We start from the raw sequence: 115,343 nt of genomic DNA, 5'->3' as shown, positions 1-115,343 counted from the left end.
CCATTTATTGACGACAATCACCAGCGAGCGACCGCTATTGAGGATAAAGCCCAGCAGGGACAAATCCTGGTCGGAGATACCTTCTCGCGCATCAATCACCAGCAGCACGACGTTAGCGTCTTCAATTGCCTGCAGGGTTTTGATAACCGAAAATTTCTCTACAACGTCAGATATTTTACCGCGCTTACGCACGCCCGCGGTATCGATAAGCACATATTCACGCTCATCACGTTCCATTGGGATATAGATACTGTCACGAGTCGTGCCCGGCATATCGTAAACCACCACACGCTCTTCGCCCAGGATGCGGTTGGTGAGCGTTGACTTACCTACGTTCGGGCGACCGACAATGGCCAGCTTAATTGGCAGATCCTGCGGGTTAAAGTCATCTTCCGGCTCGGCAACGTCTTCACCGTTCTGTTCCGCTTCAAACTGCGCCCAGTATGCCGCGTCGTCATCAACTTCTTCTGGCGGATTCACTTCGTCAACCCACGGCAGAAGCACATGCTCCAGCAGGCTGGTCACGCCGCGACCATGTGAAGCAGCGATCGGATAAATATCGCCTAACCCCAGCGACCAGAAATCAGCAATCGCCTGATCGGCATCAATACCGTCAGTTTTGTTTGCCACCAGGAAGGTTGGCTTTTCACGAGAGCGCAGATGTTTAGCAATCGCCGAATCCGCAGGCATCAGACCCGCACGCGCATCGACCATAAACAGCACTACGTCCGCTTCTTCAATCGCCAGCAACGACTGCTCCGCCATCCGCGTCTCAACGCCATCTTCGGTACCGTCGATCCCGCCAGTATCGATACAGATAAATTCACGGCCTTCCACTTCAGCACGACCGTACTTACGGTCACGAGTCAGCCCCGGAAAATCCGCGACCAACGCATCACGAGTGCGCGTTAAGCGGTTAAAAAGCGTGGATTTTCCAACGTTAGGGCGCCCGACAAGCGCGACCACAGGTATCATGTTAAATGCCTCATACAAAAATCGATACAACGCCGTATATCGCGACGTTTTTTAAAAAGTCAAAACGGCCCCTGTCTGCCAGGGGCCGTTTCTCAAAACCAGACAACTGCCGTATTTAAAGCGTAATCGCGTACAGCGTGCCGTCTTTGGCCTGGATCAGCAACTTACCGTCAGCAACGATCGGATCGGTCAGGAAGCCTGAGCTGTCCACCTTCTGCTGAGCGACAAAGTGACCATCTTCGGGATTGATCCAGTGCATATAACCTTCGCTATCGCCAACAACCAGGTTGCCATTATACAACGCAGGCGCCGTCAACAGACGATGCAGTAGATCGCTTTGCGTCCACAGCGTCACGCCGCCATCGGTGGTCAGCGCCAGCAGGCGATCGTTCTGGTCTACCAGGTAAATACGGTTTCCGTCAACGATAAAGTCGTTTACCGAGCCCAGTTCACGTTTCCACATAATCTGACCACTGCGCAGATCAAGCGCTGTCAGATTGCCGTTATAAGCCAGCACATAAACCACACCGTTCACGATAACCGGCGTCGTATCAACGTCATTAAGACGATCGATTTCAGTCGGCCCGGTCGCTGTAGAAATGCGCTGTTGCCAAATCATTTGCCCTTGCTGCATCAGCACCGCGCTGACGCGGCCGTTATCACCGCCAACAATAGCGGCGCCATAGGCGGTAGCCGGCGCAGATTCACCGCGCAGGGAGAGTGCGGGCATATCAAGGTTAACGGTCCATTTTATCGCCCCATCGGCTTCGTTCAGCGCCTGCAACTGACCGTTGGAGGTATGGATCAGGACCATGCCGTCGCTCACGACCGGACGAGACATCGCTTCGCCCGCAACGCTCGTCTCCCATGCGACGCTACCGTCGCTGGTATTCAGCGCATAAACTTTGGCTTTTTCGCTACCGATATAAACATGACCGCCGGAAACAGTGACGCCACCGGAAAGCAACGCAGGCGCACGTGAGAACCAGCCGTCTTTCTCAGCCAGGTTAACCGACCATACCTCTTTACCGTCGCCTGAGCTCAGGGCCTTAACGGTACCTTTACGATCGGCGGCATACACCACACCATCAGCAAAAGCTGGGTGCAGATTAGAGTAGAATTCGCCAATACCGTCGCCGACAGAGGTGCTCCAGGACGTGGACGGCGTAAACTGGTTTTCCACCGTCGGCAGTGGCGACATCTTCACCACATCTTCTTCGCCGTTGAACAACGAACAACCGCTCAGTAAGGTAACGGAAAGCAGCCCTGGCAAAAGTAATTTACGCAATTGCATCGAGTCCCTCTCAGATGGACAAATTATTTATTTTCATACGCATCATTTCGCTGAGCGCCGGTGAAGCATCGCTTGTCGAGCCAGCTTCCCAGGCCGCTTTCGCCCCTTGCTTATCGCCTTTACTCAGCAGGATCTCGCCGCGCAAATCGGCAACAATCGCCGTCCAGCCTTCGCCTTTCACGGCATCCAGGGTTTTCAGCGCCGCATCGGGTTGCTTAAGCTGCAGTTGTACACGCGCAAGACGCAAATTGATAACCGATTTCAGGTTATCATCAGAAGCGGCCGCCAGCCCCTGCTGAAGCTGCTTTTCAGCACTCTGCAGGTCGTTTTTATCAACAAACTGCTGCGCCAGCTCAAGCGAAGCAAAGGCACCATAGGTGTTTTTGCTGTCGGCGGCAAACTTCTGCGCGGCGTTCAGCGCATCTGGCTTATCCGATTTGAGCGCGGAAATCGCATTCTCATAAGCCAGCGATGAGCCTCTGGCGGTATCTAACTGATGGGAGGTCCAGTAGCGCCAGCCAACCAGTGCGCCAACGCCTAAAATCACCCCGACGGCCAGCGCTTTGCCATTTTCGGCAAAGAAACGCTTAAGCGCATCGACCTGATCATTTTCGTTATTGTAAATTTCCACGCAGTCCTTCTCCTGACTAATGATTCCCGGGAGATTACCCCAGAAGTGTGCGCAAATGCGCGGCAACGCTATCCTGCGTTACGGTAGTTTGCTCACCTGAGCGTAAATCTTTCACTACCACGTTTCCGTCAGCGATTTCTGATTCACCCAGCACCAGCGCAACGCGCGCGCCCCATTTATCAGCGCGCGCAAACTGCTTCTTAAAGTTGCCGCCGCCGTGGTTGGTCATCAGCTTAACGCCGGGTAACGCATCGCGTACCTGCTCAGCCAGACGCATTGCTGCGGACTGGGTGCCGGTTCCGGAGGCTACCAGGTATATATCGACAACAGGATCGGCTTTAAATTCCGGATTCACTGCCTGGACCAGTAAAACAAGACGTTCCAGCCCCATCGCAAAACCTACGCCAGGCGCGGCGCGGCCACCAAGCTGCTCAACCAGACCGTCATAACGGCCGCCAGCGCAGACGGTCCCCTGGGAACCAAGGCTGGTGGTTACCCACTCAAATACCGTGCGGTTGTAATAATCAAGACCGCGCACCAGACGCTGATTCACGGTATAGCGGATACCGGCATCATCCAGCAGCGCGCACAGCCCGGCAAAGTGCGCTTTAGACTCTTCATCCAGATAGTCGCCCAGCGCCGGCGCGTCGTTCAGCAGCGCCTGTACCTCAGGATTTTTCGAATCCAGCACGCGTAGCGGGTTGCTGTACATGCGGCGTTTGCAGTCTTCATCAAGCTTATCTTTAAATTGTTCAAGATAGGCCACCAGTGCGTCGCGATAGTTGGCGCGGGCTTCCAGCGAACCGATAGAGTTCAGCTCCAGGGCAACATGGCCGGAGATACCCAGTTCACGCCACCAGCGGGCGGTGAGCATAATCAGTTCCGCGTCGATGTCCGGGCCCTGCAGGCCAAAAACTTCTGCGCCTATCTGGTGGAACTGGCGATAGCGCCCCTTTTGCGGACGCTCATGACGGAACATCGGCCCGATGTACCACAGGCGTTGCTCTTGATTGTACAGGAGACCATGTTCAATACCGGCGCGCACGCAACCAGCGGTACCTTCCGGACGCAGGGTCAGGCTATCGCCGTTGCGGTCCTCAAAGGTGTACATCTCTTTTTCAACCACGTCGGTCACTTCACCGATAGCGCGTTTGAATAACGGGGTCTGCTCTACAATCGGCAAACGGATCTCGCTGTAACCGTAGCTACCAAGCACCTGCTTCAGTGAGCCTTCAATGCGCTGCCAGAGAGCGGTTTCGCCCGGCAGATAATCGTTCATGCCACGGATGGCTTGAATGTTCTTTGCCACGTTTAGTCTCTTTATATATACAAAAATGAACCCCGACGCTTCGCGCCCGCAGGTTCAATCATACACGGGAAGCGTATTGCTTCCCAATACGTTATTTCGCTTCAACCTGCTGAATATCGATACGACGCGCTTCATCAAGCATCGAAGCTTTCGCACGAATACGCGCTTCCAGTTGCGCGATCATATCGTCGTTATCCAGCCTGTCTTTACGCACGCCATCTTCGTACAGGCCGCTTTTTTTATTGCCGCCGGTCACGCCAAGCGTCGAAACCAGCGCCTCGCCGGGACCGTTTACAACACAGCCAATGATCGAAATATCCATTGGCGTAATGATATCTTCCAGGCGCTGCTCCAGCGCATTGACGGTACCGATAACGTCAAATTCCTGGCGAGAACAGGTCGGGCAGGCAATAAAGTTGATGCCGCGAGAGCGGATTCGCAGCGACTTCAGAATATCGAAGCCGACTTTAATCTCTTCAACCGGATCCGCCGCGAGGGAAACACGCAGGGTATCGCCGATCCCTTCGGAAAGCAGTAAACCGAGCCCGATAGCGGACTTCACCGCGCCGCTGCGCGCGCCGCCCGCTTCGGTGATCCCAAGATGCAGAGGCTGCTCGATCTGTTTAGCCAACAGACGATAGGATTCGACCGCGAGGAAGACATCGGACGCTTTTACGCTGACCTTGAACCGATCAAAATTCAGACGATCGAGATGATCAACATGACGCATCGCTGACTCCAGAAGCGCCTGTGGGGTCGGCTCGCCGTATTTTTCCTGGAGATCTCTTTCCAGTGAACCGGCATTCACGCCAATGCGAATGGGGATATTTTTATCACGAGCGCAATCCACCACCATGCGGATACGCTCTTCATTGCCGATATTACCCGGGTTAATACGCAGGCAATCGACGCCATATTCCGCCACTTTCAGCGCAATTCGGTAATCGAAGTGGATATCGGCGACCAGCGGGACATTAACCTGCTGTTTGATAAGCCTGAAGGCTTCCGCCGCATCCATCGTTGGCACCGAAACGCGAACGATATCTGCGCCAACGCGCTCCAGAGCTTTAATTTGCTTGACCGTCGCCGCCACATCAGTGGTGCGCGTGTTTGTCATCGACTGTACGGCAATGGGGGCGCCATCGCCAATCGGCACATTCCCAACGTAAATTCGTTTCGATTTTCTACGTTGAATCGGAGCCTGGTTATGCATGAAAAATCTCCCGCGTTACCCGTCTGTTACTGCGCCGGTGATGGTTCGGCATTGAGGGTCAGACGCGCAACCTGGTTAGTTCTGATAAAACGACTTAAATCGACGGGTTTACCCAGATACTGAATCTGCACCGCCGCCGGCGCACCGATTTTCAGTTTATAAGGCGGATGACCGCTCAGATTGAGATTACCGCCTTTGCGCTGCAAACCGCTGAACAGCTTTTTACCGGTGGAATCGCTGACTTCCAGCCAGCAGTCAGCGGTAAAGTTCAACACCAGATCCTGAACAGAGGTCGCCGCAGCGGCCACACTTGCCTGATCGGCCGGCAGTGGTGAAGCCGGATTTGCGGGCGCTGGCGCTGCCGTCGTGTCAACGTTCGCCTGAGAAGGCGCAACGACGGCGTTATTATCAACCGGAGCCGGAGTCGACGCCGCAGGCGCCGGAGGAGCCTCTACCGGCGCACTGTTCGCAACAGCGTCCGGTGTGGAATTCGCCGTACTGTTATCCAGAGGGATACGTTGACTGCTGTTATCGACAGCATTGAGTTCAGCGGAAGATTGATCGGCCATGGTGGAGATCTCGTCCTGCTGTGCTTTGTGATCCTGCCACCACCAGGCGCCGCTGAGGCCAATCACCACGAACAGCACCAGCCAGGTGAAACTCATCAGCCAGCCGTCACGCTTTTTACGGCGTTTGCCGAGCGAGAAGCTCTGCATCGGCGCAACTTTCGCCGCACGAATCGGCGCCTGCTTTGCCATCATCGGCAGCAGTTCTTCTTCCGGGATATGCACAAGACGGGCATAAGAGCGGATATAGCCGCGCAGGAAGGTTGAAGCAAGATCGGCAGGCGCCTTATCGTCTTCAATATCACGAACCGTGGAAACCTTCAGGCATAAGCGTTCAGCCACGGCTTGTTGGCTGAGCCCGAGTTGTTCGCGGGCATTACGCAGACGCGCGCCCGTGGTGTTTGCTTCTTGATGATCTTGAGTGGCTTCAGTATTCATTCGTTACAACTACTGGTACGTGAAATTTAAAGTTCAGCGCCGGTAACCCCGCGCCGCGAGACATCTGCTCAACGTCAGACAAACAGTATAAGTCCGTATGACGCGCTATCACAGAGACTTATCAATATTGAATGCTAAGCGGTTGTTGTACCGCTACATACTGCCTCAAAGTCGACAAAAACGCACCGTAATTATTAATCAGAACAGCGTATTTCGCCCGGCGATGCAACAGAGTGACGCAACACACATCCTAGGTTGTGCGTTGCATCATTTATCAGACTGCTTTCACCGCGATCGCTTCACCCTGCATCCGTTTACGCAGCGTACGCTTGGTACGATCGATAACATCCCCGGCCAGTTGACCGCAGGCGGCGTCAATATCGTCACCACGGGTTTTACGCACAATGGTGGTGAAGCCATACTCCATCAGCACCTTAGAGAAACGGTCGATACGGCTGTTGGAGCTACGACCATACGGCGCGCCCGGGAAAGGGTTCCACGGAATCAGGTTGATCTTGCACGGCGTATCTTTCAACAGCGCAGCCAGTTCATGCGCATGTTCGGTACCGTCATTGACGTGATCCAACATAACGTACTCGATGGTGACGCGACCCTGGTTGGCGTTGGACTTCGAAATGTAGCCACGCACCGAATTCAGGAAAGTTTCAATATTGTATTTCTTGTTGATCGGCACGATCTCATCGCGAATGGTGTCGTTCGGCGCGTGCAGGGAGATCGCCAGCGCCACGTCAATCATATCGCCCAGTTTGTCCAGCGCCGGAACCACGCCGGAAGTGGAGAGCGTGACGCGGCGTTTGGAAAGACCAAAGCCGAAGTCGTCCAACATGATTTCCATTGCCGGAACCACGTTGGTCAGGTTCAGCAGCGGCTCGCCCATTCCCATCATCACCACATTGGTGATCGGACGCACGCCGGTGGTTTTCACCGCGCCGACAATTTTCGCCGCGCGCCAGACCTGGCCAATAATTTCCGACACCCGCAGGTTACGGTTAAAGCCCTGCTGCGCAGTAGAGCAGAATTTACACTCCAGCGCACAGCCAACCTGTGAAGAGACGCACAGAGTGGCGCGATCGTCTTCCGGGATATACACCGTTTCAACGCGCTGATCGCCGACGGCAATCGCCCATTTGATGGTGCCGTCGCTGGAGCGCTGCTCTTCAACGACTTCCGGCGCGCGGATCTCCGCGACTTCTTTCAGTTTGCTGCGCAGAACTTTGTTGATGTCGGTCATCTCATCAAAGTTATCGCAGCAGTAGTGATACATCCATTTCATCACCTGATCGGCGCGGAAAGGCTTTTCGCCCATGTTTTTGAAAAACTCGCGCATCTGCTGACGGTTGAGATCCAGCAGGTTGATTTTGGCATCGTTGTTCGGCACCGTCAGCGCGGCGCTATCAGGTGTGACTATTTGTTCAGACATAATTGATTCCGGCCTCGTTATTACACGTTATGGCCCCTGGAGGGTTGAAAAAGAAACGCCCCGGAGAGCAACGGCTCATCCGGGGCGCTGTATTCTACAAATTCTGGCCCATCAATACCACGTTTGCACGCGGCAATGATGAAAAAATCTGTAACTGCCGGCCTGATCCTCTAAGGATTTTCAACTGTCGCAAAGCGGCCAGTTCGCAAATCCCCGTGAGCATAGATAACGCTGTGACCGGGGTATGCGAATAACGCCAACAAAGCGGTGGCGTGAAAGACGCAGAAGATTAGCGGGTGCGCGGGCAAACCTCGCCTTCAGCAAAGAAGAACGCGATTTCGCGCGCCGCGGATTCAACGGAGTCGGAACCGTGGGTGCCGTTCTCGGTGAAGCTGTCCGCATAGTCAGCGCGCAGGGTGCCCGCCAGCGCGTTCGCCGGGTTGGTTGCGCCCAGCAGATCGCGGTGGCGCTGTACTGCATTTTCGCCTTCCAGCACGGAAACCACGATCGGACCGGAAGTCATAAATTCAACCAGACCGTCGAAGAACGGGCGACCTTCGTGCTCAGCGTAGAAACCACGAGCCTGCTCAACGCTCAGATGCAACATTTTGGTGCCAACAATTTTGAACCCTGCTGCTTCAAAGCGAGAAAAGATACTGCCGATAACGTTTTTTGCCACCGCGTTTGGTTTGATGATGGAAAAAGTACGTTCGATAGCCATGATAACCTCTTTATATATGTTGTTCTGGTTCGCAGATGAGACCGATATACCCATCATACTTCAAATTGCAGATGCGTTGACTTCTGAACGACGCGTCTCATCCATGCGACTTGCCCTTACAGGCCGTCGCAAGCGATGTTCAAATCTGCTCCCGGCAGATTTGTCACTCAGCCCAGTCACATAACTATCGATGTGCCCGGGGATTCACGCTCTCGCCGCGTAATTCGGCCTGTGGCCTCGCCTTGACGAGGCCAGCAGAAACGCGGTTTAAAGCGGTTAACCGTTTTGTCCCGCAACTCGAATTATTTAGGGTATAAATAAGGCGCGAATTATAATCATCATCTATGGCGATTGCCTATGTGTTTAGGTAACATTTTTTTAAAAAAAAGCGACCGTAAACAACAAATCCGGCCAATTAAGCCTCACGCCGCTTATTGCACGGTGAAATTCTCGGCAACAATCTGCCCGCTCTCATCCATCACCACCAACTGGTAACTATCGGCACGCTCAAGATTAAGGGTGATGCCGGCCCCTTCCGCCGTCAGCGGCGCGCCATTCAGAAACCACCAGCGCCGCCCTTCCCCGCCGGTCGTCTGCAACGGCAGCATAACCTTGCGCTCGCCGGGCAGACGTTTAATTACCGTCCCCTCGCGAATACCTGATAGCCCCAGCGGAGCGGCATTGACGATTTGCAGCGGCGAACACTCCGCCGCTGCCGCGGGCAACCTGGCGAGACGTCGTTCGCCTGCGGGTAGCCAGGGCTCCAGCGGCAGCGGCCAGACGTCGATCGTTTTCTCCATCGCGCCAGGGCAATCCGCCGCCGTTCGTAACCCTTTTTCATTTAACCATATCGGGAAACGGATCCCGCGGATACCTTCCTGCCCCGGCAGCAGCAGCGTCGGCGGCTGGCTCTTATCCAACAGCCAGGTTGCCAGCCGTCGGCGGCAGTTCGCATCGCCCGTCGGCAAATTCTGCCCGCCGGGCCAGCAAATGGTTCCGGCGCTCACCGATGGCGGGCGCGGATCGGTCGGTAACCCGCCACGGCTCATCGTCGGTCGTGCCAACAGCATGTTATTGACCTGATTAAGCAACGGCACCGCGCTGGCGAAGCCAAACTGCCCGACGACCGGCGTTCCATCGGGTCGCCCGGTCCAGATACCGATCAGGTAACGGGCATTTATGCCGATTGCCCAGGCATCGCGATAGCCGTAGCTGGTGCCCGTTTTCCACGCCAGCGGCACCACCTGCGTCAGCGACGCATCGGGAACAGGCTGCGCTTCACCGGCCAGAATGCGCCGCACAATCCATGCCGCCCCCGGCGACAGCAGCGGCCGTTCCAGTAACGGAGAGCCCGGCGTGATACGCAGTCGCGCCGCCTTACCATGACGGGCGAACGCGCTGTAGGCCGCCACCATATCCTCAAGGCGCGCTCCGGCGCCGCCGAGGATCAACGACAGATTTGGCTCCGCGCCTCCGGGAAGCACCAGCGACAACCCGGCGTTACGTAGCCGGGCGGCAAAACGTTTCGGTCCGTAGGCCTCCAGCACCTGCACCGCCGGAAGATTCAGCGACCGGACCAGCGCGTCGCTGGCGCTAACCGGGCCGTGAAAACCGCTATCAAAGTTGCCCGGACGATAGTCGCTAAAGCGGCGCGGAACATCCTGTAACAAAGAAGCCGGGTGAATCAGCCCTTCATCCAGCGCCATACCATAGACAAACGGCTTGAGTAACGAGCCGGGAGAGCGGATAGCCGACACCATATCAATATGACCAAAGCGGCTGTCATCGCGAATATCCGCCGACCCCACCCAGCCGCGTACTTTCATATTGGTATGATCGACAACAATCATCGCCAGCGAACTGCGCGGCGGCAGGCGCGACTTCCAGTTCAGCGCCAGATCCTCCAGTTGTCGCTGCAGCCCGGCATCGAGGGTTGTCACCACCTTCTCGTCACGGCTGCCCGCCAGCGCGCGGCGGGAAAAAAGCGGCGCCAGCTGCGGCATCCGGCGCGGAAACAGCCATACGGGTTCTTCGATAGCTTCGCGCACCGCTTTTGACGGCCACACGCCCTGGCTTTGCATCCGCAGCAATACTTTATCGCGCGCCGCCTGGGCGCGCTGCGGCCAACGGTCCGGACGCAGGCGACTCGGCGCCTGGGGCAGCACCACCAGCAGCGCCGCTTCGCCATAGCTTAACTGCGCGGGCGGTTTACCGAGATAGGCCCAACTGGCCGCGCCGATACCCTGTAGCGTCCCGCCGAACGGCGCCCGGTTGAGATATAGCGTGAGAATTTCGCTTTTTGACAGATGCCACTCCAGCTGTAGCGCCCGCCAAAGCTGACGCAGCTTGCCGCCGAAGGTACGAGGATGCGGATCAATCAGGCGCGCTACCTGCATTGTCAGCGTACTGCCTCCGGAGATCACCCGCCCGGCGGTCAGATCCTGCCAGGCGGCCCTGGCGACCGCCAGGGGATTTACGCCGGGATGATCCCAGAACCAGCGATCTTCATACTGGATCAGCGCCTGCAAATAGCGCGGTGACACATCGGTAAGCGTCAGCGGATAGCGCCAGACACCCTGGGCATCGGCAAAGCGCCACAGCGGCGTCCCGTCTTCCGCCACCACCACTCTGGCAGGCGTGACGTCATGCAGCGGCAGCGGCCACACTCTGTCGGCCGCCAGCACCGCCAGCCACAACAGGGCAATACTCGCCGCCAGCCAGCGCCAGCGACGCTTTATGCGACTCAGCGCGCGCATTTAAGGAGCAACGGTCAGCGGGCCGCTGGCCGCGCCGGTTGCCCGCCACTGCGGGACATACATGGACTCCACCTGCGGTTGCGGAACCTGATACGTTCCCGGCGTCACCGCGCGCGCCAGATAAACCAGCGTCACCGGCTGACCTTCATTGATCGCCACGGCGGCCACAAAACGATCGTCGCGAAACTCAATGTGCTGGATATCCGCCTGCTGCATCTGGTTCAGCAGACTCTGCACCACCTCGCCATTTTCCTGCAGGCTGGCGCTGCTGTTGGCCAGATTCTGGTTTTCCAGCTCCAGCCCCGCCGGCAGTAAATCCACCACCAGCGCGTCAGGCACGTTACGCCTGGCGGTGACTTCCAGCTTCACCAGTACCAGCTCGCCGCTGCGCAGCGAAGTGAGCGATTTTTGCTGCCCCTGGGTATCAAAAATCTGCCGTTCAATCCCCAGCACGTTGCCGCCCGGCTGCGGGGCGCTCTGCGGATAGCCGCTGCTGTCGAGGCGTAGCCACAGCGGCTGCTGACCGGTGTTGCTCACCTGCAGCGCCGCCAGCTGGTCGCCGGTCAGATTACGGGTTTGCGCCTTATCGCCGGAGAGTGGCCCGGCCTGCAGGGAAGTTTGTGCCTGCCAGTCGCCAGGACTCTCCTGCAACCTGCGCCCGGCAAGAAACAGAGCGTTACTCTCCTGCGTTGAGAGCCAGCGCTGGCCATAGGCGTCTTCCGCCAGCTGGCTTAACAGGGTATTTTGCGCCTCCGGCAGCAGCGTGTTCTCCTCCAGCAGCGCCAGCTTCAGCGCATCATCGCGCAACTCGCTACCGTAGTCGCCAAACCAACGATTAGCATCCTGACGCGGCGTGATCATCGCCAGCTTCAGGGCTTCATCGCCGCGCGGCACATCGCCCATCGCTTTCAGCGCAATCCCCAGTTGCAGCAGCGGCAGCCCGGAACGCGCCTGGTCGTGACGGCTCCAGATTTCGCGCAACGCGCCGAGCGGCGCTTTTTGCTGTCGCGCCAGCACCAGCGCGGCGTAAGCCTGAGCGGCAAAGCGGCTGGCCCGGGCATCATCGCTATAGCGAACGGTGATCAGCCCCGGCTGCTGTAAATAACGCAGCAGGCGCTGGTTGCCGTTGTTGACGGCGTTAACCGGCACGCTGTAGCCCTGTTCACCCGCACGCACAAGAAAGTCCATCGCATAGGCGGTCAGCCAGTACTCCTCCGGCCCCTCTTTATCCCACAGGGCAAAACCGCCATCATCACGCTGCATTTGCAACAGACGCGAAATGCCGATATCCACCGCCGCGCGCCGTTTTTCATCGCTGTCGCCACGAATGCCCAGCGCCTTAAGCTGTGCGGCGTTAGTGTAGAGCGACGGGAACAGTCCGCTGGTGGTCTGCTCCAGACAGCCATAAGGATAAGCTTTCAGATCGCGAATATAGCGCGCCAGATTCAGCGGCGGTTTGCCGCTCAACACCAGTTGCCCTTGCAGCGTGGCGGGCGAGAAGCCCTGACGTTGCGCGGCCGGAGCCTGCCAGCTTTCACCCGCTTGCAGGAGCACGCCGGAACTCACGGTTTGCGCCGGAAAGGCCGGGCGCACGCCCAGCGTCCACTGTTTCTGCATCGGCGTAAAAGTTTCGCCCGGCAGATTCAGGCCGCTGATTGTGGCGTTAACCTGTCCGTCGCCAAAACCGTCATTCGCGCGAACGGAGACAAACAGCGTGCTGCGCGCGCCGGGGGCAAGCTGTACTGGCGCCAGTTCTCCGCCTTCCAGCTGAAGCAGGCCGCTGGCGGTCAGAGCAACATTAAGCGTTTGCGGCTTATCGGTCAGGTTGCTGAGATCCAGCGCCAGACGAGCGGTATCTCCGCTGGCGAGAAAACGCGGCATATTCAGCTCAGCTATTACCGGCGCGGCAACGATAACTTTCTCTTCGCTGCTGCCAAAATCATCGGCCGTCCACGCCTGGGCCATTACCCGCAGTTCGCCGTTAAAGTCACCGACTGGCAGGGTGACCGTGCCTTCGCCTTTATCATCCAGTACCACTGGCTGCGCCTGCTGCGCGACAATCATGACGTGGTTGACCGGCGGCTTGCCGCCACGCTTGAGCTCATCGCCGTCACCGCCGAAGCGCAGGCTGGCAAGTCGCCCCTGTCCTTCAATCACCTGGCCGTAGATATCGTAAATATCCGCGCCGTAGCGCTTCTGGCCAAAGAACGCGTTCCACGGATCCGGCGTCGCATAATCGGTAATATTCAATACGCCGCTATCCACCGCCGAGAGCAGAACGTTCACCTGCTTCGGCGTCTCGCCATCTTTGACGCTGGCTTTAACGTTAACCGTCAACGGCCGGTTCGGCCGCATTTTATCCGGCACGTCCAGCGCCAGGTTCAGGCGGCGATTTTCATCGCCAAGCGGCAGATGCAGCAGACCCACCGCCCGTTTTGGCGTCGCGGAGCGTGATTTATCTCCCGGACGAATCACCAGCGTGCTGAGATACAGGTCGTGACGATTCCAGGCTTTATCTACCGGAATAGACAGATCCATGCCTTGTTCCGGAACCTCTATTTCCTGCCACCACAGCGGCCCGTCGCTCGATTCCACCAGCGCATAACCTTTACCCGCCGCCGGAGCGGCAATATGCAGCTTGATGGTATCGCCCGGTTTATAGGCCGGTTTGTCCAGCTTCATGGTAACGCGATCCGGGCGCGTCGCCCCCTGGCCGTCGCTGTTATCCTGCCAGCTGTAACCGGCCCAGAAGCGCACGCTGCTGACGACATCTTCCGGCCCTTTGACTTCCAGGCGATACGCGCCCCACTCAACCGGAAAGCTCACTTTCGCCGTCTGCCCGGCAGACAGATCCAGCGACGCCTCGCCTTCCAGGAGATCTTTTTGATCGAACTGCGACTGCCAGCCCTCGTTATCGGACCAGTTCCAGTAGTAGTCCCGGCGCTCGCGAATCAAGCGCACCTGCAAACCGGAGACCGCTTTTTTCTCGCCTTTGGCATCGGCGTAGACAATCTCAAACGCGGCGTCGCCGTTTTCATCGACGACCGGCTGCCTGACGGTTCTGTCGGTGCGATAGTCGTAAACCTCTTTCAGGGGAAATTGCGGACGAATGCCCGGTAGCGTATCGGCTGGCCAGATTGGCTGCCGGACGGTACGCGTAACCGGGCGTCCGCCAGATTCCAGCAGGCTGGCCTGCAGGATCACCTGCAACGGCGAGTGGCTCTCTTTCCATTGGCTGGCGGCGGTGATTTCGGCATGCCCCTGCTCATCAAGAGTGGCCCGCACTTCATCAAGGCTACGGGAAAGGTTCTCTTCGGCGATATCGCCAAACTGGAAGCCCGGCAGCGCAGGCACCGCGTCGCGCAGCGGGCGCAGGAACAGTTTGCCCTGTAGTAGGTTACCGCTGGCCGGCGCGCCGTACAGATACGCGCCGGTAACGGCAAAACGCACATCCGCCACAGGCGCAATCGGCATATTTTGCGGCGTCAGGTTTAGCGCCATGCGCTCGGGCATAAAATCTTCCACATGGAAGTCCCACTCGCGCGGCTGGTTATCGCCCGTGCTGGCGCGTATATGCCACATTCCGGTCGCTGCCCCACTATCGAGCGGATACGTAAACTGATACAGGCCATTAACCGGTTTGCTGAGCGTTGAACGGATAACCTGGCCGTCCGGTTGTACCACTTCGAGCTTTACCGGTTGCTCTGTCAGCGGTTTACCGTCGCTATCGCGAAGTAACGCGTTAAGCATCACCGTTTCGCCGGGACGATAAAGGTCGCGTGGACCAAACATAAAGAGCTGCTTACTGAAACCCGGCGCGCCGGAAATAGAAAATTCAGCCAGATCCAGCGCCGGAAGTTTAAGATCCAGCAGCGTGGTTTGCCCGTCCTTGCGCGCCAGCAGCAGCGCAGCGTCTTTATCGGTTTGCAGCGTGACGTGGCCCTGAGCGTCGCTTTCCGCCTGCGCCAGAATCTGCCCTTTGGCATTCAACAACTGCACATTAATACCGGACTGCGCCGCGCCGTTTTCCAGACTCTGGGTAAAGACATCCAGTCGGTTATGGTAACGGTGCGCGGATACGCCAATATCGCTGAGCGTGAACAGCGTCGCGGCGTTGCTATAGCTGTAGCGGCCCGCCTGATTCATCACTGCGATATAGACGCCCGGCTGTTGCAGAGGTTTGATATCCGCCAGCGGCAGCAGCCGTTTTTCTCGCGTATTGCGGGCGGGGTTGAGATCGAAACGGCCGGTATAGACCAGATCGGCCATTTTCAGCAGCTCATCCGACTCCCAGTTGCTCAGCGAATGACGGTATTCCCACTGGCTGACAAAAGCGGAGAGCGATTCTGGTTTGACACGGAAAAAGTTCACATCGACATTATCAACATTCAGCGTCATCACCGGCAGACCGGCGACCACTTTCCCCGGCAACAGCGAGCCGCGGCTGGCAAACCCGATACTCGGGGCAATATCGCGGGTCGTGATGGTTTTTTCAAAACTGCGCTCAAACGTCGCGTGATTTAGCGCCGTCAGCGTCGGGTCTACCGAGACAATCAGCTCACGTTTTGGCTCCAGATGGCGAAACCGCAGCTCTTTCAGGTTCGGCGCCAGCTCCCAGGCACCGTCCACTTTGCCGTTTTTTTTGTCCACCAGATGCACGCTACGGGAGAAATCCTGATCCGGCTGCAGAGGGATAGAAAAGGTCAGCACCAGCGTCGCCGCGCCGTCAAGCTGTGCTTCTGAGGCATCAAGCAGCGTCAGCGCTTTGCCCTGGCTTTTTTCCGCCAGCGCCGCCAGCCTGTCGCTGTCCGGTTTCGCGCTGTCTTTATCCGCTACCGCGGAGGCCGCAGGGGCGACCGCCTGTGGTTTGCCGCTGTCATCGCAGCCAGTCAACGATAATGCGGTGAGTAGCGCCAGCGAGAGCGCCGCCAAACGAAATGGTTTCATCCTTCTAACCCCTCGGCCCGAGAGCCAGATACATTCAGTGAACACATTATTATGCCTTAACGACAAAATTACCAATGGCTCGCCAGCCGGTGATATTGAACGATGTGAAACAAAAATGGGTGTGGATAACGAATATCTGCAATGAATTAATTATCAAAATATCAAAGAGCAACATTCTTCTCACATAGAAAAAATCATCCGCGTTGCATCTGAATGGCGGCGAAAAGGAACCTGTAAGCTTACGCAAGCGAAGTGACCGGATAGATTCTGGCGACTGACCAATATGCATCCTGAAAGGGAACGGGTATCCGTATTGAATATCATCGGCGATATGACTTTTTTTTCTGAATTATTACTCTCATCAGACATATAAATTGACAACCTACATAATTTCCATTACTTGATATCTATCAATGCCTTTAATTATAAATTATCCCTCTGAGGCGACGATATTAGCTGCCAGTTCCGCAGTTTCTTCGATAACACAACATCAACCCATCCCATAAAACATTTACGGGATGAATAATATGGAAATTATTTATGTCACAAATGGTCGCACTGTCGGTTATTATTTTCATTCTTTATATCGGCGACGTTGTTTCTACTCGCACAAAAGCCTGGATTCCTTCGGTATTTGTCTGCGCGGTGTTGTTTTTAATTGGTTACTGGACATTTTTCCCGGCGGATATTGTCAGCCAGGCCGGAATAGGTACCCCTGTCGCCATAATGATGATGTATCTATTAATCACCAATATGGGTACACTGCTGTCGCTTAAAGAATTAGTGCAGCAGTGGAAGACCGTGGTCATTTCCTTCGCCGGTATTGCCGGAATAACGGCGGGGGTTTTCGCCGTATCTATGGTGTTGTTTGACCGCAACACCGCACTGGTGACCATTCCTCCGCTGGTCGGCGGGATTGTGTCATCGCTGATTATGTCGCAAGGCGCGAGTAACGCCGGGCTGGTGGACCTGTCGGTCTTCGCTATTTTGATCTACGTAATGCAAGGCTTCGCCGGATACCCGTTGACCGCCATTATGCTGCAGCGCGAAGGCAAAGCGGTTCTTGCCCGTTATCGCCGCGGCGAGTACCAACCTGATAGTATCCCTAATGAGCAGCCCCTCACCGCCGTTGGCGAGGAACACATGCCGCGCCTGTTCAGCAAAATCCCCGTCGGCTATAACAGCAACTACTTTAAATTCCTGCGCCTGGCGCTGGTCGCTTGTCTGGCCTGGGTTGTCTCCGATCTCGCAAAACCGCTGGTCAACATTAGCCCCTTCGTGCTGTGTCTGTTTTTTGGCGTGGTCTTTGCTTCGTTAGGTTTCCTGGAAAAACACACCCTGCATAAAGCCAACGGCTTTGGTTTCGCCATTATGGCATTGATGCTATTTATCTTTGATACGCTGAATAAAGCGACCCCGGAGATGCTGCTGCGCCTGATTTTCCCGATGGTGGTATTAATCGCCACGGCGGTCATCGGCATGTTTATCGTCTCCTGGCTGGTCGGGAAACTGCTTGGCGTTAGCGGTCCAATGTCGTACGCCATCTCTCTGACCGCACTGTACGGTTTTCCCGCCGACTACATTATTACCAACGAAGCTATCAACGCCCTCACTCATGATGAAAAAGAGCGGCAGATACTGACTCACCACATGCTGGCGCCGATGCTGGTTGGCGGGTTTATCTCCGTCACCATGGTTTCAGTGGTGTTAGCCGGGATCCTGGTCAGCTACCTGACGCCCGCTGTCAGTTGAGCACATTGAACGTTCAGCTATATATGGAGATACAAAATGATTAATCCAGCTATTACAGCCATTATCGCAAGGGAAGAACAGGCGATGATCGCTTTTCGCCGCGACCTTCACGCCCACCCGGAACTCCCCTGGGAGGAGGAGCGCACTACCGATCGCGTCGCCGCCGGGCTGGAGGCCATCGGCATTCCTTTCCGTCGTACCCATCCCACCGGGATTATCGCCGACATCACCGGCGGCCAGCCGGGGAAAACGGTAGCCCTGCGCGCCGATATGGATGCGTTACCGGTGCTGGAACTAAACGATCGGCTCAGCTACAAGTCGCAAACCGCAGGGAAAATGCACGCCTGCGGTCATGACTCACATACCGCCATGCTGCTGACCGCCGCCCGCGCGTTATATGAAATCCGCGAACAGCTTGCGGGTAACGTGCGGCTGATCTTTCAGCCTGCGGAAGAGATTGCCGAAGGCGCGAAGGCGATGATCGAACAGGGGGCAATCGACAACGTGGATAACGTTTTTGGTATGCATATCTGGTCAGTCACGCTGTCCGGAAAAATCTCCTGCAACGTCGGATCATCATTTGCATCGGCGGATTTACTGAAAGTCACTTTCCGCGGCCGCGGCGGACACGGTTCAATGCCGGAAGCGTGCGTCGATGCGGCGGTGGTCGCTTCGGCTTTCGTTATGAACCTGCAGGCTGTCGTGGCGCGCGAAACGTCACCGCTGGAGTCTGCCGTGGTCACCATCGGCAAAATGGATGTCGGCACGCGCTTTAACGTCATTGCCGAAAATGCCGTACTTGATGGCACCGTGCGCTGCTTCAGCATTGAAGCCCGCCAACGTCTGGAGGCGGCGATCGCCCGCTACGCGGAGCACACCGCCGCTGTTTATGGCGCGACTGCCGAGGTGGAGTACCGCTACGGCACGCTGCCAGTGATCAACGAGGAACGCAGCGCACTGCTGGCGCAGTCGGTTATTCGCGACGCCTTTGGCGAGGATGTTCTTTTCAACGAAAGGCCGACCACCGGCGGCGAAGATTTCAGCTTTTATATGGAAAATATTCCCGGCGCGTTCGCACTGCTAGGCTCAGGTAATAAAGAGAAAGGCAGCGATTATGCGCATCATCATGGCTGCTTTAATATTGATGAGCAGGTGATGAAAAACGGTGCGGAGTTGTATGCGCAGTACGCCTGGCGCTACCTGCGGCAAAGCCAGTTTTAAGCGTCTGTTCCCCCGACCCGTTCGGGGGCGTCTCACATTACCGCCGCCTCCTCTTGAAAATGCCTTGTCCATAAGGCAAAAAACAACAACAATCACTTAATTGTTGATGACACGGAGGCACTTATGTCTACCTCATTTTTTGTCGCCGCCGACTGGCTGGCGGAACACATTAATGACCCGGAAATCCAGATAATCGATGCGCGGATGGCGGCGCCGGGGCAAGAAGATCGCGATCTCAACGCCGAATACCTGGCAGGCCACATTCCCGGCGCGCTCTTTTTCGATATTGAAGCGCTCTCCGACCATACCAGCCCGCTGCCGCATATGATGCCGCGCGCGGAGACATTCGCCGTCGCGATGCGCGAACTTGGCGTTAACAGCGATAAGCATCTGGTGGTGTACGACGAAGGCAATCTCTTCTCCGCCCCGCGCGCCTGGTGGATGCTGCGGACTTTCGGTGTCGAAAAGGTCTCGATTCTTGCTGGCGGGCTTGAAGGCTGGCGTCGCGATGAGCTACCGCTGGAACAAGGGCCTGTGGATCTGGCGGAAGGGGATTTTGACGGCCGTTTCGATCCGCAGGTGATCAAACGCCTGACCGATGTGCTGTTAGTCAGTCATGAGGGATCGGCGCAGATCGTCGATGCCCGCCCGGCAGCGCGCTTTAATGGCATCGTCGCGGAACCGCGTCCAGGCTTGCGCAAAGGGCATATTCCCGGTGCGCTGAACGTACCCTGGACTGAACTGGTCATGAACGGCGAACTAAAAACCGTCGATGAGCTGAACGAGATTTTCGCCCGTCAGGGAGTGGATTTTACGCGGCCAATCATTGCCAGCTGCGGCTCCGGCGTAACGGCGGCAGTCGTGGTGCTGGCGCTCACCACCCTGGGCGTCAACGGTGTGTCCCTGTATGATGGCTCATGGAGCGAATGGGGGGCGCGAACGGATTTGCCCATTGAACCGACACAGTAGATAACACACCGGGGGCGCAAGCCCCCGGTGATATTCAGATAATGCGGTTCTGCTTAAAGTCGCGCAGGAAACTGCCCCAGCGCTTTTCATAGAACGGCGTGATGTGGGCAATCATAAAGTGGCTGATCCCCTTTTCCCCCTCCATCACCTGACAGATATCAATCGGCTCGTCGCCGGGAAAGGTATCGGTGGCGACGCTGCCCGTAGCCTGAATAATCTCCTCAATATCGCCTTCCGCTTCGATACCAATCAACAGGTTGGCTGGCGCATCGGCGCTATCTTTAATGGAGCACAAAAAAGCGCGCTTCACCGTCTTCAGGGTTTTAAACAAGGTGGTCAGCGAATCCACCATCTGCGCGGGCGGCTCGGCAACTTCGGAAAGCAGCAGCGACTCCCCGCCTTCAAGCACGGTCTGGGAACTGAGCGGACTCCCCTCTTCCCCCAGCAGATGGCTAATCTCGCGCGGCGCAAACTCTTTGCCGGTTGGCAGCTTAGCGTTGAGATAGAGCGTTTCGCCGAGGGTCATGGCGAACAGCGTACGCACCGGCATCGCGACAAAAGACTGCTCGTCTTTAACAACCTCTTGCAACGCTTGCAGAGAAGTAAAAAAAGGGATCACTGATGTGCCGTCGTCTTTTTCCCAGTGCTGCAGATCCAGCACGCTATCTTCAGCGACCGGCTCACCCTCTGCCGCAGCTCCCGGAACCCAGACGGTGGCTTCCAGCAAGGTACGGAAAAATGCCGGGCGATGACCGGGCTCGGTGGCCGCCTTCTCCAGCAAGATTTCTAGCTCATTTTTAGTTTCGGACATAGTGGTTCCAGAACGGTGATGCCCCAATCCCGCCATCTCCCGCAGGCAACGCGGGAGAAAGCCGCACAGCGCCCTCTCCCTGTGGGGAGAGGGTCAAAGATTATTCCGCGGTCAGCAGATTTGCGATGGTACGCACGCCGAGACCGGTCGCCCCCGCCGCCCACTGTTCAACCGCAGATTTGCGGTAAGTCGCCGAACAGTCGATATGCAACCAGCCTTGCTGATAGTTTTCCACAAAGTGGGACAGGAAGCCTGCCGCCGTACTGGCGCCAGCCGGATAGGCCGCGCTGCCAGTGTTATTCAGTTCAGCAAAGTTCGACGGTAACTGACCACGGTGGAACTCAGCCAACGGCAGGCGCCAGAAGGCTTCATTCTCCGCCTGCGCGCTCGCCAGCAGACGATTCGCCAGATTATCATCAAAGCTGAACAATGCATGATAATCATTGCCCAGCGCGGTTTTCGCCGCGCCGGTCAGGGTGGCGGCATCAATAATCAGCTCCGGCTGCTGCGCGGACGCGTCAATCAGGCCATCCGCCAGCACCAGACGACCTTCAGCATCGGTATTCATAACTTCGACGGTTTTACCGTTGCGATAACGAATAATATCACCAAGCTTGAAGGCGTTGCCGCTAATCAGGTTATCAGCGCAGCACAGATACAGCTTCACGCGTTTATTAAGGCCGCGGGTTATGGCAAACGCCAGCGCACCGGTTACCGTCGCCGCGCCGCCCATATCGGACTTCATCGAATCCATAAATGCGCTTTGCTTGATGCTGTAACCACCTGAATCAAAGGTGATACCTTTACCCACCAGGCAAGCATACACCGGGGCGTCTTTATCGCCGGTTGGGTTATAATCCAGCGCCAGCAGAACCGGTTGACGCTCGGACCCGCGGCCAACGGTGTGCAGGCCGAGGTAATTCTGCTCGCGCAGGTCTTCGCCTTTAGTAATGCGGTAAGTGACATTGTCGCAGGCGACGCTGCACAGCAGGTCTACCGCACGCTGCGCCAGCTGTTCCGGCCCCAGCTCTTCCGCAGGCGTATTAATGGTATCGCGGACCCAATCGATAATGGTCAGGCGGTTGTCCAGTTCGCTTTTCTGCGCGTCATCCAGGGCTGGCCACTCAACTTTACGACTCCCCTTCGGCCCTTTATAACCCGCCCAGAACGCCCAGGCGCGATCGCTATCCCAGCCTTCACCGTCAAGCGCAACGTGTTTGATGCCCAGACCGTCAATTTTACGCGCCGCGCGCTGGATCAATCCCAGGTCGTCTTTGCCGTTCAGATGCAGGGCAATACCGTCGTTATTAATGCTGTAAGACGCTTTTTCTCCCCAGCGCGCATCGGCTGGTTGAGCAGTAAGCGTAATTTTCATAGCTTCGGTCATTTTATTTATCCTTATTAGCAAACGGGCCACCCTCTGGCAGCCCGTTAGATTTTTCTCGCTAAGAGCCTATCCCACCAGGCGTTATTGGCGCAGACAGTTTGAACACGGCCAGCGCGGAAGAACCGGAGCGTACACGTAGTACGTGAGGATTCTGAGCACTGCCCAGGTTCAAAATGACAAGCAAAATAGCCCTAATGGGATAGACTCTAAATGATTCGCGTTGCAGCAACGTGGACAACACCTCTGCAACGGGGATCATGACGCGAAAATTATTCGGCTTCGTCTAACCAGACTAACAGAATCGCCTCAAGAATTTTTTCATTGGATGCGTTCGGATCGTCATCAAACTCTTCGAGATCGCAAATCCACTGGTGCAGATCGGTGAAGCGAACGGTTTTCGGGTCGAGATCCGGGAAAGCGTCATACAGCGCTTCGCCGATTTCACGACTGTCGGTCCATTTCAGTCCCATATTAATGCTCGCGTGCGTGGTTGATGGTATAGCGCGGAATTTCGACGACCAAATCTTCGTCGGTCACGCGCGCCTGGCAGCTCAGACGGCTATCGGGCTCCAGCCCCCACGCCTTATCCAGCATGTCGTCTTCATCTTCGGTACTTTCAGCCAGCGAGTCAAAGCCTTCGCGTACGATGCAGTGGCAGGTGGTGCAGGCACAAGATTTTTCGCAGGCGTGCTCAATCTCGATTCCGCTACGCAGCGCGGCATCAAGAATGGTCTCACCCGTTTCAGCTTCCACAACTACGCCATCCGGACACAGGTCCTGATGGGGCAGAAAAACAATTTTTGGCATTTTAAACCTCGTCCACGGATTGGCCTTTCAGCGCAATACGGACCGATTGATCCATACGACGTGCGGCAAATTCCTGGGTTTGTGTGTCGATATTTTTAATCGCTTCTTTAATCGCATCGGCGTCATCGCCTGCCGCTGCGGCGCGAACCTGCGCCGCAGCGTCATCGATAGCCTGACGCTCTGCGGCGCTTAACAGCGCGGCGTCGGCGGCCAGCGCGCTCGCCAGACTTTCCAGAACACGTGCGGCTTCGACTTTTTGCTCGGCCAGCATACGTGCCTGAATATCCTGTTCAGCGTAGCTCATTGAATCTTTGATCATATTGGCGATCTCGCCATCGGTGAGGCCATAGGACGGTTTCACCTGGATAGAAGCCTCGACGCCGGTCGATTTCTCCATCGCCGTCACGCTCAGCAGACCGTCAGCATCCACCTGGAAAGTCACGCGAATATGCGCCCCGCCCGCCGGTAGTGGCGGAATGCCGCGCAGCGCAAAGCGCGCCAGGGAGCGGCAATCCTGCACCAGCTCGCGCTCGCCCTGCATCACATGGATAGACATCGCCGTCTGACCATCTTTGAACGTGGTGAACTCCTGGGCGCGCGCGACCGGAATGGTGGTGTTGCGCGGAATCACCTTCTCCACCAGACCGCCCATGGTTTCCAGACCCAGCGAGAGCGGAATAACGTCGAGCAGCAGCAGTTCGCTGTCCGGCTTATTGCCCACCAGAATATCCGCCTGAATCGCCGCGCCGATGGCGACGACTTTATCCGGATCGATGGAGGTCAGCGGGGAACGGCCAAAGAACTCTCCGACGCGCTCGCGTACCAGCGGCACGCGGGTAGAGCCGCCGACCATCACCACTTCCAGCACCTCATGCCCCTCCACGCCAGCATCTTTCAGGGCGCGACGGCAGGCCAGCAGCGTACGCTTCACCAGCGGCGCGATCAGGTCATTAAACTGGCTGCGGGTGATTTCCCCCTGCCAGCCGCCAACATTTACGCGCGTAACATCGGCGTCGCTGAGGGCGATTTTCGCCGCAATGGCCGCGTCCAGCAGTTCACGCTGCAGGCGGTTATCGCTACGATCGCTGAAACCCGCCTGCTCGCGCAGGTAATCGGCCAGCAGATGATCGAAGTCATCGCCGCCAAGCGCGGAATCCCCGCCGGTGGCCAGCACTTCAAATACCCCGCGGCTTAAACGCAGCACGGAAATATCAAAAGTACCGCCGCCGAGATCGTAAACCGCAATGACCCCTTCCTGACCGGAGTCCAGGCCGTAGGCAATCGCCGCCGCTGTCGGTTCGTTCAGCAAACGCAGCACATGAAGACCCGCCAGACGCGCCGCGTCTTTGGTCCCCTGACGCTGGGCATCGTCGAAGTAGGCCGGAACGGTAATCACTACGCCATCAAGCTCTCCTGCCAGCGCCTCGGTGGCGCGCTCAGCCAGTGCCTTCAGAATATCGGCAGAGACGCGAATCGGGTTCAGCAGACCAGCGGCGGTCTGGATCATCGGCAGACCGTTTTCGCTTGCCTGTAGCTGATAAGGCAGATGCGGGTAGCGGGATTCGATATCAGTAAGAGAGCGCCCCATCATGCGCTTGACGGAGCTGATGGTGTTGACCGGATCCTGGGCCGCGTTCTGTCGCGCCGCATAGCCAACCGTCAAACCCGAGGCCTGATAGTTAACTACCGACGGCAGCAGATAGCGCCCTTGATGGTCGGCTAACGTTTCGGCCTGACCGCTACGCACGGTAGCAACCAGCGAATTGGTGGTGCCCAGGTCGATACCCGCCGCCAGACGTCGCTGGTGCGGCGCGGCGCTCTGGCCAGGCTCACTAATTTGTAATAAGGCCATAATTGCTTCCGAAAATTAAAAATCGAGCAGTTTTTCTTCGAGTTGTTCCGCACTGCTTCGCAGTTTATCGAGAAAACGCAGCTTGCGCACGGTATCCGCCGCCGCCTCCCACGTCTCGTTATTCAGTTGTTCAACCATCAGTTGATGCCGGGTATCAAATTGCGCTTTGACACGCTTGATAAAGCCTTCCAGCCGCGCCTCGTCTTTCGCTTTGCCTATTTCATCCAGCTCTTCCCGCAGCTCAAGCTGTTCCATCAGAAACGCGGTATCGCGTACGGTATGCTGCTCGCTGGCGAGATCAAAACCGTGAAGCGAAAGGAGATATTCGGCGCGGGTCAACGGATGACGAAGAGTTTGCCACGCCTGATTGATGGTCGCGGACTGCTGTACGGCGGCAAGCTGTTCAGCCGCGGTACCGCTGGCGAATTTATCAGGGTGATACTGGCGCTGTAGCTCCTGGTACCGGGCAGCCAGGGGTTCTAACGAAAGGGTATAGCTGGCCGGTAACCCGAAGAGGGTAAAATAGTCCATAGCGACCTCAGGGTTAACGAGATAAAGCAAACCCCACGCGCAGCGAGACTACGGTGGGGCTATACCTTCTTACTTCGCGCTGCAGATGCGTTGTCTACACTTGTTCACCCCAGTCACTTACTTAAGTAAGCGCCTGGGATTCACTCGCTTGCCGCCTTTCTGCAACACGAATTAATCGGTATAACAGAGAAACGTGATTACACGTTAAAGCTTTCGCCGCAGCCGCACTCGTCTTTCACGTTCGGGTTGGTGAACTTAAACCCTTCGTTAAGACCTTCTTTGACGAAATCCAGCTGCGTACCGTCGAGGAACTGCAAACTTTTGCCGTCGATCACGACCTTCACGCCTTTGTCTTCAAACACGGTGTCTTCTGCCGCCGGTTCGTCAACAAACTCCAGTACATAAGCCATACCTGAACAGCCGGAAGTTCTCACTCCCAGACGCAGACCAAACCCTTTTCCGCGGTTGGCCAGAAAGGTATTGACTCGCGCTGCCGCACTGTCGCTTAAAGTAATCGACATAACAAACCTCAACTCTTAATTATTTTGCTTCACGTTTGCTTTTGTAATCCGCAATCGCGGCTTTAATCGCGTCTTCCGCCAGAATAGAGCAGTGAATTTTCACCGGCGGCAACTCAAGCTCGTCGGCAATATCGGTATTTTTAATCGCCTGCGCTTCATCCAGCGATTTCCCTTTCACCCATTCGGTCACCAGGGAGCTGGAAGCGATGGCGGAACCACAGCCGTAGGTCTTGAAACGCGCGTCTTCAATGATACCTTCATTGTTGACTTTAATCTGCAGCTTCATCACGTCGCCACATGCCGGCGCGCCAACCATGCCGCTACCGACATTTTCGTCGCTATTGTCGAAAGAGCCGACGTTGCGCGGATTCTCGTAGTGATCGATAACTTTTTCGCTGTAAGCCATGATGAATTCTCCTTATTGAAACCGAATTAGTGATGTGACCATTCAATGCTGTTCAGATCCACGCCCTGTTTGAACATTTCCCACAGCGGAGAAAGCTCGCGCAGACGGCCAATGGCGTTGCGAACCAGATTGATGGTGTAGTCAATCTCTTCTTCGGTTGTAAAACGACCTAAAGAGAAACGGATGGAGCTGTGCGCCAGCTCATCGGTCATCCCCAGCGCGCGCAGCACGTAGGATGGCTCAAGGCTTGCGGAAGTACAGGCTGAACCGGAGGAAACCGCCAGGTCTTTCAGCGCCATAATCAGCGATTCGCCTTCAACATAGTTAAAGCTGACGTTAAGAATATTCGGCGCGCCCTGTTCAAGATCGCCATTCAGGTAGACCTCTTCCATGTCTTTTACGCCTTCCCACAGACGGTTACGCAGGCCGCGCAGGCGGGCCACTTCGCTTTCCATCTCTTCTTTCGCGATACGGTAGGCTTCGCCCATACCGACGATCTGGTGGACAGGCAGCGTACCGGAACGCATGCCGCGCTCGTGACCGCCGCCGTGCATCTGCGCTTCGATACGCACACGCGGTTTGCGACGCACGTACAGTGCACCGATACCTTTCGGACCATAGATTTTATGGCCGGAGAAAGACATCAGATCCACTTTCAACTGGCTCAGGTCGATAGGCAGCTTGCCCACGCTCTGGGTCGCGTCAACATGATAGATAATACCGCGGGCGCGGCACATTTCGCCGATGGTCGCGATATCCTGCACGACGCCGATTTCGTTGTTGACGTGCATAATGGAAACCAGGATGGTGTCATCACGCATCGCTGCTTCCAGTTCTTTCAGATCGATAATGCCGTTACGCTGCGGGGCGAGATAGGTCACTTCAAACCCTTCGCGCTCCAGCTGACGACAGGTGTCCAGCACGGCTTTGTGTTCAATTTTGCTGGTGATGATGTGCTTGCCTTTTTTCTGATAAAAGTTGGCTGCACCTTTAATCGCCAGGTTGTCGGATTCCGTCGCGCCGGAAGTAAAGACGATTTCGCGCGGATCGGCGCCGACCAGATCGGCAATCTGATTACGGGCGATATCTACCGCCTCTTCAGCCTGCCAGCCGAAACGGTGTGAACGAGAGGCCGGGTTACCAAAGGTCCCGTCCAGCGTCAGGAACTGCATCATTTTCTCGGCAACACGCGGGTCCACCGGCGTGGTTGCGGAGTAATCGAGATAGATCGGTAATTTCATTGCTCTATAAACTCCGTACATCGCTTCAATGCAAGGAATCAGGCAACCGGCTTGATGTACGACCGAGTAGACAGGATGATGGAATATCCCGGCCTGATTCTGAAATCTTTTTATCGTTTTTACTCAGCGCGTTTCATCTTGCAGCCGGACAGCTGCAAGATGAAACAAAATAAGAACTACGCGCGCAGTTTAACGTCGATAGCATCCTGAGCACGGGCATTACGCTGAGATTCATGATTGTGCTGACGACCGGAGACATCAAGGATTTCCTGGTTATTCACCAGTTCACCCAGCGTGATGTTATTCAGGAAACTGGTCAGCCGCTCGCTCAGATCGCGCCACAGCGCATGAGTGAGGCATTTATCGCCGCCCTGGCAGCCGCCTTTACCCTGGCAACGGGTGGCGTCAACGGATTCATCCACTGCGCTGATAACTTCGCCAACGGCGATGCTACCCGCTTCTTTACCCAACAGATAACCGCCGCCCGGCCCACGAACGCTGGAAACCAGGCCATTTTTACGCAGGCGAGAGAACAGCTGCTCCAGATAGGAAAGCGATATTCCCTGACGCTCTGAAATATCCGCCAACGGAACCGGACCTGATTCAGAGTTGAGCGCAACGTCAAGCATCGCGGTCACAGCATAACGCCCTTTAGATGTCAGTCTCATGTCTTACTTAACCTCAAACTCGCCCCTGCCCGGGCTTTTTATTAAAATGGGTATTGCATAGCAAGGCCAAGTCTGACATTCCCGAGTAATTTGGTCAACTATTTACTTGACTGTTTTAGTCAGGTATTAAGCTTTCCGTGCTCCCACCGCGATTGTCGGGTGGCGCTACGCTTATCCAACTGACACAACCGCAGGCTTGCGCAAGCATCGCGCCGCCGGGTAATAACGTGCAATACTACTCTTTATTTTTCTGCTGCTCGATCGACGCCAGCATACCGCGCAGGATATTCAGCTCCTGACTCTCCGGGCGGGCGCGGGTAAACAGACGGCGCAGCTTGTTCATGACTTGTCCCGGATGACCGGCGCGAATAAAACCGGTTGCCAGCAACGTCTGTTCAAGGTGACCGTAGAAACGCTCCAGGTCATCGACCAGCGGATAAGGAGTGTCTTCGTGTTCAACGGCGGGCGCGTTTTGCGCCTGCGCCGCCAGCCAGGCCATGCGTACTTCGTAGGCGATCACCTGCACCGCCATTGCGAGGTTCAATGAGCTGTATTCCGGGTTCGCCGCGATGGCTACATGATAGTGGCACTTTTGCAGTTCATCATTAGTGAGCCCGACGCGTTCACGGCCAAATACCAGCGCAACCGGCGCATGCCCGGCTTCAGCGACGCTTTTCAGGCCACATTCGCGAGGGTCGAGCATTGGCCACGGCAGCGTACGCGAACGAGCGCTGGTACCGACCACCAGGCTACACCCCGATAGCGCCTCATCGAGGGTATCGACAATATTTGCATTGCCAATCACGTCGCTGGCGCCGGCCGCCAGAGCGATAGCCTGAGAATCGGGTTTTACCAGCGGATTAACCAGCCAGAGATTAGTTAACCCCATGGTTTTCATTGCGCGGGCGACAGAGCCCATATTGCCGGTGTGTGAGGTTTCTACCAGTACAATTCGGATATTTTGCAGCATTACGGTTCTTCGACTAAAGATTATTCGTGCATGCTACCATAAAACGGAGACATAAGCAGATTTCACTGCTATTATATGTGCCGTTTTTTCCCGTTCTTTAACATCCAGTGAGAGAGACCGATGCATCCGATGCTGAACATCGCCGTGCGCGCAGCGCGCAAGGCGGGTAATTTAATTGCCAAGCACTACGAAACGCCAGACAGCGTAGAAACTAGTCAGAAAGGCAGCAATGATTTTGTGACTAACGTCGATAAAGCCGCCGAAGCGATTATTATCGAAACCATTCGCAAATCTTACCCTCAGCACACCATCATCACCGAAGAAAGCGGTGAACACGAAGGTATTGATCAGGATGTTCAATGGGTTATCGATCCACTGGATGGCACCACCAACTTCGTAAAACGTCTTCCTCATTTCGCCGTCTCCATCGCCGTCCGTATTAAAGGGCGTACTGAAGTGGCGGTGGTTTACGATCCCATGCGTAACGAACTGTTTACCGCGACCCGCGGTCAGGGCGCGCAGCTAAACGGCTACCGTCTGCGCGGCAGCAGCGCTCGCGACCTGGACGGCACCATCATCGCCACCGGCTTTCCGTTCAAAGCGAAACAGCACGCCACCGCTTACATGAACATCCTCGGCAACATGTATACCGAATGCGCAGATTTCCGCCGCACCGGTTCCGCGGCCCTGGATTTGGCCTACGTTGCCGCTGGCCGCGTTGACGGATATTTTGAAATTGGTCTCAAGCCGTGGGATTTCGCGGCGGGCGAACTGATCGCCCGTGAAGCAGGCGCGATTGTCTGCGACTTTACCGGCGGCCATAACTATCTGCTGACCGGCAACATCGTTGCAGGTAACCCGCGCGTCGTGAAAGCCATGCTGGCGAATATGCGCGAGCAGTTGAGCGAAGCGCTGAAGCGCTAATTCCTCACTGACTGAAAAGCAAAAAGGAAGCCACGGCTTCCTTCAGATTGCTGACAAAGTGCGTTTTTCCGGAATTGCCCGGCGGCGCTTCGCTTGCGCGGGCCTACGAAAAACCCATAACATGATGATATTATTGGTTTTACATGCCAGGTAAGGCGATAGCCGCCACCCGGCAGAAATGCGAGCACAATATCTAAATCAGGTTTGTCATCAGCCTCAAGGAAGCCACGGCTTCCTTTTTTCTCTCTTTTTTCTCTCTTTAAAACGGACGCAGGCCGCCGCCCTGTGGCATCGCACTACTCCACATCACCACCGCTGCTGCCAGTAAAATCATGCCGCCGGCCAGCGCCAGCGTTGCCCAGCCGACCTGCTTCCAGAGTACCGGCGCCCGATTCGCGCTCAGCCTGACCGCCAGTTGACGAAAACCGTGCACCAGCAGCGCCAGGCTGCTAATCGTCAACGATGTTCCTGCCGCCATCGCCATTGCCGCCGCCATCCCCCAGCCAAATACGCCAATAACTTTGCTGAACAGCAACACCATAATGGCCCCGGAGCAGGGCCGCATCCCCATCGATAGTACAATCACCAGCCGCGCCCGCCAGTCGTCGCCGCTTTGCCGCTGTTCCGGAGTCGGTAAATGCTGGTGCCCGCAGCCGCAGTTAGCATGATGAACATGGTGCGGAGTGAAAGCGGTAAATTTTGGTCGTCGCAGCAGCATCCGCAGCTTTTTCAGCGCCCGCCAGCATAGCAGCACCCCCAGCGCACCGACCAGCAGGTAGCTCCCCTTCTCCAGCCAGAAACTACTCAGATGCAACTGTCTTGCCGGAAGCTGTAGCAAGGAGAGCACCGCCACCACTAATGCGATTGCCACCATTCCCTGCAACAACGACGCGGCCAGCGTCAGACCGATACTTGATTTCAGTTTCGAGGGATGGGTAGCCAGCCAGGTCGTAATCACCATTTTTCCATGCCCGGGCCCCAGAGCATGCAGAACACCATATACGAAGCTAAATCCCAGCAACGATAGCCCCGCAGCGGAAGGATTGTTCGCCACCGACTGTAACAACGCGCTCAGTTCGACATTCAGCGCACGCTGCCAGATGGCGCTTTGCAGCAGCACCTGCGGCCACGCTCGCCATAGCCAGAAGCCCGCGCCTGCCACCAGCAGCAAAAATAGCGCCAGCGGCCACAGCTGACGCCAGCGCGGCGAACGTCCGGTTTGCGTGAAAATTACTGACATTGCAGCGTCACCTTTTGTGCGAAGTAGCTTCCCAGTTCCATATCTTCCGGCGGGGCATCCGCTTTATCCAGCGACTGGGCATAAGACAACATTTTTTCATTTGGTTTCGGCGTCATGACTTTCGCTGTACACATCGGCTTCATTGCAGCCGGCAGGGTGAAGTCTGACGCTTTGTCGTAATACATATCGACAAAATAAGTGGGATCATATGTCGAAAAGGTAAATATTTGCCCGGCCAGAGGCTGCGGCTTCGCCAGCGGCAGAGTAAAAGTGAGCACCGCCTGGTGGCCGTTGCGCTCAAGGCCATAGCCATCGGGGCGATTCTCAAATTTCACCCGCTGGCCGTTATGCCACAGTTCGCTGAAATAGTGCTGGCCCAGCACGTTAGCCATCACTTCCGCCGCCAGTTTCTTCCAGATTTCGCTGCCTGGCTTAGCATTACCCGCATCATAAAGCAGATCGGCAGAGGTCATTTCATCCATCGTCCAGCGCATTTTGAAACCGGTGAGCAGACCCTTTTCCGCCACGGCCTGCGTTTGCAAACTGATGAAACTGTGTGGATGGGCGCTGACACCAGAAGACAGGACAGCGAACAAGAACGTTATGACGAGACGATGAACGCGGTGCATGAACTCTCCACGGCTAAATCCTGACCGCCATCAGTTACGGTCGTTGATGAGATTGCCGTGAGAATATCATCGAACGAGAAAATAGTGAGCATCGATTTCTGGTCTCGATTCAGTTCTCAATTTTGCAAATTTCTTCACTTACAGACAACCATAAGCCGGAGTATTCAGCCGCTTCAAACGCTCATATTGTAAATTATATGTTAAATAAATGATAATATAAATTATATCATTAACACAATCACACGATGAATGAATGTCACATCATTTAAATTAACTAAAATTTAACTAAATTTTATCTACAAGTTAACAAAAATGGTTATTAATCACATTTTCACAACTTTATATTCATTACCTCTTCCCTTCGTTGTTAACCTCACGCCGTGACATGCCCTGCTCCCTACAAAAGGTACAATTATGAAATTCAAACTCGCATTACTCAGTGCAACCCTGGCTTCTGCATGCGTTTTGTCTGGCACGTCCTTTGCGGCAGAGAAATACGAAATTGCAGTGGTGGCTAAAGTCACCGGTATTCCATGGTTTAACCGAATGGAAACCGGCGTCAACGAAGCAGCGAAGAAACTGGATGTCAACGCTTATCAGACCGGACCATCCACACCGGATCCGGCCCAACAGGTTAAGGTGATTGAAGATCTGATTGCCAAAAACGTGAACGCCATCATTGTGGTGCCTAATGATGCCAAAGTCCTTGAACCCGTACTGAAGAAGGCGCGCGATAAAGGCATTGTCGTCCTGACGCATGAGTCGCCGGATCAGCAAATTGGTCAGTGGGATATTGAGACCATCGACAGTGAAAAATATGCGCAGGCCAATGTCGATGAGCTGGCAAAAGATATGGGCGGTAAAGGGGGTTATGCTATCTATGTCGGCTCGCTGACCGTTCCCTTACATAACGCCTGGGCTGATTACGCCATAAAATACCAGAAAGAAAAATACCCAGAGATGTTCGAAGTCACTTCACGTCTGCCAGTCGCTGAGAGTATTGATAAATCCTACTCCACCACCCTGGATCTGATGAAAACCTATCCGCAGATGAAAGGGATCATTGGTTTCGGCTCTTTGGGCCCAATTGGTGCGGGCCAGGCGGTACAGAAAAAACGAGCTAAAGATAAAATCGCCGTGGTTGGTATTGCGATGCCAGCCCAGGCGGCCCCTTATCTGATGCGCGGCGACATCAAGAAAGCGCTGCTGTGGGACCCAAAAGACGCAGGTTATGCGCTGGTTACGGTAGCTGACCAGTTGCTGCAGGGCAAAGAGGTCACCCCGGATCTGACAATTGACGGTTTAGGGAAAGCGGATGTCGACATGGATAAGAAAGTAATCCGCTTTAACAAAATCCTTGAGGTCACGAAAGACAACGCCCAGTCACTCGGTTTCTAGGGCATCACGCCAACACCAGGTAACTCTGACGCCGGCCGTCTGGTCGGCGCTATCGACAAATTAACAACTCAGCGTCCAGCCGGACGCTCGCAGGGGTATTGTCCATGACAGACACCACCGCATTTATCACTCTTGAGAATATCAGCAAGCAATTTCCGGGCGTGCTGGCGCTGGATAATGTGAATCTGACGCTGAAGAAAGGGGAAGTTCACTGTCTGGCGGGTCAAAACGGCTGCGGCAAAAGCACCATTATTAAAGTGATCTCCGGGGTATATCACCCGGAGAAAGGGGCGCAGATTCAGCTTGACGGTAAACTGTTTCACCACCTGACACCCCAGCTTTCCTCGCACTACGGTATTCAGGTTATCTATCAGGATCTGTCGTTGTTTCCAAACTTCAGCGTGGCGGAGAATATTGCCGTTAACCGCTATCTGCCCGGCGGCGACATCTGGGTACGCCGCGGCGCAATGAAACAGCAGGCGCTGGCCGCAATGAAGCGCATAGGCGTAACGATCAACCCGGATAAAAAAGTTGAAAAACTCTCTATTGCCGACCGCCAGTTAGTGGCCATTTGCCGGGCGATTGCCGCCAATGCACGTCTGGTGATCATGGATGAGCCTACGGCCTCTTTGACGCGTCAGGAGGTTAACGGCCTGCTGCGAGTCGTCAATGAGCTGAAAGCGGCCGGGATCTGCGTGGTGTTTGTCAGCCATCGACTGGATGAAGTGATGGAAGTGGCCGATCGCATCAGCGTGATGCGCGATGGCAAGCTGGTCGGCACTTTCCCTGCCAGCGAACTCGACAGTCACGAGCTGGCCTTCCTGATGACCGGCCAACGCTTCCACTACAGTCCGTTGCCGGAAAAACCGCCCGTTGAACAGGAACCCATGCTGGAGCTGCGTAACCTGAGCCGCAAGGGGAAATATCACAATATCAACCTGTCGTTGTGCCGCGGCGAGATTGTTTCGATCGTTGGCCTGCTGGGAGCCGGGAGAACCGAACTTTGCCTTAGCCTGTTTGGCATGACCCATCCGGAAAGCGGCGAAATGCGGATTAACGGCCAGCCAGTCAGACTACGTAGTAATCGCGATGCCATCAAACACGGGATCGGCTATGTCTCGGAGGATCGCCTGACCCAGGGGCTGATCATGGAGCAGTCAATCTACGATAACACTATCGTCACGGTGTTTGACAAACTGCATACCCGCAGCGGCCTGCTCGATCATGGCAAGGCGCAAAAGCTGGTCGCCGATCTGATCCGCGAACTGAACATCAAAGTCGCCGATCCGCAGCTGCCGGTTAAAACGCTCTCCGGCGGTAACGCCCAGCGCATCGCTATTGCCAAATGGGTGGCGACCAACCCACGTATCCTGATTCTGGATTCTCCCACCGTTGGCGTGGACATCGCCAACAAAGAGGGAATCTACCAGATTGCTCGCGATCTTGCGGAGCTGGGCATGGCGGTTCTGATGATTTGCGATGAAATCCCGGAAGCCTATTACAACAGCCACCGCGTGCTGGTGATGCGTCGCGGCGAACTGGTGGCGGAGTTTAACCCTCATCGCTGTCGCGAAGAGGAGATTGCTGAAGTAGTTGAGGTCATCAATGAATAATGAGCGTCTTTCCCGCTTAATCGGGCAACATGAATTCTGGCTGGGACTGCTGGTGGTCGCGCTGGCCGTTGGCCTGAGCATCAGCACCGACGAGTTCCTTTCGCTCGGCAACCTGACGGATGTCGCCACCAGCTACGCCATTCTGGGCATTCTCGCCTGTGGGCTGTTTGTGGTCTTAATATCCGGCGGCATTGACATTTCATTCCCGGCAATGACCGCTATCGCGCAGTACGCAATGGCAAGCTGGATCATTGGCCACGGCGGCAATTTTGTGCTGGCGCTGATTATCGCGATGGCGGTGGGTCTGGTTCTGGGGCTTATCAACGGTATTCTGGTCTACAGGTTGCGCGTACCGGCGATCATCATCACCATCGCCACGCTGAATGTTTATTATGGCCTGCTGGTCTACACCACCAAAGGTACCTGGCTGTACGGTTTCCCCGACTGGTTTATGAACGGCATCAACTGGTTTTCATTCACTGCAGCGGACGGTTACGATTACGGCCTTACGCTCCCCCTACTCTGTCTGGCGGCAGTGATTGTCTTTACCGCGGTGCTGATGAACTACACCCGTCCTGGACGGCAGATTTACGCCATGGGCGGCAATCGGGATGCGGCTTCTCGCCTGGGACTGAATCTGCTGAAACTGCATTTCTACGTTTACGGCTATATGGGTATTCTCGCCGGTGTTGCCGCCGTGGTGCAGGCGCAGATCACCCAGTCCGTCGCGCCAAACTCCCTGCTTGGTTTTGAACTGACGGTGCTGGCGGCAGTGGTGCTCGGCGGCACCAGTATGAGCGGTGGTCGCGGTACGTTAACCGGTACGCTGCTCGGGGTCATTCTACTGGCCTTTTTACAAAATGGCCTGACCCTGCTCAGCGTCTCTTCTTACTGGCACACCGTTTTCAGTGGCGCCATTATCCTGATCAGCATTAGCGCTACGGCCTGGAATGAAAAACGCAAACTGGCAAGGGAGCTTTAAGATGAAAACAATCGCCAGATTTTTACCCGGTGATGCCATCATTCGCCTGCAGTGCATCATTATTATTGTGGTGGTGCTGGCTTTCTCCGCCCTGCTTGGCGGCCGTTTTTTCAGTGTGGCAAATTTCCAGTCCATTGGCTCACAACTGCCGATTCTCGGTATGCTGGCGCTGGGAATGGGCATCACGATGCTGACCGGGGGCATTAACCTGTCGATTATCGCCGGGGCTAACGCCTGCTCACTGGTCATGGCGGCGGTGATTGTCACTCATCCGGATAATCCGCTGTTTCTGGTGCTCGCCCTGCTGGCGGGGCTGGCGGTGGCCGTGGCGATTGGTACGCTCAACGGCGCGCTTGTCGCCTGGGTTGGCGTCTCCCCGATTCTTGCCACCCTGGGAACGATGACGCTCATCTCCGGCCTCAATATTTTGCTCTCCAATGGAACGGTAATTTCCGGTTTCCCGGCGGCCATTCAGTTCCTCGGCAACGCCACGCTTGCCGGTATTCCGGTGGCGCTGTTGCTCTTTTTACTGGTCGCGGTACTGCTGTGGGTACTGCTGGAACACACCACGCTGGGCCGCAGCCTTTATCTGGTGGGGTCTAATGAGCAGGCGACCCGTTACAGCGGCGTCAGTACCGTTCGGGTGCAAATTTCCGTCTACATCATTTCTGCCCTGTTGGGCTGGATGGCAGCCATTTTGATGATGGCGAAATTTAACTCCGCAAAAGCCGGGTACGGTGAATCATACCTGCTGGTGACCATCCTCGCCTCCGTACTGGGCGGTATCAACCCGGACGGCGGTTTCGGGCGCATTGTCGGTCTGGTGCTGGCACTGATTGTGCTACAGATGCTGGAAAGCGGCTTTAACTTGCTGGGGATTAGCAGCTATCTGACGATGGCGCTCTGGGGCGCAGTGCTGATCCTCTTTATCGCATTACAGAACCGTAACGCCTGATTTCAGGAGAAAAAATTATGGCGAGCTATTTTATTGGTGTGGATGTAGGAACCGGAAGCGCCCGTGCAGGCGTGTTTGACCTCAACGGCAGAATGGTCGGTCAGGCCAGCCGTGCCATTGACATTTATCGTCCGCAGGCCGATTTCGTTGAACAGTCTTCAGATAACATCTGGCAGGCGGTGTGCAACGCGGTTCGTGATGCGATCAACCAGTCAGATATCAATCCCATTCAGGTTAAAGGGCTGGGATTTGATGCCACCTGCTCTTTGGTGGTACTGGATAAAGAAGGCAGACCGCTGACCATCAGCCCTTCCGGGCGCAGCGAGCAGAACATTATCGTCTGGATGGACCACCGTGCCATCTCTCAGGCTGCGCGTATCAATGCCCTGCACCACCGGGTACTGGACTACGTCGGCGGAATTATCTCTCCGGAAATGCAAACGCCAAAACTGCTGTGGCTGAAGCAGCATATGCCCAACACCTGGGCGAACGCCGGATACTATTTTGACCTGCCTGATTTTCTGACCTGGCGGGCAACCAACGACGATACCCGATCGCTGTGTTCCACCGTCTGTAAATGGACCTACATGGGCCATGAGGATAAGTGGGATGCCAGCTATTTCCGCCAGATTGGACTGGAAGAGCTGCTGGAGCACGACGCGGCAAAAATCGGTCGTTACGTCAAAACCATGGGGGAGCCGTTGGGTCACGGCCTGACCCAACGCGCCGCCAGTGAACTGGGCCTGATCCCAGGGACGGCGGTGAGCGTATCCATTATTGATGCCCACGCCGGCACGCTCGGTACGCTTGGCGCCTGTGGCGTTTCTGGCGAAGTGGCGGATTTTGACCGTCGTATCGCGTTGATTGGCGGGACCTCCACCGGGCATATGGCGATCTCCAAAGAGCCGCGTTTTATCGGCGGCGTCTGGGGGCCTTATTATTCTGCTGTCCTGCCAGAGTACTGGCTCAACGAAGGTGGTCAGTCTGCCACGGGTGCATTAATCGACCATATTATTCAGTCGCATCCGTGCTATGAAACTCTGTTGGCGCAGGCAAAAACCCAGGGGCAGACAATTTATGAAGTGCTGAATGCGCTGCTGCGGAAAATGGCCGGCGAGCCGGAAGATATCGCTTTTTTAACCCGCGACATGCACATTCTCCCCTACTTCCACGGCAACCGTTCGCCGCGCGCGAATCCGACCTTAACTGGCGTGATTACCGGACTGAAACTCTCCCGCACGCCGGAGGATATGGCGCTCCAGTATCTGGCGTCCATCCAGGCAATTGCCTTAGGTACCCGGCATATTATTGAGACGATGAATCACAGCGGTTACAGCATCGATACGATCATGGCCAGCGGTGGCGGCACCAAAAATCCGATCTTCGTTCAGGAACACGCTAACGCTACTGGCTGCGCCATGCTGCTCCCCGAAGAGAGTGAAGCCATGCTGCTGGGCGGCGCCATGATGGGTACCCTTGCCGCCGGCGTGTTTGAAACCTTCCCTGAAACAATGTCGGCGATGAGCCGGATTGGGAAAACCGTCACTCCACAGACCAATCGCATTAAGCAGTATTACGATCGTAAATATCAGGTATTCCACGAGATGTATCAGGACCATATGAAATACCGTCAACTGATGCAGGGGGACGCATGAATCATACATGGCATCAAGCCACTCACGTCTGGCAACTGTACAGCGAAGAGCTGGCGGCTCTGGAACGCCATCTGAGTGCGGAACAATGGCAGACGCTGATGGCTGAACTGCGCGGCTGTCAGGGTAAAATCGTGGTCACTGGCGTCGGGACTTCCGGCATAGCGGCACGAAAAGTCGCGCATATGCTCGCTTGCGTTGAGCGCCCGGCGATATACCTCAATGCGACTGACGCCGCGCATGGCGATTTGGGGTTTTTACGTACCGACGATCTGGTAATCATGCTTTCACGCGGCGGCAATTCTGATGAGCTCACCCGGCTGTTGCCTGGACTCGCAGCGAAAAATGTTCCCATCCTTAGCGTCACGGAAAATCCAGATTCCGCCATTGCCAAAGCTGCTCGTCTGGTGATTTCCACCGGCGTGCGGCAAGAAGCCGATCCACTCAATATGTTAGCCACGACATCAATCGTTCTGGTGCTGGCGATTTTCGATGCCGCCTGCGCCTGTCTGATGAACGAGAGCGGTTATTCGAAAGAGACACTTCTGGCTGTACATCCGGGTGGTGACGTAGGGTTAACGCTAAGTCAGGCGCATAACATGCAGAAATGAGATACCGGCTCGGCCACTCTCGTTGGCGGAGCCCGGTTTCAGCCAAAGATAAAACAGCGCGAAAGTACATTCAGAGATTACGCGTCACACCTTCAGTCGCTACGTTAAAAATTCTGTGACCCTCCTCCGTATTCCAGACGGAAAGCCTTTCATTCACCATTTCTATAAACAAACTTTAGCTATTCTTAGCTGACATACTTACCGGAGACCTGACGGATGATGCCAACGCTTGCTCCACCATCTGTACTTTCCGGTCCCCAGCGCCGATGCCAGGTACTGCTGACGCTTTTCCTGCCGGAGCAAATTGTCACCACCAAGACATTCAGTACATTAAATGACGTTGATGAGCACATTGTCCGCGAAGATATTCTCGAAACAGGGCAGGAGATTCAGCGCGACCATCAGTTGACCATTACTGTCAGTCGGGATGACCGCTACCGGATTGAAGGAACCGAGCTTAATCAACGTCTTTGCCTCTTACACGGGTTAAAACGCGCCCTGCGCTTATGCCCGCATTTTGTCAACCAGCATTTTACCCCGGCATTAAAAACGCAGCTTAAACAGCAGGGTGTCGCGCGCACGCTGTATGACGACACCAACCTGCAGGCTCTGGTCAACCGCTGCGCACGGGCGCTTAACCGGCATTTTGACTGCCGTGACAGGCACTTTCTGCGTCTCTATTTGCAGTATTGCCTGCTGCAACACCATGTCGGACAGAGTCCCTTCTTCACCCGTGAGCAGCAGAGATGGGTACAGGCCGCTACGGAGTTCTCCCTTGCACAAGAGATTGTACGCCACTGGCAACGGCGGGCCGTGACAGCGCTGCCCCCTGAGGAGCGATTGTTTCTCGCCCTGCTGTTTATGTTGCTGAAAACGCCCGATCCCATCCACGACGGTCATCAGCAGGACCGACGGCTGCACCTGGCGATTTCCGGCCTGATTTACCGTTTTCAGCGTCTGTCCGGCCACGCCTTTAGCGATGAACAGGGGTTGAGCGACCAACTCTATATTCATCTTTCTCAGGCGCTGCACCGCAGCGTCTTCGCTATCGGAATCGATAACGCGCTACCGGAGGAGATTAGCCGTCTGTACCCGCGTTTAGTGCGCACAACGCAGGCGGCGCTGGAGGATTTTGAAACTGACTGGAAAGTGCGTTTTAGCCATGAGGAAGTGGGGTTAATCGCAGTAATTTTCGGCGCGTGGCTGGTGCAAAAAAGTGACCTGCAGGAGAAGCAGGTGCTTCTGATCACTGCGGATAATCCGCGACTGGAACAATCGCTGGAGAGGCAGTTACGCGAGTTAACCCTGCTGCCGATCAATATTAAATATCTGAGCGCTCATGCTTTTCAGAAAGAAGGGGCGCCGAAGGGAATAACGCTTATCGTGACCCCTTATGCCACAACATTACCGCTGTTTTCACCGCCGCTGTTGTAACGCGGCGACCTTTTTTGCATAATTTAGCGCGCTTTTTTGCATACCTCGAAGCAGTTAAAAAAGGGGTTTTGCACTGTGCAAAAAAGGTCGCTATCAACTTTCAGAGTGGCGATTCTTCGTCTACCTACACACCAAAAACCAAGATCAGCCGCTCATGAAGATTCTATGCTATTCACGGTTAGTCACCATCTAATACGCCAAAAACCTGGCAGAGACGTTCATAAAATTCATCACTAACCATTTTCTCTTTCTCGCTGATATCACCTGCATAAACAGATACCACACCGGCATCAATGAGGCGTTGAATATACTCAAGAAAGAAATCATCAGTCTGGCAAAATCCGATAACATTTTTCATCGTTTTAAAAGTTTTCATAATCTATTTATTATCCAGTTATTAGGTAAATTATCGTAGTCATCAAGGCTTACGCAGTTGTTGAATGTATAATAATGCGCTGAGATATTCGTCATTTTAGAAATGAATATTAATCCTTTACCAGTCATGTTTGCACATCCCCGAAACGCTGCTGTCGTAGTCACAATATTCGGATAACTGCTAAGATTGAATATTACGTTAACGTCAGTATGAAGCCGTGAACATCCGTCGAAAAGATAACCCATCGTTGTTACTGATGTTGAGTTAAGAAGACCTGAAGCCACTTGTTCCAGCGAGTTACAATCGGAAAAAACATTTGTGAACGTTGTTGCATTGATGCTGGCGGTGAAAAGATTTTCCGGGACTGAAAGCAGATTTTTGCAGCCTCTGAAAGTCTGACCAAAAGCAGTAACGAGCGGATTATTACTGAACAGGTTTCCAGGTATTTCCACTATCCCGGTGTTTTGAAACGTTGCGCCAAATGAGGTAATAAGCGGGCAGTATTTAAACAGTGATGAAGGAATATTCACAAGAGACGTGCAACCGTAGAATGTGGAACCCGCACTAATCAGCAACGAATTATTCTTGAGTAGCTCAGAGGGTAATACTGATAAAGCCGTACAGCCGGAGAAAGTCAGCGTTAATGAAGTGATATTAATACAACCTGAAAAAAGATCCGCTGGCAATGCACTCAACGATGTACAGTCCTGGAATGTAGCTCCCATTGCTGTTAAAGCAGTTAGATCACTGAATAGTTTTTCAGGGAGTAAGACAATGGAAGCACACTGATTAAACAGGCTAGTAATATTCGTAACCTTATGGCACCCTGCAAACATATCCCCGGCTAAGGAAACCAGCGACGAGCACCCCATAAATGCATAAGTCAGGTTAGTCAGTGAACTACAGTCGCGAAACGCTCCGGCTCCAATACTTTTGAGCGAAGAGCATTGAGTAAAAGCATAATTAAATGTAGTGACAAGACTCTTCCCTGAAAAAGCGTCAGCTCGGACAGAAGTCAAGGATGAGCATCCATAGAACGCATGATCGAAACTTATTGCTTTGTTACAGTCGGTAAACGAAGGGAGGTCGGTTAATAATATGCAACCTTGAAATACACTGGAAAATGTAGTTGCGCTGATACAGTTCTTAAAAATGTCATCACCTACATTAATAAGGGCACGGCAATAATAAAATGCTGAGGAGAAAACCTGAGCAGTATTACAGCCAGAAAAAACAGACAAACCAACTCTTTCAAGAGAGGAACAGCCAGAAAAAACAGTTACGAAATGGGTTACTAGTGTTAAATCTTTAAAAAATTCATCGGGAACATTAAGGAGATTAGAGCATCCACTAAATGCCCCGCCAAAATGCGTAGACTCAAGACAGTTTCGAAATAATCGAGGTGGTAAAGTTTTCAGTTGACTACAGTTCTGAAAAACACCAGTAAACAGTCCACCAGGCACATTACTAAATAAATCTTCGGGCAAAGATTCAAGTTTACGACATCCTTTGAAACAATATGAAAATGCTTTTGCCACGAGGCACTCTGAGAAAATCCCGCTATCCAGATTAATCAGTGAACTACACTCATTAAATGCGTTGTTAAAATTCACTGCTGTATAACATCCTTTGAATAAATTACCCCCTACACTAATCACATTGGTGCAATTTTCAAACACTGACGTAAAGTTGGTCACATAGACAAGATTGCTAAACAATTCTGCAGGAATCTCTAATAGACCACTACACCCGCTAAACAAAAGCTCAGCTGCTTCAATATTCGGACATTTTTTAAACATATCAGAGGGAATAACTTTCAGACCAGTACACCCCTTGAACGCGCTGGAAAAACCGGTCGCGAGAGGAAGTTTAAGCGCGCCGGGATGAATGGTATGCAGCGTTGTTTTATTACTGGCAAAAGCCGACATACTGGTTCGGTCACCAGTTACCTTTATTAACTCCATCAGGCTGTTTGTACTCGTAGCACTGCTATTTGCCGTAGACGCAAAGCGCAATGTCGATGAACCCTTCACCTTAATATGATATTCCTGACCAACTATTAATTCACGCGTGGTATAACACCACGTCATCACATCTGTATTATTTTCAAATCGAAAATCTGTACTCTCTACTCCGTCACCATAATCAATTGTAATTTCTTCATCACGACGGGCATAAAAGAGCGGACGCGTCAGGCTGTCAATCCTCATAACAAATTCGACAACCGGCCCCGGAACCTCAACACTCTGAACATCAGAAACTAGCGTTAAAAGGTTATTATATGGCGTGATTAATTCACACTCCGCCACAACAGAATAGACACCAAAGGGTAAAACAATAGATGCGATATAACGCCCGGCGCTATCCGTTTGCACCGTTGTTGTGTAAATACGATTTGTATTCGTTTTTGCGGTAATTTTGACTGTTCGGTTTTCCAGTGACGTATTGTAATTTACAGATATAGCACCATCCATCAATACCACGCCGCCCACGGGTTCATCCTGAATATTCAGGGATATAGCACCATCAAAGCGGCGACTGGTTCCCATTCGTCCGAATAAGTCAAATTCCGCTCCGGTATAGCGGCTCAGGTCGGGCAGAACGCGCGCATTTATTGAAACAGAAGATACGCTGCTGTCGTTATTAATCAGGCTGAAAACGTCAACCGGTGAGAGTTTCACGCGGTATATATCCAGCATCACTAATTGCTCCGGTGAGGCCAGATTACTCCCTTCATACCTCAGATATAAATCATCCGGTAATGTTGATAACAGTGTCACATGCGCATTACGTGAATGATAATAACTGACCGTTAAGCCATCCGGCGGCGCGGTAATGAATTCTATCGCACCAAATAAATAATCCACTTTATAATCGGTTCCGGCCTCAAGGCCCGGAATATAAACATCCCACACGGACGCATTACAGATAATAAAACGTTGCCCCGGTTTCATTCCGTCCGGTAGCGGTTGCCCGGCAATAAATGCCGCGATACTGCTTTCTGACTTTCCCCATAATGCGCAGGCGAGGTTTTCCTGACTGTGTTCATATAACGTAAATGACAGGCTCGCGGTGGTGTCCGTAACGGATAACCCCGCATCAAGACGCCGCCCGCCGCGTGATGTTTTTTTAACTGTAACTTCACTGGCAATATTCAGCGTCAGCCCGGAACAGTCGCCAAGCCATAACAGATTCTCAGGGGTGCCATCTGCTTTTAGTTTAGAAAGATAGAGACGCCCTTGACCGTAATAATATGGTGAAGTATTCATAACAACCTCTTTTAAATATGCCCGGCAGGAAGGGTAATTGACCAGCTTTTAAAGGATTCCAGTTCGCCACGAACAGCCCTCAGCGTAACGGTATGAATAACGTTATCAGGTTCATCATCGACAATATACGGAATGAATACGGATGTACCTGTGGTAGTGAATACCCATTTTGTATCGCCGGTGTCGCGCTCCGATACTGTTACGGTGTATGAAACGCCGGTTTCTGGCCCGATATTACCCGACAGGCAGTCAATTAAACGGTCTGACTGTAATACCCGGTCACGATGTGACCACGTTAATAAATATTCGTTCTCAGGATTCGCGGCACAATACAGCGGATATAAATCACCGTTCATCGCAATATTACCAGGTAAATACGGGCGGGCCATGCGGCCCTGAATATCCACCGTTAAGACCGATGCATCATCAGCGGCCAGTGTGCCGTTATTTGTCCGCGTCAGTAACCTGACAGATACAGACTCACCGCTGAGATATTCCGTATTATCACTTTCGGTAAAGTCTTTATAAATCCATGCCATTGCCCCGGCGCGGTGTTGCGCCGGAACAGTGTCACCACATGCCCGCCCGACAGTCACCGTCCCCGCGTCAAAATCAATCGCATCAATTCGGATTAACTCATCATCAATAATTATTCCCGCGCCAGTTTCCGGTATCACTGAAAAATCCACATACAGAACGGTATCCAGTCGACCGGCCTGACGCGTTAATATAAGGGATGGTGTCCAGTCGCCCTGACCGGACGAACGCCAACCGGAACCGGTGTTGCTCTGAATCAGATAATCTATTTGTGTGCCTGACGGGGCCGACGCCATAATCCCGGTAAAACCGGCATCCTCTGATAGTGCGTTTAATTCCGCCGTTGATAAAACGTTAATTAGCATCAACCAGGATAATTCAGTCAGCTGCCATTCGTTTATAATCTGCGGGCTGTATACCGGCGGCTTCCACGTGCTGTCCTGCTGCCCGCTGCTGAAACTGGTAGCAGGTAATGAAAATACATCCTGTACGGCGGTGATTTTCAGACTTCCGTTATCCTGCTCTTCAATTTTTGCCGCACGCAGTATCATATTGTTTATCCCGCGCTCCGGGATACTAATACGAAAAACACTGGCGGGCGTGATATCACGCCCGCGCCGGTCAAAAATAATCACCAGACGTGATAACGTCGCCCCAGATAAATTCAGGTCACGTTCGGCGACGCGGGCCGCTAAATCATGCGTAGGTAAAGCCGGGTAATCTGTGGTGCTGCTGATTAATCCCACGGCCTGAATTGCGCCTAAATTCTGCGCCCGGACTTCTCCCTGCGAATTTGTAACCGGGTCGCGATATGTCACGACAATTTCATTCGGAGCATTTTCGCCCGTAGTGGAATCATCATCCTGAATTTCAATAATGCCGTTATCATAAGTGAATAACGGCAAATCATCCGCATGATAATCATCCCGGATGAGTTTTAATTTAAGTTTGCCGGTTTCCATATCCGCCCACTGAACCGCGCCGATATGGTCTAATACCTGCTGAATAAATGAGTCCAAATCATCCTGGCGATTATAACGAAAGCACAGCCCGAATTTTTCATTATAGAGCTGGTCAGCGACGTCTTTAAATGACGTTAAATCGATATCATCATATGATGCGCCCCGGCCCCAGTCGCGGTTGGTTGCGGCCTCTATTAATATATGTGCGCCGTTCATCGCGTGGATGGTTCGCAGATTATTAAGCTGTTCATCATTCAATTTATCAGCGCCTTTTATCTCAGCGCCGGTATTAGATAGCAGAATGTTAACTTTCTCCGGGTACCATGTTTCACCGTCCCAGCCTTTAACCGTGCGACGAACGCGAAACTTCCACGGTTTAGGGCTGGCGGAAAAGGTACTGATAACGCCGCTAAAAAAAGTCGTAACCACGCCCCGAAAACCGGGAACGAGTCCGCCTAATAAATTTCTGACCGCGCCGGACGCTGTCTGGTCGGGGTCTCCCATCGCAATTTCAAACGTTCCGCGAATACCGCCCTCACCACCAACATCATCCCCGCCAAATAAATCCCCTTTATCAATATAGAAAGAAGTGCTGCCCGTAACTTCTCCGGCCTTTGCTGCAAAGACTATTTTTTCATCTGCGCTTATTTCCACCAGTTCATCCACCGGGCCGCGTCCGAGTCCGCTCTGTATATCCCACGAATAGCGATACCCGATTGTTGTTTTTTTACTGCCTTTACTTCCCATCCGTTTCACCTTTTATTGCACGGTTAACCACATCCACGGCCAGCGCATCCCCGGTATTAAGTAAATCAGCGGCAGGGATACCATTTTTTAAAAATGATTTAAAATCGAGGTTATATCGCCTGAAAAAATTTCGTGCGCCGGGCGCACATCCTCCGGCCGCACGAATATCATCTAACGTAATAATTTTATTTTCGTATTGCTTCATAGCGGTAATTCCCGTAGGCCAGCACAAACCAGTCCTCAGTCCACGCATCGCCAAAAAAAATACATTGCGGCGTTCCTTCACTCGCTTGTGGAAAGTCCCAGTCGTCAGCGGTGACAGGTTTTGACGTGGACGTGTTTTTTTTAGCCATTGCCGCGCTGATAAAATAAGAGGCAACCAGCACCGCAAAATAATAGAAAAATTGCATGATATATTCTCAGAACAGTTTAGCTATTTCGAACGGCGACTGGCCCGGCATATGCGGCTGACCGCCATAGTTCAGCACGTTATTGAATTTAGAATCACACACATTAATTGTGCGTTCACAGCCAGGATAAATAACGACAGACATTCCCGCCTCAAGGCCGAAAGTCCCGCCAATTACACCAATATTATTTCCGTTATGCAGTTTCAGCCCGCGCCGCTCTGTTATACCATCCGTTACCCATTCAATAAAGCCGCCAGAAAACCAGCCATTATTGACGCCGGATGTGATATTAACTGACGCGCCATCCAGTGAATCAATCACGCAGTGAACGGCATAATCAGCCGGATTTAAACGACAGTTCTTATCGTACAGCGAATACGGGCAGGGACGCCCCCACGTAAGACGAATACCATTGCGACTGAATACTGAAGCAATGGAATATGTGATTAACTTAATGCTGTTAATGCTTTCCCATTTAGTTTCGTGTACAGCACCACGCCAGATAGTTTTCATTTCCTGCGATTCATCATCGGCGTGAATTCGCATTATTCTGACTTTCAGCGACGGCGACGCACCGCGAAACAATGCCGCCACGGTACTGTTAGCCGGTATCGTTATATCAAGAGGGTCGCCCGAACCGATGCGAATCCCCGGAACAGAAATCGCGGCGGCCTCCCATTTTTCACCATTGATATAAATATTCTGGTCAGCATTCGTATAACGATAATGCAGTGTACCGGAACGGATAAAATCAATCAGTGTCACCGGTAAACCGTCAGACGTTGAATACTCGTAATCATTCCAGTTCATCACGTACTCCCCGAAAATTAACTGACACGGACGCCAGCCCGTCAGCGTCGGTAATGTGTTGCCATTGAATTTCATCGCTGTTAAGGCGACATAAAGTCATAAATGAAATATCTGTTATTTGCTCAACGGGCGGTAATTCGTCATTCAGCGTTAAGCGTTCGCCATTATTAAGCTTTACGGCGGACACGATCCGCCGGTAAATCTGCGAACCGTCCGCCAGCCGGATACACAGATCGCGACGTCCGTTCGCGATGCCTGACGCGCTGTAATCCGCTGTGCGCGTCTGCAATTCATTTCCTGACGTACTGACGGGGATAAAATCGATCGCATCACCCGGCACCCATAGCGGCCGCTGACGACCACGCAGAAAATAGAACAGCGACCGCAGCCGTGTCTGTGCCACGCGTCCGGCCTCCAGCCATGCGAACCCCTGAACGGTAAACGCCCGGCCCGCTGTATCCGTCCTGTGCGGAATGCCGGTCATGTTGTCCAGCTCCGCAATCATCCGCTCGTATTCACCCGTCAAATCATCCGTGCGGTCTGGTTCGGCGGTAAGCACCGGATGACCGCGCCAGAACACCGGCCCGGCGTCAGCCGCTACCGGATTGCTGGCCGCAACCCTGAAACGAACCTGCCAGCGGGCAAGCTCCCCGGTCTGCCGTGTACGCGCTGGCGGGTCTGTCAGAACGGCGGGCCGTAGCGGGTACACCTCCGCACCGGGCGACCACTGCAGCACCAGCTCGCTGACCGTGAGGCCGTCACCATTCACCGTGCTGATCCGGGCGGTTTCCCGCGTGCCGTCATAGTCCTGAATCAGCACGTTATCCCCGGCGATAAAATCCCGGCCAGCGGTATCAACGGGGATGAACGTATCACCGGCAACAAGGGGCGCTCTCAGCGTGGCAACGTCCGGGAAGACGGGCAGATCCCATTCGCCCGCGCCAGCGTGCCAGAGGAGGTTCTCAAAGGCCCGGCGTTCTGTGCCTGACAGCTCAACCGTAAATTCAAAGGTACGGCGCGGCGTTCTGCGCCGTGCGATGCGTTGCTCCGCGCCGGTGGGCGACGTGAGAACATCGGTTTTCCAGCTCAGCGTCTCCGTCACTGACGACGACCAGTCCGGCGCGGCATTCCAGAGAGGGCGCATACTCATTCCGTAATCATCTGTTTGAGGGTCGGCTTGTTTGCCCGCACCCATGTGATGAGAGAGCGATGCCCCGCGACGCTGTTCACCCCGGCACTCATCACATCACCGGCATCGAGCACCAGCGTCTGCGAAATCGTGGTTTCTGCGGCTTCTGTGGCTTTCTCAGGCGTTGCCACTTCGGGAATGTCCGACGGGCTGGACTGTGCCGGAAAACCTGTCAGACCGCCGCTGGCGTAACCCTCAAGCGCAGCCATCCCACGCCGGTTGAACTCCGTCAGAAAATCAAGCGCCCCCGGCTCATTCACAACCGCTGAACGGGTTACATATTCCTCATCACTCAGCATCACCGGCACGTTGTCGCGGCCCGGCTGCGGCTGGCGCTCGACGGCCAGCGTCTCACCAGGAACGTGAGGGACGACAGAGGCCGCTGGCGCGTCTGCCGTCTCTGTCCTGGCGATAAACCCGGCGTTATTGTCCTGCTGTGCGTGTTCGGCAAGGGCGGACATGCCGCGCTCGTTGAAATCGTCCAGGAATTCAAGCGCCCCCGGCTCTTTGACGACGGACGCGCGGGTCACGAACTCTTCATCACTCAGATAGGCCGGTATCGAATCGCTGGTATTCGTCCCGGCCCCGCGAACCTGTCCGCCGGACGAAAAAAAGCCAGCGGCCATGCCCGCACCGCCGCCCAGCGCGGACATTGCCCCCATTGCCAGCTGCTGTGCGGCAATACGGGCCAGGCTGTTCACCACCTCCATCGCCAGATTTTTCACCGCGTCAGAAAGGGACATTGTGCCGTTGGCCAGTCCGATCAACGATGTTTCAATTCCGTGCTGTAAACCGTCTTTAAACGCCTGTGTTAATTCGTTCCCTGTCTGACTCAGGTCTGCCAGCTGGGTTTCCAGCCCGCCCAGCAGTGAGCGAATATTTTCGCCCGCCTCGCCGGGTATATCGGCCATTTCCTGTAATACAGGTAAATAGCTCTGTAATTTATCGGCGGTCTGCGTATGCAGGGCAAGAATTTGTTCGCGCCCGTTATATTCGCTGATTGCGCCAGTTGTTATTTGCGCCTGTATTGACTGTTCGCGCTGACTCTGAAAGGTATATAAGCTTTCAATTTCCGCTTTAATCTGGTCAATACGGATTTTTGTTTCTTCAACGGGCAATAACTTATCAATTAACGATAAGCCTTCTGTATTACCGGATGATTCAAAATCCTGCCGTAATTCACTGTATTTTTTCCGCACTTCTTCAAGGCTGGCTCCGGCCTCATCGCCGGATGCCCTGATTAACTGCATACGTAACGTAAAATTCTGGTCAGCATATTCACGCGAGGTTAATAATTCATGTGCGGCCTGTGCTGATTTCTTTTGTTCATCCGTCAGATTGCGCGTGGCAATTTCATTAGCACGAATGGCGGCGGTGCTCTGATTTTGTTTCGCGGCCTGATTAACCAACGAATTAACATAGCGCTGGTTTTCAGCAATGGATTTTTTAACCTGCTGCTGTGCTGCCCGTTCTGCCTGAATTGATTTATTTTGCGCATCGATGCGCTTTGCCAGTGATAACGCGTTTTGTTGTTGCTCCGTGGACGCATCTTTTAAACTACCGGAACGAATTTCCGCCAGCGTCTTTTCAACCTGCGAAACGCCGCGCGCTGTATTAAGCGTTCTTTCTAATTGCTCATTATATTTCTCAGCGGCTTTTGTACTTTCGGATAAGCGCCCGGAATCACTTTCCCATTGCCCGCCGGAAAACTCCACGCCATCATCAGATTTAACGCCGCGAGATTCCAGCATTTCGCGCCCGTCGTCCGTGGCCCATAATTTTTCATATTTTTGCCGTAAGGATTCGACTTCATCCGCTTCTTTTTCAATAGCGGTTTTGTTTTTATCCCAGAGGTCGGCTAATGCTTTATAAGCAGCCTTACCCTCATCAGCGATTCGGTTTCGTTCTGCCGTCGCCTCAGAAAGCATATTTTCGGCGACTTCCTGCTTTTTCAGTTCGGCAAGCCGTTTACGGTCATTTGCGACTAATTCCGCATATCCTGAACCACGGCGGGCAATCTCGGATTCATCCCCGGCATTATTTAACCGCTTCTGAATTTCTTCAATTTCACGGGCGCGTTTATTCACGTCAGTATCCTGACCGGTGGCAATCGTGACGCCTGTTCTGAATCCCTGTTTTATCTCGTTGACAACGCGCTTTACATTTTCCCAGCCTGCCGCCAGCCCGGACAGTTCGTCGCGCAGTTCATTAATGCGGCCTTTTAACGCCCGGTTAATTTCCGCTGACGCCAGTTCGATGGCTTCTTCTTTTTTTCCCTGACTTTCGAGAGAGCGAATACGCTCAAGCATGGCAATATCTAACAGACGGTATTTATCGTCCATTTCGTTCGCCCAGCCTGACGCGCTTTCACTGAGGCGCGAAAATTCCCCGACAATCTGATCGGCAGAATTTCCGGTGATATCGGCAAGAGAGGCAGCGGCTTCTGCGGCCTGACTTAATGCTTCCTGTGTTAAATTACCGTTCTTAATTAAACCCGTCAGAATATCGCGGGCCGCGCCGTAATTACTGCTGAGTGTCCCGGCCTTATTCGCCATGACCTCAAGCTGTGCCGCGCTTAATGCGGCGTAATTACCGGTCGACATCAGGCCGCGCGTGAAAGCATCCTGATCGCGTGAAAGAGAAACCAACGTCGTGCCGGTGGCAACCAGCAACGCAATAACACCGGTCAGCGATGCGCCAGCCAGTGAAAATAATCCCGGTAATACGCCGACACGTGAACCGAGATTATAAAAGTTTTGCGCCGCGCCGGAAATATTACCGGACGCAAGCTGGCGGGCCAGCATAACAAATTCAGTGCGGGCCGCTTTAGAATTAACCTGTAATGTCTGCGTTTTACCGGTCAGCATATCGACGGCGGTACGCTGATTATTAATCTTCGTGATATAGGCATCAAAGGTGTCATTATCAATAATACCCGCACGGTTTAATTTTCTGAGTTTCTCCTCCTGTTCATCGAGTTTTTCAAACGCACGCGTTACCGGGTCAATTTTGCCCAGCACCGTCTGTAATTCTTTACCTAATTTTTCGTTTTCAGTGCGCTGTTTTTGAGCAGCGAGGGCGGCGGCTTCCTGTGCCTTTTTTAATTCCCGCTTCTGCGCGGTCAGAATCAGTTCGGCCTGGGTGTATTCCTCCTGTTTAATTCTGGCCTCATCAGAAGAACGGGCCGACTCTTCAATCGTTTTTCCGGCCCGCTGCCATTGTTCATCGGTTTTATTAACAGACTGAGACAGCGTGGAGACATCGCCGGAAAGTTTTTTTATATCTTCCCGCGCGGCGTTTAAATCGGCGGTAATACGCAGCGATAAATCTAAATTGTCACTCATTATCACGCACCTTTAATTTTTTAAGCCTGTCATTTGCCACGCTACCGCCCATCGTTCCTGCATTCACATCCAGTAACAGAGTTTCGCTGTTTATTTTTTGAAGGTTAAGCGCCTGCCGGTAATAGAGATACAGCTGGCGCTCTGTGTAATGTTGCAGACGTTCTGCATTGTGTCCGTAATGAACCAGTGTCGCGAAAACTAATCCTGTGCTGGCGGTGTGTTTTTCTTTTCCGCTGCTCTGGCTCTTTGTACGTCCCTGTACATTTCCTGACGTTTTACAGCGGCGATAAAAAAAGGGGATTGCACCACCCACCACCATTCAAATAAATCAATAGCAGCCTGACCTTTTAAACCGTCAACCCATGCCACCGGTTTATTCACACTTCCGGCGACCAGTTCCGCGACAATATCCGCATAATCGGCAATCAGTGATTTAATCTGACCGGTGGAAATTTCCTTTTTCTCCATCAGTAAGTCAGTGAGTTTATTCACCAGCAGGTCAATCTGGCGGTGAAATTTCAGCGTTTCACGAAAACTGTATTCGTGGATCACGACATCTTCACCGTTAATTGTTATTTCTCGCTCTGAAATTAATACCGCCGCATCATTGTCTTTATCTGACATTACGACTCCTCTTTCACCATCTGAATACGTCCGAACATCCCCAGCTCATCATCAACGGCCCGCATATCATCCATCAGTATTCCGGCGGTCATTTCCATACCTTCAACGGACGTATCGGTGTTAATCAGATTTTTAGCCTGTGCCGGGTCAACAGCGATTTTATAAAGCTCAACAATCACCGCCGCGCCATTATCGGCAAGGTTAATGCCGGAATAACGCAACGCGTAATTCTCATCAAGCCGGTTAAACATCGGGACGTTAATATTCCGCGCATGGCTGTAAGCGGCTTTATATTGCGCAGTTACTGCCTTTAAAAATTCAATTTCGCCAAAGGCTTCACGGACATAATAATCTTCACCTTCTTTCAGTGCCATTCCTGTACCGGTCGCCGGTGACAGAATAACGTTACTGACCTGCGGATGCGCAAGGGCCAGCATCATTCCGGCTTCTATTTTTTCGGGCAGGAGTTCACCGCTTACCGAACCGGCAGCGGTAATCACATTCTCGCCATAAAATAACGTGGCGAGGTTTTCCGGGCTGTGATTATGCCAGGTGGAAGAGAGAGAGCCTTCTTTTTTTCCGGCTATTTTAAGCGCCGTTAAACGCTGGCCCGTGTAGGACTCTGTATGTGAAATAGATTCCACGGACAGGGATAAACTCAGCGCACTGACATCACCAATCCAGCGCCAGCCCAGCGGCTTACCCGTAACAGGATGGCGTTTTGATAACCAGACTTTGCCCTGACCATAATAATAATTCTGTTTTTCAAGTACCGACTCGCCCATTATTCCGTCTCCGTTTTATCTGTGGATTTATTCGCCGTGGTTTTGACTGCATATTTTTGCGCGATATTTTCCGCGACCAGCCATTCGCCCACGGAATCATGAACATCAATCACGGTATTTAACGCGACTTTCTTTCCGTCGTGTTTATGCCCGTCGGCAATAATTTTAACCTGCATGTCTTCCCCCTAATTTAGATGGGATCTGAATCTGAAACACGAGCGGGAAAAAACCTAACCCGTCGCCGTAATCTGGCGGTATATTCTGGCTGCTACGCTGAAAGGGGGTCGCATTACTGGCATCAGGCGACCACCCGGACAGCGTATTAATAACATCACTTATCAGGGTTCCGCCCTCTGAAAGCATTTCATCATCCAGTCCGAGCGGGTCAGCGTAATTAACACAAACCACAATCAGCCAGCGCTGGGTGACGCTCTGTGTTGCCCGTAATATTCCGCCGGTGTTCTGAATGCTGTTCGGTGTGATATCGCCGTTATAGATAACAAACGCACACGGTGTAATGGGGTCGAACGATTCTAAACGGGAATATTCCGCTGCACCGTAAACATTCATTAAACCGGGTATCGTTTCGAGTCTCTTTTTTATCAGCGGTGCCAGATAAAAATAATTCACCATGCCCCCCTGTCATTTCTCCAGACATTTCGCCCCGGATTAAATATCACCACATCTTCTGGCTCTGTGACGTTCCCTGATTGGGTCAGCCCCAGCGACAGAGAACCGGAGGCGACTTTCTCCAGCTGTCTGACGCGCGTTTTATAGGCCATTGAAACTGCCCCCTCCGTGGTGGGTTTCAGATGCAGATAATAAAACGCCATATCACAACATATACGCGTCAGAATTTCAGGAATATCCGTCACCGGTAACAGGCCGCGCGAATCAAGATACATATTAATTTCAGCGCTGGCGTCTTTTATGGCTTTTTCAACCACCGGCGTATTAACCAGCGTCCGGTCAGTACCCGGACGCTGGGAAATTTGTGTCATGGTCGGCAGACTGAATACTTCCACCATATCATCAACCGAACAGTACATAATTAAACCCGCTTAATACGTAAGAAACGATCGCTTTTGATTTTTTCGATTTGTTCATCCGTTAACGCTGAAAAATCAATATCGGCACCGGCTTCTGTAAACGTCAGGCCCGCACGATGGCGAACGCCGCCCGGTACATTTAAAACGCGGACGTTAAAAATACAGGTTTCCTCCGCGCCAGCTAATGCCGGGTCGATTACATCCGACGTAATTACGGAATTATCGTCGCCGGAAATATCCAGACCGCCGCCGCTTTGCATATCGTCGGTTATCACGTTCAATGAATCGCCGCTGGTCTGCAACGTATTTTGCAACGTGCCCGTAATATCCTCCGAGGGCGGGGTCTCTTGCGACTTTTTTGCTTTAGTTGCCATTCTTTTTCATTCTGTGTTGTGTGATGTGTTTTATTGCCCGGAATGATTAACGCACCCATGCGGTAGAAAGAATATCCGCCTCGTTATAATTCGGGTTAGTGCTGCCGCTGATAAATTCCATTTTAACGACACGTTTCGCCGCTGTTTTCAGTTTTGGAGGTACAACTAACAGCGTCCCTTTAAAACTGAGTGGGCGCATTCCGTCGGCTTGCATTTCTTCCAGCATGGTACAGGCCGCCTGATAATTTTCAGAATTCAGCTCTGCCTTAACTTTAATCGCCATTTGCCAGAAGCCGAAACCTACAGCAGAACGGGCGCGAACACCGGTCAGCACTTCATCTTCCATAAATAAATGGTCGCTGCTGTCCACATTATTTTTAATACGGATATCAGGCTTAATACGCTCCTGAAAAATAAGCGGCTTTAATGCGCGGCTTGTGTCCATCAGATACCAGGCCGGGCCAGTATATCCTGCGTCAGAAATAATATTTGAAACTTTGGTGATGGTGCCCGTACCATCCACATTTTCAGCGACCGGATGTTCTTCATCAAAAAAATTCTGGCCGTCATAGCAAAGCTGGTTTTCACCATCTTTTAACAGCTGGAAAATATGCTCATCAGGATATACCGCCGCCGCGCGCCCGGCCTCAGAAAATGCCGGTGAGTATACGCCGACGGTATCGTCTTCTATCGCCGTGAGTGGGAATCCAACGGTAGCTTCATACAATTTATTTCGGATGGCATAGCCATCTTCTTTCATTGATTTAATAATTCGGCTACCAACCCACTCGCGCATCTGCGGAAACTGGCCCAACCAGGCATAGATGTTTTGCGCGGTTTTAGAGGGAACAACCGTTGCTATTTTTTTATATTCGTTCTCTGCAATATCCAGACCTTTCTGGAAGTCATTTTTAAAACCTTTAAATAAAGCCTGTACAAGCGCATTTGTGACAATAGCCATTCTTAAATCCTCAGGGGTGAGTAATAGTTAAAAAAGTTTTGCGTATTCTTCCGGCGACATATTCAACAGACGCGCCGCTTCAAGTTGCGAAGCATTCAGCCCATACGCCCCGGATGCGGGCGGATTATTTCCGGCCTGTTCACGCGTTAATGCGGCAATAACCGGTGAATCATCAATAAAGGTTTTAAGTTCGTTAATATCTTTTTTGCCAAGGTTTCTGGCCCATTCTTCCATCGACGGAACCAGCTTCCCGCTGGTGAGGGCGGCGGTAATCATATTATCCAGCTCTTTCACCGAACCATTATTATTCAGTGCGGCAATGGTTTTACGTAAATCATTCACCACGGCAACAGGCACATATTTAGCCGGATCGGGCGTGGTGTTCTGCCCGGCTGTGGTCGCTTTACTCAGCGCCGCCGTCAGCGCCTCGACGCGCTGCTTTCCGTGCTCCAGTACGCGGCTGAGACCGGCGCTGGCCATTTCCCCCTCCTGCGGCATGGATTCAGCAACGGCTTTCAGGGCGGTTAACACTTCTTCTTCGGTGGCGGTCTCCGCCAGTCCGAGAATTTTACGCAGCAGCTCTAACAGGGTTTCCATCTGTGACACCTCATCATCATCAGTCAGTTCATCATTAATAAAGAGACGGGATGCAGCGGCCAGCGTGACCGCTTCCATGCCGTCTATCGCGGGATCGTTGGTTAAACCAGCGTGGGCGATATCGACCACCACGCCGGTGTCGGAGTAGTAAATAATGACGGGTGATATCTGCTGATATTCTTCATCAGCAATCATTGCGGCGGCGCGGGGTGTCCATTTGACGTTGCACGCGAACAGGCCGACACCCTCGCGCCATTCCACATCAGAGCCGAGAAAACGCCCGGCAGCGGGAGCGGGCTGGCCGTTGGCCTCTTTATGCAGGGTCTGGTGCTCATAATCGATAATGACCGGCGTTTTACGGCGCGACATGCGCTCGATGACTTTTGCAGCTATCGCCGCGTCAATTTTCCATGTGCCGCACGCCGGGCGGCCGTCGTTCGCGGAGAACTCGCCAGCGGGTAACAGCTGGATTTCATTTTTGCCGGTGGCGTTGATTGCCAGCGAACAGCTGGCGATTGCGATTTGTTTTTTCATGCTGCGATTGTGCAGCGGGGAGCAGGACGGATTAAGAGGAAGACATTCGTCAGTTTAGCTATATATAGAAGAGAGGGAAGAAAGCGACGTTTTGCGGTAAAACTGCGGGGGAGTCATCATACGCCTCTCAAACCATTTTTAAACCCCTTTTAAATCCGCTCAGGCGCTTTTAACAATTTTTCCGCGTGCAATCGCGTGTACTGCGCCGTTAATCGCTTACGATGCGTTACAGCGCCCCTGCGGTTTACTGACTGAGGGCATTGCAGATAACCCCGGTTAGCCGTTTTCTGGCCGTCCCGGTGAGATTGCCGTCAGCGTCAACAGGAAGGTAAGGACGGGCGGGCATGTGGATCGTATAACTGACAGGGCGCTCAACGGCCAGCTTATGCGATTTACGCGCGAACGTGGCAAGGTTCCCTCTCTTATATAGCTTACCGTTCCTGCGCGTTCTGAGGCGTACTGTGCCGGTGCGGTGAATGTCGCCGCCGAACTGGTGGATCGCTGCATAGGCGACATTCGTTCCGATCTCCGCGTAGGTTCGGCTGTAGTTGATCTGGACAGAAGCGGCCAGCACGCCGGTATCCCGGAGGATGCGCTCGATACTGCGCCCGCGCCGCTCTTTTGCGCGGCGTGTCGAGGGACGCAGCCCCGGCCAGCTGCCCGGCGGCTCTCCGTGCTGCCTGAATGCATCCTGCGTGATGGCGTCCAGCTCCAGCGCGACGCCCTGCATAATGAAGTACGGATATTCAAGGCGTTTAAGTTTCTCGCCGAGCAGCTGCTGCAGCTGTTCTGTGCTCAGTTCAATTTTCATAATGTGTTAAACCGCAATACGTCACCGGTAATCATCGCAATATTGAGCGTGACCGGTGCCACGTGCTCAAAAGCAATAACCGTTAATTCATTATCCATAATACAGCGATATAAACCGCCCCCGGCGCGGACAGAATACAGCTCAATAAAGCCGTTATTTCTGATAACCACCGGCGCGGATTCAATCACGGCCTGTACATTCACCAGTTCGTTCTGGTCTAACAGCGTGCCCGCCTGATATTGTGCCGACAGATTATTATCACTCAGCCAGGCTGTATTCTTGCGGGCATTAAATAACGTTAAGTCGTTATCGTCGATAACGGCAGCGGGGATTGTCTGCCCGTTAATATTACCGTTTTTAACGTGTTCAATAATGGCCGACAGGTCATCACCGTTTAAACCCACTTCAATATAAGCGCGGGATAATTCCGGGTCGTATTTCTCCATATTAGCCCGCCAGATATCCTGCGCACTGTTCCGGTCAAATCCCACATCCGGGAAAAATGATTTAATCGAGCCATCCGGGAATTCAACTTCACAACCCTGAACAATCCCCATTACCGGCATATTATCCGCTGATTTACCGACAACCGCTTCGCGCGTAATAATACGCAAGGTTTTACAGACCAGTAATCCGTCACGTTTAATCTGTTCCGCCGTGACGCCGGAAACAGAACAGCGACAGCCGAAACCGTTTGGCGGAAAGAATATTGACCAGAACAAATCATCACTGGCAAAAACAAGATTATCCAGAATTAAATGATTTGCACGGGTGGCACCATCATCTATGGCATTATAACGCCAGAAAGGATGCGTTTTTGTTCCCCGTATCAGCGATTCATAGCGCCCGGCATTATACGCGCTCATCATCATGTTATGATAAATCAGTTTTAAGCGGCGGGGCGTGCCAAGTTCTTTTTTAATGATTTCGCCGGTTTCCGTGTCAATCTTTTCCTCGTATCCCCACCATCCTTTCTCTTTTAATACTGGTTCGATGGATTCCACAAATGACCGCATGGTTTTACCATCGGCCAGATGTTCCCGCAGCGCGTTTAAAATATCCTGCGCGATATCGAAGCGGGTTAAATTCGCCAGCCTGAACGAATAGGCCACGGCATTACCACGCAATGTATTATAGTCATCGGCGGTAATGCGTGCGCCCTTGTTATTCAGCCATCGCAGCGCTGATTCCGGCGTCATATTAAAAAACAGATTTTTAATTTGTGCTTTATCCGGTTTCATTCTTTCCCCGCATAAACGCCAACCAGTTCCGCAATCAGATAATCAGTAAACATCTCCATTGTCAGTTCATCATCACCGGAATCATTTTTTAAAAATGCGGATAACGCCGCCCGTAATTCCGCTTCCGATTTCGCCGATTTTGTCACCTCAATAATACGGGTAAGGGTTTTCTGCAATATCCCCGATGCCTGACCGGTGCCGAGAATATCCTTTGTGATAACAGAGATACCCGTACTGACATCATCGCCGGATTGAGCGTGTTTTACGGCGCGTGACAGCGCGGCGATATATTGCGCGTTGTTGTTCAAATCTTCCGGCGTTCTGGCCCGCTTTTTATGTTTCCGGGTTGCGGCTTCCTGTTCTTCTTCCGTTTCCGTAATAAAGCGGAGGCGCGGCGTTCTGCGCGGGTCGGCGTTGGCCTGACGGTTTAACACAATCAGCGGGTGAAATAAATCCGCGCGTAATGTCATGGCGACTTGCTTTCCATCTGAGATTAATAAATCGTCGCGGACTTCATTATGGATCTTGCCGAGTGCATTCGTCGATGATTTGCCGTCAGCCTGTGTCGTCAGCGTTCCGCCCAGTACCGCTTTACTGACAGAACGTTCCGCCCATTCAATTAATGCAAGGTGCGGAGCGTGTGAACCGGACGCGGCTTGCTGTAATTCTATTTTCATCTCTTCGGGAATAATGCCGCCCGCATATCTGCCGATTTCCGTTACTGCCCGCATCAGTTGTTGCTTTTCCGCTTTTCCCGTTCCTGCCGGGTATTTACCGATACGGATCGGAATTCCGTATATTTCGAGCATTTCCGCCAGCGCATCACTACCACTCACACGGTATAAGTAAGGCCATGCGAGAGTACGTAATAAACCGGCGCGGGCAATATAACCGGAACGGGATTTATGCCGGTGTGATATCCAGCCGAAAGGCTGGAGTTTATCCCCGGTGCCGCTGTCATTTCGTAACAGCAATTTATTCTGGTCATTCGGATCAAGCATAAACCACGATTGCGGGCGGAAATTAAATTCCGCCGGGTGCCATTCTTTCCCGTACATCTGCCATTTAATTTCAGTATGGCTGAACCCCTGCCCGATAGCGTCCAGCATATCAATAATTAAATCCTCGAAGCCGTCCAGTTCTGTTAACAGCTCCTGTATATATTGTGCGTTAGCGCGTTCCTGCGGCGTGGCATTGAGCGGGGGTAACACTTCGTAATCCACCGTTAATAACGCGCGTTTACGTTTTTGCATTTCTGCAAAAATGTGTGAATCCTTTTCCTCCATATCAGAGAATAAATCCGCCTGACGCGTAAGGTTGCCGGTTTCGGCCTCATTTAAAATAGAGACCAGACGGCCCGGCGTTAAACGATGGCTCGGATGTTCGGCCATTAAATTTCTCAGGCCGACAGTATGGCTGGTTTGTTGTTCGCGGAGTTCCTCAGTAAAAAAAGGGTTTCCGTTAATATCGACAATTAAGCCCATGATTTAATACCTCGCCCCGTAAGAATTCCATTCGTTTTCATCATCATCAAAATCATCATCAAAATCATTTTCACCGGAAGAATAAGATCCGTTTTTCTTCATCGGCTCCCATTCAAAAGAGCCGGAACGGCTGACGGCAATCATCCATAATATATGCAGCGCGGATAAACCGTCGTAGTGGTGGCCGGATTGTTTTTCCGGCCACGTGTCCAGCTCATCCAGAAGTAATATATTTTTCCGGTCAAAGATAATACGCGGGCTGAATGCATCATTAATATACGGCTCCAGTGAATCAACCCGAATTTCTAAACCGACCTTTGCTGTGACACCAACCAGCGGAAGGGCGACACCCTGACGCAATGCGGCATTAATAAACGTGGTGCGCGAATGTTCATAGGCGTTATTGTTTTCGAAACCAATTGCAAGACAATTAAATTCACGCTGCGCGGAAATTAAATCCGCCTCCAGTTTTGAAGGTAAGCGCCTTTTTTTATCACACTCCATCACGTTAAGCTGTAATGTTTCCGGGTCATAGCCGCCGATAATAATTGACGACGGGTCAGAACTCTGGCCCTTACCCATTGACGGGTCGCACGCGCCAAAAATACGCCAGTGCTTCCAGCGGCGCACTAAATAACGGATGTTATGAAAGACCTTATCTTCATCGGTGCGCGGCTCTCCCTGCATTTCGGTATTGAATGCGCGTTTATTCTTTGCACGCTGGCGCATCAACCAGAACAGGGAGCGCACCGAGGGCCATGATGTTACCGCGCCCTTATCCATTTCGTTTTTATTTTTGAGATAGAATAAATACGACGGTAATTCATCATCGCGTAAAAACCGGTTATTACGGCTCGCTTCATCCTGCGCCGGTTTATCCTGATTCAGCATCAGTTCGATGCAGTTTTCCCACAACTCCATATTTTCTGGCAATTGTTCAATGGCTTTAAAATGATGAACCACATGGCCTATTGTACGCTTTGCCCGGCTTATCGGGTCGTCTTTATCCAGTACCGTTCCCACGCCGATATATTTCACCGTACCATCCGGCGGGCCTAAATACTCAATGGCTTTACCTATCCAGTCCCAGCGGTTTTTTCTTTCCGTGGGGGATTTGGCTTCACTGTCCGTTATCAGGTCATCCCCTAATAACAATTTAGGACGGCTCGCGCCGTGAAATGTTCCGCGTATAGCCTGTTCCGCACCGTAGGCTTCCATCTTGATATCGTTGCGCGTAATAAACTCGCCGATTTTCCATTGAGGCCCGCGCCCGCAAATTTCCGGGAAATCCAGCGCCAGCATGGAATTCACCGTTAATTCTGTTTTTACCACTTCCAGCAGTTTGGCCGGTAAGCTGGTTTCTGCGCCCAGCAGAATAATATAATCAATAAACGGCTTTTTCTCGCCGGTTAATCCCAACTCGCGAATAATGTTATCATTTTCCCACAATCCCTGAACCACACACCAGACCGGTGTTATTTTGGTTAATAACGAGGATTTAGCCTCGCCGCGTGGCGCTATCCACCATTCAGAACACCCTGACGCGGACGATAATAATTGCGGGATACGTCCGCAAAAATGTTCGTGAAATAAAGATTTCTTTCCGCGTATATGATGCGGGAAGTAAGTATACGCGAAAAACTCATAATCACCGGACAGAACACGGCGGCGGCGTTCCCGGATGGCGTCGGGGGAAGCGTCTAATCCGGTTTCGTGCGCCTGTATATCCTTTCTGAGTTTTAACTTTAACCGGGCTAGCTCTTTTACAAAGTCGCGGGCAGAATTAACATCAGTGAATTGCATCATGTGACGCGCTCCGCCAGTGCATCCTCGACGCGCTGACATGCAATATCAAAATAATAGCGTGTTTTTTCCACACCGATAAATGACAGGTTTTTATTCATTGCCGCAATTGCCGTCGAACCGGAACCCATAAACGGGTCGAAAACACTCTGGCCCTTTTTGAGTGGCGTTAAAAAGTCTTTCAGTAACGGAACCGGCTTCCCGGTCATGTGCATTTTTTCCGACGGCTTAACACGACACGTCAGCATTCCCGGCCACGGGCCACCGAAAGCAAACTGAGATAATTTATTTTTACTTCCCCAGATGACATATTCGCATTGATGGCGAAAATATCCGGTGTGGGGCGCACGTGATGATAATGTCTTATCCCACGGAACAATCCCGCGCCATATAAAGCCGCCAGCCTGAAATGCATCCGTTGCCGCCGGGAGTTGTCGCCAGTCCGTAAATATCATTGCGCGGCCACCATCGCGCAGCAAATCATGACATTTTGACAGCCACAAAGAAGACCACATAATCCACGAGCGCTGGTCGCGATTATCCCCCACGAAATTTATGTTGTGTTCCGCTTTGACCGTACTGTCAACATACTTTTCACCGGGTGATTTCTGGCGGGCTGATATATTCAGACCGCCACTACTGTATGGCGGGTCTGTAAATAAACAGTCGATACTTTCCGGCTCAATAAGCGGAAACACATCGTGGCAATCGCCACAATACAACGTGATATTACCGAAAGTTTGCTTTTCCATTTTCTCACCAGATTTTTTACAAGGTTTACGCTAAATTTATTTCCCTGAAAATTTCGCCTGTATCACGCGTCCGAAAGGTTCAAGAATTTCAATAAAAGATTCTAAATGCTGCGGGTGCTGCTCTTTAATGAACTCAGATAAAAGCTGTATCACCTGCATTGCAACGGCTAACTGATTTGTTTCGGGTAATATTTTACGGCTTGATGCAATGGCTTTATTAAACGCATCCGCAAGGCTTGCCAGCAATTTTACCCGTTCTGCCGGTTCAAGTTTATCCGCGCCGCTTTTTTCCGCGCCATGCGTTAATAAATCCATTGTTGTCTGAAACTGCGTCACCATTGCGGTTAACATTCCCCGCGCGGTTTCTTCCAGACTGCCCCCGGCCATTATTCGTGCGGCGCGTATTTTATCCCAGTCATCACCCGCGCGTATGGCTTCACTTTTCCAGCGACGGGCCGTTGCATAAGCAATTCCGGCCTGTATTGCCGCCAGCTCCAGAGATAAACCATCAAAGACATATACGCGCCGTAATTTGTCCCTTATTTCCTGCGGGTGTGCCATATCAGAACCCCATCCGAACTTTAATCAGCGCAATACCCGTTGCAATCAGACCGCCGCATAGCCCACCGGATACCGCACCGGCAACCGCGCCATTTCTGGCCGCAACTTTTTGCAGGTCATCGAAACTCGTTTCAATATTTTTTAAACGCGCGTTAATCTCTTCCAGTTTTTCCAGCTGCTGTGCGCCAGTATCATTTGTACGGCGTGGTTTACGTTTCATGTTTTATCAACCTTTTTTTCCAGTTTATCGCTGATACGTTCAATTGAACGCTGTATATTATCGAGAGACTTCATAATGCGCTCATTATCTGCGCGTGAATCCGTTCGGAGTTGATAGCTCATTTTTATATCATCCATAATACGGCGATGTTCTTTGATGGTTTCCGTGATATTTTTTAACCACAATCCGCACAATGTCGCGGCGATACTTAACGCAATATTAAATGCAATTTCAATCGTCATTATTTATCATCCATCGGCGTGATAAAAATCACTCAGCAAAATGAATCTTTTTTCTAACTTCTGGCACCATTCCCCGTATTTAATGGTATGCCGTAAAACGTCCGCCTGTTCATTCCCGGCGGGCGGCGCGGGCTTTTCCGGGCGGGTCAGTAAAACGGAGGCGGGGCGCGGACAGTTATTCATATCCGAGTCCGGCGCGGTACAGCCGCATAAAATCATCGCTATACCGATAATCATAAAACTCAGGAACGCTACACATAATTTCTTCGGTTCGTTCATGTATTCCCCGTTCTGCGATGAATAACTCCGATGTTAATACATCATTTTTTTGCGTGGTTGATTTGAGTGTCTTTACTTCCTCTTTTAAATCGGTGTTCTCAGACGTGAGCCGGAAATTTGATTTCCCCATCACATAAATTACGGCAAGCAACAGGATGCAAAGATAATACTGATTTAAAAATTTACTCATGAGTTGACTCATCTTTTTTAATCTCTTTGCGTTGTAGCTTCGTTCCCTGACTTTGCGCCACCCACGCACCCAGATACGCAATAATAAACGTATCGTTCAGCGTGCCGTCCCATCCCTGTTTAATGAACACAAGCGAGGTTGCAACGAACGATAATACCAGGAGGGTATCGGACGTCGAGAGACGCCCGTTAACGTTCGTGACCAGTTCTGGCAGACGGTTAAACCACTTCATCGGGATCTGGCCGCTGGCCGTTCGCCAGCCATTGCGACACGGTAAACCCCGGACAGGTTTTAAGCCATTCATTTGGGGTGATCACGCCGTCACCATTCAGATCCGGCGAGAGGTCACGGTGGCCGACAATACCGGCAGTAGGGAAACGCTGGCGCAGATAATCCACAATGACGCGCAGTGATTCCCACTGTTCCGGCGTGAAGCGGTCAGTGCCGACCATGCAGACGCCCACCGAGCCGGTATTGTGGCCCGCGACGTGCGCCCCGGCCTCACCAATCGCGCGGCCCGTCTCGATACTGCCGCCCGTGTCGATCACGTAGTGGTAGCCTATGTGTTTTAAATGCGGGTTAAACCCCGCCACGTTGACGGCGCGGCGCTGGAAGCCTCGCGCCTTGTGCCACTCGTCAATGCGCTCTGCGGCGCTCTGCGTGCCTGTGCCAAGCTTCTGGCCGTCTTTTGTTGCCGCGCAGTGAATAACGATAAGTTTAATAGTCATGTTACACCTCACTAAAAAGAGGTGTTCAGTATGTAAGTGGGGAATAACTGGAATAAGAGGAAGGTATTCGGCAGGGTATTTAACGCAATGCGCCGGAAACCCGGCGCGACATTCTTACATTTTTTTACTCAGGAGGGCAACGGCCACGAAACTATGATGCAGGGCGGTATTGAAAGTTCACTTTTAATAGAATACCCCGCATCGAGTATGATTTTCTTTAACTGGCGCTGAGTCTCGCTCAATGAACCATCGTTCAGGTGCAAATTGAAGAAAGGATAATCATAAATTCGGACACAGCATTTTTCTATAGCATCAGGGTCAGTAACATATTCATTAAAGTTTTTTATTGCCTGTTCCAGTGAAACGGCTTTCATTTGCGTTAGCGCTTTAGCCTGAATAATTTTCACCTCAGATATGTTATTCATTTTCAACCTCGGAAATGGAAAACTTAAAAAGACAGCTTCAGTGTGAGTGATACTATTTAAAAAATCACTGTCAAACAAATAGAACACATCGTATTTTAACTTATATTCGTCACCTTTTACTTTGTCACCTCATTTTAAAAAACTCACAGTAACGACATTTGTTTTTTACTGTCACCTGACTCTGAAATAATGCGCTGCGCCCAGCGGTCACTGATTCCATACTCAGGGCATAATTTCATTAAAATAAAACGTTGTGATTCTCCTGTTTTTATCAGCCGGTCATAGTCTGCGATGAATGACTGATTACGCAGCGCCCGAAGTGCGGAATAACAGCGGGGAATATAAATCGTTTCGCCGCCATACTGTTTCTGAATCAGTTTTACGTCATTTTCAGAAAGATATTTTTTCAATACATCCGCGCGTTTGCTGTCAGAACGGTTATTTTCTTTGCTGACAATAAAACTACATCCGCCCAGCCGCTCAATCAGTCGCGCGGTACTGTGCCAGCCGATTAAATCAATCAGTTCCAGAACCGTATCAGATAATAACCCGCGCACTTTCTCCAGTTCGATAGCCATTATTCGCGCTCCCGTCGCCGCTGGTCAATTATCAGCGCGACCATTAATTTATCCAGTTCCTCATATGTCAGAAACTGGACGGCATCACGCTTAAACATTTTCTTTGCCATGCCCTCTGCGTAATTCCACGAGCGCCCGGCATCAGCCAGCAGCGCTTCAATCTTCTTTAAAATATGTTCGCGGTTTTCCGGTACCTGCGGGCGGCGTCCGTGTTTTCTGTTTTTCGGGAATCCCTGCTCATGCATATAATCCAGTACAAGGCCCAGCTCTTTAAGGCTGCATTTTGTGGCGCTGGTTTTTCCGGTAATACGGGCCACGACAGCCCGGTATGTTTCATCATCCCACGCCAGATAATTCTGGCCCATTTTTACCGCACCAATCAGGCGTTTTGTATTAACTGTCATGGTTTTTGTTCTCCGGCTGGCAATGGTGGCCGATACCGACAGGATAAATCATGCCGCATGAATTACATTTATAATCCGCCCCGTATAATACAGGCGGGGCCGTATGCCAGCGGCTGTCCGCATTAAGCTCTGGTGATTCCGGCATAATAATATCCACAATTGTGTGATACTTATTCGCGTGAAACTGACAAGTTACAAGGCGCTGGCGCTCCGTATCAAAAAACTGTTTTGGGAATGAATTTTCCAGATGCCACATTAAACGCAATGCAAGTTGATGTGTTGTATTGTGCTCAGGCCATGCCCGCATAATTGATTCAAGATGATAACGATAGTTTTTTTCGTCCTGTTTTTCCGGCTCCAGTTGCACGATGGAAACCGGCGCAGATTCCCCGCTCACTCTCACAATTACTTTATTATTTAATTCCCACGCAAAGGATAATGTCCGAACGGACACAAAATCAGGGATTCCCCGAACAGGATAAAACTTAAAGGTAAATCCCGGCGGGAACATCTTATTGAATTTTTCAGCGGGCAGATTACGAAAATAATTAAACATGCTGGCCTCCGATGAGTTTTGTTTGTCCGTTGTTATTACCTGTTACAGCCTGATTAAGTCGCGCCTGACGCCCGGCACGCCATCCGCTATCGGCGGCATTATCTGCGCCGCTGACTTTTCCGGGCTTGCGGGCCTCGCCTGTTCTGAGTCCGTCCGTACTGAATTTCTTATCCCGGTATGCCTCCATTAATGTCTGCTCTGATTCCGTCACCGCAAATGCGGTTATAAGGTCATATGCTCCGGCCACCCACGCCGCGCACCAGATATCCGCCCGCTTTGTTTTATTGGCAGCTTTCAGATTGCGGTGTAAACCGGAAATATATTCCCGCCGTCCTTTATGTAATTGCCTTGCCAGAACGTCAAACGCATAGGCGGCGATTTCAGGTCGTTCTGCCGGGCCATAATAGATAATGAAATTTTTAGAGCGCGGGAAGGTGTGCCTGTCCATGTACCAGCGCACGCCGAACGCCTCAGCGATAATAAAGGCGAGATGTACCACATACTCAGGAGGGCGCTCTGCGCTGGACGGGGTGCCACGGCTGGATGCTTCGTTAATATCAGTATATGCCACCTCATCAGAAGAAATATTATGCTTCTTCATGATTTTTTTCGCCTGGCTGATTGCCGCCGCCGCTTCATGTGAGAATGTCGTTTTACGTGCCAGATTTAAAAGCTTTTTAATTTTCTCAATATAACGCTTTTGCATAATTACGATTCCGGGTTGTAACAGGCGTAAAAGCTCCTGCGGGTTTACGCCTGTTTTTATGATTGCGGTTATTGTGCCGGTGTCAGTGCTTCAATTTTAATAAAATAAGGTTCCTTATTAATTTCAACCATTGTACATCCTGTAATATCCTGCGCTTTACTTACCGTTTTTACTACGGGGCCACCGCGCAATATTTTTAATGGCTGATAGATGAATAAATCTCCCGGCTTATAACACGCGTTAAACTGTTCTGCATTCATCAGACACCTTTCCAGCCCCTGTGATTTGCATTCGCACAAAATTGCATCCGAATTTCGGCCCAATGGCGATTTAATTTTCCACGTGAAAATACCAGCGCTTTACACCATAAATCCGCCGCTTTCTGATAATCACCGTTACGCTCTGCGCGTGACGCGCCAACGGCATATAATCCGTAATTATTACGGGCGCGGCCCTCGTTTATTTTTGCTGCCATAGGTTATGCTCCTGCGATATCTAACGAAATGGGGCGGTATTCCCCGGAATCGCCTACGCGCTCATAAAAACGGATATAGGCTTTTTTACCCACCACTTTAATAGATTCTGCAATCGCGTCCATTGCCCGCTGCCAGCGCTCGTCCTTGATATCAAGCGTCCGTAACTGGAACAATTTAGCCGGTGTTACATCGCCTTCTTTGTTAACCTCAAAGGCCCGGTTAATTAGCGCCATAATTTCAGGGCGTGAGCCGTCCGACCATTCATCGATACATTCATCAATCAGCGCTTTTGCGGCCTGTAACTGTTCGTCAAATTTAATATTATCTGCAATTGCCCGCTGGATTTTATAACGGCTGTCATAGCTGAAAAGGGAAATATTGCCTTTCTTGCCGCCAATGTTTGCGCTGTAGCGTTCTGCGGACAGGTCAATAAATGCCTGTACGTCATTGAATGAACCCGTTTTCAGCTTTTCAAGCAGTTTATTTAATTCCAGTGCTTTCTGAACCATTTCACCCACAAGGGCATCACGTGCCATGTCAATTTCTTTAACCATGCTTTCCGGTGTTAATACGCCGCGCTGGTCAATCCAGTACCCCTCCGGTTTTTCCATTGTGGTAAATTGTTTGTAAGTTTTAACTTCTGACATTTTATAAACCCTCTTTATTTAATAAATACCTTTTGTCCATACAATACGGCAACCGGGCAAATCCATTCCCCAGCATTTACTTACAGTGGTATTACTGGCTACCGTTCCCAGCTCATGCGCCACACCTTCTTTAATCCAGCGGTGACAGGCATCACATTCTTTTACACGAATAACTAATTGTTCCCCGCGAAGGGTAACGCGTAAAACTTCAACACATTGTGCATCCAGAAGGGTAATAATTGTTTCTAATCGCATTGCGCCACGGCTGACAACATCATTTATATGTTTCATATATTCCCCTAATTAATCAGCATTTTTGAAAATTCGGTTATAACATCCGGCGATATTTGGTCGCCGCTGATTGCCATATGGCGGTTTACACCCTGCATTAATTTGTATAACCGCCGCGCGTTACCGCGTGAAACCTGATATAAAGTGTCTCTGACGTTCTCCCCACCAGCCTCAGCGATTAAACTGACCGCAATGTCGTGTATGTCCTTTTCCGGCAGAACGTCGCCCAGCGCAAGCGCAAGCCCTACGCGGCTGTATAACTGTTTATATTCGCCCCGCTTGCCTTTGAGGTTTAATAACAGGCGGGGCATCCCGGCAAGTACCACACCCACGCCCGCTTTATCGTGTATGCGGCGGATGGTTTCCAGTGCGCGGTGGGGCAAGTTTTCAGCCTCATCAATAAGAATCAGCCGCCCGGAATCCTGCAAGGCTTTAACACAGGAAACACTCAGTTCGTGCATGTTGCCACGAGGATTAATGCCGAGACGGGAAGAGAGTTCTTCGAGTACGGTTCGCGCGGTATAGCCCGGATCGGTTTCAATCAGAATCACGTCACGATTACGCCGTGCGTATTCGCGCATAATCTCCGTTTTACCCATACCAGCATCACCGTAAATAATATTTAAATCACAATGTAAGTGAGCCAGTTTGATAACGTTCAACCCACGGCCAGCCATTTCAGTAACAACAAATTTTGCCTTTAGCTTTTTGTGTTTCTGACGGCTGGTTTCACGCTGAATAAAATTTCTGATATCAGCTTCAAGCCCGGAAATGTCGCCTTTATATTTATTTAAAAGATACTGATTAATAACGGCGGCACTTTTACCCATTGCGCGGGCGACCTGTGTCTGAGAGTATCCTTTTTCATTCATCAGTTCTGTTAATTCGGTAATCATTTGTTAGCCTCCGTTCTGGTATCTTGTGGGGAATTCAGCATCTAAAAAATGATATTCCTTAGTGACTTTTTCCTGTTCCGGTATGTCAGCGAAAAAATTTGATAATGGATGTATAGTCGCCGCCTCCAGTAGCGGGCGTGCTTCCGCTTCAATCTCCGCGCGTTTTTTATCATTCAGATTTATACGGCGTTTGCGGCGTTGCTCTGTAGCGTTCTGCATGGCATTAACCGGAACCGCCGCAACCAGATTACCGTCCCATATCGCCTCGCAGACAAATGACCCGTCGATTTTTCGCACATATACGCGGGATGCGTCATGTATATCAAACGACACGCGAACCTGTTCGCCGTCCACATTAATTAATTCCGGTGCATAGTACGTATTATTAATCAACTGTATGTAGCCGCGCTGGGCTGTTCTAAGCTGCTCAGGCATAAACATGTCGCGTAATTCTATCTCTGTTAAATACTCTATTTCGTCGCCGTCCATTTCCAGTAGTTCGGCGCGGTATTGCGCGGGCGTCATATGGCGACCATTACGCTTAGGCAGTTCGCTATGGCGGTGCTGTGTGTTGTATTTCTCCACCTCCTGAGTGATGGCATCCAGCAATTCAGCCCATGATGGCAGCTGGCGCAGCGCATTACGCTGAACGGGTGTCAGTTCGCGGCCCTTATTCACGGCATTAACAGCCGATTCAATGCGACGGCCCGTCATGCGAACATGCTCACGGTCTGCGCCATATCCGTTATACGTCGCGAATCGTTGCGCAATATTGCGAGGTATTACAGCATTCAGACGTTCAATAATACCGCGTGCCTGTGGATTGCCCGGAATGCCGGTCATATGGGTAATGCCAAGACGCGGAAAAATCCCCGTAATATCTGCATCAAGCATTTTATTGGTTTCACCGCCGCCATTGTCGGAATAAACAAATAACGGCTTGCCGTGGTGTTTAATGCCGTGGCGGTAGGCGTCGGCAACGGCCAGCTGGTTCTCTGAGAGGGACAGGCTCCAGCCAACTAAATAGCGCGTTCTGCCGTCAAGGACTAACGTTAATTCAGGTGTGAATGGCTGACCGTGTACCGGGTGGGCCACTTTCATATCCAGTGATTTACCGTCAGAGATCCAGCAACCATTAACTGGCATCTGTGACCAGTCCCGGCGCTGGTAAATCTCAAGTGCCCGCGCAGCTGACCCGCTGACACGCCCGCGCAGCCGTTCACGTAAAGGCAGTTTTTTTAATGCGCGACGAATTGCATAAATAGACGGCATCGCATTTAGCATTGCGGCTTCCTCTCTGTAAATAATTTTCCATTCACCGGAAAAGGACTCATAAGCAGATTCAAGAGTCGGCCCTTTCAGTGAGCGCCAGTGTTTAAGGAATAAAGGCAGCCAGCTAATCATCTCCAGCGGCGGTGCTTTATAATGGTCAGGTGCCAGTAATACCAGACGTTCGGCGGCATCACTGGCACGCAGATAATCAATGACCCAGCCATTCAACGTGCGCGGGCTAATCCCTTTGCGTTTGCCTTTACGGGCGTTTGCCGTTTCGACAATACCTGCCAGATGTACCGGTAATTCTTCCATACGGGACATTTCAGAAATTGCCGTTACTGCTTTAACCCTTGACAGCCCGGCGCTTTCCTCCAGCTTGAATACTTCGGTAACAAGTATCATGCGGGCGTCAGCAATCTCGCGCTGTTTTCTCGTCAGCTCACTGGCTTTACTCTCCAGCAGGGCGGGACACTGGCGCAGAACGGCCACACGTTCAGCCGCTTTTATTGAAGGTTTAACAGCCTCTTTAACAGGTGTTAATTCGCTTTTTTTAATCGCTGTGGATTTAAATGAAGCGGAATAATGGCGCTGCTTAACCACTTCCCGCACGTTAGCGGGCAGACAGTTAATATTAAATTCCAGCGCTTTGCTTCCTGCACGTTTGCGCGACAGCTCCGGGACTCCGGCGCTATAACGTACCAGCGCCTGACGAATTCCTTTTTCTGTTTTTGGCAGACCGGCAACGCCGATTAATTCTCTGGCAATTACGAACATATCTCCTCCCTGAAATTCATCATTTCAAGCCAGCTGTTTAACGCCGATTTGGTTTTAAAATCCGTGGTTGCCGTCTGAATCCCCCACAAACGAATAATGCGACCATCGAAACGGGGAATACCTGAATATTGTGTGACAACCGTTCCGGCCACCCGATAAACCTTGCCTGTGCTGGTGTCGCAGAATTTCATGGGCACCCCGTCTGGTTTACGTAACTGTTAACGGTGTAACGGCTGGGCCATATGGTTTCAGGTGTGACGCCGAGAGCGTCCGCGACGATCTGCTGGTAAGGGCGGCAAGGCGTGCGGAGGACGGATTTTAAAGAATCAGGTCTGTAACCCGCCTGAACCGACAACACGCGAAAGGACAGGCCGAGTTTGTGAATTTCGGCTTTTATGGTTTCAGGGTGCCAATCAACCGAGTGATCTTTATCTCTGCTCATCGCTCTAGTATCCTAAAAGATTATATCTGGGCGGATAACCGCGCGGTTATCCGTTCGGGTATAGATTAATTCACCAAAAATACCAAATCAAGGTATTTCGCGTGATTTTAGTGATAATTGTTTTTTTATTAATGAAATCATACTGTTAATGGGGATATCACCTACAATGTCAAAAGTGCCAAAAGGTTCAATAGAAAGGGGTAGAAAAGAACCTGTCATCGAGAACATATCGAGATTGATTGATCGCTATCCTTCACGAAGCGCAGCAGCTAGAGCTTGGGGGTTCAACCTAAATACGCTGAATAGCTATTTTAAAAATAAGGAAGTCCCACCCATACCGAGACGAAGTCAGCTCCTAAAAATTGCAAGTGTGGAGGGTGTAACCATCGATTGGTTATTACATGAAAATACCGATTTCACCAAAAACAACACAAACAAAGGCGGTGCAGGTATCAATGAGGCTCAATCAATGCCATCAACGCAAGAAGGCAACGAGGCGCCTATTTACAATGGAGACCGTAAGTTATTGGCTTTATTTGAGTTTTTGAGTGAGGAAGAGAAACTAAAGATAGCAGAAATACTAGCAAGGAAAGGTGTAGAAACTGCGCTTTTACTTTTGGATGAGGATATGCTCAAGATTGCACATGCTCACCCAACGGTGAAAAAAACGGCGGTTTTACTATCCGCTCTACCGGATGCAAGAGTCAGAGAGATTTTGGCAGAAGTTGAGAGATCGGAACACGCCCAGCTTGAGAGACTAACCAGAAATACGGGCTAAGAATTGACTTAAAACACTATTCGACATGCAAGTTTGTTACGTGCTTAAAAAGGTTTTAAAAAGGCGATATAAAAGCAATATACCTATGCAAAAAAGACCGCATTTTTAGCCCGTTTTTTGCAATCTCAGAAAATCTATGCAAAAGCTGTAATATCCTCTCAAAGCCGCGCTGTTTCTGGCGTCGCGCTGGTTTCATTCCTACCTTTACCTATGCAAAAAAGAACACCCCCCCACACTGTTTCATGCCGAAGAAGCGTTCAGCGATCATCAGCGGCAGCAGATTTGTAAAATGCTCGAAACCTAAACTACCGCTTTTGGCCGCACCACCAGCGCGGGTAATGCCACCAGCGCCATCACCCAGAAGACGCCCTGATGCAGGTGCTGATAGAGGAATCCGGCAAATACCGTCATAACCGCAATACTGCCCCCCATCGCGATAGCGGAATAGACCGCCTGCAGACGGATCACCTCGCTACCCTGCCGAGCGGAGATATAGCGCATTGCCGCCAGGTGGCAAACCGTAAAAGTTCCGCAATGCAGGATCTGCACGACGATAAGCCACGGCAGCGCCGTGGTCCATCCCATCAGCGACCAGCGAATCAGCCCACACACAGCTGATAGCAGCAATAAATCGCGGGCGCTGAAGCGACGGAAAACTTTTTTGCTCAGCGCGAAAATCACCACTTCCGCCACCACGCCCAACGACCACAGATAACCGACAGCGGAAGCGGAGTAACCAGCCTCCTGCCAGTAGATGGCGCTAAATCCGTAGTAGGCGGCATGCGCTCCCTGCAACAGGCTGACGCAAACCAGGAAAGGCCAGGTTTGTCGTACCAGCGTCAACCAGGCAGGTAGTCCCGCCGTTTCCTGCTGACGGACTCCCCCCTGTGGCATCACCGACGGTTTCAGCAGCATACCAAGAAGCATTGAGGCGATACCAAGACTGAGCATCGTCAGTATCGCCCGATAGTCAAACAAACTCACCAGCTTACCGGTCAGCGCGGAACCAATCACAAAGGCAATCGATCCCCATAAACGCACACGTCCGTAGTCCAGGGGGAACTGCTTCTGCCAGGTATTCGCCAGCGCATCGGTCAGCGGCACCAGTGGGGAAAAAAAGAGGTTAAAACCAACCATCACCACCATGAGCCAGGCGACATTCGTCCCCATCCAGAAGGCGATGGCAAAGAGTAGCGTGAGCAGAGCCAGAATACGCAACGCAGAAATCAGTCGGGATGGATCGCTCACCCGTGGAGCGATGAACAAACTACCGAGAAAACGCGCCACCAGCCCGGTGCCAAGCAACAGGCCGATAGTTTCCGGCGTAAGTCCGAGGCCTTTGAGCCAGACGCTCCAGAAAGGCAGGAAGATGCCGTAGCTAAAAAAGTAGGTAAAATAACTAAGCGCCAGCCAGCGCGTGGAGTGCAAAACCATGATTCCCTCCTGAATGGAGGCGATAGTCTGGCGATAAAGTCAGGTGCATGCAAGATGTCTCTCACTGCCGACAGGGCGCAAGCGCACGCCACCCAAATCGGCTTTGGCAAACTCACCCGTGCGCAGCAACTTATGGGGATTGGCTATCTGTATGTGGAGGAACAACTGCAAACGTTGCGTTAAGCCCGGACGAGACACGACCAGAGCATAGACCTTATGTAAGACAGACGCAAAAAAGGCCGCAATCGCGGCCTTCGTTACAGCTTAACGGTTAAAGGTTATGCATAAACCGGGAAACGTGCGCAGATATCCAGCACTTTACCTTTGATGCGCTCGATAACCGCTTCATCGTTGATGTTGTCCAGCACATCGCACATCCAGCCTGCCAGCTCTTTAGCTTCCGCTTCTTTAAAGCCACGACGCGTAATGGCCGGAGAGCCGATACGGATACCGGAAGTGACGAACGGGCTCTTCGGATCGTTCGGCACACTGTTTTTGTTGACGGTGATGTTGGCACGCCCCAGCGCGGCATCAGCTTCTTTACCGGTCAGGTTTTTGTCCACCAGATCCAGCAGGAACAGGTGGTTCTCCGTACCGCCGGAAACCACTTTGTAACCGCGGTTCAGGAACACTTCCACCATCGCTTTGGCGTTTTTCGCCACCTGCTGCTGGTAGACTTTGAACTCCGGTTCCATCGCTTCTTTCAGCGCCACCGCTTTACCGGCGATCACATGCATCAGCGGGCCGCCCTGAGCACTCGGGAAAACGGCAGAGTTCAGTTTTTTGTACAATTCTTCGTCACCGCCTTTCGCCAGAATCAGGCCGCCGCGCGGACCCGCCAGGGTTTTGTGCGTGGTGGTGGTCACAACGTGAGCATGCGGAACCGGGTTCGGGTAAACGCCTGCGGCGATAAGACCCGCGACGTGCGCCATATCCACAAACAGGTATGCGCCAATGCTGTCGGCAATTTCACGCATTTTTGCCCAGTCAACGATGCCGGAATAAGCAGAGAAACCGCCGATGATCATCTTCGGTTTGTGAGTCTGAGCCAGCTTCGCCATCTCTTCGTAGTCAATTTTACCGGACTCATCAATGCCGTAAGGCACAATGTTATACAGTTTACCGGAGAAGTTTACCGGAGAACCGTGCGTCAGGTGGCCGCCTTGCGCCAGATTCATACCCAGAACGGTGTCGCCCGGTTGCAGCAGCGCTGTGTAGACCGCGAAGTTAGCCTGAGAACCCGAGTGCGGCTGGACGTTAGCGTAGTCGGCGCCAAACAGCGCTTTCGCGCGGTCGATAGCCAGTTGCTCAACAATATCCACGTATTCGCAGCCGCCGTAGTAACGCTTGCCCGGATATCCTTCAGCGTATTTGTTGGTCAGCTGAGACCCTTGTGCCTGCATCACGCGCGGACTGGTGTAGTTTTCGGAGGCGATCAGTTCGATGTGCTCTTCCTGACGTACTTTTTCCTGCTCCATAGCCTGCCACAGTTCGGCATCATAATCGGCAATGTTCATTTCACGCTTTAACATCCGCATCTCCTGACTCAGCTAACAATAAAATTTCGGCCTAAAAGGCGGTCCGATTGGACAACGGCCCACAGTATAACTGAATCATTCTGTGATAACAGGTCTTGACAAAGGATTTTACGCAAACGATTGGCTCGGCGTTACACAAGGCTTTGAGCAATAAAGACGCTGCAATTATCAACGGATTTCTTTTCAGCTATGTGATGCAAATAATTCATGTTGTAACGGCTTTCAGGAAAGTATTACAGAACCATTTACAATGCAGGGTTATCTTTATAAGATTCATTTAAAATACATCAATTAAATAATACGTAAAGGAAGCCACTATGCTCGACGCGCAAACCATCGCCACGGTGAAAGCCACGATTCCCCTGCTGGTTGAAACTGGCCCCAAACTGACCGCTCACTTTTATGACCGTATGTTTACGCATAACCCGGAACTCAAAGAAATTTTTAATATGAGTAACCAGCGTAACGGCGATCAGCGGGAAGCGTTGTTTAACGCGATTGCCGCTTACGCCAGCAATCTTGAGAATCTCCCTGCGCTGCTGCCCGCGGTAGAGAAAATCGCCCAGAAGCACACTAGCTTCCAGATAAAACCCGAGCAGTACAACATCGTGGGCTCCCACCTGTTAGCAACGCTGGACGAAATGTTCAGTCCGGGTCAGCAAGTGCTGGATGCCTGGGGCAAAGCCTATGGCGTACTGGCGAACGTTTTTATTCACCGTGAAGCGGAAATCTACCGTGAAAGCGCCGGCAAAACCGGCGGCTGGGAAGGCACCCGCGCATTTCGCATCGCAAAGAAAATCCCGCGCAGCGCGCTGATTACCAGTTTCGAATTTGAGCCGGTCGACGGCGGCCCGGTGGCTGAATACTCTCCAGGGCAATATCTGGGACTCTGGCTGAAACCGGAAGGTTTTCCCCATCAGGAAATTCGCCAGTATTCCCTGACCCGCCAGCCCAATGGCAAAAGCTATCGCATTGCGGTCAAACGGGAAAACGGCGGACAGGTTTCAAACTGGCTGCATCATTCGGCCAAAGAAGGCGACGTGGTTTACCTGGCCGCACCGGCGGGCGATTTTTTCCTCAACGTGGCGCCAGAAACACCGGTCACGTTGCTCTCCGGCGGCGTCGGCCAAACGCCAATGCTGGCGATGCTGGATGTACTGGCGAAAACGCAGCATCCGGCCCAGGTTAACTGGTTCCATGCGGCAGAAAACGGCGAGGTTCATGCCTTCGCCGACGAGGTTAAAGCACTGGGCGCAACGCTGCCGAAGTTCGTTTCTCATGTCTGGTATCGCGCGCCAAGTGAAGCTGACCGCCGGTCGACACCGTTTGATAGCGAAGGTTTGATGGATTTATCAGCGCTGGAGGAGAAGCTCAGCGACCCGCAGATGCAGTTCTATCTGTGCGGCCCGGTCGCATTTATGCAGTTTGTCGCGAAGCAGCTGGTAGAACTGGAAGTAAACCACGATAACATTCATTACGAATGCTTCGGCCCGCATAAGGTGCTATAGCTGCGTATTGGTAAATTCCCCGGCGGCGCGGCGCTGACCGGGGCGACAGACTAATGGGATGTTCAGGATTAGCCACGCTGCGCCTAATCCTGAATTGCGTTTAAATCGCCGCGTCGTCTTCTTCGCCGGTACGGATACGAATCACCCGCGCGACATCGAAAACAAATATTTTACCGTCGCCGATTTTGCCCGTCTGCGCAGTACGGATAATGGTATCTACGCAGGTGTCAACGATATCATCGGTAACCACAATTTCGATTTTCACTTTCGGCAGAAAATCCACCATATACTCAGCGCCACGATACAGCTCGGTATGTCCCTTCTGGCGGCCAAAGCCTTTCACTTCCGTTACCGTCATCCCGGTGATGCCGACTTCCGCCAGCGCTTCACGCACGTCATCCAGTTTGAAAGGTTTAATAATCGCATCAATCTTTTTCATGGTGTTCCTGTTTTAGTCACATAACCGGTCACTAACCGTATCATAACGTGCGTTATGTTGCGGGGCTACTCTTTAAAGTCGTTGGCGTCGAGCTCGTGGCGTGACAGTAACTTATAAAATTCAGTGCGGTTGCGCCCCGCCATCCGCGCCGCATGCGTAACGTTGCCTTTAGTAATTTGCAGCAACTTGCGCAGATAATTCAGCTCAAACTGATTACGCGCCTCAACAAAAGTGGGCAGCGCAGTATTTTCCCCTTCCAGGGCCTGCTCCACCAGCGCATCGCTGATCACCGGCGAAGAGGTCAACGCTACGCACTGCTCAATCACGTTCACCAACTGGCGCACATTCCCCGGCCATTTCGCCGCCATCAGCCGCTTCATCGCATCGGTGGAGAAAGCGCGGACAAACGGTTTATGTCGATCCGCAGACTGACGCAGCAGATGGTTAGCCAGCAGCGGGATATCTTCAGTGCGCGCCGCCAGCGGCGGAATTTTCAGATTCACTACGTTCAGGCGGTAAAACAGATCTTCGCGAAATTCGCCGCGCACCATCGCTTTCGGTAGATCGCGATGGGTGGCGGAAATAATACGCACATCAATATTAATATCACGGTTGCTGCCCAGCGGACGTACTTTACGTTCCTGCAGGACGCGCAGCAGCTTCACCTGTAACGCCATCGGCATATCGCCGATTTCATCAAGAAACAACGTTCCGCCTTCCGCAGCCTGAAATAACCCCTCGCGCTGGCTCACCGCTCCGGTAAACGCGCCGCGCGCGTGGCCGAACAGTTCCGATTCCAGCAGTTGTTCAGGAAGCGCGCCGCAGTTGATGGCGATGAATGGTTTATCGCGGCGTGGGCTGGCATTATGGATTGCCTGGGCGACGATCTCCTTCCCGGTACCGCTTTGCCCATTAATCAGCACGCTGACGTCCGACTGCGCCACCATCCCGGCCTGCTCCAGCAGGCGCTCCATCAACGGACTGCGGGTAACAATCGCCTGCCGCCAGCCCTCATCGGTGGTCGGCGCGCTCTGTTCCAGGGCATCGTCAATGGCTTTATACAGCGCGTCTTTGTCGACTGGTTTGGTGAGAAAGCTAAATACCCCCTGCTGAGTCGCGGCAACAGCATCCGGAATAGAACCGTGAGCGGTCAGAATGATCACCGGCATCCCCGGCTGGGCCTTCTGGATCTCGCTGAACAACTGCAGACCATCCATCTCATCCATCCGCAGGTCGCTGATCACCAGATCCACTTTATCACGCCCCAGAATACGCAATGCTTCCGGGCCGCTCTCAGCGGTGAGCACACTATATCCCTCGCTGACAAGACGCATTCCTAATAACTTCAGCAGCCCCGGATCGTCGTCCACTAATAGCAGGCGGGCCGGTTTACGGATCGTCATGGATCACCTCCGGCACCTTATCGCCGCCATGCCCGCCTTCAGAATTAAAATTGCCCCCAGGCTTGCGGCTGGAAAGCCGACGCTCAATATCCGTCAGATTTTCCAGCTTGCGGGTCGTGAGTTCGAGCTGGCTGCGTAATGCCTGTTCCTGCTGCCGCAACGCCTCAAGTTCCGTATCGCTGGACTGCTGTAGTCTGGCATAACGGGAACGCTGGTCAATTAACTGAATCTGCCGGTTCTGAGCATCGCGCCAGAGCTGATAAAGCGGACGAATCTGCGGGTCAATTTGCACGCTGAAGCTGTCCAGACGCGCCAGCATATCCCGGCGTTCATCAGGCGTGATTCTGGCATCGCCCAGTAAAATGCCGCGCTTAAAGGCATCCTGCCAGCTGTCGTCATTGTGCCGCCGGGCTTCCGCACGCGCCTGCTCCGGGGCAAGGCGCTCCGCGCAATCAATTCCCCGCAGCCAGTAAAGTGGATTTTTATCGCTGACCTCATTTTGCAGCGCCCAGATGTCGGCGCACTCGACAGCCAGAAAATCAGCAACCTGCTGCTGCGGTAGCGCAAAACGCGTTTTGTCATCCGCGCTATGTGATGATGTGAAGGCGGAGCAGCCCGCCAGCGCCAGGCAGGAAAGACCCGGCAGCAGCCATTCCCTGAGGGAACGGACAAATACGAAGAAGTGGGACATATTCACCCGATAGTTATACGTTATTTTTTTCAGCCTCAGCGGCGGGCAGCGTAATACGGAAACAGACAAGCCCTGAGTTATCATCTACCAGGCTTAGCTCGCCCTGCATTTGCCGCACACAGTCGCGAGCAATGCTCAGCCCCAGGCCGCTGCCTTTTACTGCCCCTTTACGCTGGTGGCTTCCCTGATAAAAAGGCTCGAAAATCATGTTTCTCTCAGCTGGCGGGATCGGCTCGCCATCATTAATGACGTCAATGCACACCTGCTCATCGCGCCGATAGCTATGAATACGAATGTTACCGGATTCAGCCCCATAGTGCACCGCATTGGAGTAGAGATTATCCAGAACGCTCACTAACAGCGCCGGTTCTGCCAGGCAAAAACGCGCGGTAAGCGACAGTTCGGTATGCATCATTTTAGCTCTTGCCGGCAGGTTATGGGCGGAAACCACATTCTCCACCAGTTCGCGCAGATCTATTACCTCGCGAGCAACCGGGACATCAGCCTGTTTACGGTTGTAATCGAGTAATTGTTCAATCAATTTTTGTAAATTTCGGCTGCTGCTATCGAGAATCTCGACGATCTCCCGCTGTTCCGGCGTCAGCGGCCCGGCCACATGGTCGGCGAGCAACTCTGTCCCTTCGCGCATGCTGGCCAGCGGCGTTTTCAGCTCATGGGAGAGATGGCGCAAGAACTGATGGCGCTGGGATTCGAGCCAGGCGAGACGCTCACTCAGCCAGATAATGCGTTTCCCGACCGAACGCAATTCTCGCGGGCCGGTAAACAGCGCGGCATCATCCAACGATTTCCCCTCGCCCAGTCGGTTAATCATTCTTTCGATGCCTTTCACCGGGCCGATAATCATGCCAGTGAAAAGCAGGACCAGCGCAAGGCTCAGCAGAAACAGCACCAGCGCCTGCCAGCCAAAAAACTGGCCGCGCTCGGCAATTTCTTGCTGCAGCTGTTGTCCACGAGAAGAGACTACCGCGCGAGTCGCCTGGACCATATCGCTATTGGCTGAGGCAAACGCCTCCAGACTGGCGGCGGATTTCGCCGCCGGACCGCTATTTTTGCACTGAAGATCCGCCAGATCGTCAAGATCCCGACGCAACGCCTGCCAGATTTTTTCGTCCGGCAGAACGCCCGCATGAGCCTCAAGCATTTCACTGTAGCGTTTACGCTGATTTTGATAGACCCGCGCCAGCGTCGGGTCGTCCAGCACGCAGTATTGTCGGTAGCTGCGCTCCATCTCCAGAGAAGCATTGATCATCGCCTCACTACGGCGGGCATCGATAAGGGTGGTACGGTTGATATGCGCCGCCTGCGCGCTGAGCGCGTTGAGGCTCTGCCACGCCTGCCATGCCAGCACCAACAGCGGGAGCAGGATCAGCACGAACGACAGCATAACCAGCTGACGCAACGAACGGGGAAAAAGGGAGAGTCGCTTCAAGGATATCGTCTCACTCATTGGCACATTACGATGCTACCCCGAAAATGCCCGATATACGCTATGGATTTCATGTTACAGGTCAAAACACACGGTGTTCTGAGCCGCGTTTACACCGGCGCCGGAGAAAGCCTGTCGCGCAGACGATAACGAATATAATAAAGCCAGGCTGTAAACAACCTGGCTTTATTAAGAAATGAGGCGGTGCCTAACTCGACGTTTCGCCCGATGACTGATAAAGCGTCGCTATTATCAGGAGTTGGACGGCAGGCACCTGTTTGTGCGTCATTCGAAGTTTATGTAGCGCGTCCCGAAGGGGCTGACATAAGAAGGTGAATGAGCCACTGACGGTAATTATGCACGAAGCGTGCCATATCACAAAGATATTTATTAATTCAATGATAAATAAGGAATATTTAACAGCTTCAGTGCGTAATGATAGTGAACATCATTTGCACAAAGTGTCGCTAATCAGCAACACCGAATAAGCGATTTTTTTATACCATTTAAAATCAATTAGTTAAGTGTCTCCTTTTAGCGACACCGCTATAAGGCATTTGTCGGCGATTCCCGACACCCTTGCCAACGGCCACCAGATACAGAAAAGCCCCCTGCAGTCGCAGGAGGCTTGATGAAGTTTACCCGCGGAGCAGAATTGCGCGTTCCTCCGGGCAATTCACGCTCAATAACCTGAAGACTTAACCCAGTTGTTTACGCGCATTGCGGAAAATACGCATCCACGGGCTGTCTTCACCCCAGTTTTCCGGGTGCCAGGAGTTCGACACGGTACGGAAAACACGCTCCGGGTGCGGCATCATGATCGTGGCGCGCCCGCTTTCGCTGGTCACGGCGGTGATACCGTTCGGCGAACCATTCGGGTTAGCCGGATAGTTTTCCGTGACCTGACCGAAGTTATCCACGAAGCGCAGCGCCACCAGACCTTTGCTCTCAAGCTGCGCCAGATGCGCGCCATCACGGACTTCCACCTGCCCTTCACCGTGAGAAACGGCAATTGGCATCATCGACCCGACCATGCCCTGCAACAGCAGCGACGGGCTTTGGGTCACTTCAACCAGGCTGAAGCGCGCTTCAAAACGGTCAGACTGGTTGCGTACAAAGCGCGGCCACAGGTCACTGCCGGGGATCAGCTCGCGCAGATTTGACATCATCTGACAACCGTTGCACACCCCCAGCGCCAGCGTCTGCGGACGATGGAAGAAGGTGGCAAACTCGTCGCGCACGCGCTCATTAAACAGAATCGATTTCGCCCAGCCTTCGCCTGCGCCTAACACATCGCCGTAGGAGAAGCCGCCACAGGCCACCAGGGCCTGGAAATCCGCAAGACCGGTATGGCCCGCCAGCAGATCGCTCATATGTACGTCGATAGCGTCAAAGCCTGCGCGATGGAACGCCGCCGCCATTTCAACGTGTGAGTTAACGCCCTGCTCACGCAGCACCGCAACCTTCGGACGTGCGCCGGTAGCAATATAGGGAGCAGCAATATCGTCATTGATGTCGAAGGAGAGCTTCACGTTAAGGCCCGGATCGGCATCGTTAGTTTTCGCATCGTGCTCCTGGTCAGCACACTCCGGGTTATCACGCAGACGCTGCATCTGCCAGGTGGTTTCTGCCCACCAGGTACGCAGGGTGGTACGACTTTCGCTAAATACCACACGGTCATCCGCCGAAATAACAAAGCGGTCGCCCGCCGTCGCCTGGCCCAGATAATGAACGCAATCCGCCAGCCCATTTGCCACCAGCAGCGCTTCAACCGCCTGGCGATCGGCTGCACGAACCTGAATTACGCCGCCCAGCTCTTCATTAAACAGCGCCGCCAGATGGTCAGCGCCAAGCGCGGCGATATCAACATTGACGCTGCAGTGACCGGCAAACGCCATTTCAGCCAGCGTCACCAGCAGGCCGCCATCGGAACGGTCATGCCAGGCCAGCAGCTTATCCTCCGCCACCAGCGTCTGCATTGCGTCCCAGAAGCCTTTCAGTTGTGCAACGTCGCGAACGTCTGCGGTGACATCCCCGAGCTGGCGATAAACCTGCGCCAGCGCGGTTGCGCCCAGCGCATTATTCCCCTTGCCCAGATCAATCAACAGCAGGGCGTTCTCTTCGCTGGAGAGCTGCGGCGTCACGGTGCGGCGCACGTCCTCCACGCGGGCAAAAGCGGAAATCACCAGCGACAGCGGAGAGGTCATTTCACGCTGTTCAGCCCCTTCCTGCCAGCGGGTTTTCATCGACATCGAATCTTTACCCACCGGAATCGTCAGCCCCAGAGCCGGACAAAGCTCTTCGCCAACCGCTTTTACCGCCTCATATAAGCCAGCGTCTTCCCCCGGATGACCGGCTGCGGCCATCCAGTTTGCCGACAGCTTCACGCGGTTAAGCGCGCCAATCTGCGTGGCGACAATGTTGGTCAGCGCCTCGCCTACCGCCAGACGGGCGGAAGCGGCAAAATCCAGCAGCGCGACCGGCGCGCGTTCGCCGATTGACATGGCTTCACCGTAGTAGCTGTCGAGGCTGGCAGTGGTTACCGCGCAGTTGGCAACCGGAACCTGCCACGGGCCGACCATCTGATCCCGCGCAACCATGCCGGTTACGGTGCGGTCGCCAATAGTGACCAGGAACGTTTTCTCCGCCACGGTCGGCAGATGCAGTACACGATTCACCGCGTCGGCAATGGTGATACCCTGACGTTCCAGATTCTGGCCCTGGGCTTTCAGAGACTGCACATCGCGGGTCATTTTCGGCGTTTTGCCCAGCAGTACGTCCAGCGGCAGATCAATCGGTCGATCGTTAAAGTGGCTATCGCTGAGGCTCAGGTGCTGCTCTTCAGTCGCTTCACCGATGACCGCGTACGGCGCGCGCTCGCGACGGCACAGCTCATCAAACAACGGCAACTGCTCCGGGGCTACCGCCAGAACATAGCGTTCCTGAGATTCGTTACACCAGATTTCCAGCGGGCTCATGCCCGGCTCATCGCTAAGGATGTCACGCAACTGGAATTTACCGCCGCGGCCGCCATCGCTGACCAGTTCCGGCATCGCATTCGACAAACCGCCCGCGCCAACATCGTGAATAAACAGAATCGGGTTAGCGTCGCCCAGTTGCCAGCAGCGGTCGATCACTTCCTGGCAGCGGCGCTCCATTTCCGGGTTGTCGCGCTGTACGGACGCAAAATCCAGATCCGCATCAGACTGACCGGAAGCCATTGAGGAAGCCGCGCCTCCGCCGAGACCAATATTCATCGCCGGGCCCCCGAGGACAATCAGCTTCGCGCCAACCACGATTTCGCCCTTCTGCACGTGTTCGCCGCGAATGTTGCCGATACCGCCCGCCAGCATAATGGGCTTGTGATAGCCGCGCAGCTCTTCGCCGTTATGGCTGGTCACTTTCTCTTCATAGGTACGGAAATAACCGTTCAGCGCCGGGCGCCCAAATTCGTTATTAAAGGCCGCGCCGCCCAGAGGGCCTTCGGTCATGATATCCAGCGCGGTAACAATACGCTCCGGCTTGCCGAAATCCTCTTCCCAGGGTTGTTCAAATCCCGGAATACGCAGGTTGGAAACGGAGAAACCAACCAGGCCTGCTTTCGGTTTAGCCCCGCGACCGGTCGCGCCTTCATCGCGGATTTCGCCGCCGGAACCGGTAGCCGCCCCCGGCCACGGAGAGATCGCCGTCGGGTGGTTGTGGGTTTCAACCTTCATCAGAATATGCGCCTCTTCCTGATGGAAGTCATAGCGGCCGGTTTCATGGTCAGCAAAGTAACGCCCCACCGCCGAACCTTCCATCACGGCAGCGTTATCTTTATAGGCCGACAGCACATAATCAGGAGTCTTCTCGAAGGTGTTTTTGATCATTTTGAACAGCGACTTCGGCTGCTGTTCGCCATCAATAACCCAGTCGGCGTTAAAAATCTTGTGTCGACAGTGCTCGGAGTTGGCCTGTGCGAACATGTAGAGTTCAATATCATTCGGGTTACGCCCCAGCGTCTGGAAGGCATCCTGCAGATAGTCTATTTCGTCATCCGCCAGGGCCAGCCCCAGACGGAGGTTGGCATCAATCAGCGCCTGACGCCCCTGCCCCAGCAAATCGACGCCGGTCACCGGAGTTGGCTGATGGTGGGCGAACAGTTTTTCCCCCGCTTCCAGTACATCGAATACGCTTTCCATCATCCGGTCGTGCAGTTCAGCCGCCACCTGCGCCCATTGTTCATCATTCAGGCTGCTGGCTTCAACGTAGTACGCGACGCCGCGCTCCAGACGCACAATCTGGGACAGACCGCAGTTATGGGCGATGTCGGTAGCTTTAGAAGACCAGGGAGAGATGGTGCCAGGACGGGGAGTGACGAGCAGTAGCTTACCGGTTGGGGCATGGCTGCTTAAGTTCGGGCCATACTTGAGCAACCTGGCCAGTTTCTCGCGATCGTCGCCGTTTAACGGGGCGCTGAGATCGGCAAAATGAACATACTCGGCATATATCGTGCTTACCGGAAGGTTGGCCGCCTGGAAACGTGCCAGCAGTTTATTGATACGGAATGCCGACAGTGCAGGTGAACCACGAAAAATTTCCATCATAAGTCTCTCGTCTTCGAAGCTTTCAGGGTGAGCCAGGGGGGAAACGGGCGCCATTATAGTGAATCCTGCGTCACGACGAAACCGTTTGCGTAGAAATAAAATACTTGCCGTCATTTCGCAATTAATGTGCCCCGTCTCGCGAATAAGTTGCCAACTGGCGTATTCTTAAGCAAAATGCCGCTCATTCAACAACAGGCTTTTATTTTTTCCGCTCATAATCTGCTGAGGATCCGGACGCTGCAGAAAATTAACCATCTGAAAAAACTCAAGATTAATTATCTGCTGATCGGCATTGTCACGCTTTTGCTGGCGGCTGCGCTGTGGCCGTCAATCCCGTGGACCGGGAAACCAGAGAATCGCGTGGCGGGGATTATCGCGCGCGGAGAACTGCGCGTCAGTACCATTAATTCGCCCATGACCTTCGCGACAATCAATAATAAGACCTACGGTTTCGACTATGAGCTGGCGCAGCAGTTTGCCGACTATCTCGGCGTTAAGCTGAAAATCACCGTCCGACAGAATATCAGCCAGCTATTCGACGACCTTGATGAGGGAAAAGCCGATATGCTGGCCGCCGGCCTGGTCTACAATGCTGAGCGGGTGAAAAACTATCAGACCGGGCCAATCTACTATTCTGTTTCGCAGCAACTGGTTTACCGCGTCGGTAGCCAGCGCCCGCGCAGCCTGGCAAATCTCACCGCCGGGCAGTTGGTTATCGCGCCAGGACATGTAGCGATTAACGATCTGCAGGTAATAAAAGCGCAAAAATACCCCGATCTCGCCTGGCGCGTGGACGATAAACGCGGGACAACGGATCTGATGCAGGCGGTCATTGATGGCAAGCTCGACTACACCATCGCGGATTCGGTGGCCATCAGCCGCTTTCAGCGCGTCCATCCGGAGCTGGCCGTGGCGCTGGATATCAGCGACGAACAACCGGTGACCTGGTTTAGCGAAAAGGGCGAGGATAATTCCCTGTCGGCGGCAATGCTCGATTTTTTCAATAATATCAATGAAAACGGCGCTCTCGCGCGCCTGGAAGAGAAATATCTCGGCCACGGCAACGATTTTGATTACGTCGATACCCGGACCTTTCTGCGCGCGGTGGAAAACGTCCTCCCGGAACTGCAGCCAATGTTTGAAAAATATGCCCGGCAGATAGACTGGCGACTGCTGGCGGCTATTTCCTGGCAGGAGTCACACTGGGATCCGCAGGCCACCTCGCCGACCGGCGTTCGCGGAATAATGATGCTCACCCGTAATACGGCGCAAAGCCTCGGCCTGACCGACCGTACTGATGCCGAGCAAAGCATCGACGGCGGCATGCGTTATTTACAGGACATGATGAGTAAAGTCCCGGACGCCGTTCCTCAGGACGAGCGAATCTGGTTTGCGCTGGCGGCTTACAATATGGGCTATGCGCATATGCTTGACGCCATGGCGCTGACGAAAAAGCAAAAAGGCGACCCCAATAGCTGGGCTGATGTGAAGCAACGCCTGCCGCTACTGAGCCAGAAAAACTACTACAGCCGGCTAAAATACGGCTATGCGCGCGGTCATGAAGCTTACGCCTACGTCGAGAATATCCGTAAATACCATATTAGCCTCGTGGGCTATCTTGCGGAAAAAGAAAGGAGAGAGGCGCAGGTCGCGGCCATAGGCGAAAGCTACCCGGCGGTCATGCCGGATGAACTGGATAAAGAAGAGCCGTTTGCCATGCCCTTTTTCAAACTTAGCGCCGAGGCCCTGGTTGATAACGCAAAATTGAAAATTCCGGGGCTGGGGTATTAGGCAGTATCCTGTAATAGTGCCTGTTCCGGGGCACCGCCTGACCTACTGGCTCGCTTTCTTTAGCGCCTTTTTCTCTTCGCGCCGCCAGCGGAAAAAGTCGCTCAGCATGCCGGAGCACGCTTCCGCCAGAATGCCTTCGGTTATCTCGACCCGGTGATTCATTCCAGGATGGTGCAACACATCAAGCAGCGACCCGGCTGCGCCGGTTTTAGCGTCTCTGGCGCCGAATACCAGCCGGGAAATACGGCTGTGCACCATCGCCCCGGCGCACATCACACAAGGCTCAAGGGTCACATACAGCGTCGCATCGATCAGGCGATAGTTTTGCAGCACTAACCCCCCCTGACGCAGCGCCATAATCTCAGCGTGGGCAGTCGGATCGTGGCGGCCGATTGGCCGGTTCCAGCCCTCACCGATAACCTGATGATTGTGCACCAGCACCGCGCCGACCGGCACCTCCCCCTCTTCCCACGCGCGTTGCGCCAGCGTCAGAGCGTGATGCATCCAGTATTCATCATTTAATTCATGGTCAGACAAAGCGGACACTCCTGCGGAAAAAGCGGGGCGCATTATACATGGTCGCTCTGTATTACACACTATTCTAACTGCTGCAGATCGCCCTTTGGCGTGACTCGCCAGCGGTGCTGGCAAAAATAGAGCAGCGGGTTATCCTGCTCGCTATCGCTATAGCCGCTATATAAGCGTAAAGGCGCGCCGATTTTTTGTTCCAGTTGCCTCACTTTTTCGTTGCCAAGGCAGCGTACCGTCAGCACCCAGCCGCCATAACGACGAGCCATTCGACTGGCAAGCACATTCACCCGCGGCAGCCATACAGCATCAACATAAACCTGTTCAACCAGCGACTGCGGCGAGCCGGTAATCAACCAGACATCCGCATCGGTACTGGTCAGATAGTTATTCAGCCGCGCCTGCACAACCGGAAATGCCGTGACGCGCTGACGAAACCAATGGGCAAAATTAACCTCAAGACGTTTAAGATGAATCTCGCGGCGCCCAAAGGTCGCCGCCCAGAGGAGGAGGCTCATCGGCCAACGCGCCGCACGGCCGTTTAACAGCAGTCCGGCAACAATAACCGGCAATGCAGGAACCACCAGCAGCGCATTCAACGGCTGATGGCGTAAAACATAGCGTAAGAAGCTGCCGAACATATCCTGCTGATGTAACGTTCCATCCAGATCAAAGAAAACCACCCGCCGTATACTGCTATTCAAAACTCACTCCCCTGAACGATTGCTCCGATAACTCACAGATTAACAGCCTCAGGCCGCATACGGGGAAAACATCGACCGTCGTTGAGCCTGGATTAAGAAAATGCTTTTGCTGAAAAATCTGAGACATAGAATTTTTAATTCGCGATAATCCTTTTATAATTGAATACAAAATTCTTTCAGCCGAGGGTAAAAGCTGTCCTCCGGAGCCGCTATGAACTGTTTGACCCGTATCCGCCAGCGCTACCCCTCGCTGGCCGCCAGTGATAAAAAACTGGCTGATTTTATTCTGGCTCAACCGGATCAAACCCGCCACCTCAGCTCGCAGCAGCTGGCGGGCGAAGCCGGTATCAGCCAGTCAAGCGTCGTGAAATTCGCCCAGAAAATGGGATTCAAGGGTTTTCCGGCCTTGAAGCTGGCGTTAAGCGAAGCGCTGGCCAGCAGTAGCACCGCGCAATCCGTACCGGTGCATAATCAAATTCGCGGCGATGATCCTCTGCAACTGGTGGGAGAAAAGCTGATTAAAGACAATATCGCGGCAATGCACGCGTCGCTGGATGTCAATACTGAAGATAAACTACTGGAAGCCGTTGCGCTATTGCGTCACGCCCGGCGGATTATTATTACCGGTATCGGCGCGTCGGGGCTGGTGGCGAGAAATTTTAGCTGGAAGCTGATGAAGATTGGCATTAACGCCGTTGCTGAACAGGATATGCATGCTCTGCTGGCAACGGTACAAGCGATGTCGTCGGACGATCTGCTGGTGGCGATCTCCTATTCTGGCGAACGGCGTGAAATCAATATGGCTGCCGGTGAAGCATTACGAGTGGGGAGCCAGATTCTGGCGATCACCGGCTTTAATCCTAACGCGCTGCAACAGCAGGCAACCCTGTGTCTGTATACCATTGCTGAAGAGCAGGCTACGCGCAGCGCCGCCATTTCCTCCACCAGCGCGCAAATGATGCTCACCGACCTCCTGTTTATGGGCCTCATCCAGCAGGACCTTGAGCATGCTCCGGATCGTATCCGTCACAGCGAAGCGCTGGTGAAAAAGCTGGTGTGACGGCGAGCGCTTCTGCGCGATGCAAAAGAGCTGGCCTGAGCAGATAATGGGCGTATAATGCCCGCCCTGTTTGTGTTGTTTCTGAGAATTTCTTGATGGCGCTGTTAATCACCAAAAAATGCATCAACTGCGATATGTGCGAACCGGAGTGTCCGAACGAAGCGATATCCATGGGTGACAGCATTTACGAAATTAATAGCGACCACTGCACCGAATGCGTGGGTCATTATGACACGCCGACCTGCCAGAAAGTGTGCCCGATCCCGAATACCATTCTGAAGGACCCGGCACATCAGGAAAACGAAGAGCAGCTATGGGATAAATTCGTCTTACTGTATCACGCCGATAAAATCTAACTCTCAACGATAACCGTGGCGCACGCGTAGTGACGCTCATCAGCCAGCGTAACGTGAATATGGCCGACCCCCATGCGTTCCGCCAGATCCTTAGCTTCCCCCCACAGTCGTAGCCTGGGTTTTCCCAGTTCGTCGTTGTAAACTTCAAACTGATTAAACGCCAGACCATTGCGAATACCTGTGCCAAGCGCCTTCGCCGCGGCTTCTTTAACTGCAAAGCGCTTCGCCAGAAATCGAACCGGCTGCTGGTGCTGCTCCCATATCGCCCATTCATGATCGCTAAGTACCCGACGAGCAAGGCGATCGCCGCTGCGGGCGATCACGGCTTCAATACGCACAATTTCAACAATGTCAGTACCCAGCCCGAGAATAGCCATTAAGCACGCGCTTCCTGCATCAGACGCTTCATTTCAGCAACCGCCTCTTTCAGGCCGCTCATCACCGCGCGACCAATAATGGCGTGGCCGATGTTCAGCTCGTGCATTTCCGGCAGGGCCGCGATCGCTTTCACGTTATGATAGGTAAGGCCATGACCGGCATTGACCTTCAACCCCAGACTGGCGGCGTAGGTTGCCGATTTAGCAATACGCGCCAGCTCTTTTGCCTGCTCAGCGTCCGTTTCCGCGTCGGCATAGCAGCCAGTGTGAATTTCGATATAGGGCGCGCCGACCGCCGCTGCCGCCTTAATTTGCGCCTCATCAGCATCAATAAACAGGGACACCTGGATCCCCGCATCGGCGAGACGTTTGCAGGCATCACGCATTTTATCTGGCTGACCAGCAACATCCAGCCCGCCTTCGGTGGTTACTTCCTGGCGTTTTTCCGGCACCAGGCAGCAGAAATGGGGTTTAACCTCACAGGCAATATTCAGCATCTCTTCCGTTACCGCCATTTCCAGATTCATGCGCGTATCAAGGGTCTGGCGCAGAATACGAACATCACGATCGGTAATATGTCGGCGATCTTCACGTAAATGAACGGTAATACCATCGGCGCCGGCTTGCTCAGCGATAAAAGCCGCCTGTACCGGGTCCGGATAAGCGGTGCCGCGCGCGTTGCGTAATGTCGCAATGTGGTCAATATTGACCCCTAACAGTAATTCAGCCATGACAATCCTCATTAATCGTTATTTGGTTTATCGGCACGCGCCGCCCGCGCGGGCATAAACTGGCGAAACAGCTCCCGACTCTTTAACGGTTTTCCGCCAAGATAGGGCTTCAGGGCGATACGGGTGAAACGTTTTGCCGCGCGCAGGGCGTCGCCGTCAGGAAATTCCCGGCTCGCCAGCGCCTTAAGATGGTGCCCGGTAAAGGTGTTGTTATCAATAACCACACTGGCGATAAAACCTTTCTCTTCACGGTAGCGATAGGTCATGGTGTCGTCAACCGGTTCCCCGCTCCCGGCGCAGTGCAGAAAATCAACGCCGTAGCCCAGGTGCCCAAGCAGCGCCAGTTCAAAACGACGCAGCGCCGGTTCCGGCGAGCCGCTCGCGCCGGCCAGAGACTGAATACAGTGCAGATAATCAAAGAAGAGTTCAGAGAAGCGCGTTTCGTGCTCCAGCACGCGGGAAAGCAGTTCGTTAACGTAAAGCCCGCTGTAAAGCGTGATACCGCTAAGCGGCAGCGCCAGGGAAACGGCCTCCGCGCTGCGCAACGTTTTGACTTCGCCGCGCCCGCTAAAGCGGAGCAGTAAGGGAGTGAAAGGCTGAAGCGCGCCTTTAAGACTGGAGCGTTTAGAACGTGCGCCTTTAGCGACAAGGCGTACGCGCCCTGACTCTTCCGTGAAGGCGTCCAGCATCAGGCTGCTTTCGCTCCAGGGTCGACTATGCAGAACAAAAGCGCGCTGCCAGCCGTCCATCATATTTGCCGTCTTTTACGTTGCCGACAGACGGGTTGCGCCCGCTTTCCGCCACTGCAAACGACAGTATACTCCCCGGATCCGGTGCTGACCGAGTCAGCGCAAGCGCTGTTCAAAACCCCGCGCGTTTTTTCCGGCTCCCGGAAAGCCATAGCGTATCCAACTCAGAGATCGTCGACGTAACCGAGACTGCGCAACGCGCGTCCGTCATCGGCCCAGCCGGATTTCACTTTCACCCACAGCTCCAGGTGAACCGGCGCTTCGAACATCTCCTGCATGTCTTTACGCGCTTCGATACCGATGGTTTTGATTTTGGCGCCTTTATTGCCAATCACCATCTTCTTCTGCCCTTCACGCTCAACCAGAATCAGGCCGTTGATATCGTAGCCGCCGCGTTCGTTAGACACGAAGCGCTCAATTTCGACAGTAACGGAATACGGCAGTTCAGCCCCGAGGAAACGCATCAGTTTTTCACGGATGATCTCGGAAGCCATAAAGCGCTGGGAGCGATCGGTGATGTAATCTTCCGGGAAATGATGGATAGCCTCCGGCAGATGCTTGCGCACGATCCCGGCGATAGTATCCACGTTCAGCCCGGTTTCCGCGGAGATCGGCACAATATCGAGAAAATTCATCTGGCTACCGAGAAACTGCAGGTGCGGCAGAAGATCCGCTTTTTCCTGTACGTTATCGACTTTGTTCACCGCCAGAATCACCGGCGCTTTACCGTCACGCAGCTTGTTGAGCACCATCTCGTCGTCTGGTGTCCAGCGGGTACCTTCAACCACGAAGATAACCAGCTCAACGTCGCCGATAGAGCTGCTGGCCGCTTTGTTCATCAGGCGGTTAATGGCGCGCTTTTCTTCCATATGCAGACCGGGAGTATCGACATAGATTGCCTGATATGGACCTTCGGTATGAATACCGACAATGCGGTGACGCGTAGTCTGGGCTTTACGGGAAGTGATAGAGATCTTTTGCCCGAGCAGCTTATTCAGCAGAGTGGATTTACCCACGTTAGGACGACCAACGATGGCAATAAATCCGCAGTAGTTTTTTTCTTCGCTCATTCCAGCTCCAGCTTTTTCAGCGCCTGTTCGGCGGCAGCCTGCTCCGCCTTACGGCGGCTAGAACCCGTGCCAACCACCGGTTCACTCAGGCCGCTAACCTGGCAGTGGATAGTAAATTCCTGATCGTGCGCCTCGCCGCGAACCTGGACAACCAGGTAAGACGGTAGCGGCAGGTGACGCCCCTGCAGGTACTCCTGCAAGCGGGTCTTCGGATCTTTTTGCTTATCACCCGGACTAATTTCGTCCAGACGGCTTTGGTACCAGGAGAGAATCAGGCGCTCCACGTTCTGAATATCGCTGTCGAGGAAAATCCCGCCAATTAAAGCTTCAACGGTATCCGCCAGGATGGATTCACGGCGAAAACCTCCGCTTTTCAATTCACCCGGTCCAAGACGCAGACATTCACCTAGCTCAAATTCGCGAGCAATCTCCGCCAGCGTATTACCTCGCACCAGCGTCGCGCGCATACGGCTCATATCGCCTTCATCCACACGTGGAAAACGATGATAGAGCGCGTTTGCGATCACAAAACTCAATATTGAGTCGCCTAAAAACTCCAGACGTTCATTGTGTTTGCTGCTGGCACTGCGGTGAGTTAATGCCTGTTGCAACAGATCCTGATGATGAAAAGTGTAGCCCAGCTTTCGTTGAAGCCGATTAATTACGATGGGGTTCATGCGTTACCAATAGATAAATGCGTCAAAAATGCAGCACACGAAACCGACCTGAGTAACAACCAACGCGGTTTCGTGTGCTGTGTCAATCTTACGAAAGACAACCTAAAACTTCGGGGGGATATTCTATACGCAACAACAAGGGATGTCGTTAGTTTGGCAAGATTTAAATCTTAAATAATTCACGCTGCCGTTATTACCGCGGCAGCGTGAATAAGAGCGGGAAATTAATGGATGCCGCCGATACGGGATAAACGGACTCCGGTAGGCCACTCACCTTCCTGTTTTTCGAAGCTCATCCAGATTGCGACCGCTTTACCCACCAGATTGGCTTCCGGCACAAAGCCCCAATAACGGCTGTCAGCGCTGTTATCACGGTTGTCGCCCATCATGAAATATTGCCCCGGCGGAACGATCCAGGTCGCCAGCGGCAAGCCGGACTGATGGTAATACATCCCCACCTGGTCCTGCGCAATCGGCACGGTCAGAATACTGTGCGTGACGTCGCCCAGCGTCTCTTTGCGTTCCGTCAGCCGGATACCGTCAGCCTTAGTTTCGCCTTTTGGCAACTGCCAGAAACCGCTACTCGCTTCACCGCCATTGCTACGAGAGAAAGTCTGTACGAAATCGCTCGGCTCAACGTTGGAATAGGTTATCGGCAGAGCATTTCCGCAGGCCTGGCCAGAACTACAGCCTGGCTGAATGGTGATCTGTTTAGCGATCGGATCGTAAGTGACTTTATCACCCGGTAAACCCACCGCACGTTTAATATAATCCAGGCTCGGATCTTGCGGATATTTGAAGACGACGATATCGCCCCGTTTCGGATGACCGGTTTCAATTAGCGTTTTCTGATAAATCGGATCTTTAATGCCGTAAGCAAACTTCTCCACCAGGATAAAATCGCCAATCAGCAGGGTCGGCATCATTGACCCCGAAGGGATCTGGAAGGGCTCATAAATAAATGAGCGAACCACCAGCACAATGGCCAGTACCGGGAATACCGAAGCGCCTGTTTCCAGCCAGCCGGGTTTCGGGCCAACTTTTTTCAGCGTTTTTTTGTCCAACTGGTCGCCAGTCGCTGCCAGAGCAGCGGCCTGATGATCACGACGTTTTGGCGCAAAGATAAATTTATCGAGGCACCACAACAGACCCGTCACCAGTGTAGCGATGACCAGGATCAGGGCAAACATGTTCGCCATGCCAACTCCTTAAGGTTATTTACCGTCTTTACCAACGTGCAGAATGGCGAGGAACGCTTCCTGCGGCAATTCAACGTTACCCACTTGCTTCATACGCTTCTTACCTTCTTTCTGCTTCTGCAGCAGTTTCTTCTTACGACTGACGTCGCCGCCGTAGCATTTCGCCAGCACGTTTTTACGCAGTTGTTTAACGGTGGAGCGGGCAATAATGTGGTTGCCGATAGCGGCCTGGATAGCAATATCAAACTGCTGGCGCGGGATCAGATCTTTCATCTTCTCAACCAGCTCGCGGCCACGATACGGCGCGTTATCGTTGTGGGTGATCAGCGCCAGCGCATCAACGCGTTCGCCATTGATCAGCACATCCACGCGCACCATGTTGGAAGCCTGGAAACGCTTGAAGTTATAGTCCAGCGACGCATAGCCACGCGAGGTAGACTTCAGACGATCAAAGAAGTCGAGCACCACTTCCGCCATTGGGATTTCATAGGTCAGCGCAACCTGATTACCGTGGTAAACCATGTTGGTTTGCACACCGCGCTTTTCCACACACAGGGTAATCACGTTGCCGAGATACTCCTGCGGCAGCAGCATATGACATTCGGCGATCGGTTCGCGCAACTCCAGGATATTGTTCAACGGCGGCAGCTTAGACGGGCTATCAACGTAGATCACTTCTTTTGAGGTGGTTTCGATTTCATAGACTACCGTTGGCGCGGTGGTGATCAGATCCAGATCGTATTCACGCTCCAGGCGCTCCTGGATGATCTCCATATGCAGCAGGCCGAGGAAGCCACAGCGGAAACCAAAGCCCAGCGCAGTTGAGCTTTCCGGCTCATAAAACAGAGACGCATCGTTGAGGCTCAGTTTGCCCAGCGCGTCGCGGAAGTTTTCATAATCATCCGAGCTTACCGGGAACAGGCCGGCATAAACCTGCGGTTTGACCTTTTTAAAGCCCGGCAGCGCTTTTTCCGCCGGGTTACGGGCGAGCGTCAGCGTATCGCCAACCGGCGCGCCGAGAATATCTTTAATCGCGCAAACCAGCCAGCCAACCTCACCGCATTCCAGTTCAGTACGGTCAATCTGCTTCGGCGTGAAAATACCCAGACGATCGGCGTTATACACCTGCCCGGTACTCATCACCTTGATTTTATCGCCTTTGCGCATGGTGCCGTTTTTGATACGCACCAGGGAGACAACGCCGAGGTAGTTATCAAACCAGGAGTCGATAATCAACGCCTGTAGCGGCGCTTCCGGGTCACCCTCCGGCGGCGGAATATCCCGTACCAGACGCTCCAGCACATCCGGTACGCCAACGCCGGTCTTCGCCGAACAGCGCACCGCATCAGTAGCGTCAATACCTACGATGTCTTCAATCTCTTCCGCCACGCGTTCCGGATCGGCCGCAGGCAGGTCGATTTTGTTCAGGACCGGTACCACTTCGAGATCCATTTCCATCGCCGTATAACAGTTAGCCAGCGTCTGGGCTTCAACGCCCTGACCGGCGTCAACCACCAGCAAAGCGCCTTCACAGGCCGCAAGGGAACGGGAAACTTCATAAGAGAAATCGACGTGACCAGGGGTGTCGATAAAGTTCAGCTGATAGGTCTCGCCATCAGTCGCTTTATAATCCAGCGTAACGCTCTGCGCCTTAATAGTGATACCGCGCTCACGTTCAAGATCCATGGAGTCCAGAACCTGAGCCGCCATTTCACGATCGGACAGGCCACCGCAAATCTGGATAATACGATCAGACAACGTCGACTTACCGTGGTCGATGTGGGCGATGATGGAAAAGTTACGTATATTCTTCATATTTAGAGTTAATTATGCCTTACGCGTATCATGAGGCCGCAGTTCTGCGCCTGACGTTTTTTAATCCGAAAACGCCGCATTCTACACTACATCCACGAAACCAGGAAATGCTCTTACCGCTAGCATAACCGGAGTAAATGACGAGATCTTGCAGGAGTTGTAAGTAAAGATAAGGGCCAGTGAAATCACTGACCCAATGGTGAGGAAGGTGTCTCAACACGGACTAAATCTGGCGGCAAACCAACGCTAAGAATGACCGGCTGCCATGACTGCCGGGTGGCTAAGCCCGCTGAAAGACCACGAGCCAGCAAAAACCCGCCAACGCCCCCCAGAATTGCCCCACACAGCGAAGCGAAGTCATTGGCAAACAGAAACTGGAATATCGACGCCATCACGAATAGCCCGACTAACGGCACCATATAGACCAACATCGCTGACCCCAGCAGGCTGCTCTCCGCAATACCCAGTTCCACTTTTTGCCCGCCCGACAACGGTTGTTCATATGGAACGCTAATGGTATGACTGGTTTGCGGACCAAGCTTATTCAGCACCCGACTACCGCAACCGGCGCGGGAAGCGCAGCTACTGCAGGATGCCTTAACATCGCAGTGCACCTGCGCAATGCCGTTACTCCAGGAAACAACCGTCGCCCACTCTTTGATCATTGTGCTGCCCCGAATTTAATACTGTCGGCAATACGCTTCGCGGTTTGCGGCGGTAGCTCGCCAACAATGGTTATCTCTGCATTATCGCGCACGGTGGTGCTTACGGTACGACGGCCGGTACGCAGGAGCTGATCGCTGCTGTTTGCCGTGGCGTGATTGATATTGATAGAGAAACTAAACAACCCATCGGAATACAGCCGCGATTCTACCGGGCCATCGAAAGTGGGTAGACGGCGTCGGCTGCTGGACACCTCGGTAACGCCCTGCGGCAGCCAGGTTGGCGCCCAGTTAAAGTTGGCCTTATTACTACTCTCCGGAACGGACAGTTGCGGGGGAAGACTCGCCTTAGCCAGCGTTTCCATACTGGCGCTCACGTTATCGCCGACGTTAAACGCGACGACGCGGAATTGCTCAAGCGTTTCACCATCGCGATCAAGCAAATCAATGCGTAGCGGTAGCTTCGTTTCAACATCTAACCAGGCGATATAGCTGTAACGCGTACCGTCACGCGCAACGACGCGGACGACATCGCATAAGCGATCGGCGATGCGCGTACGCCCGACGGAGATAAAGTCGTAATAAGCCGCCAGCCGTTTAAAGTCGCTATACACCAGTGAAGGCAGGGAATCAACAATATAGTCACCGTTCAGAGTGAACGGATCAAGGCCCGGTTCAAAATAGCTAATTTCCGTGCCACGCAGCACCACTTCACGACGAGGCCCGTCGAGCTGTAACAGCTGAGCGAGAGGGCGATTATTCAGTTTTGCGTGTCGATAACGCAACGACTCAACGCCCTGCTTGTTGATGCTGACGAACGAAAGCTCGTAATTGAGGGACTGACTGGCCAGGTTCATCTGCTGCAACAACGCCCCGGACGATGCATCAGCCGAGGCGTTGACGGAGAAAAACAGACTGCCTGCCATGAGCGACATGGCACACCAAAATTGCTTCATTACTGCGATTGCGTTCCTAAAGTTTGATAGCCTGGCACCTGAATAGCAGCTTGCTGAGTCTGGGCCTGACCAAACTGAAGCTGTTCAGCATGCAGGCGACGCTGCAATTCATAGTCCTGCAGCATAGCATTAATTCTGCGGCGCTGTTCCTGCACCTGAGCCTGCTGACCGCTTCCTGCTGACGCATCCGCAGGTACGCCCAGACTGACCGGGCTGGCTTTACCCATCATCGGCAGAGTATTAAATACCGGCGCCTCGGGCTGCTGAGAAGAATCCGCCTGGCCATTATACTGTTGAACGCCGACAATCACCGCAAGGGATACGCACGCCGCGACGCCCATTTGAGTGAGCGAACTGGCCCATGGACGCAATTTTTGCCAGAAGGGCATCTTGCGCCACTGATGCGGTGTAGGTTGAGATTCAGGAATAAGAGGAACCGAATGACGAGCGGGCTCGTTTTCAATCGCAGCCATAACGCGAGCGGAGATGTCGAAATGGAGCACCTCAGTCGTATCGCCGCGCAGCGTATCGCGGATGAGATGGTAACTCTCCCAGGTTTTTTGCATTTCAGATGAACGACCCAGCTCATTGAGCAGCTCGTTATCCAGCGCCTCGCCATCCATTAAGGCCGAAAGTTTTTCTTTCTGCATACCTGATACCCTTTTCCAGTATTCCGCTATCGTCAACGCCTGATTAGCGGTTGAACTTTATTATCAATAGCTTCCCGCGCCCGGAAGATGCGCGAACGCACGGTGCCCACCGGACAATCCATGATGGCGGCTATTTCTTCATAGCTCATGCCATCCAGCTCCCGCAACGTAATCGCCATGCGTAAATCTTCCGGCAGCGATTCGATGGTACGAAAAACGATTTGTCTCAGCTCTTCTGACAACATTAAGTTCTCAGGGTTCGAAATTTCTTTCAACGCCCCGCCGCTTTCGAAGTTTTCAGCATCATTAGCATCAACATCGCTGGATGGCGGACGGCGCCCCTGAGCAACCAGATAATTCTTCGCCGTATTGACGGCAATGCGATACAACCAGGTATAAAAAGCACTATCCCCCCGGAAAGAATCCAGCGCACGCCATGCTTTTACGAACGACTCCTGAACAACGTCAGCGATATCGCCCGGCGGCACGTAGCGGGAAACCAGACTTGCAACCTTATGCTGGTAACGCACCACCAGCAAATTAAATGCTTTCTGATCTCCTTTCTGGACCCGCTCAACAAGGACCTGATCCGTTAACTGCTCGCTCATCCGAGGTAATGTCTCCCCAAACCCAATTCCCATGTGAATTCAAAAACACCACCCAATTACTGCATAAATGAGCAAGCTGTGGGTTGGAGTATCTGAAAACAATAAAGTTCCGTTACGCCTGTGTTTTTCGTCTTGCAGCCGCTGACAGGTTGTTATCTCTCATTATATGTCCCGGTTGCTAAACGATATGTAAGATAATAAGAAAAAGCGCAGGACCCGCCAGAAGGGTAGCGTAACCCAGCTTTTATTTCACTATAAAATCCAGATGCCAGCCAGCGGCGGCGTAAAACGTGTCTTTCATTTAAATTTACCGCCCGCTGGATTCAGGCGCTATGTTTAGCCGTCACAACACGCGACAAAAAAAATGTACAAACTATCGCCTTCAGGTGCTATTGTTCAGCAACCATGTTTAGTAAATTAAACAAAAACCATGAATACAACGCCTGATGTCTCCTGTGATGTGTTGATTATCGGTAGCGGCGCTGCCGGTTTATCCCTTGCCCTACGCCTGGCGAAACACTGTTCGGTCGCGGTGCTGAGCAAAGGCCCTGTCAGCGAAGGTTCAACGCTCTACGCGCAGGGCGGGATCGCCGCTGTCTTTGATGAAACCGACAGCATAGAATCCCACATTGAAGATACGTTGATTGCCGGTGCGGGTCTTTGCGATCGTCATGCGGTCTCTTTTGTCGCCAGTCATGCGAAAGCCTGTGTGCAGTGGCTTATCGATCAGGGCGTACTGTTCGATACCCAGGTTCAGGCGAATGGCGAAGAGAGCTATCACCTGACCCGTGAAGGAGGTCATAGCCATCGTCGAATTCTCCACGCTGCCGATGCAACGGGGAAAGCTGTTGAGACCACCCTGGTCAGTCAGGCGCTGGCGCATCCCAACATCCATGTGCTGGAGCGCAACAACGCCGTTGATCTGATTCTCTCTGATAAAATCGGCCTGCCGGGGACACGTCGCGTTGTGGGCGCCTGGATCTGGAATCGTAATAAAGAAGCGGTTGAAACCTGTCGCGCGAAAGCGGTGGTGCTGGCGACCGGCGGCGCGGCTAAAGTCTATCAATATACAACAAATCCAGACGTCTCCTCCGGCGATGGCATCGCTATGGCCTGGCGAGCGGGCTGTCGGGTCGCCAACCTTGAATTTAATCAGTTTCACCCTACCGCGTTATATCATCCGCAAGCGCGCAATTTCCTGCTGACTGAAGCGCTGCGTGGCGAAGGCGCCTTGTTAAAACGCCCGGACGGCACACGGTTTATGCCGGATTTTGACGAGCGCGGCGAACTGGCGCCGCGAGACATCGTTGCCCGCGCCATCGACCATGAAATGAAGCGTCTTGGTGCTGACTGCATGTATCTTGATATCAGCCATAAACCGGCGGAATTTATTCGCCATCACTTCCCGATGATCGACGAAAAGCTGCAGGGACTGGGTATCGATCTGACAAAAGAACCGGTGCCTGTCGTTCCCGCGGCCCACTATACCTGCGGCGGGGTGATGATTGATGATAACGGACGCACCGATGTCGATGGCCTGTACGCCATCGGCGAAGTTAGCTATACCGGATTACATGGCGCTAATCGCATGGCCTCAAACTCGCTGCTTGAATGCCTTGTCTACGGCTGGTCCGCTGCTGAAGATATCGTTAAACGCATACCTTTCGCCCAGGCGGTCAATGCGCTGCCGTCGTGGGACGAAAGCCAGGTCGAAATCCCTGACGAGCTGGTGGTCATCCAACACAACTGGCACGAGCTGCGCTTACTGATGTGGGATTATGTCGGCATTGTGCGCACGACCCGCCGCCTGGAGCGCGCCCTGCGCCGCATCAATATGCTGCAACAGGAGCTTGATGAATACTATGCCCGCTTCCGTGTCTCCAATAATTTGCTGGAGTTACGTAACCTGGTTCAGGTTGCCGAACTGATTGTTCGCTGCGCCATGTTGCGTAAAGAGAGCCGCGGGCTTCACTATACGCTGGATTATCCTGACCAACTGACGAACAGCGGGCCGTCAGTGCTCTCTCCGCTGGATCACATAAAAAGATAAAAATCCTGGGTCAGCGCGGTAAATCCTTCGGAATATTGCTGCTCTGGCCCACGGATAACCAGGCGATCGCTAAAACACGCCTCCCCCGCCGTTGGTGAAAACGCCAACAGAACCCGATGTGGCGGGCGCACGTCCGTTTCCGCAACATCAGTACGTAAACGCAGATGCCAGCCCATATTCTGTGCCCGCTGCACAAACGCGTTACCAATATCGACCGGAAGCACAACGCAGAAAAAGCCCTCTTCGGTAATGAACTCAGCGGCGCAGGTTAACAACGTCGCGTGATCGAGCGAAGTGGTATAACGGGCCTGCTCGCGCTGCAAGGTTGCGCAGGGTACGCCTTCCACGAAAAAAGGCGGATTGCTGACAATCAGTTCATAACGCCGGGTTTGCGGCGGCTGCCATTGCTGAATATCCGCCTGGTGGATCTGGATACGCCTGCCCCATGGAGAATTCACCGCGTTTTCTCGCGCCTGTTCCGCCGCCTCTTGTTCCAGCTCTACCGCATCAACAATGACAGTTTCCCCGGTTCGCTGCGCGAGCATCAGCGCCAGCAGGCCGCTGCCGGTGCCGATATCCAGCACGCGCTTTACCTGAGCTATCGGTGCCCATGCGCCAAGTAAAATACCGTCTGTACCCACTTTCATTGCACATCGATCGTGAGCGATAAAGAATTGTTTAAAGGTAAAACCATTGCGCGGCAGCGCAAACTTCGACTGAGACATCCTGAATAACCTTGCGGGCAAAAAACTCCTGAGCTTAAGGCTATGAACAATACCGGAGAACAGATAGCCTTACAAACAGATGAACATTGCGTCGGTAACGTCTATAATCGGCGGTCCACTCAGAGGTAGATCATGACTGTAACGACTTTTTCCGAACTCGAACTCGACGAAAACCTGCTGGACGCACTCCAGGATAAAGGTTTCACACGCCCGACCGCCATTCAGGCCGCCGCTATTCCGCCTGCGCTTGATGGCTGTGATATCCTCGGTTCAGCGCCAACCGGTACGGGTAAAACAGCGGCGTATCTCCTGCCCGCGTTGCAGCATCTGCTCGATTTTCCGCGCAAGAAGTCTGGTCCGCCGCGCATTCTGATCCTGACCCCGACCCGCGAGCTGGCAATGCAGGTTGCCGACCATGCGCGTGAGTTAGCAAAACATACCCATCTGGATATCGCCACGATCACCGGCGGTGTCGCATATATGAATCACGCCGAAGTGTTTAGCGAGAATCAGGACATCGTTGTCGCCACAACGGGCCGTCTGCTGCAATATATTAAAGAAGAGAACTTCGACTGCCGTGCCGTTGAAACGCTGATTCTTGATGAAGCGGACCGTATGCTGGACATGGGCTTTGCGCAGGATATCGAACACATTGCCGGTGAAACCCGCTGGCGTAAGCAGACCATGCTGTTCTCCGCCACCCTCGAAGGCGATGCAATTAAGGATTTTGCTGAGCGTCTGCTGGACGAGCCGGTTGAGGTCTCTGCTAACCCTTCTACTCGTGAACGCAAAAAGATTCACCAGTGGTATTACCGCGCCGATGACATTAAACATAAGACCGCATTGCTCGTCCATCTTCTGAAACAGCCAGAAGCGACGCGTTCTATCGTCTTTGTACGCAAGCGTGAGCGTGTTCATGAACTGGCTGGCTGGCTACGTGAAGCGGGTATTAATACCTGCTGGCTGGAAGGCGAAATGGTGCAGATGAAGCGCAACGAAGCGATTAATCGCCTGACGGATGGCCGTATTAACGTGTTAATTGCTACCGATGTTGCCGCCCGCGGTATTGATATTCCCGACGTCAGCCACGTCATCAACTTCGATCTGCCGCGTACGGCGGATATCTATCTGCATCGTATCGGTCGTACCGGGCGCGCAGGTAAAAAAGGAACGGCAATTTCTCTGGTTGAAGCCCACGATCACCTGTTGCTGGGGAAAATTAGCCGCTATATTGAAGAACCGTTAAAGGCCCGCGTGATCGATGAGTTGCGCCCGGTAACGCGCGCGCCAAGCGAGAAGCTAACGGGTAAACCGTCGAAAAAAGTCTTAGCGAAGCGTGCAGAGAAGAAAAAGAAAGATAAAGAGAAACCGCGCGTGAAGAAACGTCATCGCGATACCAAAAACATTGGTAAGCGCCGTAAACCCAGCGCGGATACGGCGCCGCAGTCAAACGAAGAGTAAAAAAACGCCGGGAATGATATCCCGGCGTTTTCACATCAAATGAACCTTACAGGCTTTCGGTAAAAGTACGGGCGATAACGTCGCGCTGCTGTTCCGGCGTCAGAGAGTTAAAACGCACCGCATAGCCAGAAACACGAATAGTCAGCTGTGGGTATTTTTCCGGATGTTCAACCGCATCCAGCAGCGTTTCACGGCGCAGAACGTTCACGTTCAGGTGTTGACCACCTTCAACACGAACTTCTGGTTTCACATCTACCGGGATTTCACGGTATTCGATCTTACCCAGGTTGCTTACCGCAACCACATCATCTTCAGCAAAACCGGCTTTAGCACACAGGCAACGGGCTTCGCCTTTTTCACTATCCAGCAGCCAGAAAGAGTTCAGCAGGTCGTCATTTGCAGCTTTAGTAATTTGGATACCAGTAATCATTTGGTGCCTCCCAGGCAGTGTTTATCGATTATTGGCCTTCTCGGCCAATTGGTAAAACCATTGTTGTATGAGTGTATATATATCAGCCGGACACCCGGCATTCTTTGATTTAAATCAACAAAAACCACACCAGAAAAATGGGTATAACCGGATATTATTGTTTTACATCAAGTTACGCCCCAGTGAATGCTAAATAAATTTGTAAATTTTCAATTTTATTTGCATGAAGAACGTCAATCTGGCGGCGCAAATTTTGTGATGCTGAAAGATGCAGTTAAGCTATGGCAATGACACTTTGCAGGAGAGCAAAATGACCGCCCCATCAACCTGGCACGATGTGCTGGCAGAAGAGAAACAGCAGCCTTATTTTATCAATACCCTGAAAACCGTAGCTGAAGAGCGCCAATCAGGAATCACCATCTACCCACCGCAAAAAGATGTCTTTAACGCGTTTCGTTACACTGAACTCAGCGACGTCAAAGTGGTGATTCTGGGCCAGGACCCCTACCACGGGCCGGGACAGGCTCACGGCCTTGCTTTCTCCGTTCGGCCAGGGATTGCGACGCCGCCATCGTTGCTGAATATGTACAAGGAACTGGAAGGGACAATACCCGGCTTCCAGCGCCCGAATCACGGCTATCTCGAAAGCTGGGCACGTCAGGGAGTACTGCTGCTCAATACCGTATTAACGGTACGCGCAGGCCAGGCACACTCGCACGCCAGCCTCGGATGGGAAACCTTTACGGATAAAGTGATTTCCTTGATTAACCAGCATCGGGAAGGCGTTGTGTTTCTGCTGTGGGGTTCACATGCCCAGAAGAAAGGCGCGATTATCGATCGCCAGCGCCACTGCGTGCTGAAAGCGCCTCATCCTTCGCCGCTCTCCGCTCACCGCGGGTTCTTCGGCAGCAATCATTTCGTTCGGGCAAATCAGTGGCTGGCGGAACGCGGTGAAACGCCGATTGACTGGGTACCCAGGCTGCCGGCTGAAAGTGAATAACGCAGAGCCAGATTCAAAATGAGAATGCCAGCATTACGCTGGCATTTTTAACTCTGGACTAAGGCATCATGCTTTATTCTGACGCCACCATTCCGCCAGCAGCACGCCGGTCGCAACGGAAACGTTCAGGCTTTCAACATTGCCGGTTCCTTCAATCACCACATTCAGATCGGCGCTGGAGATAGCGGCATCGGACAGACCATCATTTTCCTGACCTAATACCAGCACCATTTTCTTCGGCAGTTCGGCTTTAAACAATGGCGTTCCGTTATGGCTCGACGTCGAAACAATCGCATAACCCGCTTTGCGGAAGCGCTCAAGCGTATCGATAAAGCTGTCGCCCGTAATCGGTTCAACATGTTCCGCGCCGCCTTCTGCGGTACGAATTGCAGCCCCGGACTCCATAACGCCCGCATCCTGCACAATCACCCCCTTCACCCCGAAGTGCGCGCAGCTGCGCATAATCGCGCCGAGGTTATGCGGATTGCCGACATCTTCCAGCGCCAGGACGCAATCTTCAGCATCGGCTTTCGCCACCCACTGTTCAACCGAGGTCCCGTGCCGCTTTTTAATCAGGAAACATACGCCCCCATGATGTTCAGTGCCGGACGCTTTCGCCAGTTCTGCATCATCGACCACGTGGTAGGCTTTACGATTAGCCGCCATCCAGCGCAGGGCTTCTTTGAAGCGCGGGGTGACACTCTGAATAAACCAGGCGCGTACGATGGCATCCGGACGACTCTGGAAAAGCGCCTGACAGGCATTTTCACCATAGACGCGGGTCTCTTCCGCACGCTGGCGGCGCAGCACTTCAGGATCGATAAAGCTTTTTCCGCTGATCCCGCCGTGATCCACTTTTACCGGCGCGTCATCACCCGGCGCGCGGGATACGGTACGCCACGGAGAGGTTCCCTCACCGACAAAACCTTCACGCTTGCGCTCATCACGTTTACGCTCGCCGCCGCGGCCCTCTTTTTCATCGCGCGCAGGGCGGTGACGACCGTCAACACGAGACTTTCCTGGACGCCCCCCGCCTTTCCCGGTTCGTGGGTTATGGGTACGTCTGTCAGAATCATCATCACTGCGGACATACATCACTTTGACCTTGCCGCTTTTATTTTTCAGTTCGTCGTCGCTCATCAATTTTCTCCACCTGCGCTGCGCGAAGCGCGCAGATTACCCGATGTGCCATCACTTAGCCATTATTTCATTTAAAAGCCGGAGTCTATCGTATTCATTGAATAAAACTCATTGTCCTTTATTATCTGAGCATCAATAATATGTAACATTACAGAAACAAATCGGCCACGTGCCGCGCTGCAACCCATAACCAGAGGTTAGTTATGAATACCGTTTGTGCCAGTTGTCAGGCTCTGAACCGCATCCCGGACGATCGTAGCGCTGAAGGCGCGAAATGCGGACGCTGCGGTCACGATCTTTTTGACGGCGATGTGATCAACGCGACCGGGGCAACGCTGGATAAACTGCTGAAAGACGATCTCCCTGTTGTTGTCGATTTTTGGGCGCCGTGGTGCGGCCCTTGCCGTAACTTTGCGCCAGTATTTGAAGATGTGGCGGAAGAACGCAGCGGCGAAATGCGTTTCGTGAAGGTGAATACCGAAGTGGAACGAGAACTGAGCGCGCGTTTCCGCATTCGCAGTATCCCCACCATTATGATGTTCAAAAATGGTCAGGTTATCGATATGCTGAACGGCGCCGTCCCCAAAGCGCCTTTCGATAGCTGGCTAAACGAAGCAGGCCAGCAGTAAACGAGACGGGGCGCCGCTTGTGCCCCGTTTTCACCTCTGCGACAATGGCGTCTTTTGTTAGCGATCCCCATGACTGATAACGCTGTCCTTCGCCTTCGCGCTGAACGCCTCGCACGCGCTACCCGGCCTTTTCTTGCCCGCGGCAACCGCATCCCTCGCTGCCAGGGTTGCCTGCTCCCGCAGAAGCAGTGTCTCTGCGCCACTCTCGCCCCGGCTACTGCCGCCAGCCGTTTTTGTCTGGTGATGTTCGATACCGAGCCAATGAAGCCCAGCAATACCGGACGGCTGATTGCTGACATCCTGCCGGATACGGAAGCATTTCAATGGTCACGCACCGAACCACCACAAGCGCTTCTCGACTTAGTCGCCGACTCGCGATACCAGCCGATGGTGGTTTTTCCGGCTTCTTATGCCGGTACTGAACGCCAGGTGCTTGATGCTCCGCCTCCGGGAAAACCGCCGCTGTTTATTATGCTTGACGGCACCTGGCCCGAAGCGCGAAAAATGTTCCGCAAAAGTCCGTGGCTCGATGCGCTGCCGATGATTTCCGTCGACCTGTCGCGTATCTCCGCTTATCAACTGCGGGAAGCTCACGCGGAAGGGCAATACTGCACCGCCGAAGTGGCGATTGCGCTGCTGGATCTCGCGGGGGATAAAACCGCAGCCGCGGCGCTTGGCGATCACTTTAGCTTATTCAGAACACGCTACCTGGCAGGAAAAACGCAGCACAGGGGCAGTATCACAGCATAATTGCCAGAAAGCGTTTAAAATCATTCGGTCATTGCGGATCAAAGGAGACCGGTATGAGCCAACGAGGCCTGGAAGCATTGCTGCGGCCAAAGTCGATCGCCGTTATTGGCGCATCCATGAAGCCACAGCGCGCCGGTTATCTGATGATGCGCAACCTGCTGGCTGGCGGATTTAACGGCCCGGTTCTCCCGGTGACGCCGGCATGGAAAGCGGTCCTCGGGGTGCTGGCCTGGCCCACCGTCGATACGCTGCCCTTCACGCCCGATCTTGCTGTGCTTTGTACTAACGCCCGCAGAAACCTTGAATTGCTGGAAGCACTGGGGAAAAAAGGGTGTAAAACCTGCATTATTCTCTCGTCCATTCCCGAACACTATCCTGCTCTGCTTGAGTGCGCCGCCCGCTACCAAATGCGGCTGCTCGGGCCGAATAGTCTGGGCCTTCTCGCTCCCTGGCAGGGTCTCAACGCCAGTTTTTCACCGGTCCCGATTCATCGCGGTAAACTGGCGTTTATCTCACAATCAGCGGCGGTCTCCAACACGATTCTCGACTGGGCTCAGCAGCGCGAGATGGGGTTTTCTTACTTTATTGCCCTGGGCGATAGCCTGGATATTGATGTTGACGACCTGCTCGACTTCCTTGCGCGCGACAGTAAAACCAGCGCTATTTTGCTCTACCTTGAGCACCTGAGCGATGCCCGACGTTTTGTTTCAGCGGCCCGTAGCGCATCGCGCAACAAGCCCATCCTGGTGATTAAAAGTGGGCGCAGCCCGGCGGCACAGAAGCTTCTGCACGTTAATTCCGGTATGGATCCCGCCTGGGACGCAGCTATTCAGCGCGCAGGCTTACTGCGGGTGCAGGACACACACGAACTCTTTTCTGCGGTCGAAACCCTTAGTCACATGCGCCCTCTGCGCGGCGAGAAACTGATGATTATCAGTAACGGCGCCGCGCCAGCAGCGCTGGCCCTCGACGAACTCTGGCTACGTAACGGCAAACTTGCCGTTCTCAGCGAGGAAACCTGCAACAATCTCCGCCAGGCATTACCTGACGGTATTGCCATCGCCAACCCGCTGGATCTGCGCGATGACGCCAGTAGCGAGCACTATCTCAACGCGCTGAATGTACTGCTGGATAGCCATGACTACGATGCGCTACTGGTAATCCATTCACCAAGCGCCGCCGCACCAGGAACAGAAAGCGCGCTGGCGCTCATTGACGCCCTGAAGCGTCATCCGCGCGGCAAGTTCGTCACCGTTCTCACCAACTGGTGTGGTGAGTTTTCCTCTCAGGAAGCCCGACGTCTGTTTAGCGATGCTGGTCTGCCAACCTATCGCACGCCCGAAGGGACGATTACCGCCTTTATGCATATGGTGGAGTATCGACGTAACCAGAAACAGCTCAGAGAAACCCCGGTACTGTCAAATTCCTTAACCGCCAATTCCACCGAAGCTCATAGTTTGCTACAGCGTGCGATTGACGAAGGCGCAACGTCGCTGGACACGCATGAAGTGAGCCCTGTCCTGCATGCTTACGGTATTCATACCCTGCCAACATGGATTGCCGCAGATAGTGCCGAGGCTGTGCATATTGCCGAGCAGATTGGTTATCCTGTGGCCCTGAAGCTCCGTTCACCGGATATTCCGCATAAGTCGGAAGTTCAGGGGGTTATGCTTTATCTGCGTACCGCCAGCGAGGTCCAGCAGGCGGCGGATGCCATTATCGATCGCGTCAAAATGACCTGGCCGCAGGCACGCATTCACGGGCTACTGGTGCAAAGCATGGCCAATCGCGCCGGGGCGCAGGAGTTACGGGTGGTTGTGGAGCACGATCCGGTTTTCGGGCCGCTGATCATGCTGGGCGAAGGCGGCATGGAGTGGCGTGCGGAGGATCAGGCCGCTGTCGCGCTGCCACCGCTGAATATGAACCTTGCGCGCTATCTGGTTATTCAGGCCATCAAAAGTAAAAAGGTGCGTGGGCGCAGTGCGCTACGCCCTCTGGATATTCCGGGCCTGAGCCAACTGCTGGTACAGGTCTCAAATTTAATTGTCGATTGCCCGCAGATTCAGCGTCTGGATATTCATCCTCTTCTGGCTTCCGGCCATGAATTCACTGCGCTTGACGTAACATTAAGTCTGTCCCCATTCACTGGCGATAGAGAAAGCCGCCTGGCCATACGCCCTTATCCGCAGCAACTGGAAGAGTGGGTGATAATGAAGAATGGTGAACGCTGCCTGTTCCGCCCAATCCTCCCGGAAGATGAACCCCAGCTATTGGCCTTTATTGCCCAGGTCACGAAGGAAGATCTTTATTATCGTTACTTCAGCGAAATCAACGAATTTACGCACGATGACTTAGCCAATATGACGCAGATCGACTACGATCGAGAAATGGCCTTTGTCGCAGTACGTTCCACAACGGCGGGGAATGAGATCCTCGGCGTGACGCGGGCAATCTCCGATCCGGATAATATTGATGCCGAGTTCGCCGTACTGGTGCGATCTGACTTGAAAGGCCTGGGTTTAGGCCGCCGTCTACTCGAAAAGCTGATTGCCTATACACAAAGCCATGGACTTCAGCGGCTAAATGGCATCACTATGCCGAATAATAAAGGCATGATCGGCCTCGCCAGAAAGCTGGGATTCTCGGTTGATATTCAGCTTGAAGATGGGATTGTCAGTCTGTCTCTTCAGCTTGTATCTGAGCAATGACAAACAGCCGGGCGCAATTGTTGACTACTTTAACGGGTAGTAATGGTATTATTGCCCGCTTACGTCGTCTGCATGGTACAGAAGACCCTTCAATAAACAGAGAAGAAACGCACTGTGATGTTGTCAAAATTTAAACGTAATAAACATCAACAACACCTTGCCCAACTCCCTAAGCTTTATCAGTCAGTTGATGATATCGAGTTCTTTTACGCTCCGGCAGATTTTCGGCAAGCGTTACTGGCCAGGATAGCTCAGGCCACCCAGCGTATTTGTATTATTGCGCTCTATCTGGAGCAGGATGATGGCGGCAAAGGAATTCTGCAGGCATTGTATGATGCGAAGCGCCTGCGCCCTGAACTGGATGTTCGGGTGCTGGTGGACTGGCATCGCGCCCAGCGCGGCCGTATTGGTGCCGCGGCATCAAACACCAATGCCGACTGGTATTGCCGCATGGCGCAGAAAAATCCTAGTGTCGATATCCCGGTTTATGGCGTTCCGGTCAATACCCGTGAAGCGCTCGGGGTTCTCCACTTCAAAGGCTTTATCATTGATGATTGCGTGCTCTATAGCGGCGCCAGTCTGAATGACGTTTACCTGCATCAGCACGATAAATATCGTTACGATCGCTATCAGTGTATCCGCAACAGCAAGATGGCCGATGTGATGTTCGACTGGGTTGAGCAGCACCTGGTACAAGGCCGTGGCGTTAATCGTCTTGACAGATCCGATCGCCCAAAAAGCCCGGAAATCAAAAATGATATCCGTCAGTATCGTCAGGAACTTCGCGATAGCAGCTACCACTTCCTCGGGAATGCGGATGAAGACCGGCTATCGGTAACGCCGCTCGTTGGTCTGGGTAAGACCAGCCTGCTGAATAAAACAATCTTCCATCTGATGCCCTGTACCGAGCATAAACTGACTATCTGCACTCCCTATTTCAACCTGCCCGCTCTACTGGTGCGTAATATCATCCAGCTGTTACGCGGCGGGAAAAAAGTTGAAATTATCGTCGGTGATAAAACCGCTAATGATTTCTATATTCCGGAAGATCAGCCGTTTAAAATTATCGGTGCGCTACCCTATCTTTATGAAATCAATCTACGGCGTTTTCTGAGCCGACTACAGTATTATGTCAACAGTGGGCAATTGATTATCCGTTTATGGAAGGACGACGATAACAGCTACCACCTGAAAGGCATGTGGGTTGATGACGAATGGATGCTGCTGACCGGTAACAATCTAAACCCTCGCGCCTGGCGCCTGGATCTGGAAAATGCCATTCTTATTCATGACCCGGAGAATCAGCTTAGCGCAATGCGTGAAAAAGAGCTAAATCTCATCCGTCAACATACCACGATCGTCCAGCACTATCGTGATCTACAAAGTATTGCCGACTACCCGGTGAAAGTCCGCAAACTGATCCGGCGTCTGCGACGAATCCGAATAGATCGTTTGATCAGCCGCATTCTCTGAATTGTTGCCCCGTACCACGGGGCTTTTTTCTGACATTTGCAGGCATATCATTAATTCTACAAACGCAGGCCCTTACCTTTACGGTGCAACGTCAGGGAAACCAGGAAAGCAATCGCCCCCATGACGGTGACATACCAGTAGAAAGCGTGCTCAATCCCGGCCGATTTTAACGACAGAGCAACGTACTCTGCCGAACCGCCAAATAATGCATTGGCAACCGCGTAAGATAACCCAACCCCTAAGGCCCGAACCTGGGCCGGAAACATTTCGGCCTTCAGAATCCCGCTAATTGAAGTATAGAAACTGACGATCAGCAACGCGCATACCACTAAGGCAAATGCCGCATACGGCGAACTTACGTGTTGTAATGCATTGAGGACAGGAACGGTAAACAGGGTAACTAATGCGCCAAAGCAGAGCATAGAGGTGCGACGGCCAATTTTATCCGAGAGCGCACCAAACAACGGCTGAACTAACATATATACCAACAGGGCTGCGGTCATAATCATACTCGCGGTACCCACCGTCATGCCCGCGGTATTGACCAGGTATTTTTGCATATAGGTGGTGAAAGTATAAAAGCTCAATGAACCAGCGGCAGTGAAACCCAGCACCATAATAAATGCTTTGCGGTTACGCCATAATCCTTTAAACGATCCCGCCTCTTTTAGCGCGCGCGTTTCCTGTTTAGACGTTTCGTCCAATTGGCGCCGCAGCCACAGGGCAACGATAGCTAACACTGCGCCAAGCGCAAAGGGAATGCGCCATCCCCAGGCGTGCAGATCTTCATTGCTGAGGATTTGTTGTAAAACTACAACGACAAGTACCGCCAGAAGCTGGCCTCCAATCAGAGTGACATACTGAAATGAGGCATAAAAACCTTTCTTACCTTCAACGGCAACCTCACTCATATAGGTTGCACTGGTGCCATATTCTCCTCCGACAGACAGTCCCTGAAATAAACGCGCTAGCAGAAGCAGTGCCGGGGCCCAGGTCCCGATCGTTGCATAACCGGGTAAGCATGCGATCACCAGGGAACCAAAACACATCATACAAACGGAGATGAGCATGGAAGTTTTACGTCCGCGCCGATCGGCAATACGCCCGAATAACCAACCGCCGATCGGACGCATCAGGAAACCTGCGGCAAATACTCCTGCAGTTTGTAACAATTGCGTTGTGGTATTTCCGGAAGGAAAGAAGATGTGGGCAAAATAGAGTGAACAAAATGAATAAACATAAAAATCAAACCATTCAACCAGATTACCTGACGATGCTCCTACAATTGCCCATATACGACGTCGGGTATCGCCGTGCTCCGGCGTTCTACATGCGCTAATGCTACTTTCTGTCATTATAATTATACTCCAGCAAAGACTGTAATCTGTCTCGTCGGGCGTGGCAGATTATCTGGATAAATTAATTGGTGAATAAAATGTTATACAATTGTTATAATTTTATATGTGACGGTTATCACGTTTTATTCCGTGACAGGAGCATTCAAGATTAACGATAACGCACAGGCGAAGATGAAGTGAAATATGAGGATAAGTGAGTCTGAGCAGGCCTTTGTGTTGGTTCATACGTAAGCCGGATAAGGCGCAGCCGCCATCCGGCAGTGCCCGGACGGTATAAACGCAAAAAGGCCATCCGTGAGGATGACCTTTGAGGCTGATGACAAACCTGATTTAGATATTGTGCTCGCATTTCTGCCGGGTGGCGGCCATCGCCTTACCTGGCATGTAAAACCAATAATATCATCATGTTATGGGTTTTTCGTAGGCCCGCGCAAGCGAAGCGCCGCCGGGCAATTCCGGAAAAACGCACTTTGTCAGCAATCTGAAAGGCCATCCGTGAGGATGACCTTTTCACTTATTTAATGCCTGGCAGTTTATGGCGGGCGTCCTGCCCGCCACCCTCCGGGCCGTTGCTCCGCAACGTTCAAATCCGCTCCCGGCGGATTTGTCCTCCTCAGGAGAGCGCTCACCGACAAACAACAGATAAAG

At 52.9% G+C, this 115,343-nt stretch carries 110 protein-coding genes and 1 pseudogene (1 of these 111 running past the window's edge); 24 read left to right on the top strand and 87 right to left on the bottom strand.

Annotated features, from left to right (window positions below; genetic code table 11):
* The 10 genes from der to ABK821_RS18865 all read right to left on the bottom strand — a co-directional run.
* On the bottom strand, positions 1-975 hold the 5' portion of the coding sequence (der, locus tag ABK821_RS18910; RefSeq protein WP_138361059.1) for a ribosome biogenesis GTPase Der. 504 nt of this gene lie to the left of the window's left edge; only the first 975 of its 1,479 coding nucleotides appear in the window; it begins with the start codon at positions 973-975; its stop codon lies beyond the left edge, outside the window.
* 115 nt (positions 976-1,090) lie between these two features.
* Positions 1,091-2,269, bottom strand: coding sequence for an outer membrane protein assembly factor BamB (gene bamB, locus ABK821_RS18905; RefSeq protein WP_138361058.1), 1,179 nt, complete (start codon positions 2,267-2,269; stop codon positions 1,091-1,093).
* Between the two features lie 10 nt (positions 2,270-2,279).
* Positions 2,280-2,900 carry a YfgM family protein gene (locus ABK821_RS18900; protein WP_138361057.1) on the bottom strand — a complete coding sequence of 207 codons (621 nt, stop codon included), beginning with the start codon at positions 2,898-2,900 and terminating at the stop codon, positions 2,280-2,282.
* A gap of 34 nt (positions 2,901-2,934) precedes the next feature.
* Entirely contained in the window at positions 2,935-4,209 is a 1,275-nt protein-coding gene (gene hisS, locus ABK821_RS18895) for a histidine--tRNA ligase (RefSeq protein ID WP_138361056.1), read from the bottom strand.
* A 91-nt stretch (positions 4,210-4,300) separates the two neighbouring features.
* Positions 4,301-5,422 (bottom strand): flavodoxin-dependent (E)-4-hydroxy-3-methylbut-2-enyl-diphosphate synthase, encoded by a 1,122-nt coding sequence (gene ispG / locus ABK821_RS18890; RefSeq protein WP_343179091.1) that lies wholly within the window; start codon positions 5,420-5,422, stop codon positions 4,301-4,303.
* Positions 5,423-5,448: 26 nt separating this feature from the next.
* Positions 5,449-6,426, bottom strand: a complete 978-nt coding sequence (gene rodZ / locus ABK821_RS18885) for a cytoskeleton protein RodZ (protein WP_343179090.1) — start codon at positions 6,424-6,426, stop codon at positions 5,449-5,451.
* 274 nt (positions 6,427-6,700) lie between these two features.
* Positions 6,701-7,867, bottom strand: coding sequence for a bifunctional tRNA (adenosine(37)-C2)-methyltransferase TrmG/ribosomal RNA large subunit methyltransferase RlmN (locus ABK821_RS18880; RefSeq protein WP_138361053.1), 1,167 nt, complete (start codon positions 7,865-7,867; stop codon positions 6,701-6,703).
* 289 nt (positions 7,868-8,156) lie between these two features.
* On the bottom strand, positions 8,157-8,588 hold the full coding sequence (ndk, locus tag ABK821_RS18875; RefSeq protein ID WP_138361052.1) for a nucleoside-diphosphate kinase: 432 nt from the start codon (positions 8,586-8,588) through the stop codon (positions 8,157-8,159).
* A gap of 431 nt (positions 8,589-9,019) precedes the next feature.
* Entirely contained in the window at positions 9,020-11,344 is a 2,325-nt protein-coding gene (pbpC, locus tag ABK821_RS18870; protein WP_343179089.1) for a peptidoglycan glycosyltransferase PbpC, read from the bottom strand.
* Entirely contained in the window at positions 11,345-16,291 is a 4,947-nt protein-coding gene (locus ABK821_RS18865) for an alpha-2-macroglobulin (RefSeq protein ID WP_343179088.1), read from the bottom strand.
* Positions 16,292-16,831: 540 nt separating this feature from the next.
* On the opposite strand from ABK821_RS18865, the gene ABK821_RS18860 reads away from it, so the two are divergent.
* From ABK821_RS18860 to sseA, 3 genes are all read left to right on the top strand, one after another.
* The gene (locus tag ABK821_RS18860) at positions 16,832-18,043 is read left to right on the top strand and encodes a hypothetical protein (RefSeq protein WP_343179087.1); all 1,212 of its coding nucleotides are present in this window, start codon (positions 16,832-16,834) and stop codon (positions 18,041-18,043) included.
* A 36-nt stretch (positions 18,044-18,079) separates the two neighbouring features.
* Positions 18,080-19,264: a M20 family metallopeptidase gene (locus tag ABK821_RS18855; RefSeq protein WP_343179086.1), complete on the top strand. Its 1,185-nt coding sequence runs from the start codon at positions 18,080-18,082 to the stop codon at positions 19,262-19,264.
* Positions 19,265-19,387: 123 nt separating this feature from the next.
* Positions 19,388-20,233: a 3-mercaptopyruvate sulfurtransferase gene (sseA, locus tag ABK821_RS18850; protein WP_138361047.1), complete on the top strand. Its 846-nt coding sequence runs from the start codon at positions 19,388-19,390 to the stop codon at positions 20,231-20,233.
* A 34-nt stretch (positions 20,234-20,267) separates the two neighbouring features.
* Here the strand turns inward: sseA and sseB are convergent, their stop codons facing one another.
* The 11 genes from sseB to trmJ all read right to left on the bottom strand — a co-directional run bounded on the left by sseB (position 20,268) and on the right by trmJ (position 29,427).
* Complete coding sequence (gene sseB / locus ABK821_RS18845) at positions 20,268-21,044, bottom strand: enhanced serine sensitivity protein SseB (protein WP_308561049.1); 777 nt, start codon at positions 21,042-21,044, stop codon at positions 20,268-20,270.
* A gap of 100 nt (positions 21,045-21,144) precedes the next feature.
* On the bottom strand, positions 21,145-22,431 hold the full coding sequence (pepB, locus tag ABK821_RS18840) for an aminopeptidase PepB (RefSeq protein ID WP_138361045.1): 1,287 nt from the start codon (positions 22,429-22,431) through the stop codon (positions 21,145-21,147).
* Positions 22,432-22,700: 269 nt separating this feature from the next.
* Positions 22,701-22,901, bottom strand: a complete 201-nt coding sequence (gene iscX / locus ABK821_RS18835; protein WP_004104502.1) for a Fe-S cluster assembly protein IscX — start codon at positions 22,899-22,901, stop codon at positions 22,701-22,703.
* A gap of 1 nt (position 22,902) precedes the next feature.
* Positions 22,903-23,238, bottom strand: coding sequence for an ISC system 2Fe-2S type ferredoxin (fdx, locus tag ABK821_RS18830; RefSeq protein ID WP_138361044.1), 336 nt, complete (start codon positions 23,236-23,238; stop codon positions 22,903-22,905).
* A gap of 1 nt (position 23,239) precedes the next feature.
* On the bottom strand, positions 23,240-25,090 hold the full coding sequence (gene hscA, locus ABK821_RS18825) for a Fe-S protein assembly chaperone HscA (RefSeq protein ID WP_138361043.1): 1,851 nt from the start codon (positions 25,088-25,090) through the stop codon (positions 23,240-23,242).
* Between the two features lie 15 nt (positions 25,091-25,105).
* Positions 25,106-25,621 carry a co-chaperone HscB gene (gene hscB / locus ABK821_RS18820; protein ID WP_138361042.1) on the bottom strand — a complete coding sequence of 172 codons (516 nt, stop codon included), beginning with the start codon at positions 25,619-25,621 and terminating at the stop codon, positions 25,106-25,108.
* Between the two features lie 197 nt (positions 25,622-25,818).
* A complete protein-coding gene (iscA, locus tag ABK821_RS18815; RefSeq protein WP_004104506.1) occupies positions 25,819-26,142 on the bottom strand; it encodes an iron-sulfur cluster assembly protein IscA in 324 nt (107 codons plus the stop codon).
* Positions 26,143-26,161: 19 nt separating this feature from the next.
* Positions 26,162-26,548, bottom strand: coding sequence for a Fe-S cluster assembly scaffold IscU (gene iscU, locus ABK821_RS18810; RefSeq protein ID WP_002913991.1), 387 nt, complete (start codon positions 26,546-26,548; stop codon positions 26,162-26,164).
* Positions 26,549-26,574: 26 nt separating this feature from the next.
* A complete protein-coding gene (gene iscS / locus ABK821_RS18805; RefSeq protein WP_343178783.1) occupies positions 26,575-27,789 on the bottom strand; it encodes a cysteine desulfurase in 1,215 nt (404 codons plus the stop codon).
* Positions 27,790-27,965: 176 nt separating this feature from the next.
* Positions 27,966-28,457: a Fe-S cluster assembly transcriptional regulator IscR gene (gene iscR, locus ABK821_RS18800; protein WP_138361040.1), complete on the bottom strand. Its 492-nt coding sequence runs from the start codon at positions 28,455-28,457 to the stop codon at positions 27,966-27,968.
* Between the two features lie 235 nt (positions 28,458-28,692).
* The gene (gene trmJ, locus ABK821_RS18795) at positions 28,693-29,427 is read right to left on the bottom strand and encodes a tRNA (cytosine(32)/uridine(32)-2'-O)-methyltransferase TrmJ (RefSeq protein WP_138361039.1); all 735 of its coding nucleotides are present in this window, start codon (positions 29,425-29,427) and stop codon (positions 28,693-28,695) included.
* 120 nt (positions 29,428-29,547) lie between these two features.
* Here trmJ and suhB point away from each other — a divergent pair, with 120 nt between their 5' ends.
* On the top strand, positions 29,548-30,351 hold the full coding sequence (gene suhB / locus ABK821_RS18790; RefSeq protein WP_138361038.1) for an inositol-1-monophosphatase: 804 nt from the start codon (positions 29,548-29,550) through the stop codon (positions 30,349-30,351).
* A gap of 259 nt (positions 30,352-30,610) precedes the next feature.
* Here suhB and ABK821_RS18785 read toward each other — a convergent pair whose 3' ends face one another.
* On the bottom strand, positions 30,611-31,591 hold the full coding sequence (locus ABK821_RS18785; RefSeq protein WP_343178784.1) for a nickel/cobalt transporter: 981 nt from the start codon (positions 31,589-31,591) through the stop codon (positions 30,611-30,613).
* Complete coding sequence (locus ABK821_RS18780; protein ID WP_343178785.1) at positions 31,582-32,220, bottom strand: DUF1007 family protein; 639 nt, start codon at positions 32,218-32,220, stop codon at positions 31,582-31,584. The genes ABK821_RS18785 and ABK821_RS18780 overlap by 10 nt, the downstream gene beginning before the upstream one ends.
* Positions 32,221-32,634: 414 nt before the next feature.
* Here ABK821_RS18780 and ABK821_RS18775 point away from each other — a divergent pair, with 414 nt between their 5' ends.
* The 7 genes from ABK821_RS18775 to csiE all read left to right on the top strand — a co-directional run bounded on the left by ABK821_RS18775 (position 32,635) and on the right by csiE (position 40,865).
* Positions 32,635-33,618 carry an autoinducer 2 ABC transporter substrate-binding protein gene (locus ABK821_RS18775; RefSeq protein WP_142502394.1) on the top strand — a complete coding sequence of 328 codons (984 nt, stop codon included), beginning with the start codon at positions 32,635-32,637 and terminating at the stop codon, positions 33,616-33,618.
* Positions 33,619-33,722: 104 nt separating this feature from the next.
* Positions 33,723-35,231: a sugar ABC transporter ATP-binding protein gene (locus ABK821_RS18770; protein WP_142502395.1), complete on the top strand. Its 1,509-nt coding sequence runs from the start codon at positions 33,723-33,725 to the stop codon at positions 35,229-35,231.
* Positions 35,224-36,213: an ABC transporter permease gene (locus ABK821_RS18765; protein WP_138361034.1), complete on the top strand. Its 990-nt coding sequence runs from the start codon at positions 35,224-35,226 to the stop codon at positions 36,211-36,213. The genes ABK821_RS18770 and ABK821_RS18765 overlap by 8 nt, the downstream gene beginning before the upstream one ends.
* A gap of 1 nt (position 36,214) precedes the next feature.
* On the top strand, positions 36,215-37,168 hold the full coding sequence (locus tag ABK821_RS18760) for an ABC transporter permease (RefSeq protein ID WP_138361033.1): 954 nt from the start codon (positions 36,215-36,217) through the stop codon (positions 37,166-37,168).
* Positions 37,169-37,185: 17 nt separating this feature from the next.
* Positions 37,186-38,823 carry an FGGY-family carbohydrate kinase gene (locus ABK821_RS18755; protein ID WP_142502397.1) on the top strand — a complete coding sequence of 546 codons (1,638 nt, stop codon included), beginning with the start codon at positions 37,186-37,188 and terminating at the stop codon, positions 38,821-38,823.
* The gene (locus ABK821_RS18750; protein WP_138361031.1) at positions 38,820-39,431 is read left to right on the top strand and encodes an SIS domain-containing protein; all 612 of its coding nucleotides are present in this window, start codon (positions 38,820-38,822) and stop codon (positions 39,429-39,431) included. The genes ABK821_RS18755 and ABK821_RS18750 overlap by 4 nt, the downstream gene beginning before the upstream one ends.
* A 216-nt stretch (positions 39,432-39,647) precedes the next feature.
* The gene (csiE, locus tag ABK821_RS18745) at positions 39,648-40,865 is read left to right on the top strand and encodes a stationary phase inducible protein CsiE (RefSeq protein WP_395034063.1); all 1,218 of its coding nucleotides are present in this window, start codon (positions 39,648-39,650) and stop codon (positions 40,863-40,865) included.
* A 178-nt stretch (positions 40,866-41,043) separates the two neighbouring features.
* Here the strand turns inward: csiE and ABK821_RS18740 are convergent, their stop codons facing one another.
* From ABK821_RS18740 to ABK821_RS18550, 39 genes are all read right to left on the bottom strand, one after another.
* Complete coding sequence (locus tag ABK821_RS18740) at positions 41,044-41,241, bottom strand: hypothetical protein (protein WP_395034061.1); 198 nt, start codon at positions 41,239-41,241, stop codon at positions 41,044-41,046.
* Positions 41,238-44,510, bottom strand: a complete 3,273-nt coding sequence (locus ABK821_RS18735) for a leucine-rich repeat protein (RefSeq protein ID WP_395034060.1) — start codon at positions 44,508-44,510, stop codon at positions 41,238-41,240. Before ABK821_RS18735 ends, ABK821_RS18740 begins: the two co-directional genes overlap by 4 nt.
* A gap of 11 nt (positions 44,511-44,521) precedes the next feature.
* Positions 44,522-46,756: a hypothetical protein gene (locus tag ABK821_RS18730; protein ID WP_395034059.1), complete on the bottom strand. Its 2,235-nt coding sequence runs from the start codon at positions 46,754-46,756 to the stop codon at positions 44,522-44,524.
* Positions 46,746-46,961, bottom strand: coding sequence for a hypothetical protein (locus tag ABK821_RS18725; protein ID WP_395034058.1), 216 nt, complete (start codon positions 46,959-46,961; stop codon positions 46,746-46,748). Before ABK821_RS18725 ends, ABK821_RS18730 begins: the two co-directional genes overlap by 11 nt.
* Positions 46,942-47,166: a hypothetical protein gene (locus tag ABK821_RS18720; protein ID WP_395034057.1), complete on the bottom strand. Its 225-nt coding sequence runs from the start codon at positions 47,164-47,166 to the stop codon at positions 46,942-46,944. The genes ABK821_RS18725 and ABK821_RS18720 overlap by 20 nt, the downstream gene beginning before the upstream one ends.
* A gap of 9 nt (positions 47,167-47,175) precedes the next feature.
* The gene (locus ABK821_RS18715) at positions 47,176-47,976 is read right to left on the bottom strand and encodes a phage BR0599 family protein (RefSeq protein WP_395034056.1); all 801 of its coding nucleotides are present in this window, start codon (positions 47,974-47,976) and stop codon (positions 47,176-47,178) included.
* On the bottom strand, positions 47,963-49,120 hold the full coding sequence (locus tag ABK821_RS18710; RefSeq protein ID WP_395034054.1) for a hypothetical protein: 1,158 nt from the start codon (positions 49,118-49,120) through the stop codon (positions 47,963-47,965). The genes ABK821_RS18715 and ABK821_RS18710 overlap by 14 nt, the downstream gene beginning before the upstream one ends.
* Before the next feature lie 2 nt (positions 49,121-49,122).
* The gene (locus ABK821_RS18705; RefSeq protein ID WP_395034053.1) at positions 49,123-52,509 is read right to left on the bottom strand and encodes a phage tail length tape measure family protein; all 3,387 of its coding nucleotides are present in this window, start codon (positions 52,507-52,509) and stop codon (positions 49,123-49,125) included.
* A gap of 198 nt (positions 52,510-52,707) precedes the next feature.
* Positions 52,708-53,133: a DUF6631 family protein gene (locus ABK821_RS18700; RefSeq protein WP_395034052.1), complete on the bottom strand. Its 426-nt coding sequence runs from the start codon at positions 53,131-53,133 to the stop codon at positions 52,708-52,710.
* A complete protein-coding gene (locus ABK821_RS18695) occupies positions 53,133-53,918 on the bottom strand; it encodes a hypothetical protein (RefSeq protein ID WP_395034051.1) in 786 nt (261 codons plus the stop codon). The genes ABK821_RS18700 and ABK821_RS18695 overlap by 1 nt, the downstream gene beginning before the upstream one ends.
* Entirely contained in the window at positions 53,918-54,094 is a 177-nt protein-coding gene (locus ABK821_RS18690; RefSeq protein WP_395034050.1) for a hypothetical protein, read from the bottom strand. The genes ABK821_RS18695 and ABK821_RS18690 overlap by 1 nt, the downstream gene beginning before the upstream one ends.
* A complete protein-coding gene (locus ABK821_RS18685) occupies positions 54,084-54,551 on the bottom strand; it encodes a hypothetical protein (protein WP_395034049.1) in 468 nt (155 codons plus the stop codon). Before ABK821_RS18685 ends, ABK821_RS18690 begins: the two co-directional genes overlap by 11 nt.
* A complete protein-coding gene (locus ABK821_RS18680; RefSeq protein ID WP_395034048.1) occupies positions 54,545-54,967 on the bottom strand; it encodes a gp436 family protein in 423 nt (140 codons plus the stop codon). The genes ABK821_RS18685 and ABK821_RS18680 overlap by 7 nt, the downstream gene beginning before the upstream one ends.
* Before the next feature lie 2 nt (positions 54,968-54,969).
* Entirely contained in the window at positions 54,970-55,341 is a 372-nt protein-coding gene (locus tag ABK821_RS18675) for a hypothetical protein (protein WP_395034047.1), read from the bottom strand.
* Positions 55,342-55,387: 46 nt separating this feature from the next.
* Positions 55,388-56,302: a Mu-like prophage major head subunit gpT family protein gene (locus ABK821_RS18670; protein WP_395034046.1), complete on the bottom strand. Its 915-nt coding sequence runs from the start codon at positions 56,300-56,302 to the stop codon at positions 55,388-55,390.
* A 27-nt stretch (positions 56,303-56,329) separates the two neighbouring features.
* Positions 56,330-57,433 (bottom strand): phage protease, encoded by a 1,104-nt coding sequence (locus ABK821_RS18665; protein ID WP_395034045.1) that lies wholly within the window; start codon positions 57,431-57,433, stop codon positions 56,330-56,332.
* 244 nt (positions 57,434-57,677) lie between these two features.
* Positions 57,678-58,244: a phage virion morphogenesis protein gene (locus ABK821_RS18660; RefSeq protein ID WP_395034044.1), complete on the bottom strand. Its 567-nt coding sequence runs from the start codon at positions 58,242-58,244 to the stop codon at positions 57,678-57,680.
* Positions 58,241-59,485 (bottom strand): phage minor head protein, encoded by a 1,245-nt coding sequence (locus ABK821_RS18655; RefSeq protein WP_395034043.1) that lies wholly within the window; start codon positions 59,483-59,485, stop codon positions 58,241-58,243. The genes ABK821_RS18660 and ABK821_RS18655 overlap by 4 nt, the downstream gene beginning before the upstream one ends.
* Positions 59,482-60,969 carry a DUF935 family protein gene (locus tag ABK821_RS18650; protein WP_395034042.1) on the bottom strand — a complete coding sequence of 496 codons (1,488 nt, stop codon included), beginning with the start codon at positions 60,967-60,969 and terminating at the stop codon, positions 59,482-59,484. The genes ABK821_RS18655 and ABK821_RS18650 overlap by 4 nt, the downstream gene beginning before the upstream one ends.
* A 3-nt stretch (positions 60,970-60,972) precedes the next feature.
* Complete coding sequence (locus tag ABK821_RS18645) at positions 60,973-62,775, bottom strand: hypothetical protein (RefSeq protein ID WP_395034041.1); 1,803 nt, start codon at positions 62,773-62,775, stop codon at positions 60,973-60,975.
* Positions 62,772-63,524 (bottom strand): DNA-methyltransferase, encoded by a 753-nt coding sequence (locus tag ABK821_RS18640; protein ID WP_395034040.1) that lies wholly within the window; start codon positions 63,522-63,524, stop codon positions 62,772-62,774. Before ABK821_RS18640 ends, ABK821_RS18645 begins: the two co-directional genes overlap by 4 nt.
* A gap of 36 nt (positions 63,525-63,560) precedes the next feature.
* Positions 63,561-64,085, bottom strand: a complete 525-nt coding sequence (locus ABK821_RS18635) for a DUF1804 family protein (RefSeq protein ID WP_395034039.1) — start codon at positions 64,083-64,085, stop codon at positions 63,561-63,563.
* A gap of 1 nt (position 64,086) precedes the next feature.
* The gene (locus ABK821_RS18630) at positions 64,087-64,305 is read right to left on the bottom strand and encodes a hypothetical protein (protein WP_395034038.1); all 219 of its coding nucleotides are present in this window, start codon (positions 64,303-64,305) and stop codon (positions 64,087-64,089) included.
* Positions 64,302-64,547, bottom strand: a complete 246-nt coding sequence (locus ABK821_RS18625; protein WP_395034037.1) for a hypothetical protein — start codon at positions 64,545-64,547, stop codon at positions 64,302-64,304. The genes ABK821_RS18630 and ABK821_RS18625 overlap by 4 nt, the downstream gene beginning before the upstream one ends.
* 175 nt (positions 64,548-64,722) lie before the next feature.
* Positions 64,723-65,016 carry a hypothetical protein gene (locus tag ABK821_RS18620; protein ID WP_395034036.1) on the bottom strand — a complete coding sequence of 98 codons (294 nt, stop codon included), beginning with the start codon at positions 65,014-65,016 and terminating at the stop codon, positions 64,723-64,725.
* Positions 65,009-65,248 (bottom strand): hypothetical protein, encoded by a 240-nt coding sequence (locus ABK821_RS18615; RefSeq protein ID WP_395034035.1) that lies wholly within the window; start codon positions 65,246-65,248, stop codon positions 65,009-65,011. Before ABK821_RS18615 ends, ABK821_RS18620 begins: the two co-directional genes overlap by 8 nt.
* Complete coding sequence (locus ABK821_RS18610) at positions 65,235-65,744, bottom strand: N-acetylmuramoyl-L-alanine amidase (protein ID WP_395034034.1); 510 nt, start codon at positions 65,742-65,744, stop codon at positions 65,235-65,237. The genes ABK821_RS18615 and ABK821_RS18610 overlap by 14 nt, the downstream gene beginning before the upstream one ends.
* Before the next feature lie 128 nt (positions 65,745-65,872).
* A complete protein-coding gene (locus ABK821_RS18605; protein ID WP_395034033.1) occupies positions 65,873-66,169 on the bottom strand; it encodes a hypothetical protein in 297 nt (98 codons plus the stop codon).
* A gap of 143 nt (positions 66,170-66,312) precedes the next feature.
* Positions 66,313-66,747: a Mor transcription activator family protein gene (locus ABK821_RS18600; RefSeq protein WP_395034032.1), complete on the bottom strand. Its 435-nt coding sequence runs from the start codon at positions 66,745-66,747 to the stop codon at positions 66,313-66,315.
* The gene (locus ABK821_RS18595) at positions 66,747-67,151 is read right to left on the bottom strand and encodes a gp16 family protein (RefSeq protein ID WP_395034031.1); all 405 of its coding nucleotides are present in this window, start codon (positions 67,149-67,151) and stop codon (positions 66,747-66,749) included. The genes ABK821_RS18600 and ABK821_RS18595 overlap by 1 nt, the downstream gene beginning before the upstream one ends.
* Positions 67,141-67,707 carry a hypothetical protein gene (locus tag ABK821_RS18590; protein WP_395034030.1) on the bottom strand — a complete coding sequence of 189 codons (567 nt, stop codon included), beginning with the start codon at positions 67,705-67,707 and terminating at the stop codon, positions 67,141-67,143. Before ABK821_RS18590 ends, ABK821_RS18595 begins: the two co-directional genes overlap by 11 nt.
* Entirely contained in the window at positions 67,700-68,413 is a 714-nt protein-coding gene (locus ABK821_RS18585; RefSeq protein ID WP_395034029.1) for a DUF2786 domain-containing protein, read from the bottom strand. The genes ABK821_RS18590 and ABK821_RS18585 overlap by 8 nt, the downstream gene beginning before the upstream one ends.
* A 68-nt stretch (positions 68,414-68,481) precedes the next feature.
* Positions 68,482-68,673 carry a hypothetical protein gene (locus ABK821_RS18580; RefSeq protein WP_395034028.1) on the bottom strand — a complete coding sequence of 64 codons (192 nt, stop codon included), beginning with the start codon at positions 68,671-68,673 and terminating at the stop codon, positions 68,482-68,484.
* Positions 68,673-68,888: an ANR family transcriptional regulator gene (locus ABK821_RS18575; protein ID WP_395034027.1), complete on the bottom strand. Its 216-nt coding sequence runs from the start codon at positions 68,886-68,888 to the stop codon at positions 68,673-68,675. Before ABK821_RS18575 ends, ABK821_RS18580 begins: the two co-directional genes overlap by 1 nt.
* 3 nt (positions 68,889-68,891) lie before the next feature.
* Complete coding sequence (locus ABK821_RS18570; RefSeq protein ID WP_395034026.1) at positions 68,892-69,536, bottom strand: DUF3164 family protein; 645 nt, start codon at positions 69,534-69,536, stop codon at positions 68,892-68,894.
* Positions 69,537-69,554: 18 nt separating this feature from the next.
* Positions 69,555-69,827: a hypothetical protein gene (locus tag ABK821_RS18565; RefSeq protein ID WP_395034025.1), complete on the bottom strand. Its 273-nt coding sequence runs from the start codon at positions 69,825-69,827 to the stop codon at positions 69,555-69,557.
* 8 nt (positions 69,828-69,835) lie between these two features.
* Positions 69,836-70,723, bottom strand: coding sequence for an AAA family ATPase (locus tag ABK821_RS18560; RefSeq protein ID WP_395034024.1), 888 nt, complete (start codon positions 70,721-70,723; stop codon positions 69,836-69,838).
* A 3-nt stretch (positions 70,724-70,726) separates the two neighbouring features.
* Positions 70,727-72,772, bottom strand: coding sequence for a Mu transposase C-terminal domain-containing protein (locus ABK821_RS18555; RefSeq protein WP_395034023.1), 2,046 nt, complete (start codon positions 72,770-72,772; stop codon positions 70,727-70,729).
* 187 nt (positions 72,773-72,959) lie between these two features.
* Positions 72,960-73,214 (bottom strand): transcriptional regulator, encoded by a 255-nt coding sequence (locus ABK821_RS18550; protein ID WP_395034022.1) that lies wholly within the window; start codon positions 73,212-73,214, stop codon positions 72,960-72,962.
* A 166-nt stretch (positions 73,215-73,380) separates the two neighbouring features.
* Between ABK821_RS18550 and ABK821_RS18545 the strand changes: the two genes are divergently transcribed.
* Entirely contained in the window at positions 73,381-73,992 is a 612-nt protein-coding gene (locus ABK821_RS18545; protein ID WP_395034021.1) for a hypothetical protein, read from the top strand.
* A gap of 300 nt (positions 73,993-74,292) precedes the next feature.
* On the opposite strand, the gene ABK821_RS18540 is transcribed toward ABK821_RS18545, so the two are convergent.
* On the bottom strand, positions 74,293-75,426 hold the full coding sequence (locus tag ABK821_RS18540; protein WP_138361029.1) for a 3-phenylpropionate MFS transporter: 1,134 nt from the start codon (positions 75,424-75,426) through the stop codon (positions 74,293-74,295).
* Positions 75,427-75,495: 69 nt separating this feature from the next.
* On the opposite strand from ABK821_RS18540, the pseudogene ABK821_RS18535 reads away from it, so the two are divergent.
* Positions 75,496-75,609: pseudogene (locus ABK821_RS18535) on the top strand (hypothetical protein); the annotation flags it as partial.
* A 95-nt stretch (positions 75,610-75,704) separates the two neighbouring features.
* Here ABK821_RS18535 and glyA read toward each other — a convergent pair.
* Positions 75,705-76,958 (bottom strand): serine hydroxymethyltransferase, encoded by a 1,254-nt coding sequence (glyA, locus tag ABK821_RS18530; RefSeq protein ID WP_142502400.1) that lies wholly within the window; start codon positions 76,956-76,958, stop codon positions 75,705-75,707.
* 323 nt (positions 76,959-77,281) lie between these two features.
* Between glyA and hmpA the strand changes: the two genes are divergently transcribed.
* Positions 77,282-78,472 carry an NO-inducible flavohemoprotein gene (gene hmpA / locus ABK821_RS18525; RefSeq protein WP_142502401.1) on the top strand — a complete coding sequence of 397 codons (1,191 nt, stop codon included), beginning with the start codon at positions 77,282-77,284 and terminating at the stop codon, positions 78,470-78,472.
* 100 nt (positions 78,473-78,572) lie between these two features.
* Here hmpA and glnB read toward each other — a convergent pair whose 3' ends face one another.
* From glnB to purL, 5 genes are all read right to left on the bottom strand, one after another.
* Positions 78,573-78,911, bottom strand: coding sequence for a nitrogen regulatory protein P-II (gene glnB, locus ABK821_RS18520; RefSeq protein ID WP_002914032.1), 339 nt, complete (start codon positions 78,909-78,911; stop codon positions 78,573-78,575).
* 65 nt (positions 78,912-78,976) lie between these two features.
* The gene (gene glrR, locus ABK821_RS18515; protein ID WP_343178787.1) at positions 78,977-80,314 is read right to left on the bottom strand and encodes a two-component system response regulator GlrR; all 1,338 of its coding nucleotides are present in this window, start codon (positions 80,312-80,314) and stop codon (positions 78,977-78,979) included.
* Entirely contained in the window at positions 80,301-81,005 is a 705-nt protein-coding gene (gene qseG, locus ABK821_RS18510) for a two-component system QseEF-associated lipoprotein QseG (protein ID WP_343178788.1), read from the bottom strand. Before qseG ends, glrR begins: the two co-directional genes overlap by 14 nt.
* Positions 81,006-81,018: 13 nt before the next feature.
* Positions 81,019-82,455, bottom strand: a complete 1,437-nt coding sequence (locus tag ABK821_RS18505) for a HAMP domain-containing sensor histidine kinase (RefSeq protein ID WP_343178789.1) — start codon at positions 82,453-82,455, stop codon at positions 81,019-81,021.
* A 695-nt stretch (positions 82,456-83,150) separates the two neighbouring features.
* Complete coding sequence (gene purL, locus ABK821_RS18500; RefSeq protein WP_343178790.1) at positions 83,151-87,038, bottom strand: phosphoribosylformylglycinamidine synthase; 3,888 nt, start codon at positions 87,036-87,038, stop codon at positions 83,151-83,153.
* Between the two features lie 174 nt (positions 87,039-87,212).
* Between purL and mltF the strand changes: the two genes are divergently transcribed.
* Positions 87,213-88,829, top strand: a complete 1,617-nt coding sequence (gene mltF, locus ABK821_RS18495; protein ID WP_142502404.1) for a membrane-bound lytic murein transglycosylase MltF — start codon at positions 87,213-87,215, stop codon at positions 88,827-88,829.
* A gap of 42 nt (positions 88,830-88,871) precedes the next feature.
* Here mltF and tadA read toward each other — a convergent pair whose 3' ends face one another.
* Complete coding sequence (tadA, locus tag ABK821_RS18490; protein ID WP_206665973.1) at positions 88,872-89,366, bottom strand: tRNA adenosine(34) deaminase TadA; 495 nt, start codon at positions 89,364-89,366, stop codon at positions 88,872-88,874.
* A gap of 59 nt (positions 89,367-89,425) precedes the next feature.
* The gene (gene yfhb / locus ABK821_RS18485) at positions 89,426-90,061 is read right to left on the bottom strand and encodes a phosphatidylglycerophosphatase C (protein WP_138361021.1); all 636 of its coding nucleotides are present in this window, start codon (positions 90,059-90,061) and stop codon (positions 89,426-89,428) included.
* Between the two features lie 211 nt (positions 90,062-90,272).
* Here yfhb and ABK821_RS18480 point away from each other — a divergent pair, with 211 nt between their 5' ends.
* Positions 90,273-91,121 carry a MurR/RpiR family transcriptional regulator gene (locus tag ABK821_RS18480; protein WP_343178792.1) on the top strand — a complete coding sequence of 283 codons (849 nt, stop codon included), beginning with the start codon at positions 90,273-90,275 and terminating at the stop codon, positions 91,119-91,121.
* A 95-nt stretch (positions 91,122-91,216) separates the two neighbouring features.
* Entirely contained in the window at positions 91,217-91,477 is a 261-nt protein-coding gene (locus ABK821_RS18475) for a YfhL family 4Fe-4S dicluster ferredoxin (RefSeq protein WP_395034020.1), read from the top strand.
* Here ABK821_RS18475 and acpS read toward each other — a convergent pair.
* The 12 genes from acpS to rseD form a co-directional block, all read right to left on the bottom strand.
* On the bottom strand, positions 91,474-91,854 hold the full coding sequence (acpS, locus tag ABK821_RS18470) for a holo-ACP synthase (protein WP_138361018.1): 381 nt from the start codon (positions 91,852-91,854) through the stop codon (positions 91,474-91,476). The two genes, ABK821_RS18475 and acpS, sit on opposite strands and share 4 nt — an antisense overlap.
* Entirely contained in the window at positions 91,854-92,585 is a 732-nt protein-coding gene (gene pdxJ, locus ABK821_RS18465; RefSeq protein ID WP_138361017.1) for a pyridoxine 5'-phosphate synthase, read from the bottom strand. Before pdxJ ends, acpS begins: the two co-directional genes overlap by 1 nt.
* A gap of 11 nt (positions 92,586-92,596) precedes the next feature.
* Positions 92,597-93,334 carry a DNA repair protein RecO gene (gene recO / locus ABK821_RS18460; protein ID WP_138361134.1) on the bottom strand — a complete coding sequence of 246 codons (738 nt, stop codon included), beginning with the start codon at positions 93,332-93,334 and terminating at the stop codon, positions 92,597-92,599.
* Positions 93,335-93,498: 164 nt separating this feature from the next.
* Entirely contained in the window at positions 93,499-94,404 is a 906-nt protein-coding gene (gene era, locus ABK821_RS18455) for a GTPase Era (protein ID WP_395034019.1), read from the bottom strand.
* Entirely contained in the window at positions 94,401-95,081 is a 681-nt protein-coding gene (rnc, locus tag ABK821_RS18450) for a ribonuclease III (RefSeq protein ID WP_138361015.1), read from the bottom strand. Before rnc ends, era begins: the two co-directional genes overlap by 4 nt.
* 224 nt (positions 95,082-95,305) lie before the next feature.
* A complete protein-coding gene (gene lepB, locus ABK821_RS18445) occupies positions 95,306-96,280 on the bottom strand; it encodes a signal peptidase I (RefSeq protein ID WP_138361014.1) in 975 nt (324 codons plus the stop codon).
* Positions 96,281-96,295: 15 nt separating this feature from the next.
* Positions 96,296-98,095 carry a translation elongation factor 4 gene (gene lepA, locus ABK821_RS18440; RefSeq protein ID WP_308561081.1) on the bottom strand — a complete coding sequence of 600 codons (1,800 nt, stop codon included), beginning with the start codon at positions 98,093-98,095 and terminating at the stop codon, positions 96,296-96,298.
* A 185-nt stretch (positions 98,096-98,280) separates the two neighbouring features.
* Complete coding sequence (rseC, locus tag ABK821_RS18435; protein ID WP_138361012.1) at positions 98,281-98,760, bottom strand: SoxR-reducing system protein RseC; 480 nt, start codon at positions 98,758-98,760, stop codon at positions 98,281-98,283.
* On the bottom strand, positions 98,757-99,713 hold the full coding sequence (rseB, locus tag ABK821_RS18430) for a sigma-E factor regulatory protein RseB (protein WP_138361011.1): 957 nt from the start codon (positions 99,711-99,713) through the stop codon (positions 98,757-98,759). The genes rseC and rseB overlap by 4 nt, the downstream gene beginning before the upstream one ends.
* Positions 99,713-100,363 carry an anti-sigma-E factor RseA gene (gene rseA / locus ABK821_RS18425; protein WP_138361010.1) on the bottom strand — a complete coding sequence of 217 codons (651 nt, stop codon included), beginning with the start codon at positions 100,361-100,363 and terminating at the stop codon, positions 99,713-99,715. The genes rseB and rseA overlap by 1 nt, the downstream gene beginning before the upstream one ends.
* Positions 100,364-100,395: 32 nt before the next feature.
* Complete coding sequence (gene rpoE / locus ABK821_RS18420) at positions 100,396-100,971, bottom strand: RNA polymerase sigma factor RpoE (RefSeq protein ID WP_004104583.1); 576 nt, start codon at positions 100,969-100,971, stop codon at positions 100,396-100,398.
* Between the two features lie 39 nt (positions 100,972-101,010).
* A complete protein-coding gene (rseD, locus tag ABK821_RS18415) occupies positions 101,011-101,109 on the bottom strand; it encodes a rpoE leader peptide RseD (RefSeq protein ID WP_395034070.1) in 99 nt (32 codons plus the stop codon).
* Positions 101,110-101,401: 292 nt separating this feature from the next.
* Between rseD and nadB the strand changes: the two genes are divergently transcribed.
* Entirely contained in the window at positions 101,402-103,021 is a 1,620-nt protein-coding gene (gene nadB, locus ABK821_RS18410) for an L-aspartate oxidase (RefSeq protein ID WP_343178796.1), read from the top strand.
* Here nadB and ABK821_RS18405 read toward each other — a convergent pair.
* Complete coding sequence (locus ABK821_RS18405) at positions 103,006-103,746, bottom strand: tRNA1(Val) (adenine(37)-N6)-methyltransferase (protein ID WP_138361008.1); 741 nt, start codon at positions 103,744-103,746, stop codon at positions 103,006-103,008. The genes nadB and ABK821_RS18405 overlap by 16 nt on opposite strands.
* A 132-nt stretch (positions 103,747-103,878) precedes the next feature.
* Here ABK821_RS18405 and srmB point away from each other — a divergent pair, with 132 nt between their 5' ends.
* Entirely contained in the window at positions 103,879-105,207 is a 1,329-nt protein-coding gene (gene srmB, locus ABK821_RS18400; RefSeq protein ID WP_138361007.1) for an ATP-dependent RNA helicase SrmB, read from the top strand.
* A gap of 46 nt (positions 105,208-105,253) precedes the next feature.
* Here the strand turns inward: srmB and grcA are convergent, their stop codons facing one another.
* Positions 105,254-105,637 carry an autonomous glycyl radical cofactor GrcA gene (grcA, locus tag ABK821_RS18395; protein ID WP_138361006.1) on the bottom strand — a complete coding sequence of 128 codons (384 nt, stop codon included), beginning with the start codon at positions 105,635-105,637 and terminating at the stop codon, positions 105,254-105,256.
* Between the two features lie 310 nt (positions 105,638-105,947).
* On the opposite strand from grcA, the gene ung reads away from it, so the two are divergent.
* On the top strand, positions 105,948-106,637 hold the full coding sequence (gene ung, locus ABK821_RS18390; RefSeq protein WP_142502408.1) for a uracil-DNA glycosylase: 690 nt from the start codon (positions 105,948-105,950) through the stop codon (positions 106,635-106,637).
* A 66-nt stretch (positions 106,638-106,703) separates the two neighbouring features.
* Here the strand turns inward: ung and ABK821_RS18385 are convergent, their stop codons facing one another.
* Positions 106,704-107,777 carry a tRNA/rRNA methyltransferase gene (locus ABK821_RS18385; protein ID WP_395034018.1) on the bottom strand — a complete coding sequence of 358 codons (1,074 nt, stop codon included), beginning with the start codon at positions 107,775-107,777 and terminating at the stop codon, positions 106,704-106,706.
* A 203-nt stretch (positions 107,778-107,980) separates the two neighbouring features.
* On the opposite strand from ABK821_RS18385, the gene trxC reads away from it, so the two are divergent.
* The 4 genes from trxC (at position 107,981) to pssA (ending at position 113,337) form a co-directional block, all read left to right on the top strand.
* On the top strand, positions 107,981-108,406 hold the full coding sequence (gene trxC / locus ABK821_RS18380) for a thioredoxin TrxC (protein WP_138361003.1): 426 nt from the start codon (positions 107,981-107,983) through the stop codon (positions 108,404-108,406).
* Between the two features lie 69 nt (positions 108,407-108,475).
* Positions 108,476-109,156, top strand: coding sequence for a tRNA-uridine aminocarboxypropyltransferase (gene tapT / locus ABK821_RS18375; protein ID WP_138361002.1), 681 nt, complete (start codon positions 108,476-108,478; stop codon positions 109,154-109,156).
* Between the two features lie 53 nt (positions 109,157-109,209).
* Positions 109,210-111,864 (top strand): protein lysine acetyltransferase, encoded by a 2,655-nt coding sequence (pat, locus tag ABK821_RS18370; protein WP_142502410.1) that lies wholly within the window; start codon positions 109,210-109,212, stop codon positions 111,862-111,864.
* A 117-nt stretch (positions 111,865-111,981) separates the two neighbouring features.
* A complete protein-coding gene (gene pssA, locus ABK821_RS18365) occupies positions 111,982-113,337 on the top strand; it encodes a CDP-diacylglycerol--serine O-phosphatidyltransferase (RefSeq protein ID WP_395034068.1) in 1,356 nt (451 codons plus the stop codon).
* Positions 113,338-113,393: 56 nt separating this feature from the next.
* Here pssA and ABK821_RS18360 read toward each other — a convergent pair whose 3' ends face one another.
* On the bottom strand, positions 113,394-114,692 hold the full coding sequence (locus tag ABK821_RS18360; protein WP_138361000.1) for an MFS family transporter: 1,299 nt from the start codon (positions 114,690-114,692) through the stop codon (positions 113,394-113,396).
* Between the last annotated feature and the right edge of the window lie 651 nt (positions 114,693-115,343).

It is taken from the genome of Klebsiella sp. KE9456 (assembly GCF_043832615.1).
Lineage (GTDB): Bacteria > Pseudomonadota > Gammaproteobacteria > Enterobacterales > Enterobacteriaceae > Klebsiella > Klebsiella indica.
This window is presented reverse-complemented; position numbering and strand designations above follow the sequence as displayed.

What these genes read in the sequence shown, in the direction of transcription:
- bamB (WP_138361058.1), bottom strand. Translation starts at nt 2,269, where the DNA reads ATGCAATTGCGTAAATTACTTTTGCCAGGGCTGCTTTCCGTTACCTTA.
- ispG (WP_343179091.1), bottom strand. Translation starts at nt 5,422, where the DNA reads ATGCATAACCAGGCTCCGATTCAACGTAGAAAATCGAAACGAATTTAC.
- rodZ (WP_343179090.1), bottom strand. Translation starts at nt 6,426, where the DNA reads ATGAATACTGAAGCCACTCAAGATCATCAAGAAGCAAACACCACGGGC.
- ABK821_RS18880 (WP_138361053.1), bottom strand. Translation starts at nt 7,867, where the DNA reads ATGTCTGAACAAATAGTCACACCTGATAGCGCCGCGCTGACGGTGCCG.
- ndk (WP_138361052.1), bottom strand. Translation starts at nt 8,588, where the DNA reads ATGGCTATCGAACGTACTTTTTCCATCATCAAACCAAACGCGGTGGCA.
- pbpC (WP_343179089.1), bottom strand. Translation starts at nt 11,344, where the DNA reads ATGCGCGCGCTGAGTCGCATAAAGCGTCGCTGGCGCTGGCTGGCGGCG.
- ABK821_RS18865 (WP_343179088.1), bottom strand. Translation starts at nt 16,291, where the DNA reads ATGAAACCATTTCGTTTGGCGGCGCTCTCGCTGGCGCTACTCACCGCA.
- ABK821_RS18860 (WP_343179087.1), top strand. Translation starts at nt 16,832, where the DNA reads ATGTCACAAATGGTCGCACTGTCGGTTATTATTTTCATTCTTTATATC.
- ABK821_RS18855 (WP_343179086.1), top strand. Translation starts at nt 18,080, where the DNA reads ATGATTAATCCAGCTATTACAGCCATTATCGCAAGGGAAGAACAGGCG.
- sseA (WP_138361047.1), top strand. Translation starts at nt 19,388, where the DNA reads ATGTCTACCTCATTTTTTGTCGCCGCCGACTGGCTGGCGGAACACATT.
- sseB (WP_308561049.1), bottom strand. Translation starts at nt 21,044, where the DNA reads ATGTCCGAAACTAAAAATGAGCTAGAAATCTTGCTGGAGAAGGCGGCC.
- pepB (WP_138361045.1), bottom strand. Translation starts at nt 22,431, where the DNA reads ATGACCGAAGCTATGAAAATTACGCTTACTGCTCAACCAGCCGATGCG.
- iscX (WP_004104502.1), bottom strand. Translation starts at nt 22,901, where the DNA reads ATGGGACTGAAATGGACCGACAGTCGTGAAATCGGCGAAGCGCTGTAT.
- fdx (WP_138361044.1), bottom strand. Translation starts at nt 23,238, where the DNA reads ATGCCAAAAATTGTTTTTCTGCCCCATCAGGACCTGTGTCCGGATGGC.
- hscA (WP_138361043.1), bottom strand. Translation starts at nt 25,090, where the DNA reads ATGGCCTTATTACAAATTAGTGAGCCTGGCCAGAGCGCCGCGCCGCAC.
- hscB (WP_138361042.1), bottom strand. Translation starts at nt 25,621, where the DNA reads ATGGACTATTTTACCCTCTTCGGGTTACCGGCCAGCTATACCCTTTCG.
- iscA (WP_004104506.1), bottom strand. Translation starts at nt 26,142, where the DNA reads ATGTCGATTACTTTAAGCGACAGTGCGGCAGCGCGAGTCAATACCTTT.
- iscU (WP_002913991.1), bottom strand. Translation starts at nt 26,548, where the DNA reads ATGGCTTACAGCGAAAAAGTTATCGATCACTACGAGAATCCGCGCAAC.
- iscS (WP_343178783.1), bottom strand. Translation starts at nt 27,789, where the DNA reads ATGAAATTACCGATCTATCTCGATTACTCCGCAACCACGCCGGTGGAC.
- iscR (WP_138361040.1), bottom strand. Translation starts at nt 28,457, where the DNA reads ATGAGACTGACATCTAAAGGGCGTTATGCTGTGACCGCGATGCTTGAC.
- trmJ (WP_138361039.1), bottom strand. Translation starts at nt 29,427, where the DNA reads ATGCTGCAAAATATCCGAATTGTACTGGTAGAAACCTCACACACCGGC.
- suhB (WP_138361038.1), top strand. Translation starts at nt 29,548, where the DNA reads ATGCATCCGATGCTGAACATCGCCGTGCGCGCAGCGCGCAAGGCGGGT.
- ABK821_RS18785 (WP_343178784.1), bottom strand. Translation starts at nt 31,591, where the DNA reads ATGTCAGTAATTTTCACGCAAACCGGACGTTCGCCGCGCTGGCGTCAG.
- ABK821_RS18780 (WP_343178785.1), bottom strand. Translation starts at nt 32,220, where the DNA reads ATGCACCGCGTTCATCGTCTCGTCATAACGTTCTTGTTCGCTGTCCTG.
- ABK821_RS18775 (WP_142502394.1), top strand. Translation starts at nt 32,635, where the DNA reads ATGAAATTCAAACTCGCATTACTCAGTGCAACCCTGGCTTCTGCATGC.
- ABK821_RS18770 (WP_142502395.1), top strand. Translation starts at nt 33,723, where the DNA reads ATGACAGACACCACCGCATTTATCACTCTTGAGAATATCAGCAAGCAA.
- ABK821_RS18765 (WP_138361034.1), top strand. Translation starts at nt 35,224, where the DNA reads ATGAATAATGAGCGTCTTTCCCGCTTAATCGGGCAACATGAATTCTGG.
- ABK821_RS18760 (WP_138361033.1), top strand. Translation starts at nt 36,215, where the DNA reads ATGAAAACAATCGCCAGATTTTTACCCGGTGATGCCATCATTCGCCTG.
- ABK821_RS18755 (WP_142502397.1), top strand. Translation starts at nt 37,186, where the DNA reads ATGGCGAGCTATTTTATTGGTGTGGATGTAGGAACCGGAAGCGCCCGT.
- ABK821_RS18750 (WP_138361031.1), top strand. Translation starts at nt 38,820, where the DNA reads ATGAATCATACATGGCATCAAGCCACTCACGTCTGGCAACTGTACAGC.
- csiE (WP_395034063.1), top strand. Translation starts at nt 39,648, where the DNA reads ATGATGCCAACGCTTGCTCCACCATCTGTACTTTCCGGTCCCCAGCGC.
- ABK821_RS18740 (WP_395034061.1), bottom strand. Translation starts at nt 41,241, where the DNA reads ATGAAAACTTTTAAAACGATGAAAAATGTTATCGGATTTTGCCAGACT.
- ABK821_RS18735 (WP_395034060.1), bottom strand. Translation starts at nt 44,510, where the DNA reads ATGAATACTTCACCATATTATTACGGTCAAGGGCGTCTCTATCTTTCT.
- ABK821_RS18730 (WP_395034059.1), bottom strand. Translation starts at nt 46,756, where the DNA reads ATGGGAAGTAAAGGCAGTAAAAAAACAACAATCGGGTATCGCTATTCG.
- ABK821_RS18725 (WP_395034058.1), bottom strand. Translation starts at nt 46,961, where the DNA reads ATGAAGCAATACGAAAATAAAATTATTACGTTAGATGATATTCGTGCG.
- ABK821_RS18720 (WP_395034057.1), bottom strand. Translation starts at nt 47,166, where the DNA reads ATGCAATTTTTCTATTATTTTGCGGTGCTGGTTGCCTCTTATTTTATC.
- ABK821_RS18715 (WP_395034056.1), bottom strand. Translation starts at nt 47,976, where the DNA reads ATGAACTGGAATGATTACGAGTATTCAACGTCTGACGGTTTACCGGTG.
- ABK821_RS18710 (WP_395034054.1), bottom strand. Translation starts at nt 49,120, where the DNA reads ATGCGCCCTCTCTGGAATGCCGCGCCGGACTGGTCGTCGTCAGTGACG.
- ABK821_RS18705 (WP_395034053.1), bottom strand. Translation starts at nt 52,509, where the DNA reads ATGAGTGACAATTTAGATTTATCGCTGCGTATTACCGCCGATTTAAAC.
- ABK821_RS18700 (WP_395034052.1), bottom strand. Translation starts at nt 53,133, where the DNA reads ATGTCAGATAAAGACAATGATGCGGCGGTATTAATTTCAGAGCGAGAA.
- ABK821_RS18695 (WP_395034051.1), bottom strand. Translation starts at nt 53,918, where the DNA reads ATGGGCGAGTCGGTACTTGAAAAACAGAATTATTATTATGGTCAGGGC.
- ABK821_RS18690 (WP_395034050.1), bottom strand. Translation starts at nt 54,094, where the DNA reads ATGCAGGTTAAAATTATTGCCGACGGGCATAAACACGACGGAAAGAAA.
- ABK821_RS18685 (WP_395034049.1), bottom strand. Translation starts at nt 54,551, where the DNA reads ATGGTGAATTATTTTTATCTGGCACCGCTGATAAAAAAGAGACTCGAA.
- ABK821_RS18680 (WP_395034048.1), bottom strand. Translation starts at nt 54,967, where the DNA reads ATGTACTGTTCGGTTGATGATATGGTGGAAGTATTCAGTCTGCCGACC.
- ABK821_RS18675 (WP_395034047.1), bottom strand. Translation starts at nt 55,341, where the DNA reads ATGGCAACTAAAGCAAAAAAGTCGCAAGAGACCCCGCCCTCGGAGGAT.
- ABK821_RS18670 (WP_395034046.1), bottom strand. Translation starts at nt 56,302, where the DNA reads ATGGCTATTGTCACAAATGCGCTTGTACAGGCTTTATTTAAAGGTTTT.
- ABK821_RS18665 (WP_395034045.1), bottom strand. Translation starts at nt 57,433, where the DNA reads ATGAAAAAACAAATCGCAATCGCCAGCTGTTCGCTGGCAATCAACGCC.
- ABK821_RS18660 (WP_395034044.1), bottom strand. Translation starts at nt 58,244, where the DNA reads ATGAAAATTGAACTGAGCACAGAACAGCTGCAGCAGCTGCTCGGCGAG.
- ABK821_RS18655 (WP_395034043.1), bottom strand. Translation starts at nt 59,485, where the DNA reads ATGAAACCGGATAAAGCACAAATTAAAAATCTGTTTTTTAATATGACG.
- ABK821_RS18650 (WP_395034042.1), bottom strand. Translation starts at nt 60,969, where the DNA reads ATGGGCTTAATTGTCGATATTAACGGAAACCCTTTTTTTACTGAGGAA.
- ABK821_RS18645 (WP_395034041.1), bottom strand. Translation starts at nt 62,775, where the DNA reads ATGATGCAATTCACTGATGTTAATTCTGCCCGCGACTTTGTAAAAGAG.
- ABK821_RS18640 (WP_395034040.1), bottom strand. Translation starts at nt 63,524, where the DNA reads ATGGAAAAGCAAACTTTCGGTAATATCACGTTGTATTGTGGCGATTGC.
- ABK821_RS18635 (WP_395034039.1), bottom strand. Translation starts at nt 64,085, where the DNA reads ATGGCACACCCGCAGGAAATAAGGGACAAATTACGGCGCGTATATGTC.
- ABK821_RS18630 (WP_395034038.1), bottom strand. Translation starts at nt 64,305, where the DNA reads ATGAAACGTAAACCACGCCGTACAAATGATACTGGCGCACAGCAGCTG.
- ABK821_RS18625 (WP_395034037.1), bottom strand. Translation starts at nt 64,547, where the DNA reads ATGACGATTGAAATTGCATTTAATATTGCGTTAAGTATCGCCGCGACA.
- ABK821_RS18620 (WP_395034036.1), bottom strand. Translation starts at nt 65,016, where the DNA reads ATGAGTAAATTTTTAAATCAGTATTATCTTTGCATCCTGTTGCTTGCC.
- ABK821_RS18615 (WP_395034035.1), bottom strand. Translation starts at nt 65,248, where the DNA reads ATGAAGTGGTTTAACCGTCTGCCAGAACTGGTCACGAACGTTAACGGG.
- ABK821_RS18610 (WP_395034034.1), bottom strand. Translation starts at nt 65,744, where the DNA reads ATGACTATTAAACTTATCGTTATTCACTGCGCGGCAACAAAAGACGGC.
- ABK821_RS18605 (WP_395034033.1), bottom strand. Translation starts at nt 66,169, where the DNA reads ATGAATAACATATCTGAGGTGAAAATTATTCAGGCTAAAGCGCTAACG.
- ABK821_RS18600 (WP_395034032.1), bottom strand. Translation starts at nt 66,747, where the DNA reads ATGGCTATCGAACTGGAGAAAGTGCGCGGGTTATTATCTGATACGGTT.
- ABK821_RS18595 (WP_395034031.1), bottom strand. Translation starts at nt 67,151, where the DNA reads ATGACAGTTAATACAAAACGCCTGATTGGTGCGGTAAAAATGGGCCAG.
- ABK821_RS18590 (WP_395034030.1), bottom strand. Translation starts at nt 67,707, where the DNA reads ATGTTTAATTATTTTCGTAATCTGCCCGCTGAAAAATTCAATAAGATG.
- ABK821_RS18585 (WP_395034029.1), bottom strand. Translation starts at nt 68,413, where the DNA reads ATGCAAAAGCGTTATATTGAGAAAATTAAAAAGCTTTTAAATCTGGCA.
- ABK821_RS18580 (WP_395034028.1), bottom strand. Translation starts at nt 68,673, where the DNA reads ATGAATGCAGAACAGTTTAACGCGTGTTATAAGCCGGGAGATTTATTC.
- ABK821_RS18575 (WP_395034027.1), bottom strand. Translation starts at nt 68,888, where the DNA reads ATGGCAGCAAAAATAAACGAGGGCCGCGCCCGTAATAATTACGGATTA.
- ABK821_RS18570 (WP_395034026.1), bottom strand. Translation starts at nt 69,536, where the DNA reads ATGTCAGAAGTTAAAACTTACAAACAATTTACCACAATGGAAAAACCG.
- ABK821_RS18565 (WP_395034025.1), bottom strand. Translation starts at nt 69,827, where the DNA reads ATGAAACATATAAATGATGTTGTCAGCCGTGGCGCAATGCGATTAGAA.
- ABK821_RS18560 (WP_395034024.1), bottom strand. Translation starts at nt 70,723, where the DNA reads ATGATTACCGAATTAACAGAACTGATGAATGAAAAAGGATACTCTCAG.
- ABK821_RS18555 (WP_395034023.1), bottom strand. Translation starts at nt 72,772, where the DNA reads ATGTTCGTAATTGCCAGAGAATTAATCGGCGTTGCCGGTCTGCCAAAA.
- ABK821_RS18550 (WP_395034022.1), bottom strand. Translation starts at nt 73,214, where the DNA reads ATGAGCAGAGATAAAGATCACTCGGTTGATTGGCACCCTGAAACCATA.
- ABK821_RS18545 (WP_395034021.1), top strand. Translation starts at nt 73,381, where the DNA reads ATGTCAAAAGTGCCAAAAGGTTCAATAGAAAGGGGTAGAAAAGAACCT.
- ABK821_RS18540 (WP_138361029.1), bottom strand. Translation starts at nt 75,426, where the DNA reads ATGGTTTTGCACTCCACGCGCTGGCTGGCGCTTAGTTATTTTACCTAC.
- glyA (WP_142502400.1), bottom strand. Translation starts at nt 76,958, where the DNA reads ATGTTAAAGCGTGAAATGAACATTGCCGATTATGATGCCGAACTGTGG.
- hmpA (WP_142502401.1), top strand. Translation starts at nt 77,282, where the DNA reads ATGCTCGACGCGCAAACCATCGCCACGGTGAAAGCCACGATTCCCCTG.
- glnB (WP_002914032.1), bottom strand. Translation starts at nt 78,911, where the DNA reads ATGAAAAAGATTGATGCGATTATTAAACCTTTCAAACTGGATGACGTG.
- glrR (WP_343178787.1), bottom strand. Translation starts at nt 80,314, where the DNA reads ATGACGATCCGTAAACCGGCCCGCCTGCTATTAGTGGACGACGATCCG.
- qseG (WP_343178788.1), bottom strand. Translation starts at nt 81,005, where the DNA reads ATGTCCCACTTCTTCGTATTTGTCCGTTCCCTCAGGGAATGGCTGCTG.
- purL (WP_343178790.1), bottom strand. Translation starts at nt 87,038, where the DNA reads ATGATGGAAATTTTTCGTGGTTCACCTGCACTGTCGGCATTCCGTATC.
- mltF (WP_142502404.1), top strand. Translation starts at nt 87,213, where the DNA reads ATGCCGCTCATTCAACAACAGGCTTTTATTTTTTCCGCTCATAATCTG.
- ABK821_RS18480 (WP_343178792.1), top strand. Translation starts at nt 90,273, where the DNA reads ATGAACTGTTTGACCCGTATCCGCCAGCGCTACCCCTCGCTGGCCGCC.
- ABK821_RS18475 (WP_395034020.1), top strand. Translation starts at nt 91,217, where the DNA reads ATGGCGCTGTTAATCACCAAAAAATGCATCAACTGCGATATGTGCGAA.
- acpS (WP_138361018.1), bottom strand. Translation starts at nt 91,854, where the DNA reads ATGGCTATTCTCGGGCTGGGTACTGACATTGTTGAAATTGTGCGTATT.
- pdxJ (WP_138361017.1), bottom strand. Translation starts at nt 92,585, where the DNA reads ATGGCTGAATTACTGTTAGGGGTCAATATTGACCACATTGCGACATTA.
- recO (WP_138361134.1), bottom strand. Translation starts at nt 93,334, where the DNA reads ATGGACGGCTGGCAGCGCGCTTTTGTTCTGCATAGTCGACCCTGGAGC.
- era (WP_395034019.1), bottom strand. Translation starts at nt 94,404, where the DNA reads ATGAGCGAAGAAAAAAACTACTGCGGATTTATTGCCATCGTTGGTCGT.
- rnc (WP_138361015.1), bottom strand. Translation starts at nt 95,081, where the DNA reads ATGAACCCCATCGTAATTAATCGGCTTCAACGAAAGCTGGGCTACACT.
- lepB (WP_138361014.1), bottom strand. Translation starts at nt 96,280, where the DNA reads ATGGCGAACATGTTTGCCCTGATCCTGGTCATCGCTACACTGGTGACG.
- lepA (WP_308561081.1), bottom strand. Translation starts at nt 98,095, where the DNA reads ATGAAGAATATACGTAACTTTTCCATCATCGCCCACATCGACCACGGT.
- rseC (WP_138361012.1), bottom strand. Translation starts at nt 98,760, where the DNA reads ATGATCAAAGAGTGGGCGACGGTTGTTTCCTGGAGTAACGGCATTGCG.
- rseB (WP_138361011.1), bottom strand. Translation starts at nt 99,713, where the DNA reads ATGAAGCAATTTTGGTGTGCCATGTCGCTCATGGCAGGCAGTCTGTTT.
- rseA (WP_138361010.1), bottom strand. Translation starts at nt 100,363, where the DNA reads ATGCAGAAAGAAAAACTTTCGGCCTTAATGGATGGCGAGGCGCTGGAT.
- rpoE (WP_004104583.1), bottom strand. Translation starts at nt 100,971, where the DNA reads ATGAGCGAGCAGTTAACGGATCAGGTCCTTGTTGAGCGGGTCCAGAAA.
- nadB (WP_343178796.1), top strand. Translation starts at nt 101,402, where the DNA reads ATGAATACAACGCCTGATGTCTCCTGTGATGTGTTGATTATCGGTAGC.
- ABK821_RS18405 (WP_138361008.1), bottom strand. Translation starts at nt 103,746, where the DNA reads ATGTCTCAGTCGAAGTTTGCGCTGCCGCGCAATGGTTTTACCTTTAAA.
- srmB (WP_138361007.1), top strand. Translation starts at nt 103,879, where the DNA reads ATGACTGTAACGACTTTTTCCGAACTCGAACTCGACGAAAACCTGCTG.
- grcA (WP_138361006.1), bottom strand. Translation starts at nt 105,637, where the DNA reads ATGATTACTGGTATCCAAATTACTAAAGCTGCAAATGACGACCTGCTG.
- ung (WP_142502408.1), top strand. Translation starts at nt 105,948, where the DNA reads ATGACCGCCCCATCAACCTGGCACGATGTGCTGGCAGAAGAGAAACAG.
- ABK821_RS18385 (WP_395034018.1), bottom strand. Translation starts at nt 107,777, where the DNA reads ATGAGCGACGACGAACTGAAAAATAAAAGCGGCAAGGTCAAAGTGATG.
- trxC (WP_138361003.1), top strand. Translation starts at nt 107,981, where the DNA reads ATGAATACCGTTTGTGCCAGTTGTCAGGCTCTGAACCGCATCCCGGAC.
- tapT (WP_138361002.1), top strand. Translation starts at nt 108,476, where the DNA reads ATGACTGATAACGCTGTCCTTCGCCTTCGCGCTGAACGCCTCGCACGC.
- pat (WP_142502410.1), top strand. Translation starts at nt 109,210, where the DNA reads ATGAGCCAACGAGGCCTGGAAGCATTGCTGCGGCCAAAGTCGATCGCC.
- pssA (WP_395034068.1), top strand. Translation starts at nt 111,982, where the DNA reads ATGTTGTCAAAATTTAAACGTAATAAACATCAACAACACCTTGCCCAA.
- ABK821_RS18360 (WP_138361000.1), bottom strand. Translation starts at nt 114,692, where the DNA reads ATGACAGAAAGTAGCATTAGCGCATGTAGAACGCCGGAGCACGGCGAT.